The sequence below is a fragment of the Chitinophaga niabensis genome (assembly GCF_900129465.1).
Taxonomy (GTDB): Bacteria; Bacteroidota; Bacteroidia; order Chitinophagales; family Chitinophagaceae; genus Chitinophaga; species Chitinophaga niabensis.
The window spans coordinates 2,188,753-2,304,095 of sequence record NZ_FSRA01000002.1; the positions used below are offsets into that span (position 1 = coordinate 2,188,753).

The 115,343-nt window shown below is 46.6% G+C and carries 93 protein-coding genes (2 of these 93 only partly in view); 56 read left to right on the plus strand and 37 right to left on the minus strand.

Translation table 11 applies throughout. The annotated features are described in order from the left end of the window. The 5 genes from BUR42_RS26160 to BUR42_RS26180 all read left to right on the plus strand — a co-directional run. On the plus strand, window positions 1-524 hold the end of the coding sequence (locus tag BUR42_RS26160; RefSeq protein ID WP_200798363.1) for a glycoside hydrolase family 18 protein. The gene continues 553 nt to the left of window position 1, outside the view; the window shows 524 of its 1,077 coding nt (coding positions 554-1,077); its start codon lies beyond the left edge, outside the window; the stop codon is at window positions 522-524. 85 nt (window positions 525-609) lie between these two features. Beyond that, the gene (locus BUR42_RS26165; RefSeq protein WP_074242501.1) at window positions 610-3,132 is read left to right on the plus strand and encodes a family 20 glycosylhydrolase; all 2,523 of its coding nucleotides are present in this window, start codon (window positions 610-612) and stop codon (window positions 3,130-3,132) included. A 187-nt stretch (window positions 3,133-3,319) separates the two neighbouring features. After that, window positions 3,320-5,143: a BamA/TamA family outer membrane protein gene (locus BUR42_RS26170; RefSeq protein WP_074242502.1), complete on the plus strand. Its 1,824-nt coding sequence runs from the start codon at window positions 3,320-3,322 to the stop codon at window positions 5,141-5,143. An 81-nt stretch (window positions 5,144-5,224) separates the two neighbouring features. Then, window positions 5,225-6,622: a sialate O-acetylesterase gene (locus BUR42_RS26175; RefSeq protein ID WP_074242503.1), complete on the plus strand. Its 1,398-nt coding sequence runs from the start codon at window positions 5,225-5,227 to the stop codon at window positions 6,620-6,622. Window positions 6,623-6,626: 4 nt separating this feature from the next. Continuing rightward, a complete protein-coding gene (locus tag BUR42_RS26180) occupies window positions 6,627-8,144 on the plus strand; it encodes a sulfatase family protein (RefSeq protein ID WP_074242504.1) in 1,518 nt (505 codons plus the stop codon). 191 nt (window positions 8,145-8,335) lie between these two features. Here BUR42_RS26180 and BUR42_RS26185 read toward each other — a convergent pair whose 3' ends face one another. The 3 genes from BUR42_RS26185 to BUR42_RS26195 are packed head-to-tail and all read right to left on the minus strand — an operon-like array spanning window position 8,336 to window position 13,014. Then, window positions 8,336-9,400 (minus strand): response regulator, encoded by a 1,065-nt coding sequence (locus BUR42_RS26185; RefSeq protein WP_074242505.1) that lies wholly within the window; start codon window positions 9,398-9,400, stop codon window positions 8,336-8,338. After that, the gene (locus BUR42_RS26190; RefSeq protein ID WP_074242506.1) at window positions 9,397-10,530 is read right to left on the minus strand and encodes a sensor histidine kinase; all 1,134 of its coding nucleotides are present in this window, start codon (window positions 10,528-10,530) and stop codon (window positions 9,397-9,399) included. Before BUR42_RS26190 ends, BUR42_RS26185 begins: the two co-directional genes overlap by 4 nt. 60 nt (window positions 10,531-10,590) lie before the next feature. Next, window positions 10,591-13,014 (minus strand): glycosyl hydrolase family 95 catalytic domain-containing protein, encoded by a 2,424-nt coding sequence (locus tag BUR42_RS26195; RefSeq protein WP_074242507.1) that lies wholly within the window; start codon window positions 13,012-13,014, stop codon window positions 10,591-10,593. 139 nt (window positions 13,015-13,153) lie between these two features. On the opposite strand from BUR42_RS26195, the gene BUR42_RS26200 reads away from it, so the two are divergent. Then, window positions 13,154-13,735: a hypothetical protein gene (locus BUR42_RS26200; protein WP_143197583.1), complete on the plus strand. Its 582-nt coding sequence runs from the start codon at window positions 13,154-13,156 to the stop codon at window positions 13,733-13,735. A gap of 5 nt (window positions 13,736-13,740) precedes the next feature. On the opposite strand, the gene BUR42_RS26205 is transcribed toward BUR42_RS26200, so the two are convergent. Together BUR42_RS26205 and BUR42_RS26210 are read right to left on the minus strand one after the other, a co-directional pair. Continuing rightward, window positions 13,741-13,986 carry a (4Fe-4S)-binding protein gene (locus tag BUR42_RS26205; protein ID WP_074242509.1) on the minus strand — a complete coding sequence of 82 codons (246 nt, stop codon included), beginning with the start codon at window positions 13,984-13,986 and terminating at the stop codon, window positions 13,741-13,743. A 438-nt stretch (window positions 13,987-14,424) separates the two neighbouring features. Then, a complete protein-coding gene (locus tag BUR42_RS26210; protein WP_074242510.1) occupies window positions 14,425-14,715 on the minus strand; it encodes an HTH domain-containing protein in 291 nt (96 codons plus the stop codon). Between the two features lie 936 nt (window positions 14,716-15,651). Here BUR42_RS26210 and BUR42_RS26215 point away from each other — a divergent pair. The 11 genes from BUR42_RS26215 to BUR42_RS26265 all read left to right on the plus strand — a co-directional run bounded on the left by BUR42_RS26215 (window position 15,652) and on the right by BUR42_RS26265 (window position 33,779). After that, entirely contained in the window at window positions 15,652-17,028 is a 1,377-nt protein-coding gene (locus BUR42_RS26215; protein WP_074243231.1) for an alpha-L-fucosidase, read from the plus strand. Between the two features lie 59 nt (window positions 17,029-17,087). Further along, window positions 17,088-18,536 (plus strand): sulfatase family protein, encoded by a 1,449-nt coding sequence (locus BUR42_RS26220; protein ID WP_143197584.1) that lies wholly within the window; start codon window positions 17,088-17,090, stop codon window positions 18,534-18,536. Window positions 18,537-18,560: 24 nt separating this feature from the next. Next, window positions 18,561-19,148 (plus strand): RNA polymerase sigma factor, encoded by a 588-nt coding sequence (locus BUR42_RS26225; RefSeq protein ID WP_074242511.1) that lies wholly within the window; start codon window positions 18,561-18,563, stop codon window positions 19,146-19,148. A 54-nt stretch (window positions 19,149-19,202) separates the two neighbouring features. Beyond that, the gene (locus tag BUR42_RS26230) at window positions 19,203-20,192 is read left to right on the plus strand and encodes a FecR family protein (protein ID WP_074242512.1); all 990 of its coding nucleotides are present in this window, start codon (window positions 19,203-19,205) and stop codon (window positions 20,190-20,192) included. Window positions 20,193-20,236: 44 nt separating this feature from the next. Next, window positions 20,237-23,542, plus strand: coding sequence for a SusC/RagA family TonB-linked outer membrane protein (locus BUR42_RS26235; protein WP_084185834.1), 3,306 nt, complete (start codon window positions 20,237-20,239; stop codon window positions 23,540-23,542). Window positions 23,543-23,553: 11 nt separating this feature from the next. Continuing rightward, window positions 23,554-25,053: a RagB/SusD family nutrient uptake outer membrane protein gene (locus BUR42_RS26240; protein WP_074242513.1), complete on the plus strand. Its 1,500-nt coding sequence runs from the start codon at window positions 23,554-23,556 to the stop codon at window positions 25,051-25,053. Then, window positions 25,053-26,348 carry a glucoamylase family protein gene (locus BUR42_RS26245; protein WP_074242514.1) on the plus strand — a complete coding sequence of 432 codons (1,296 nt, stop codon included), beginning with the start codon at window positions 25,053-25,055 and terminating at the stop codon, window positions 26,346-26,348. The genes BUR42_RS26240 and BUR42_RS26245 overlap by 1 nt, the downstream gene beginning before the upstream one ends. A 310-nt stretch (window positions 26,349-26,658) precedes the next feature. Then, entirely contained in the window at window positions 26,659-28,230 is a 1,572-nt protein-coding gene (locus tag BUR42_RS26250) for a hypothetical protein (protein WP_074242515.1), read from the plus strand. Window position 28,231: 1 nt separating this feature from the next. Further along, window positions 28,232-30,772, plus strand: coding sequence for a glycoside hydrolase family 95 protein (locus BUR42_RS26255; protein ID WP_074242516.1), 2,541 nt, complete (start codon window positions 28,232-28,234; stop codon window positions 30,770-30,772). Further along, the gene (locus BUR42_RS26260; RefSeq protein WP_074242517.1) at window positions 30,769-32,622 is read left to right on the plus strand and encodes an alpha-L-fucosidase; all 1,854 of its coding nucleotides are present in this window, start codon (window positions 30,769-30,771) and stop codon (window positions 32,620-32,622) included. Before BUR42_RS26255 ends, BUR42_RS26260 begins: the two co-directional genes overlap by 4 nt. Further along, window positions 32,619-33,779, plus strand: coding sequence for an alginate lyase family protein (locus BUR42_RS26265; protein WP_074242518.1), 1,161 nt, complete (start codon window positions 32,619-32,621; stop codon window positions 33,777-33,779). The genes BUR42_RS26260 and BUR42_RS26265 overlap by 4 nt, the downstream gene beginning before the upstream one ends. A gap of 201 nt (window positions 33,780-33,980) precedes the next feature. Here BUR42_RS26265 and BUR42_RS26270 read toward each other — a convergent pair whose 3' ends face one another. Together BUR42_RS26270 and BUR42_RS26275 are read right to left on the minus strand one after the other, a co-directional pair. After that, window positions 33,981-34,703 (minus strand): hypothetical protein, encoded by a 723-nt coding sequence (locus BUR42_RS26270; protein ID WP_143197585.1) that lies wholly within the window; start codon window positions 34,701-34,703, stop codon window positions 33,981-33,983. After that, a complete protein-coding gene (locus tag BUR42_RS26275; RefSeq protein WP_074242520.1) occupies window positions 34,700-35,281 on the minus strand; it encodes an RNA polymerase sigma factor in 582 nt (193 codons plus the stop codon). Before BUR42_RS26275 ends, BUR42_RS26270 begins: the two co-directional genes overlap by 4 nt. A gap of 219 nt (window positions 35,282-35,500) precedes the next feature. Between BUR42_RS26275 and BUR42_RS26280 the strand changes: the two genes are divergently transcribed. Both BUR42_RS26280 and BUR42_RS26285 read left to right on the plus strand, forming a co-directional pair. Next, window positions 35,501-37,483 (plus strand): PKD domain-containing protein, encoded by a 1,983-nt coding sequence (locus BUR42_RS26280; RefSeq protein ID WP_074242521.1) that lies wholly within the window; start codon window positions 35,501-35,503, stop codon window positions 37,481-37,483. Window positions 37,484-37,684: 201 nt separating this feature from the next. Beyond that, window positions 37,685-40,363, plus strand: a complete 2,679-nt coding sequence (locus BUR42_RS26285; protein WP_074242522.1) for a CHAT domain-containing protein — start codon at window positions 37,685-37,687, stop codon at window positions 40,361-40,363. On the opposite strand, the gene BUR42_RS26290 is transcribed toward BUR42_RS26285, so the two are convergent. Then, the gene (locus BUR42_RS26290; RefSeq protein ID WP_074243235.1) at window positions 40,340-40,825 is read right to left on the minus strand and encodes a MarR family winged helix-turn-helix transcriptional regulator; all 486 of its coding nucleotides are present in this window, start codon (window positions 40,823-40,825) and stop codon (window positions 40,340-40,342) included. The two genes, BUR42_RS26285 and BUR42_RS26290, sit on opposite strands and share 24 nt — an antisense overlap. Before the next feature lie 158 nt (window positions 40,826-40,983). Between BUR42_RS26290 and BUR42_RS26295 the strand changes: the two genes are divergently transcribed. From BUR42_RS26295 to BUR42_RS26305, 3 genes are read left to right on the plus strand one after another with little or no spacing between them, the layout of a single operon-like run. Then, window positions 40,984-42,027, plus strand: a complete 1,044-nt coding sequence (locus tag BUR42_RS26295) for an HlyD family secretion protein (protein ID WP_074242523.1) — start codon at window positions 40,984-40,986, stop codon at window positions 42,025-42,027. Between the two features lie 4 nt (window positions 42,028-42,031). Next, window positions 42,032-43,612: a DHA2 family efflux MFS transporter permease subunit gene (locus tag BUR42_RS26300; RefSeq protein WP_074242524.1), complete on the plus strand. Its 1,581-nt coding sequence runs from the start codon at window positions 42,032-42,034 to the stop codon at window positions 43,610-43,612. Window positions 43,613-43,630: 18 nt separating this feature from the next. Then, a complete protein-coding gene (locus tag BUR42_RS26305) occupies window positions 43,631-44,908 on the plus strand; it encodes a TolC family protein (protein WP_074242525.1) in 1,278 nt (425 codons plus the stop codon). A gap of 89 nt (window positions 44,909-44,997) precedes the next feature. Here BUR42_RS26305 and uxuA read toward each other — a convergent pair whose 3' ends face one another. The 3 genes from uxuA to BUR42_RS26320 form a co-directional block, all read right to left on the minus strand. Next, entirely contained in the window at window positions 44,998-46,167 is a 1,170-nt protein-coding gene (gene uxuA / locus BUR42_RS26310; protein ID WP_074242526.1) for a mannonate dehydratase, read from the minus strand. 103 nt (window positions 46,168-46,270) lie between these two features. Beyond that, on the minus strand, window positions 46,271-47,545 hold the full coding sequence (locus tag BUR42_RS26315; protein ID WP_074242527.1) for a glycerate kinase type-2 family protein: 1,275 nt from the start codon (window positions 47,543-47,545) through the stop codon (window positions 46,271-46,273). Then, window positions 47,545-47,952 carry a hypothetical protein gene (locus BUR42_RS26320; RefSeq protein WP_074242528.1) on the minus strand — a complete coding sequence of 136 codons (408 nt, stop codon included), beginning with the start codon at window positions 47,950-47,952 and terminating at the stop codon, window positions 47,545-47,547. The genes BUR42_RS26315 and BUR42_RS26320 overlap by 1 nt, the downstream gene beginning before the upstream one ends. 174 nt (window positions 47,953-48,126) lie before the next feature. Between BUR42_RS26320 and BUR42_RS26325 the strand changes: the two genes are divergently transcribed. Then, entirely contained in the window at window positions 48,127-51,204 is a 3,078-nt protein-coding gene (locus tag BUR42_RS26325; protein WP_234979810.1) for an amidohydrolase family protein, read from the plus strand. A gap of 25 nt (window positions 51,205-51,229) precedes the next feature. Next, window positions 51,230-52,531, plus strand: coding sequence for an amidohydrolase family protein (locus BUR42_RS26330; protein ID WP_074243237.1), 1,302 nt, complete (start codon window positions 51,230-51,232; stop codon window positions 52,529-52,531). Window positions 52,532-52,578: 47 nt separating this feature from the next. On the opposite strand, the gene BUR42_RS26335 is transcribed toward BUR42_RS26330, so the two are convergent. The 3 genes from BUR42_RS26335 to BUR42_RS26345 are packed head-to-tail and all read right to left on the minus strand — an operon-like array spanning window position 52,579 to window position 54,774. Next, window positions 52,579-53,079 carry a hypothetical protein gene (locus BUR42_RS26335; RefSeq protein ID WP_074242529.1) on the minus strand — a complete coding sequence of 167 codons (501 nt, stop codon included), beginning with the start codon at window positions 53,077-53,079 and terminating at the stop codon, window positions 52,579-52,581. 24 nt (window positions 53,080-53,103) lie between these two features. Further along, the gene (locus BUR42_RS26340) at window positions 53,104-54,132 is read right to left on the minus strand and encodes a serine hydrolase domain-containing protein (protein WP_084185836.1); all 1,029 of its coding nucleotides are present in this window, start codon (window positions 54,130-54,132) and stop codon (window positions 53,104-53,106) included. Between the two features lie 30 nt (window positions 54,133-54,162). Next, complete coding sequence (locus tag BUR42_RS26345; protein ID WP_074242531.1) at window positions 54,163-54,774, minus strand: DUF4142 domain-containing protein; 612 nt, start codon at window positions 54,772-54,774, stop codon at window positions 54,163-54,165. Window positions 54,775-54,844: 70 nt separating this feature from the next. On the opposite strand from BUR42_RS26345, the gene BUR42_RS26350 reads away from it, so the two are divergent. The 6 genes from BUR42_RS26350 to BUR42_RS26375 are packed head-to-tail and all read left to right on the plus strand — an operon-like array spanning window position 54,845 to window position 58,031. After that, on the plus strand, window positions 54,845-55,453 hold the full coding sequence (locus BUR42_RS26350; protein WP_074243239.1) for a Crp/Fnr family transcriptional regulator: 609 nt from the start codon (window positions 54,845-54,847) through the stop codon (window positions 55,451-55,453). A 49-nt stretch (window positions 55,454-55,502) separates the two neighbouring features. Beyond that, window positions 55,503-56,201, plus strand: coding sequence for an alpha/beta fold hydrolase (locus BUR42_RS26355; protein WP_074242532.1), 699 nt, complete (start codon window positions 55,503-55,505; stop codon window positions 56,199-56,201). 57 nt (window positions 56,202-56,258) lie between these two features. Next, entirely contained in the window at window positions 56,259-56,582 is a 324-nt protein-coding gene (locus BUR42_RS26360) for an ArsR/SmtB family transcription factor (protein ID WP_074242533.1), read from the plus strand. Between the two features lie 6 nt (window positions 56,583-56,588). Next, the gene (locus BUR42_RS26365) at window positions 56,589-57,059 is read left to right on the plus strand and encodes an SRPBCC domain-containing protein (RefSeq protein ID WP_074242534.1); all 471 of its coding nucleotides are present in this window, start codon (window positions 56,589-56,591) and stop codon (window positions 57,057-57,059) included. 6 nt (window positions 57,060-57,065) lie between these two features. Beyond that, the gene (locus BUR42_RS26370) at window positions 57,066-57,434 is read left to right on the plus strand and encodes a DoxX family protein (RefSeq protein ID WP_074242535.1); all 369 of its coding nucleotides are present in this window, start codon (window positions 57,066-57,068) and stop codon (window positions 57,432-57,434) included. Between the two features lie 18 nt (window positions 57,435-57,452). After that, on the plus strand, window positions 57,453-58,031 hold the full coding sequence (locus BUR42_RS26375; protein ID WP_074242536.1) for a YdeI/OmpD-associated family protein: 579 nt from the start codon (window positions 57,453-57,455) through the stop codon (window positions 58,029-58,031). A gap of 9 nt (window positions 58,032-58,040) precedes the next feature. On the opposite strand, the gene BUR42_RS26380 is transcribed toward BUR42_RS26375, so the two are convergent. Together BUR42_RS26380 and tyrS are read right to left on the minus strand one after the other, a co-directional pair. Beyond that, a complete protein-coding gene (locus tag BUR42_RS26380; RefSeq protein ID WP_074242537.1) occupies window positions 58,041-59,210 on the minus strand; it encodes a cytochrome-c peroxidase in 1,170 nt (389 codons plus the stop codon). A gap of 404 nt (window positions 59,211-59,614) precedes the next feature. After that, the gene (tyrS, locus tag BUR42_RS26385; RefSeq protein ID WP_074242538.1) at window positions 59,615-60,898 is read right to left on the minus strand and encodes a tyrosine--tRNA ligase; all 1,284 of its coding nucleotides are present in this window, start codon (window positions 60,896-60,898) and stop codon (window positions 59,615-59,617) included. An 81-nt stretch (window positions 60,899-60,979) separates the two neighbouring features. On the opposite strand from tyrS, the gene BUR42_RS26390 reads away from it, so the two are divergent. After that, window positions 60,980-61,678: a TapB family protein gene (locus BUR42_RS26390; protein WP_074242539.1), complete on the plus strand. Its 699-nt coding sequence runs from the start codon at window positions 60,980-60,982 to the stop codon at window positions 61,676-61,678. Between the two features lie 2 nt (window positions 61,679-61,680). Here the strand turns inward: BUR42_RS26390 and BUR42_RS26395 are convergent, their stop codons facing one another. The 3 genes from BUR42_RS26395 to gatC form a co-directional block, all read right to left on the minus strand. After that, entirely contained in the window at window positions 61,681-62,241 is a 561-nt protein-coding gene (locus tag BUR42_RS26395; RefSeq protein WP_200798364.1) for a cob(I)yrinic acid a,c-diamide adenosyltransferase, read from the minus strand. Window positions 62,242-62,431: 190 nt separating this feature from the next. Next, window positions 62,432-63,142: an ABC transporter ATP-binding protein gene (locus BUR42_RS26400; RefSeq protein ID WP_074242541.1), complete on the minus strand. Its 711-nt coding sequence runs from the start codon at window positions 63,140-63,142 to the stop codon at window positions 62,432-62,434. Window positions 63,143-63,144: 2 nt separating this feature from the next. Next, window positions 63,145-63,435: an Asp-tRNA(Asn)/Glu-tRNA(Gln) amidotransferase subunit GatC gene (gatC, locus tag BUR42_RS26405; protein WP_074242542.1), complete on the minus strand. Its 291-nt coding sequence runs from the start codon at window positions 63,433-63,435 to the stop codon at window positions 63,145-63,147. A gap of 124 nt (window positions 63,436-63,559) precedes the next feature. Between gatC and trpS the strand changes: the two genes are divergently transcribed. The 9 genes from trpS (at window position 63,560) to BUR42_RS26450 (ending at window position 76,299) form a co-directional block, all read left to right on the plus strand. Further along, window positions 63,560-64,564, plus strand: a complete 1,005-nt coding sequence (gene trpS, locus BUR42_RS26410) for a tryptophan--tRNA ligase (RefSeq protein ID WP_074242543.1) — start codon at window positions 63,560-63,562, stop codon at window positions 64,562-64,564. Window positions 64,565-64,601: 37 nt separating this feature from the next. After that, window positions 64,602-65,234, plus strand: coding sequence for a deoxynucleoside kinase (locus BUR42_RS26415; protein ID WP_074242544.1), 633 nt, complete (start codon window positions 64,602-64,604; stop codon window positions 65,232-65,234). 129 nt (window positions 65,235-65,363) lie between these two features. Next, window positions 65,364-66,116 (plus strand): hypothetical protein, encoded by a 753-nt coding sequence (locus BUR42_RS26420; RefSeq protein WP_143197587.1) that lies wholly within the window; start codon window positions 65,364-65,366, stop codon window positions 66,114-66,116. Between the two features lie 8 nt (window positions 66,117-66,124). Then, complete coding sequence (locus BUR42_RS26425) at window positions 66,125-68,050, plus strand: ComEA family DNA-binding protein (RefSeq protein WP_234979811.1); 1,926 nt, start codon at window positions 66,125-66,127, stop codon at window positions 68,048-68,050. Window positions 68,051-68,748: 698 nt separating this feature from the next. Next, window positions 68,749-71,961 carry a SusC/RagA family TonB-linked outer membrane protein gene (locus BUR42_RS26430; RefSeq protein ID WP_074242547.1) on the plus strand — a complete coding sequence of 1,071 codons (3,213 nt, stop codon included), beginning with the start codon at window positions 68,749-68,751 and terminating at the stop codon, window positions 71,959-71,961. An 11-nt stretch (window positions 71,962-71,972) separates the two neighbouring features. Continuing rightward, window positions 71,973-73,451, plus strand: a complete 1,479-nt coding sequence (locus BUR42_RS26435) for a SusD/RagB family nutrient-binding outer membrane lipoprotein (protein WP_074242548.1) — start codon at window positions 71,973-71,975, stop codon at window positions 73,449-73,451. A gap of 112 nt (window positions 73,452-73,563) precedes the next feature. Next, a complete protein-coding gene (locus BUR42_RS26440) occupies window positions 73,564-73,878 on the plus strand; it encodes a DUF3467 domain-containing protein (protein ID WP_200798365.1) in 315 nt (104 codons plus the stop codon). Beyond that, window positions 73,878-74,954 (plus strand): Ldh family oxidoreductase, encoded by a 1,077-nt coding sequence (locus tag BUR42_RS26445; protein WP_074242549.1) that lies wholly within the window; start codon window positions 73,878-73,880, stop codon window positions 74,952-74,954. The genes BUR42_RS26440 and BUR42_RS26445 overlap by 1 nt, the downstream gene beginning before the upstream one ends. A gap of 22 nt (window positions 74,955-74,976) precedes the next feature. Beyond that, window positions 74,977-76,299 (plus strand): aspartate kinase, encoded by a 1,323-nt coding sequence (locus BUR42_RS26450; RefSeq protein WP_074242550.1) that lies wholly within the window; start codon window positions 74,977-74,979, stop codon window positions 76,297-76,299. Between the two features lie 72 nt (window positions 76,300-76,371). Here the strand turns inward: BUR42_RS26450 and BUR42_RS26455 are convergent, their stop codons facing one another. Next, complete coding sequence (locus BUR42_RS26455; RefSeq protein WP_074242551.1) at window positions 76,372-79,338, minus strand: DNA polymerase III subunit alpha; 2,967 nt, start codon at window positions 79,336-79,338, stop codon at window positions 76,372-76,374. A gap of 3 nt (window positions 79,339-79,341) precedes the next feature. Further along, window positions 79,342-80,568, minus strand: a complete 1,227-nt coding sequence (gene dinB, locus BUR42_RS26460; protein WP_084185838.1) for a DNA polymerase IV — start codon at window positions 80,566-80,568, stop codon at window positions 79,342-79,344. 128 nt (window positions 80,569-80,696) lie between these two features. Here dinB and BUR42_RS26465 point away from each other — a divergent pair, with 128 nt between their 5' ends. Then, window positions 80,697-81,371: an SdpI family protein gene (locus BUR42_RS26465; protein ID WP_074242552.1), complete on the plus strand. Its 675-nt coding sequence runs from the start codon at window positions 80,697-80,699 to the stop codon at window positions 81,369-81,371. A gap of 138 nt (window positions 81,372-81,509) precedes the next feature. Here the strand turns inward: BUR42_RS26465 and BUR42_RS26470 are convergent, their stop codons facing one another. Next, window positions 81,510-81,974, minus strand: coding sequence for a hypothetical protein (locus BUR42_RS26470; RefSeq protein WP_074242553.1), 465 nt, complete (start codon window positions 81,972-81,974; stop codon window positions 81,510-81,512). 111 nt (window positions 81,975-82,085) lie between these two features. Between BUR42_RS26470 and BUR42_RS26475 the strand changes: the two genes are divergently transcribed. Both BUR42_RS26475 and BUR42_RS26480 read left to right on the plus strand, forming a co-directional pair. Then, a complete protein-coding gene (locus tag BUR42_RS26475; protein WP_074242554.1) occupies window positions 82,086-82,844 on the plus strand; it encodes an XRE family transcriptional regulator in 759 nt (252 codons plus the stop codon). A gap of 464 nt (window positions 82,845-83,308) precedes the next feature. Then, window positions 83,309-83,872: an ORF6N domain-containing protein gene (locus tag BUR42_RS26480; RefSeq protein WP_200798366.1), complete on the plus strand. Its 564-nt coding sequence runs from the start codon at window positions 83,309-83,311 to the stop codon at window positions 83,870-83,872. A 229-nt stretch (window positions 83,873-84,101) separates the two neighbouring features. On the opposite strand, the gene BUR42_RS26485 is transcribed toward BUR42_RS26480, so the two are convergent. The 3 genes from BUR42_RS26485 to BUR42_RS26495 form a co-directional block, all read right to left on the minus strand. Next, window positions 84,102-85,325, minus strand: coding sequence for a thioredoxin family protein (locus BUR42_RS26485; protein ID WP_074242555.1), 1,224 nt, complete (start codon window positions 85,323-85,325; stop codon window positions 84,102-84,104). A 66-nt stretch (window positions 85,326-85,391) separates the two neighbouring features. Next, window positions 85,392-86,048 (minus strand): ligase-associated DNA damage response endonuclease PdeM, encoded by a 657-nt coding sequence (gene pdeM / locus BUR42_RS26490; RefSeq protein ID WP_074242556.1) that lies wholly within the window; start codon window positions 86,046-86,048, stop codon window positions 85,392-85,394. Then, window positions 86,045-88,492 carry a ligase-associated DNA damage response DEXH box helicase gene (locus BUR42_RS26495; protein ID WP_074242557.1) on the minus strand — a complete coding sequence of 816 codons (2,448 nt, stop codon included), beginning with the start codon at window positions 88,490-88,492 and terminating at the stop codon, window positions 86,045-86,047. The genes pdeM and BUR42_RS26495 overlap by 4 nt, the downstream gene beginning before the upstream one ends. A 46-nt stretch (window positions 88,493-88,538) precedes the next feature. Here BUR42_RS26495 and BUR42_RS26500 point away from each other — a divergent pair, with 46 nt between their 5' ends. Beyond that, window positions 88,539-89,852, plus strand: a complete 1,314-nt coding sequence (locus tag BUR42_RS26500; RefSeq protein WP_074242558.1) for an NCS2 family permease — start codon at window positions 88,539-88,541, stop codon at window positions 89,850-89,852. On the opposite strand, the gene BUR42_RS26505 is transcribed toward BUR42_RS26500, so the two are convergent. The 5 genes from BUR42_RS26505 to guaA all read right to left on the minus strand — a co-directional run bounded on the left by BUR42_RS26505 (window position 89,849) and on the right by guaA (window position 96,352). Continuing rightward, complete coding sequence (locus BUR42_RS26505; RefSeq protein WP_074242559.1) at window positions 89,849-90,664, minus strand: sulfite exporter TauE/SafE family protein; 816 nt, start codon at window positions 90,662-90,664, stop codon at window positions 89,849-89,851. The two genes, BUR42_RS26500 and BUR42_RS26505, sit on opposite strands and share 4 nt — an antisense overlap. A 132-nt stretch (window positions 90,665-90,796) precedes the next feature. Then, the gene (locus BUR42_RS26510; protein ID WP_074242560.1) at window positions 90,797-92,383 is read right to left on the minus strand and encodes an ATP-dependent DNA ligase; all 1,587 of its coding nucleotides are present in this window, start codon (window positions 92,381-92,383) and stop codon (window positions 90,797-90,799) included. Further along, window positions 92,383-93,378: a ligase-associated DNA damage response exonuclease gene (locus BUR42_RS26515; protein WP_074242561.1), complete on the minus strand. Its 996-nt coding sequence runs from the start codon at window positions 93,376-93,378 to the stop codon at window positions 92,383-92,385. Before BUR42_RS26515 ends, BUR42_RS26510 begins: the two co-directional genes overlap by 1 nt. 73 nt (window positions 93,379-93,451) lie before the next feature. Continuing rightward, window positions 93,452-94,726 carry an ABC transporter substrate-binding protein gene (locus tag BUR42_RS26520; protein ID WP_074242562.1) on the minus strand — a complete coding sequence of 425 codons (1,275 nt, stop codon included), beginning with the start codon at window positions 94,724-94,726 and terminating at the stop codon, window positions 93,452-93,454. 87 nt (window positions 94,727-94,813) lie between these two features. Further along, window positions 94,814-96,352 (minus strand): glutamine-hydrolyzing GMP synthase, encoded by a 1,539-nt coding sequence (guaA, locus tag BUR42_RS26525; protein WP_074242563.1) that lies wholly within the window; start codon window positions 96,350-96,352, stop codon window positions 94,814-94,816. 130 nt (window positions 96,353-96,482) lie between these two features. On the opposite strand from guaA, the gene BUR42_RS26530 reads away from it, so the two are divergent. The 10 genes from BUR42_RS26530 (at window position 96,483) to BUR42_RS26575 (ending at window position 105,554) form a co-directional block, all read left to right on the plus strand. Then, on the plus strand, window positions 96,483-97,196 hold the full coding sequence (locus BUR42_RS26530) for a head GIN domain-containing protein (protein ID WP_084185840.1): 714 nt from the start codon (window positions 96,483-96,485) through the stop codon (window positions 97,194-97,196). A gap of 61 nt (window positions 97,197-97,257) precedes the next feature. Next, window positions 97,258-98,184, plus strand: a complete 927-nt coding sequence (locus tag BUR42_RS26535; protein WP_074242565.1) for a hypothetical protein — start codon at window positions 97,258-97,260, stop codon at window positions 98,182-98,184. Between the two features lie 87 nt (window positions 98,185-98,271). After that, complete coding sequence (locus BUR42_RS26540; RefSeq protein WP_074242566.1) at window positions 98,272-99,408, plus strand: dialkylresorcinol biosynthesis protein DarB; 1,137 nt, start codon at window positions 98,272-98,274, stop codon at window positions 99,406-99,408. A gap of 91 nt (window positions 99,409-99,499) precedes the next feature. Beyond that, window positions 99,500-99,925, plus strand: a complete 426-nt coding sequence (locus BUR42_RS26545) for a flexirubin biosynthesis protein DarG (protein ID WP_074242567.1) — start codon at window positions 99,500-99,502, stop codon at window positions 99,923-99,925. Window positions 99,926-99,934: 9 nt separating this feature from the next. After that, complete coding sequence (locus BUR42_RS26550) at window positions 99,935-100,933, plus strand: BtrH-related acyltransferase DarH (protein ID WP_074242568.1); 999 nt, start codon at window positions 99,935-99,937, stop codon at window positions 100,931-100,933. Beyond that, complete coding sequence (locus tag BUR42_RS26555) at window positions 100,930-101,676, plus strand: ABC transporter ATP-binding protein (protein WP_074242569.1); 747 nt, start codon at window positions 100,930-100,932, stop codon at window positions 101,674-101,676. Before BUR42_RS26550 ends, BUR42_RS26555 begins: the two co-directional genes overlap by 4 nt. Window positions 101,677-101,682: 6 nt before the next feature. Next, entirely contained in the window at window positions 101,683-102,975 is a 1,293-nt protein-coding gene (locus BUR42_RS26560; RefSeq protein ID WP_074242570.1) for an ABC transporter permease, read from the plus strand. Continuing rightward, the gene (locus BUR42_RS26565; protein ID WP_262488015.1) at window positions 102,948-103,319 is read left to right on the plus strand and encodes a phosphopantetheine-binding protein; all 372 of its coding nucleotides are present in this window, start codon (window positions 102,948-102,950) and stop codon (window positions 103,317-103,319) included. The genes BUR42_RS26560 and BUR42_RS26565 overlap by 28 nt, the downstream gene beginning before the upstream one ends. A gap of 8 nt (window positions 103,320-103,327) precedes the next feature. Further along, a complete protein-coding gene (locus BUR42_RS26570) occupies window positions 103,328-104,542 on the plus strand; it encodes a beta-ketoacyl-[acyl-carrier-protein] synthase family protein (RefSeq protein ID WP_074242571.1) in 1,215 nt (404 codons plus the stop codon). Next, complete coding sequence (locus BUR42_RS26575) at window positions 104,532-105,554, plus strand: beta-ketoacyl synthase chain length factor (protein ID WP_074242572.1); 1,023 nt, start codon at window positions 104,532-104,534, stop codon at window positions 105,552-105,554. The genes BUR42_RS26570 and BUR42_RS26575 overlap by 11 nt, the downstream gene beginning before the upstream one ends. Here the strand turns inward: BUR42_RS26575 and BUR42_RS26580 are convergent. Further along, window positions 105,499-106,767 (minus strand): MFS transporter, encoded by a 1,269-nt coding sequence (locus tag BUR42_RS26580; protein ID WP_074242573.1) that lies wholly within the window; start codon window positions 106,765-106,767, stop codon window positions 105,499-105,501. The two genes, BUR42_RS26575 and BUR42_RS26580, sit on opposite strands and share 56 nt — an antisense overlap. A gap of 48 nt (window positions 106,768-106,815) precedes the next feature. Further along, entirely contained in the window at window positions 106,816-107,880 is a 1,065-nt protein-coding gene (locus tag BUR42_RS26585; protein WP_074242574.1) for a zinc-binding dehydrogenase, read from the minus strand. Between the two features lie 134 nt (window positions 107,881-108,014). Here BUR42_RS26585 and BUR42_RS26590 point away from each other — a divergent pair, with 134 nt between their 5' ends. Then, window positions 108,015-108,626, plus strand: coding sequence for a helix-turn-helix domain-containing protein (locus BUR42_RS26590; protein WP_074242575.1), 612 nt, complete (start codon window positions 108,015-108,017; stop codon window positions 108,624-108,626). On the opposite strand, the gene BUR42_RS26595 is transcribed toward BUR42_RS26590, so the two are convergent. The 5 genes from BUR42_RS26595 to rpsT all read right to left on the minus strand — a co-directional run bounded on the left by BUR42_RS26595 (window position 108,599) and on the right by rpsT (window position 112,538). Continuing rightward, entirely contained in the window at window positions 108,599-108,988 is a 390-nt protein-coding gene (locus BUR42_RS26595; RefSeq protein WP_074242576.1) for a hypothetical protein, read from the minus strand. The two genes, BUR42_RS26590 and BUR42_RS26595, sit on opposite strands and share 28 nt — an antisense overlap. Continuing rightward, window positions 108,981-109,223: a hypothetical protein gene (locus tag BUR42_RS26600; protein ID WP_074242577.1), complete on the minus strand. Its 243-nt coding sequence runs from the start codon at window positions 109,221-109,223 to the stop codon at window positions 108,981-108,983. Before BUR42_RS26600 ends, BUR42_RS26595 begins: the two co-directional genes overlap by 8 nt. Before the next feature lie 41 nt (window positions 109,224-109,264). Then, on the minus strand, window positions 109,265-110,131 hold the full coding sequence (locus BUR42_RS26605) for a hypothetical protein (protein ID WP_143197589.1): 867 nt from the start codon (window positions 110,129-110,131) through the stop codon (window positions 109,265-109,267). A gap of 55 nt (window positions 110,132-110,186) precedes the next feature. Next, window positions 110,187-111,917: a M14 family metallopeptidase gene (locus BUR42_RS26610; protein ID WP_074242579.1), complete on the minus strand. Its 1,731-nt coding sequence runs from the start codon at window positions 111,915-111,917 to the stop codon at window positions 110,187-110,189. A 366-nt stretch (window positions 111,918-112,283) separates the two neighbouring features. Continuing rightward, a complete protein-coding gene (gene rpsT, locus BUR42_RS26615; RefSeq protein ID WP_074242580.1) occupies window positions 112,284-112,538 on the minus strand; it encodes a 30S ribosomal protein S20 in 255 nt (84 codons plus the stop codon). Between the two features lie 286 nt (window positions 112,539-112,824). On the opposite strand from rpsT, the gene BUR42_RS26620 reads away from it, so the two are divergent. Continuing rightward, on the plus strand, window positions 112,825-115,343 hold the 5' portion of the coding sequence (locus tag BUR42_RS26620; RefSeq protein ID WP_074242581.1) for a 2-oxoglutarate dehydrogenase E1 component. Its footprint extends 244 nt past the window's final position; the window shows 2,519 of its 2,763 coding nt (coding positions 1-2,519); the start codon lies at window positions 112,825-112,827; the stop codon falls past the right edge of the window.

A 115,343-nucleotide genomic window follows, 5' to 3' on the forward strand; every position in this document is an offset into this window, starting at 1 on the left:
AAATGCATATCGCCCAGCAATACCTGGATTATGTAAACATCATGACCTACGATTATAAAACAAATGGTAAAGGCATTGCCGGTCACCATACTAACTTATATGGTTCAACGAAAGATTCTACAGAAGCTTCTGCGGACCGTTCTGTAAGGCTATATCTCCGTGCCGGTGTACCAGCTGAGAAACTCGTGATGGGTGTTGCATTCTATGGCCGCGGCTGGACGATGCCCAATGGAGAAAACAAAGGCCTTAACCGCCAGGCCCTGAATAGTGCCCGCAGCGGAGGTTATACCCGTTTGAAAGACAGCCTCATGGTACAGGGATATGACCGTCACTGGGATAAACGTGCCAAAGCACCTTATCTCTTTCACCCGGTGAACAACGTTTTCATTACTTATGACGATGAACGTTCCGTGAAAGCAAAATGTAAGTATGTAAAGAAGCATAAGCTCGGCGGAGTGATGTTCTGGGAATATTCCAGCGATCCGAAAGGATATCTCCTGCACGCTATTAATCAGTCATTTTAAAAGTAATTACAGCCCGATCGGTTATGAATAACGGCCCGCTCAAGCCGTTATTCGTTTTTGATAACTGTAATTAAATCCTAACTATATGCAGCTCAGATTTTTGTTTGTTTGTTTACTGTTCAGTTCTTTTGCCCAGGCTCAGAAAACCAATGGTTTGACCATCTCCTGGGAATTGGTAGAGAATGGTTACCAGGGGAAGGCACAGTCTTTATCCACGTTCACCATCACCAACAAAACGAAAAAAGCTTTTCCGGCTTCCGGCTGGACGATCTATTACAACTTCATCCGTTTTGTAACGCCGGGGGAAGTAGCACCCGGAATTGAAGCAGGGCATATTAACGGGCACCTGTATACTTTAAAACCAACGGCTGCTTTTAAAGGTATTGCTCCGGGAGATTCCTTAAAGATCAATATCGTTTCCGTGGCCTGGGTCACTAATTACACCGATGCGCCTGACGGGCCATACATTGTATGGGATCAGGAACCGGCAAAAGGTTATTCCTTCGCAGAGTTTAAAGTGATCCCTTCCACGCAGGAAAAACAATTGCTCCGGAATGCGAATGATAAGAAATCGCAGACCACCGCAGCAGATATTTACCAGAAGAACAGTGGCACAAAAGATATTCCGGCAGAAGAGTTGCCGGCTATTTTCCCGGCGCCGCGTGCTTATGAAAAGAGAGAAGGCCAATATCTGCTGGGTCCCGAAATAACGATCAGTGCCGATCCTGCTTTTACGCAGGAAGCTAGTTTCCTGGCGGCAGAATTATCCAAAGTGTTCGGCAAGCCTGCTAAGCTGAATAATGAGAAAGCCAATATCCGTATCACGCAGGCTGCTATAAAAGACAGTTATACATTGAGCATTGATGATAGGGGTATCCTGATCACTGCACCGGATGCAGAAGGTGCTTTTTATGGTATACAATCCCTTCGTTCTTTATTACCTGCAAAAGCTACGGCTGCTGTAACTTTGCAGCATGTACAGGTCGCAGATGCTCCCCGTTTTCCCTTCCGCTCTTTTATGCTGGATGTTTCCCGCAACTTCCATGCAAAGGCAGAGATCTTCAGGGTGCTGGATGTAATGGCATTGTACAAGCTCAATGTTTTTCACCTGCATATGAGTGATGATGAAGGATGGCGGATAGAGATCCCCGGCCTGCCTGAACTCACTGAAATAGGTGGGCGCAGGGGACATGATCTGCAGGAACTCACAGCCATACAGCCTTCTTATGGTTCCGGCCCTGATATCAACAACACCACCGGTTCCGGTTTCTACACAAAAGCAGATTACATAGAAATATTGCAATACGCAAAAGCAAGGCATATTAAAGTGATCCCTGAAATTGAAATGCCCGGTCATGCCCGTGCAGCGATCAAATCTATGGATGCACGTTATGCAAAGTTCATCAAGGCAGGCAATACCGCTGCCGCCAATGAATACCGCCTGAGCGATCCGGATGATAAAAGCCAGTACCGCTCTGTGCAGGAATGGAAAGATAACGTAATGAATGTAGCGCTTCCTTCTACCTACAAATTCCTGGAAAAAGTAGTGGACGAACTGGTAGCGATGCATAAAGCAGCAGGCGCTCCTTTAGATGTTATTCACATGGGTGGTGATGAAACACCTGCCGGCGTATGGGAGAAGTCTCCTGTAGCGCAGCAATTGATCAAAGACAATGCAACACTGAAGAATACGGACGATCTGTGGTATTATTTCTACGATAAAGTAGCGCAGATCGTGAATAAACGTGGATTGCAATTATATGGTTGGGAAGAAGCAGGTATGCGTAAAACAAAAAAAGACGGGCATACCGTGATGATCGCCAATCCTGATTTTGGTAACCGTAATTTTCAGCTGGATGTATGGAATAATGTAATGGGCGGCGGTGTGGAAGACCTTACTTACCGTTTAGCCAACGCAGGATATAAAGTAGTACTATCCGGCGTAAGCAATTATTATTTCGATATGGCGTATACACGTGATTATAATGAACCCGGTTTTTACTGGGGTGGTTATGTGGATATAGACAAACCTTTCTACTTTATTCCTTTCGATCTGTATAAAAATGCGAAGGAAGATGGAGCCGGTAATCCTTTACCTGCTTCCACCTTTATCGGGAAAGACCGTTTAACGGAATATGGACAGGATAATATTACCGGTATCCAGGCCGCCTTATGGTCTGAAACCGTTAAAACCCCTGCCCAGCTGGAATACCTGTTATTGCCCAAACTCCTGGGGATGGCAGAACGTGCCTGGGCAAAAGATCCTTCCTGGGCAAAGGAAAAGGAGGAAGCAAAGGCCACCGCTCTGTATAATGAGGCCTGGAGCGTTTTTGCGAATGTGGTGGGTAAAAAGGAACTGCCCCGGCTGGCAGCATGGAACGGGGGATACGGATATCGTATACCTACTGCAGGAGCTGTGGTGGAAGACGGAAAAGTTTTGGCCAACGTACAACTTCCCGGCCTGATCATCCGTTATACAACTGACGGGAAAGAGCCAACGGCTAAAAGTCCCGTTTATACGGCGCCGATAGCGCAGAAAGGGATCATAAAACTAAAAGTATATGATAGTGTGGGCAGAAGTGGCAGAACCGTTACCGTACAAAATTAAACCGGCATAATTTATTGAAAGGGAAGGGAGCAAACAGCTATTGTTTGCCCTTCCCTTTGTTTTTTTCGGGTAATCTATATAATTGGTCAAAAAATTGTATTGTTGTTTACGAACTAGGGAATAATTGAAACTGTACTGGAAAATAAGCATCATTGCTACCCTTAGCTGTTACCTGATTTTGTTTTGTATGCCACAAAAGGCTGTTGCGCAAACGGATACTATCCCTGCGCAGGGCAAAAGGTGGTTCAAGAAATTCAATACATATGTGGACTCTCTGAAGAGCAGGCGTTACCGGGATTCTGTACTTTTTAAGCTTTCCCGGCACAATGACCCACCGCCTTCTACAGATGATAGCAGTATGATCAGGAGTGAACAGGGATTTTTGCCTCATACCGGCAAAACGATCCGTCGTATCTACTACCGCCGGGTAAAAGTGTTCGGCCCCCGGAACATCAACGATACCACCTTTACTACTTCCATGCAATTGATCCACCTGGCCAACCGCCTCCATTTTGATTCTGAGGAATGGCTGATCAGGCAATCTCTCTTTTTCCGGGAGCGGGACACCGTGAATGCCTACGAGTTTGCAGATAATGAAAGGTACCTCCGTAACAGGCCATTTATCCAGGATGCCCGGATCCTTATGGTGGTTACCCCTTTCTCGGATTCCGTGGATGTGATGGTGGTCACGAAAGATGTGTTCGAGTATGGTCTGGACCTTCGGGAAGCCAGTACCACCGCGGTTGCAGCAAAGGTGTTCAACAATAACCTCTTTGGAGCAGGGCAGGGCCTGATGTTCGGGTTCCGCTGGAATAATGCGTTCGCCCGGCCCTGGGGTACGGAAGCGAGATATACGAAATATAATATATTGGGAACCTTCGTGGATGCTGCTGTGGGGTATACTAATCTGAATACACAATTGCCGCTGGATAGTAATGTATATGAAGGATCTTATTACCTGCAGGTGGAAAGACCTTTATACCGGAACTCCGCAAAATTCGCCGGTGGTTTCTCCCTTTCAAGGAACTATTCCATTAATATCTACGGTCAGCCAGATAGCATATTCCGGGATTATGCTTATAAAGTACTGGACGTCTGGACGGGGTACAGTTTCTTGAACCGTTTCCGCAACGACGGGGAATCTGAGAACAAAGCTAACCTGGCTATCCTCGGGCGGTATTTTAACCTGAAGTTTGATAAGAACCCTTCGCAGCCGGCATTCATCAAAGATCCCATCTATAATAACCGGCATTATTACCTGGGGCAGTTATTACTTTTCAAACAGGACTTCTTCAAAACCCATCAGTTCTTCGGTTTCGGCCGCACGGAGGATATTCCCTATGGTTACAGGATGGGCTTGTCTGCCGGCTGGGAGAACTGGATGGACAGGAAACGTTTCTACACAGGGCTGGAAGGAGAGAAATACTGGCATACCCGGCTGAATGGCTTGCTGAGTATCGGCGGAGGCATCAGTAGTTTCTGGCAGAAGAATATTTCTGAGGATATGGTGATCAGTGCCAAGGCCGCTTATTACAGCCGCCTGATGCGTTTTTGGAAAGGCGCCTTCCGGCTCTTTGTGAACATCGATTACCTTGGCAATCCTAACAATTACTTCTATAAACCACTGGATATAAATATGGAACGCGGCATCTGGGGGTACAGGGATACCAAGGTGAGTGGTTTTCACCGGATCAATCTGCGTTCGGAGGGAGTATATTACAGTCCCTGGAAGATATATGGTTTCAAGTTTAATCTTTTTGCCTCCGTACAGGCTTCTCAGGTATCTTTCAAGAACAACTATTTACTGGAAAACCCTGTGTATACAGGATATGGGCTGGGTGTGAGGATCAGGAACGAAAACCTGCAATTGAACACTTTCAAACTGGGTGCATATTATTACCCGGATGCCCCTCCCGGCCAGCGCAATGTATATTTTGAGATCACTACCGTAGTGGATTTCCGTTTCGATATATTCGCCATGCGTGCCCCTTCTTTCCTTCAGTTCCGTTAAGGGCATTGTGATTCTGGCTTAGGTTTATTAATTTGACCGGACGAAACTGTCTACTTCTTACCTTTAAATCTATTCAACCACATGCCACGTTTACTATTAACGTTCTTTCTTTTATTATGCTGCGGCACCTGGGCAACTGCTCAGATCCGCCTCCCCGCTGTGATTGCCAGTAATATGGTACTGCAGAGAAATGCTACTGTGAAACTCTGGGGCTGGGCGCATGCCGGTGAAAAGGTGAGGGTACATACTTCCTGGAACAATCAGCTGGATTCAGTGGTGACCACCAGGGATGCCAAATGGAGCCTTGATATTAAAACACCTGAAGCGGGTGGTCCTTATACCATTACCTTGCAGGGGCGTAACCTCGTGAAACTGGAAAATGTGCTTATCGGTGAAGTATGGGTATGCAGCGGCCAGAGCAATATGGAATGGAGCTCCCTGCAGGGACTGCAGGATGTAAAAGCTGAATTCCCTACCTGTGCAGACAGCAGGATCCGCTTCTTCCACATTCCAACTACAACAGCAGCTTACCCGCAGGATGATTGTAATGCTACCTGGGTAGCCTGTGATTCCAATTCATTAAGAGCATTCAGCGCCGTAGGGTATTTCTTTGGAAAGAAGTTAAGGCAGGACCTTAACATTCCGATCGGCCTTATCAATACCAGCTGGGGAGGTACACCCGCAGAGGTTTGGACGCCTGCGCCTGAAGTGGAAAATGACCCCGTCCTCAAAGAGGCTGCCACTAAACTCACACCGAGTAATGGCTGGCCGTTTACACCGGGTTATACTTATAACGCCATGATTGCGCCGATCACCAATTTTAGTATTGCAGGTGCTATCTGGTACCAGGGAGAAAGTAACACAGGTACCGCCAGCACCTATACAAAATTGATGGGTACCATGATCAGTTCCTGGCGCAAAGCATGGAACAAAGAATTCCCTTTTTATTTTGTACAGATCGCTCCTTATAATTATGGTCAGGGCACTATCAAAGGGGCACTGCTGAGAGAAGCACAAACAGAAACATTGAAGTTCCCGCGTACAGGTATGGCGGTTATTACAGACCTGGTAGCAGATACCGGGAATATCCATCCCACCAATAAACATGATGTAGGACTTCGCCTGGCCAACTGGGCACTCAGTGATACATATGGCAAAACAGGCATCGCCTATAAAAGCCCGCAGTTTTCACAAATGGAGAAAAAGGATAACAAGATCATCCTGCACTTCGATAATGCCGAAGACGGCCTGGTGCTGAAAGGTAAAAAAGCAGCGCAGTTCTTTATTGCCGGAGCAGATCACCAGTTCGTTCCTGCGGATGTTATTGTGAAAGGCAATACGGTAACAGTATCTGCCAAAACAGTGAAGGAACCTGAGGCAGTACGTTTTGCTTTTACGAATACGGCCATCGGGAATATCTTCAATAAAGCAGGTTTGCCGGTGAATCCATTCCGTACTGATAACTGGGAAGAAAAGTAATGATATGAAGTATATGATCCTCGTGGGCTGTTCGCTGCTGATAGCGTTCAATAGTTTCGCCCAAACAAAGAAAAGACCTAACATCATCATGATCATGTCTGATGATCATGCGCAGAATGCCATCAGTACTTTTCACAAAGGCCTGACGGAAACGCCGAACATAGACAGGATCGGAAAAGAGGGTTTAGTCTTTAAACGAAGCTATTGCACCAACTCTATCTGTGCGCCCAGCCGCGCGGTGATCATAACCGGTAAATTCTCTCACCTGAACGGGCATATCGACAACAATGTGCGGTTCGATAGTTCACAACAAACTTTCCCGAAGCTCTTACAACAGGCCGGTTACCAAACTGCCCTCGTAGGAAAGTGGCACCTGGTAAGCAATCCCACTGGTTTTAACTACTGGACGGTAGTGCCTGGTCAGGGACAGTATTACAATCCTGATTTCATTAAAATGGATGGAAAGCGGGAAAGGGTAGAAGGATATGCGACCAATATCATCACCGACAAAGCATTGAACTGGCTGGACGGGAGAGATACTACACAGCCTTTCTGCCTGTTGTTATACAATAAAGCACCCCATCGCAACTGGCTGCCGGATACCGCAGATTTCGATAAGTTCCGCGGCCGCAAATATCCTTTGCCGCCTAATTTTTATGATGATTATGAAGGACGCACGGCCGCTGGTTTACAGGAAATGACGATTGCCAATCACATGCACCTGGCGTCTGATCTGAAAGTAGATACCAGCAGTGATCCTAACCGGCCCTGGCAGCAAAGAGTATCCGGTACGGAAAGAATGAATGCGCAGCAGAAAGCTGCATGGGACAGGGAATATGATCCCATCACTGCAGCATTCAAAAGGGATAAGCTAACAGGTAAAGCACTGGCTGAATGGAAATACCAGCGTTACATGGAAGATTACATGCGCTGCATTGCTTCTGTAGACCGTAATGTTGGCCGCGTGCTGGATTACCTGGATCAACATGGCCTCGCAGAAAACACCATCGTTATCTATACTTCAGATCAGGGTTTTTATCTGGGAGAACATGGCTGGTACGATAAACGTTTTATGTATGAAGAATCTTTGGTGATGCCCATGGTGATGCGTTATCCCACTGGTATTAAAAAGAAAGGAGAGGTAAATGAAATGGTGCAGAACATTGATTATGCGCCCACTTTCCTGGAGTATGCAGGTGTGAAATTACCAGCCGACCTGCAAGGTAAGTCGATGAAACCTTTAATGGAAGGAAAGAAGACAGCCTGGCGCGATGCGATCTATTATCATTATTATGAATTCCCCGGAGAGCATAAAGTACGCAGGCATTACGGAGTGCGCACAGATCGTTATAAACTCATTCATTTCTATAACGACATTGATAAATGGGAGTTGTATGATCTGCAGAAAGACCCTACAGAGATGAAGAATGTGTATGGAGACCCGGCGTATAAGGCTGTTGAGAAAGAACTGCACCAAAAGCTGGAGGCATTGCGGAAGCAGTATAAGGATGATTCTAAATAACGGTACTATTTTAACTAAAATGACAACCTATGGTGAAGCCTACCTGAACCCTTGGTGAACCGAAGGTGAAGCCTATGTGAAGAGATGTGAAAATAGTATCGAAACTATAGGAAGGTATACCCAAATATACGAAAAAAGAGACGATGTATGTTTTTGAGTAAAGACCTGATTTCCGTAGCCGGCGTACAAATTTAGTACAATAACTTCCGTAACAGGTCCGGCTGCACAATACGTATCCTCGTGCCCTGCATCTCAATCAGTTTCTCAGATTTGAAATCACTCAGCGTACGGATCAGGGATTCAGTAGCTGTACCCACAAACCGCGCAATATCATCCCGCGATAATTCTATGAGTGCATCCGGCTGTTGTTCTAAATGCAGTTTGTCGTGAATAGCTAAAAGGCCATTGGCTACACGTTTACGGAGAGAATCGTAGGCCAGTTGCAGCAGGCGGTCTTCTTTCTCTTTTACTTCCATGGCTATGCGTTTGATAAACGTACGCGCCACGCTGATATCATTCAGCAATTGCTCCAGGAATACTTCTTTCGGGATTTGTACGAGTTCTGTATGATCCAGGGCCTCTGCGTTTTCTTCATAAGGTTTGTCTTCCAGCAAAGGAACATACCCTAAGTAATCACCCTGGCTGAAAAGGTTGGTGATATATTCCTTTCCATCATCATTCAAACGGTAAGCTTTTACTTTCCCGCTTTTCACGTAATACAGGAACTGGGGATGTTTGCCTTCGCGGTAAACAGGTTGTTTCTTGGCGTACTGGGCTACATCATAAGCCTCCATTTGCAGGTGTAATAAACCGGAAGCCTGCCAGTCCTGTAAGAGGGTGCCAATGGATTGCGTATGTGCAGCAGCGAACTTCTCCTGCAGGAATTGTTGTTTCTTCAGCCTTGTTTCCACTGCGTTCAGGAGCTCCACATCTTCGAAGGGTTTGGTGATATAGTCATCCGCACCCATTTCCATGCCTCTTCTGAAATCACTCCTGTCTGTTTTCGCCGTGAGGAAGATGAAAGGGATATGTTCCGTTTCCGGGTATTTTCGCAGCATATGCAGTACGCCGTACCCATCCAGCTCCGGCATCATGATATCACAAACGATCAGGTTAGGCAGATGTTCTTTAGCCAGTTCTATAGCCTGCTTGCCATTCTCTGCTTCAAGGGTTTGGTAACCGGCGAGGGAAAGTATTTCCGCTACGTTTTCCCGTATGCCGGGGTGATCGTCTACTACCATGATGGTGGCTGTCATTGTGCTTGCAGATTTGGAAAATTAATTAATATCCTGGTGCCTTTGCCCAGTTCGCTTTCTACGCTGATGCTGCCATGCAGCATATCCACATACCTTTTTACGATATGCAGGCCAAGGCCCGTTCCCTGGATATTAGTAACGTTGCGGGCGCGGAAAAAACTGGAAAAGAGATAGGTTTTGTCTTCTTCAGGAATACCCATACCCTCATCTTCCACGATGGCATGAATATAGCCGTTCTCTTCCCATAACTTCCAGCCAATACGGGTTTCAGCGGGGGAGAACTTGGAGGCGTTGGTGAGCAGGTTCACGAAAATATGCTTCAATAACCGTTTGTCTGACCATACATGCAGCTCCTGCGGTACTTCTGAATGCAGGTGCTGCCCTGATTTCAGGAGGCCCTGCACTTCTTCCACAGTTTCCAGCGCAAAATTTTGCAGGGAGATATTTTCAGGATGTACATGGATCTTACCTTCTTCTATCCGGCCAAGGGAAAGGAAATCCTCCAGCAGTTCGTTCAGGTGGATCACGGAATCCCTTATTTTCTGTACGTGTTTTTCCCTGCGTGGCTGATCTTCAGAAGCGGGGTATTTCCCGATCAGGGCAGCAGAGGAAAGAATGGCACTTAAAGGAGTTCTGAACTCATGAGAGGCCATGGACACAAAGCGCGACTTGATCTCACTCAGCTCTTTTTCTTTTTCCAGCGCATCTTTCAATTCTGCCTGTGAAGAGGCCAGGTGGGAGAGCGCCAGTTCCAGGTTGGCAGTTCTTTTCTCTACTTCCTTTTCCAACGCCTGGTTAAGTTCCTGCATGGTACGGTAAAGGCTTTTCAGGAACAATACCAGTAAAGTGGAGCTGATCACCAGGATCAGGGAGAAGAAGTGTTCAATGAAAACTTCCGCCAGGTTGGGGTTTTTATGCGGGAGGCAGGCAATCACCACTACCAGGATGGTACAGGCAATGCCCATAATCCTGGTAGGGGTGTCGTTCTTGATGAATATAGTGAGGAGGATGGCTGTGATAAGCCCTCCGTCGAAAAAGTTGTAGTCGGGCCGCCACACCAGCAAACACGCTGTTACCAGCATGATGAAAATGGAAATAACTAATGTTTGCCGCTGACCGAAATGAAACATGGTTTGTTATTTATCAGGGGCAAAGATAGCACATGCAGGGCTTATTGTACCTGATTAAGGTCATTGCTGCGCTACATGGTAATCCCCGGATCTAACGGTGGGAAAGGTAACTACTTCCGCTTTATTGCCAGCCTGCGCCAATACCCTGCCTTGTGCATTCCGCACTGCTTTGCCGGCAGGTAACAATAATCTGCAAAGGCCACCTTTGCCGGAAGTGATCTTTGCAGTGGTCAGTTTTCCTTTCTTCCATTCCATATCTACAATAAATGCGCCGCGTGCGTGCATTCCTTTCACACGGCCACTTTGCCAATCTGCATCAGAAGGTAAGGCCGGCAGCATACGGATGGTCTCATCATCTCCGTGGCTTTGCAGCAACATTTCTCCAATACCGGAGGTGCCGCCAAAATTTCCATCTATCTGGAAAGGCGGATGCGCACTGAACAGATTAGGATAAGATCCGCCACCAACAGGCTTTACAGGATCTACAGGGCGAAGCAGTTTATGGATCAGCACTAATGCATGATCACCATCTCCCAGCCTTGCCCAGAAATTGATCTTCCAGGCCAAAGACCATCCCGTGCCATCATCTCCACGCTGACGAAGGGTTTCACGTGCTGCGGCACTTAATTCCGGGGAGCCCCATGGTGTGATCTCATCATAAGGATGAAGGCCATAAAGCTGGCTAACGTGGCGGTGATGCGGCTCTCCGTCTTTCCAGTCGTCCAGCCACTCATTCAGATCACCTGCTGCGCCCACCTGGTTAGGTGCTAATTGTTTGCGTACTTCAGTTAATTCGGCTGCCCATGGGCCATCTATCTTTAATATATTGGCAGCTTCAATGCAGGCGCCGAATAATTCGCGGCAGATCTGCATATCCATGGTAGGCCCCATAGCAGTGTTGGCCTGGGTGCCATCCGGCATGATGTAACTATGCTCCGGTGAATTGGAAGGAGCGGTCACCAGCCAGCCATGCTTAGGTTCTTTGATAAGGATGCTGCGTAAGAAAATGGCCGCACCTCTCATCACCGGATAATATTGACGAAGGAATGCGGTATCCTTTGTATAACGAAAATGTTCCCAGAGATGCTCACATAACCAGGCGCCGCCTGTAAGGGTAGAACCCCATCCTGCTCCTTCTCCGGGAGAAGTAAAGCCCCAGGGATTGGTGATCACATGTGCTACCCATCCCGGCGCGTTATAATAAGCTTTCGCTGTTCTGGTGCCTGGTTTTACCAGACCTTTTATGTAATGATGTACAGGTTCTGCAATATCTGCCAGGCCGGTCATTGGCGCCAGCCAGTAATTCATCTGTAGGTTGATATTGATGTGGTAATCTCCGTTCCAGGGTGTTTGGTATTCCGGTGCCCAGAGCCCTTGCAGGTTGGCAGGTAAACCACCGGGACGGGAAGAGCTGATCAGCAGGTACCGGCCATAATTGAAATACAATACCGGCAATTGCGGATCGGGCTGTTTTGCATAATAACGGGCGAGCCTTTCCGGTGTACTGAGCGTATCAGAAATATTACCTTCAAGATAGAAGCGGCTCCGGTTAAAATATTGTGCATACTGTTTGATGTGTTCATTCATCAACGGCGAATAGGGTTTGGATGCAGCGGATTGTACTGTGCTGAGTACCCCGGGCAGGGGATCTCCTTTCCGCGTTACGTAATTTGATACGTTATAATCAGTGGCTGCGCTGAATATTAAAAGGCATTCATCTGCATTTTCTATTTGTATATCCTTGTCTGTAATGAGCTGTTTGCCACCATTACTTTTTACCTGCAAGGCTGCTGCATAACGCATGCCAGGTCTGTTGCCATTAGGTAATTGCCCCTGCATGAGGATGCGGTCTTTCTGTACGCTAACTTTCGCATATTCCTTCCGGCTTAGTGTGGTGGATAAAGAGATCTTTCCTTTCTTAGAGGCCGTGATCTTTATAGCGAGGATATTGGCAGGGATGCTGATCCATGCTTCCTGTTTATAAGTAACCCCATCCCGTTGCCAGGTAGTGGTAGCCACTGCTTTTTCAAGATCGAGGGTCCGTTGGTAATTGCTCCAGGAGGTGATACTGTCTTTCCAGCGAAGGTGAAGGTCTCCCAGCACCTGGTAAGCTCCGAAGGGAACATTGGCGCCATTGCCATGGCCTGATCCTTCTCCTTTACAGATAAAATATTTTTGCAACAGGTCCTGCGCCTCACGGTTACGGCCTTCTAACAGTAATTGCTGTATCCTGGGCAGCACCCGGTAGGCTGTATCATTATCAGCATCCTGTACACCACCGGACCAGAGAGAGATTTCATTCAGGGTGATCTTATCATTCCAGGGGTGACCGGAGATCAATGCGCCTATCCGGCCATTGCCCAATGGCAATGCTTCCTGGTAATGAGCGGCAGGGGTCTTGAAGCGAAGAGAAACATCCGGTTCCTGAGCGGACGCGGAAATAGATAAGGCCAGGAGGCCTGTAAATAGTAGCACGTGGTTCATAGGAATAAATTTAACTGCTAAATGCCTAATTATGAAGGGTTAGGTAAAGTAGACCGATAAATAGAGAATATTCCATCACTGAACATTCCTCAGTGGGGAATCGTTAAATTGTAGCGGTTTTATTAATCCCGATGTGTATATGCGATTGACCAACCAGCTCCGGCAGGCGATCTGTTATCTCTGTATCATGGTATGTTGCCATGCCTGTACGATCATCTCTAAAGATCCTGTATCGGTGGACTATGAGATCCTGCCCAATCATCAGTTTTATCCATCCTGTGGCCAGGCACGCATCTCCGGAGATCTGCCACAGGGCGGGTATTATCTTGTATATGTGTTAAGCGACAGCCTGGACGTAAATAATTGTGTGAGCAGCCGCAACGAAAGCATCACGGGAAAGGATACAATGACCATGCGTTTTGGAAGGGATTTTCTGATGACCATGGCTGTGCATGATGCGGGGAAGGACTGGTTCTTTCATTTTCAGCAGATGGAGGTGGTGGACAGTATGTTGCACATTCATCTCAGGGCATACCACCGGAGTGATAGTACGGTTAGTAAACCTACCTATAATTTATCCGATAATTATGTATGGAAGATCAACGGAGAGGAGGCCAAGCTGATCAAGCTATATATCAATGGCAGCAATTATGCCTATGTTCCCGGGCCACAATGGAGTGATGCTCCCATTAACTGGCAACATGCACATTGGGGGGAATAAAACAATCAGCGTTTTACTTTCTGATCATTATAAAAACAGGAGAGTGCTCCTGAGGGGCATTGCCGGACCTGTTCTATGATCTCTTCCGTAGCGCCGTTCTGCATATTGATCCAGGGCTCTGTATGTGGATCAAAAACGGCACGCAAACCTTTTACGCAATGGGTGGAAAACTGGCAACGCAGTGGGCGCCATACAATGGTGATCTCTCCGTTGGTGAATTCCCTGGAATTGTCTTTCTGCTCCTGTGCCATACCATGGAAGATTTACGCTATAATGGAAAAAAGTGTGCAGGTGACTAAAGAGAGACCCGCAGGCGTCTTCGCATCATAGATTGATCATCTAATCTAAACCGCGTTATGAAAAAGCCTCTTTATTGCTACAGACGGCTTGCCGGTAACTGTGTTTAAAAAGCGGACCAAAACTATGAATAGAAATAAGGCAGGTAACTGAACAGAAACCCGCAAATCCCACACCGGTAACAGCATGAGATGCAGCAATTGAGTATTGCCATACTTTTTGGGGACCGCACTGATGGACGGTTGGTTATTCATGTATTATCTTTTGCAGTTGCATATAGTTATCGCTTTGTTATGCTCATAAAAATTCCGAGCAACAAAGTAGGTCACTGCAAAAAATGATGGCGTTAAAAAGTTGTTAAGCAGTTATGCAATCGTATGGCAAAAGCCATTTCACATACATGTATGCGCGATGATCATCAGGCACAGGATTGCAGCAGGCGAGGCGCCTGCAATGCTTTTGGTGAACTTGATGCTGAAGCCTCCTTTTTCACCGTAGTAATAACTTTCTTTGTATCTATCGTATTCTATGGGAGCACCGAGGTCCTTCATGAGTTTCAGGAACTCATATAGTGTTCGCTCTGAGATACGCAGGCGTTTTGCTAATTGCGCAGGTTTGCCTGTACCTTTAATACGAATGAGATAGTCTATCGTCTGTAGTCTTTCAAAATAGCGCTTGGGCATTGGATCAACAGGGGGTTTAAAGCTAAATTGGAATTCGGGTTTTGTTCAACGAAATATACTGCATTATACCAGGAAGTATTGTATTCACTGTAACTGCTGCATCTCATGTGCAGATAAGTGTATCTCCATGTCTAGGTTTATTACGGATTTTTTCCTGGGTCTTTGAAAACTGTGTCTTATTAAGGTTCAATGTTAATCTAAGATAGCAAACCACACTGCAATAATACCTCAGTTCAGTATATACGTATACAAAAAAACGACTGCTATCTATGGGGAAAATAGACGGCAGTCGTCATAATGAATAGTTAACTTGGAACGTAAAAAACTTATGGATGTATGATAGAATGTCATTGATATATTCAGATACAATGTTACAGGTATATGAGATTTTTGAATGTTAATGCCGTGTTAAAGAATTGTCATATTTTTTGAGTGTTAACACCTATGTAATTTGGGTTATAACCCTGCAACCCCTCCCTTTTTTCATAGCATAGGCACCTCTTTTTTGATCCCTCCGGCAGGCTTTGGAACGTTCCCTTTTTTACATGCTTGCCTTCTTTTTCCATGCACAAAAAAAAGCATCATCAACCGCATTTCAATGATCTGTGTAATGCAGTGCAGTATTGATTTTCGTCCTGATAGAAAACAGCTGTCAAATGCAGATGCAAATGACAGCCGTTCACCTGAAGTTAAATCGGAGCACTAATTACTTAGCGCGAATAAAAACGCAAAAAAATAAGCTTTTATAAGCGTTAATTTCGAAGAGCAATTTTACGGGGATTATACCTGTCTAAATGTTAATCAATTGTTAATGAGTTGTTAATTAGAAGGAGGCATACCTGGAAGTGCATGGTAATTAAATAACACACTCAGGCAAAATGCTATGAGCCGGAGCCATATGCTTGGATTACCTTACCATGATATAAAACTTATATGATGAAACGCACCAGCATCCTACTCTTTCTTTCCACGCTACTCACCTTGAACAACTTCGCCCAGGAGAAAAGGCTTTTCCCGGAAACACCCGAACAAAAAGAAAAACGCCTGGCCTGGTGGACAAACGACCGCTTCGGCATGTTCATCCATTGGGGACTTTACGCATTACCCGCCCGCCATGAATGGGTTAAAAACCGGGAACGGATCTCAGACTCCGCCTACCAGAAGTACTTCGATTATTTCAACCCGGACCTTTATAACCCAAGGGAATGGGCAAAAATGGCCAAAGCGGCCGGTATGAAATATGCCGTGATCACCACCAAACACCACGAAGGTTTCTGCCTGTTCGATTCCAAATTCACGGATTATAAAGCCACGAATACACCCATCAAAAAAGACCTGATCAAAGAATACGTGGAAGCTTTCCGCGCCGAAGGAATTAAGATCGGATTTTATTATTCCCTGATCGACTGGCACCATCCTGATTTCACCATAGATGGTACCCACTCCCAGCGCCCTAATAACGATGCGGACTATGAACAGCTGAATAAGAACCGGGACATGTCCAAATACCGCACCTACCTTCACAACCAGGTAAGGGAACTGCTCACCAACTATGGCAAGATCGATATCCTCTGGCTGGACTTCTCTTATCCCGGTAAACGCGGGAAAGATCATAACGACTGGAACTCAGTAGACCTGATCAAAATGGTGCGCAAACTCCAGCCCGGTATTATTGTAAATGACCGCCTGGACCTGAAAGAATATGCAGATGGGGGAGACTTTGTAACCCCGGAACAATATAAAGTAGCCGCCTGGCCTACCGAAAATGGTAAACATGTTCCCTGGGAAACCTGCCAGACATTCTCCGGCTCATGGGGATATTACAGGGATGAAACAACCTGGAAAGATGTAAAACAATTACTGGTATTACTCATAGAGTCCGTTAGTAAGGGAGGTAATCTATTATTAAATGTAGGCCCCACTGCACGTGGTAAAATCGATGCCCGCGCACAAACCGCACTGAAAGGAATGGGAGAGTGGATGGATGTGAACAGCCGTGCTATCTATGGCTGTACACAAGCCCCGGACGAATATGCCCGTCCTGAAAACAGCCTGCTCACTTACAACCCCACTACCAAACGGTTGTATGTACACCTGCTGGATTACCCGCTGCAAAATTTCACCCTGCCCGGCTACAAGGGCAAGATCAAATATGCGCAGTTCCTGCATGATGGTTCTGAGATCCGTTTCAGCGCACCTTCCGGATATGGTTACAGAACAAATGGCCTCGGGCAGAACGACCTGAACCTCAGCCTGCCTGTTATTAAACCCGGTGTTGAGATCCCTGTAATTGAACTGATATTGGCAGACTAAGACTAATATTTTTGTATCTTGAAAGCGCTGCGGTATATAGAATGCCGCAGCGCTTTTGTATGATAAAGAAATTCCTCGCTGCTGTATTCTGCTTAATAGCTACTTATAGTTTTATTCCCCAAAAGGAAAATAAGCCCAATGTGATCATCATTTTTATGGATGATATGGGATATGGTGATCCTGCCAGTTATGGCGGTGGCCCGTATAAAACTCCTAACCTGGACAGGATGGCGGCACAGGGGATCCGCTTTACACATTTCTATGCTGCACAGGCTGTGTGTTCTGCTTCCCGTGCAGGACTGCTCACAGGCTGTTATCCCAACCGCATTGGTATTCATGGTGCTTTATGGCCTACAGCTCCCATGGCGTTGAACAACGATGAAGAAACCATTGCAGAACTGCTGAAGAGCAGGGGATATAAAACAGGCATGGTCGGCAAATGGCACCTGGGCAGCAAACCTCCTTTCCTTCCTTTACAAAATGGTTTTGATGAATACCTGGGGCTACCGTATTCCAATGATATGTGGCCGGTGCATTATGATGGAAAACCTTATACGGATACTACAAACAGCCGGAGCAAATATCCCCCGCTGCCACTGATAGAAGGCAACAATACCATTCGCATTATTAAAACATTGGAAGATCAGTCTGAATTAACTTCCATGTATACAGAACGTGCCTGCAAATTCATCCGTGAAAACAAGAAAGGTCCTTTCTTCCTTTACTTAGCGCATAGTATGCCGCATGTGCCCATTGCTGTTTCCAAACCCTTCCGTAATAAAAGCGGTGCCGGTCTTTTCGGAGACCTGATGCAGGAGCTGGATGCCTCTGTTGGAGCAGTGATGCGTACACTGGAAGAACAAGGCCTCACAAAAAATACATTGATCGTATTCACCAGTGACAATGGTCCCTGGCTGAACTATGGTAATCATGCCGGTAATACAGGCGGTTTGAGAGAAGGAAAAGGGTCCAGCTGGGAAGGTGGTCAACGCGTTCCCTGCATTATGCGCTGGCCCGGAGAGATCCCTGCCGGCGTAGTGAGCAGCGAAATTGCTTCTACCATAGATCTCCTGCCAACCGTGGCTACGATCTGCGGTGCTAAATTGCCCGCTAAGAAAATAGATGGCGTGAACATCCTCTCTTTATTACGCAATGAAAAAGATGCACGCCCCAGGGACCATTTCGTTTATTATTATGGCGTGAACAACCTGGAAGGGATCCGCAAAGGAAAATACAAACTGGTATTCCCCCATAAAGGCCGCACATATAAGAACAACCTGCCGGGATATGACGGTTTCCCTGGTGCGCAGCCTAATGTAGATGTTCCCCTCGCATTATATGATCTTAGCATTGATCCGGGTGAAACACTGGATGTAAAAGAGCGTTTTCCGGAAGTGGTAAAAGAGCTGGAAGCACTCGCAGATACTTATCGCAACACATTGGGAGACGAACTGCGTAAAATGCCCGGCACGGAGAGAAGAGAACCCGGAAAGGTAGTCATGAAGTGATAATCCCCTATCTTTGAAGTACGCATGTATGCAACTTCATTCCACGACGATGCCTCCGAATGGCAGGCTTTTATAACCGGAAATCAGGCCTCCTGCGGAACCCTGTATGCCCGTTATGCGCCGCAGTTATATAACTATGGTTGTAAGCTGCATGCAGATCGTTCATTGATAGAGGATTGCATTCAACAGTTGTTCCTCTACCTGCTGACTCACCGCAGTCATTTATCAGCCGTACAAAATGTAAAAGCATACCTGGTGAAAGCGTTTCGCCGTGATCTCTTACGTATGGCCACGGACAATCGTAAACAGCAGGAGTTCCCGGCAGAAGGTTTTGATATCACCATTTCCCCAGAAACCCAGCTGATCAGTGATGAAAGCACCCTCGCACGACGCAGGAAAGTAGCAGAAGAGATCAATGCACTTCCACCCCGTATGAAAGAAGTGTTGTTCCTGCGCTTTTATGAAAACCTTTCTTTTGAAGATATAGCGGCTGTTATGAACATTCATCAGAAGTCTGTTTATAAGATGGTATACAAAGCCTTCGATAAACTCCGCCATCGCCTGGTAGATTTCCCCTTATGGTTAGCCATGGGCTGGTTGCTCTGGAAATAAAAAATATTTTCTCACGGAAGGGATAAAATCCCGCTAACCCTCCTCTATATAAATATGGAATGGAAAGATTATGCGGAATACCGCCAGGAAGATTTCCTGACAGACGATTATTTTTCGGAATGGGTTTTGAGGCCCAATAAGGAGAATAATGCTTTCTGGGAAGAATGGCAACAGCTGTATCCATCCAGGCAGCCCATTATCACGGAAGCCCGTAAGATCCTCCTCTCCCTGGAATATACCCGGGAAGAAATGCCCATAGAAAGTTATGACCGGATCTGGAGTGTGATAGCAGAAGAAATGGAAACGGCTACCCCGGTAAGAAAGAGAAGATGGCCGTTAGCGCTCGCAGCAGCCATGGTAACAGGCATTGTGGCTGTAGCGGCATTCTGGCTGTTGAGGAGTAAACCCGTTCCTCCTGTTTATACAAGTCAGTTTGGTGAGAACAGAACACTTGTTTTGCCGGATAGTTCAAAAGTAATATTGGGACCACATTCCAGTCTTCGGCTGGGAGATTTTAAAGGCCTAAGGGAAGTATGGCTGGAGGGAGAAGCCTATTTCAATATACAGCATACAGCTGTTCCTGCCCTGCCCTTTATTGTGCATTCCCGTTCACTGGATATTGAAGTACTGGGCACCACATTTAATGTAAAAAACTACACAGGTAATACACAGGTAGTATTAAGTTCTGGAAAAATAGCCCTGCGCAGGCAGGATGAAAGACTGATCATGAAACCGGGAGACCTGGTTGAATACAAAGAAAAAGAAGAAAAATATCTGCGTAAAGAAGTAAAGCCGGAACGTTACGCTTCCTGGGTGGAAGGTACACTTGTTTTTGAAGATACGCCATTGGAAACAGTGGCTACTGAAGTGTACCATCAATTCGGGATCAGGCTCGTGTTCAGGGATTCATCACTTACAAAGGAAAAGTTCAGCGCTACGTTAACATCAGCAGACCAGGCCATAGTACTGGCTGCTATTAAAGAAGCTTTCAGCCTGGAATTAACGCAGGGAGCTGATAGCACGTACATATTTACCCGGAAATAAGACACGACCAAAACAAAAAATTGTTACTCCGTAAACACGTTCTTATGAAACTAAATCGATTACTATGCGGATGCATGCTACTCCTGCCATTTTGTATACAGGCACAGGATGTAGGATATGTTCCGCCTCCATCATCAGAAACAGAGGAACCCGGAATGCCCCTCAGATCGGCACTTAATAAATTGGGCAAGCTCCATAAGATCAGTTTTGCCTACAGCAGCAAATTAATAGACAGCAAAAAAGTTCCTGCTGTTTCCTCAACAAAAAAGCCATTACCGGAAGTCCTGGACGATATGCTCACACCGCTTCAGTTGCAATATAAAAAGATAGATGAAGGGTTGTATGTGATCCAGCCTGCATTGATCAGTGAACAGAATATAGCCGTTCCCATAAAAGGAACCGTAAAGGATAAAGATGGCCAGCCCATTCCCGGTGTAACCATCCAGGTAAAAGGCACAAGTGTGGGAACGGTTTCCACACCGGAGGGCACTTTTACACTGAATGCGCCGGATGCGAACGTAACATTGCTGTTTTCCTATATCGGGTATGATCCACAGGAAATAGCATTGGAGGGCCGTACAGAATTGAACGTGGTGATGGCCACATCTTCCAGCCAGCTGGAACAGGTAGTGGTAGTAGGATATGGTACCCGCCGCAAAAGAGACCTCACCGGCGCCATTGGTAGTGTACAGGGAGAAGAACTGACCAAACAACCGGTGAACACTGCAACGCAGGGTGTGCAGGGAAAACTGGCGGGTGTGCAGATCATCAGTTCGGGCGCACCAGGTTCACAGCCTCTTGTACGTGTGCGCGGTACCGGTAGTATGCTGGCCGGAGCAGAACCTTTGTACGTAGTGGATGGTGTACTTACCAACGATATCAGGAATATCAATACGGCAGACATTGTTTCCATGGACATCCTGAAAGATGCATCTTCCGCCGCAATCTATGGTGTGCGTGCTGCCAACGGGGTAGTGATCATTACTACCAAACGTGGAAAGATAGGGAAGATGGAAGTGAGCTATAACATGAACGCCGGATTCAGAGAAGTAGCGCATCTTGTTAAAATGGCCAATAGCACACAATACACAGATTACCTGAAAGATGCGGCGCCCAATGTTACACTACCCGGGTATAATGTATCCACCAACTGGTACGATGCCATTCTGCGCAAGGGCTTCCAGCAGGTACATAATATTTCGCTTTCCGGAGGATCAGAGAAATTCCTCTATTATTTCAATGCAGGATATCTTACAGATGAAGGCATAGTGAACGTAAATAAATACGATCGTTTAACCATCCGGTCCAATAACGAATATAATATCAGCGATAAATTGAAATTCGTTGCACAGTTCTCTTATATGCGTTCCAATACACGGTACGTGGACCTTCAGGGGATCTACACCAATACTTACCGTGCCTCTCCACTCATACCGGTTATGCAGCACGGAAAATATGGGAACACTGCGGCCTTTGGTAATGTAGGTAATCCTGTGCTCACAATAGATAAGAACAACGACAAGTTGCAGGAAGGCCGCGTACAGGGTACCACTTACCTGGAATATTCTCCCTGGAAGTTCCTGAAGCTGCGTTCCAGCATGAGCGTAAACCAGTCTAATTTCAACAGGAAGAAATATAACTACAAGTTCCTGAACGATGAAACAACTTTCCTCATAGCAGGAGGTAACCAGCAACGCCCGGAAAGCCAGCTCACCATGGTAAAAGAACAGAACCAGGAATGGCTCTGGGATAATACCGCCACTTTTCAGCAACGTTTTGGAGACCATGATCTCACCGTACTGGCAGGGTACACTGCACAAAAATACCAGGGAGAATATATTGAAGGCAGCAGAAGGAATGTGCCTATCAGTACAGACCTCTGGTACTTAATAGCTGGTGATCCCAATACTTCCACGGTTACTGCAGATGGTGATAAGTATGCCCGTACTTCTATCCTGGGTCGTGTGAACTATAGTTATAAGGACAAATACCTTGCTACCATATCCTTCCGGAACGATGCCTCATCCCGCTTCCCGTCAGAGAACCGGAACGGTTATTTCCCGGCTGTAGGTTTAGGCTGGGTGCTTTCACAGGAATCTTTCCTGAAGGACCAGCAGATCTTCGATTTCCTGAAACTACGTGGTAGCTGGGGGCGCATTGGTAATGATAACATCGAATCCAACCTTTATATATTAACCGGCAGCACGGGCCAGCAGTATTTCTTTGATGGGAAAGCCACATTGGGTACAAGCCTTGCCGATATCAAAAACCGTAATCTTAAATGGGAAACCACGGAAGAATATGATTTTGGATTGGAGTTCACCACACTCAAACAAAGACTGACAGGTGAAATAAATTATTACAACAAGAAAACCATTGATGCATTGGTGGGCGTAAAGATCCCGGGTCTCTTAGGCGACCCTGACAATGAGTATATCACCAATGCCGGTTCATTTGTGAATAAAGGATGGGAATTCACTTTGCAATGGAAGGATAAGATCAATGAGGACTTCGATTATACTTTTGGTGGCAACCTCACCCTGAATGATAATGAAGTGACCGGTCTGAACCAGGGGCAGCCATTGTTAAAAGGTGGTGTAGGCGGACAAGGCCCCGTAACCAAAACAGACAATGGTCACCCCATCGGAAGTTTCTTTGTATATGATGCGCTGGGCGTGTTTGTAGACCAGGCAGCAGTAGATGCGTATTTAAATAAAGATGGACAGAAGATCCAGCCGGATGCTAAACCCGGTGACCTGCGTTACAGGGATGCAAATAACGATGGCCGTATTACCGTAGATGATAAGATCTATGCCGGTTCTTATCAGCCTAAATTGTATTACGGTCTTAATGCCGGCGTGAATTATAAAGGCATAGACCTGAGCATGGACTTTTACGGCAATGCCGGCAACAAGATCTACAATGGTAAAAAAGCATTCCGTTATGAGATCACGGATAATGTGGAATCAGATTATGCGGATAAACGGTGGACGGCCACCCGCCCTTCTGCAACAGATCCGCGGGTACTGAGCAATAGTATGCCTGCTTCCACTTACTTCATTGAATCCGGTAATTTCTTCCGCCTCAATAACGTTACGCTGGGATATACATTACCTAAGCAATTACTGGAACGGATGAAAATGAACAGGTTGAGGATTTGCCTCACCTCTCAGAATCTTTTCACTGTAAAACGCTTCAGCGGTTTCTCGCCTGAAATGATCTCCACCAATCCGAAAGCAGATGGTTTTATCTCTGCGCAGAATAATTCCAGTCCCCTGGAAAGCGGAATAGAGCTGATGCCGTATCCTACCACCAGAACGTTTGCTGCAGGATTGAATGTTACATTTTAAACCACGTTATCATGAAAAGACTAATCAACATAAATATATTATTGATCTGTTTCCTGCTGATGTATGTCAGCTGCGGCAAGGGATTCCTGGATATTCCGCCGCAGGGCAGGGTAACAGAAGAAGAGATAAGGAATAATCCCAATGCAGCAGTAGACCTGGTGAATGGAGTATACAACGTAATGTGGCTGGGAGGTTTCGGGCCTGATGTGCATGGTTTGCAAATGGTGGTACTCACCAGCATTGCAAGTGATGAAGGAGATAAAGGCAGCACACCGCAGGATTATGGCCCGGCATTGGAAATAGATAATTTCACTTACACACCGGCCAATTCAAATGTGCAGAATTTCTGGACGGGTTACTACCAGGCCATTGCACGTACCAACCAGGCCCTGGATAAATTACCATTAAGCCCGCTGGACGATGTTACCAAAAACAGGCTGATAGGAGAAGTACGTTTTCTGCGTGGGTATTTTTATTTTAACCTCGTGCGGACTTTTGGCGGCGTGCCTAAACTGGACCGTGTGCCTAAGCCGGAAGAAGCGAATGCAGATGAATTCCAGACACGTGCCACAGCTGCTGAGATCTATGATCTTATTATCAGTGATCTGCAGTTTGCTGTAGACAATCTTCCGCTGAAAGGCGCAACCCCTGTAGGCCGTGTTACCAAAGGAGCCGCACAGGGCATGCTGGCTAAAGTATATCTTTACAGGAAGGAATACCAGAAAGCGTTTGATCTGTCAAAAGCCGTGATCGATTCCAGGTTGTATGATACGCTTTCCAATTATGCCGATATTTGGCGTGCAAAGGGAGCCAATTCAATGGAATCCATCTTTGAAGTGCAAACAGGTACCAGTGCCGCTTGTAATTCTGCCATAGAATTATACGCAAATTGCCAGGGCATCCGGGCAAAAAAAGGCTGGTCTGATTTCGGTTTTGGATTTAATAACCCTACCGCAAGCCTGGCTGCAGCTTACGAGCCTGGCGACAAACGTAAAGAGGGTACTATCATTACCATTCAGCCCGGGGGCACTGTATTGTGGGATGGCTTCAGGGTACCTTCCAGGGACTCCGTGGAAAACGACCGCTATAATTATAAAGCGTATCATAGCCGTACACAGGAACCTTATTGCGGAAGCCCGGACCGTACACCTAAAAACCTGCGGGTGCTTCGTTATGGAGAGGTATTGCTGATCTATGCAGAAGCTGCCAATGAAATAAACAATCCGGGAGAAGCATTGGCCAAACTGAATATCATCCGTAAACGTGCAGGATTGCCGGATGCACCCGCAGCAGGACAAGCAGACATGCGCCTGGCTATCTGGAAGGAGAGAAGAGTGGAACTGGCCATGGAACATGATCGTTTCTGGGACCTTGTAAGGCAGGGACGTGCAGGCCAGGTGATGAGAGCACATGGGAAAAACTTTGTAGACGGTAAACATGAATTATTTCCCATCCCGCAGGAGCAGATACTCTTAAGCGGTGGGCGTTTAGAACAAAATCCGAATTACTGATGCGTTTAATCTTATTAAGCCTGCTTATCGGCTCCGTTTTACCGGCAGCCGCACAGAAGAAACAGTTCCCCCGGCCACAGCTGGGGGACTCTGCTTTGCTGACCCTCGTGCAACAGAAGACCTTTGATTACTTCTGGAAGTTTGCGCATCCTGTATCAGGACTGGCGCCTGAACGTACCACTACACCGGAAGTGGTTACAATTGGCGGTTCAGGTTTTGGTGTGATGGCTATACTGGTAGGAATAGAACGAAAGTTTATTACCAGGGAGCAAGGGCTGGAGCGTTTGTTGAAGATCATCCGTTTCCTCGAAAAAGCAGATCACTATCACGGCATCTGGCCACACTGGATGAACGGTGCCACGGGAAAAACCATTCCTTTCAGTCGTAAAGATGATGGGGGAGACCTTGTGGAATCTGCCTTTATGTTCCAGGGTTTGTTGGCTGTGCAGCAATACTTTGACCGTAACACGCCCAAAGAGCAGGAATTAAGGAATAAGATCACCTGGCTCTGGAATGATGCAGAATGGAACTGGTACACGCAGGGAGGGCAGGATGTGTTGTATTGGCACTGGTCACCTAACAACGGATGGTCTATGAACCATACGATCCGTGGATGGAATGAATGCCTTATTACTTATGTGCTGGCGGCTTCTTCGCCTAAGTTCCCCATTTCGGCCAAAGCATATCACCAGGGCTGGGTAGTGAGCAATTACTTTAAGAACGGGAAGGAGTTCTTTGGCATTAAATTACCACTGGGTTTTGATTATGGCGGCCCGCTTTTCTTTGCGCATTATTCCTTCCTGGGTTTGGATCCCCGTGGGTTAAAGGACCGGTATGCAGATTACTGGGAGCAGAACAGCAACCATACGCTGATCAACCGGCAGTATTGCATCAATAACCCCAAACAGTTCAAGGGATATAGTGCAGATTGCTGGGGGCTTACGGCCAGTGATAACCATGAATTCTATAATGCCCATTCTCCTACCAACGACCTGGGCGTTATAACACCTACTGCCGCATTATCCTCCTTTCCATATACCCCCGCCTATTCTATGCAGGCCCTTAAATATTTCTATAATAAAGTAGGGGCAAGGCTTTGGGGGGAATTTGGGTTCTATGACGCATTTTCCGAGACCCATAACTGGTTCGATCATCAGTACCTGGCCATAGACCAGGGCCCTATTGTGGTAATGATAGAAAACTACCGATCAGGGCTGCTTTGGCGGCTTTTTATGAGCCATCCGGATATCAAAAAAGGCCTCAAAGAACTGGGCTTTTCCAGCCCGGCTATTTGAAATGCGAATTCAATATTAAAAAAGGTTAAAATAGTGTGCATGAAAGTGCAACCGATTGCATAACTTGTGTTACGGATTCAATACCTTTATTGCGCAGAAGTGTCCTAAAGGATGCAAACGTTTGCAAAAAGTAAGACAACAAACTCTTTTTATATGCCCACGGGGGCACCGCGTTATGAAGATTAGACACGTTTTTTCATTACAATTAAGATCATGCTTTGCTGCTATTCACGGGTTGTACGGTTTGTAGATGCCGTACTTCCTGTGAAGGGCAGAAGCTGGTAAACCACGTTTCAACAGATCACACTACATGAAGTTCCACGCAATTGTATTATTAACACTCGCGGCTGTCGGGGCCTATGGTCAACAAAGCAAACTGGTGCAAACCGGAAGCAATGGAAAACTGATCTACGCTACCTACGCGAATGAAGGAGAGAGCAACAGTATTAATAAGATACCTGACTATTCTCATGCTGGTTACAAAGGAGGAGGCACACTATTACCACAGGTGCCTGTAAAGAAGACTTTAAGCCCGCAGGCAGGAGATAATCATAAATATATACAAGACGCCATCGAAGCGGTGGAACAACTCCCACAGGACGCAAATGGCATCCGCGGAGCCATTCTGCTGAAAGCAGGCACGTATGAGTTGAACGGATTGCTTTCCATTAAAAAGAATGGAGTGGTTTTAAGGGGTGAAGGACAGGGAGAGAATGGTACTGTATTAAAAGACCTGGTTCCCGGTCAGCATAGTTTCATCCGCATCCAGGGAAGTGGTAAAGGGCATGGTAATGATGACAATCGACATAACATCACTACGGAATATCTGCCCACCGGCGCCACCATACTGGAAGTAGATAATGCCGCAGGATTGAAGGCAGGAGACAGTATCATATTGGTAAGGCAACCGAACCAGCAATGGATAGATGCTTTGAACATGGCGCAGTTTGGCTGGAAGCCGGCTGGATATAAAGCAGAATTTGAGAGGACCATCCTCAAAATATCCGGTAACCAGGTTACCCTCAAAGAGCCTGTTGTAGATCCCATTCAAAAACAGTACGGAGGGGGATATCTTTATAAAGCAAAACGGAGCGGACGCATCAGCAATTGTGGGATTGAAAACATGCGTTTGGAATCTGCCTATAAAACAGATACCAGCGAAGATCATGGATGGGATGCTGTAGCATTGCTCAGGGCAGAGAATTGCTGGGTGAAAGAAGTAACAGCTAAATATTTCGGCTATGCCTGCGTATCTATCGAGTCACAGTCTGTTTATAATACAGTAGTGGAATGTGCGATGCTGGACCCTAAATCCATCACCACCGGCGGAAGGAAATATTCTTTTGTGGTAGAAAGCGGTTCTGCATTTAATTTCCTGAACCGTTGCTATACCCGCGGAGGAAGGCATGATTTTGTAACAGGTTCCGTTGTGCCCGGTCCGAATGTATTCCTGGATTGTTATTCTACGGATACTTATGCAGATATTGGTCCGCATCACCGCTGGGCAACCGGTTTGCTCTTTGATAATGTATATGGCGGGCAGATCAGGGTACAGAATCGTGGTGCAATGGGAACGGGCCATGGATGGTCTGGCGCACAGGTGATGTTCTGGAACAATTACTCTTATAAAAGTGACTTTAAAGTAAACAGCGCACCAGGTTCAAAGAACTGGGCCATCGGTTGCTCCGGACAAAAGCAGGACGGGCCTACCGGTTATTGGGAAAGCTGGGGAACAGCTGTAACACCCCGCAGCCTGTACCTTCAGCAGTTGAAGGACAGGTTAGGAGATAAAGCAGTAAAGAACACAATTATTAAAGCGCAGGAATCCGGGAATATCTGGGAATTACTGGCAGCATGGAAAGGAGAAGGTAAACTACGTTAATATGAGAAGTTTCGTTTTTGGATTGGTATTAATAAGCGCACCCATGCTTACGCTGGGCCAGAAGGCAGATCCCCTGCTCAGGCTCTGGTATCAGCAACCTGCTGCAAACTGGAATGAAGCGCTGCCCATAGGGAACGGCCGCATTGGCGCTATGATATATGGCACCGTACAGGAAGAAAAAATGCAATTGAACGAAGCATTCTTATGGAGCGGTAGCCCTAAAGATGGCAACAATCCCGGCGCAAAAGCCCAACTGCCTGTTGTACGTGAAGCCCTGTGGAATGCAGAATATATGAAGGCTGATTCCATCAGCCGTTTGATGTTGGGTACTTATTCCGCCAGGTACCTTACCCTGGGCAATCTATTGCTGCGGAACGATCAGCCGGTAGCTGCTGCTACAAAATATGAAAGAGAGCTTAACCTGAATAACGCTGTTGCCAAAGTAAAATATAGTTCAAACGGCGTGGAATATACAAGAGAAACATTTGTAAGTTATCCGGACCAGTTACTCGTGATCCGCTGGCGCAGCTCAAAAGCAGGCGCCCTGAACTTTCATGTGGCTTTTGATAATCCCATGCCAACTAAACTTACTAAACGTAACAACAGCCACATTGTATTAAGTGGCCAATGTCCCTCTTACGTACCTCACCGCCCATATGAAACGAGAAAGTTTGAATACGATCCAAAAAATGGTATTAAGTACGAAGTGCATGTACAGGCAAAATTGAAGAGCGGCAATAGTGTGGCAGATGAAAGTGGCTTGCAGATCAAGAACGCAACAGAAGCCGTATTGCTGGTTTCCATTGGAACCAGTTTTAACGGAGCTTTGAAGAATCCCGTGAGCGAAGGAAAAGACCCTGCCGCGGAAGCTTTAAAATACCTGGACAAACCAAAAGATTACAACACCTTATTACAACAGCACATTGCTGATTATACAAAACTATTCAACCGTGTAAAACTGGACCTTGGTGATGATGGTTCCGGGCCAAAAGCAACGGATGTGCGACTAAAGGAATATACCAAAGCAGGCGGTAACAGGGACCCGCAACTGACCACCCTGTTATTCCAATACGGCCGTTACCTGATGATCGCCGGTTCCCGTAAAGGAGGCCCCGCTATGAACCTGCAAGGTATCTGGAATGATAAGATGCAGCCACCATGGGGTTCTAACTATACCACCAACATCAACACGGAAATGAATTACTGGCCCGCAGAAACAGCTAACCTTTCTGAATGCGCTGAGCCGCTGTTTGATATGATCCAACAGATCTCAGTAACAGGAAAGAAAACAGCAGAGGTGAATTATGGTATGAAAGGCTGGGCGGTACATCATAACGTTGATATCTGGGCACTGTCTTCTCCCTCCGGAGGCTTCGACTGGAAAGATCCGAAAGGTGATCCGCGCTGGGGCATCTGGCCAATGGCAGGCGCCTGGTTGTGCAGGCATCTGTGGGAACATTATACTTACACCGGAGATGAAAGGTTCCTGCGGGATAAAGCATACCCGCTGATGAAAGGCGCCACGGAATTTATGCTGGACTGGCTGGTGAAAAATCCGCAGGGCCAATGGGTAACCAATCCTTCTACCTCGCCGGAAAATAATTTCCTGATCAATGGAGCAAGGAAAGGAAGTGTGAGCATTGCCTCTACGATGGACATGTCTATCATCCACGACCTGTTTAACAGGACCATACAGGCTGCCAATGAATTGCGTACAGATAAAGCATTTGTTGATAAGATCAATACTGTATTAAAGGACTTATATCCTTTCCATGCAGGCCGCTTAGGTCAGCTACAGGAATGGTACCTCGATTGGGATGATGCAAAAGACAGTCACCGTCACTTATCACATCTCTATGGCTTGTTCCCCAGTAATATCATCACACCACGCCGTCAGCCTGAACTGGCTGCTGCTGCTAAACGCAGTTTAGAGCTGCGAGGAGATGGAGGTACCGGATGGTCCAAAGCATGGAAGATCAACTGGTGGGCCAGGCTCGAAGATGGAGACCATGCTTATACCATGTTGAATAAGCAACTCTTCTATGCTTCTGTAGATTCCGTAAGTGTGGCAGATAACAGCGGTGGTTCTTATGCAAATCTTTTTGATGCACATCCGCCTTTCCAGATAGATGGCAACTTTGGGGTTACTTCGGGTATCATCGAAATGCTGGTACAGAGCCATGATGGTGTGATCCATTTATTACCGGCTTTGCCTTCTGCATGGCCCAGCGGCAGTGTAAAAGGACTGAAAATAAAAGGTGGTTTTGAAGTAGATATTACCTGGAAAGATAAACGCCTCGTGAAAGCCGTGATCCGTTCCACATATGAAGGGGGAAAGCAGGTGATCCGTACGTTTGAACCGGTACAGATAAAATCTCCTGTTGTACCTCCAACGCCAGATTATGCCCTGGTAAAAGATTATGGCTTCCCGGTAAATAAAGAGATAAAGGACGCTTCCAAACTACCGGAACTGAACCTGAAAAAAGTATATGATCAAAACGTGATGCTCACTGCCGGCACACATGAGATAACAGTAAAATGAACGGAGTAAGAACATATATAGCTGCAACACTACTGGCCGTATCAGCCAATGCCTCTGCCCAGTTCAAGGGAGATGACGAGGGCATCCTGATGCAGAAAGCCGCCTCGCGGGACAGTATTGCGATTGCCGATGCCGTGAACGGTTGGTGGACAACCTCCATGAAAGATCATGATAAAAGGATCGAATGGTGGAGAGAAGCAAAGTTCGGCTGTTTCATTCACTGGGGTGTTTATGCTGTACCTGGTGGTGAATGGAAAGGAAAGAAAGTAGGCGGATATGCAGAACACCTGATGCGCAAAGAAAAGATCCCCCGCCAGGAGTATAAAGATCTGCTGATCAAAACCTTCAATCCCACTGAGTTTAATGCAGAAGAATGGGTGAAGCTGATCAAAGCAGCAGGCATGCGTTACCTCATCATCACTTCCAAACACCATGATGGCGTAGCCATGTATCCTTCTGCCATAGGAGATTATACTTTAAAGCAATCCGCTTTCAAAAGGGATCCTATGCAGGAGCTGTCTGCCGCCTGTAAGAAATATGGTATTAAGTTCGGGTTCTATTATTCCCATGCATTCGACTGGGAAGATCCTAATGCTCCCGGTAATGACTGGGATTACAACAATCCCGGTGGTGATAAGAACCTCTTCGGAGGAGCCCGCTGGTATGATGAACATCCGGAGCTCCTGCCAAAAGCAGTGAAGTACGTAGATGAAAAATCCATCCCGCAGATCCGGGAGTTATTACTTAAATATCATCCGGATATCCTCTGGTTTGATACACCGCATAAACTGCCTTTATCTGAAAACATCAGGATCCTTAAAGCTATTCGTGAAGTAGATAACAATGTGGTAGTAAATGGCCGCCTTGCCCGTACATCTGCTATTTCGTTCGGTGACTATAAGAACACGGCAGACCGCCCTGCGGAGTTTTACCCGGTAACAGGAGATTGGGAAGCCATTCCTACTACCAATGAATCATACGGTTATTCCCGGTACGACAACAGTCACAAACCCGTGGGTTTCTTTATACAACTGATGGCAAAGGCAGCTGCAAAAGGCGGCAACCTGCTGATGAATATTGGCCCTATGGGGAATGGGCTTATTGATCCAAGAGATACGGCGATCCTGCATAAAGTAGGAGCATGGTTAATTCCAAATGGTGAAAGCATCTACGGCACTGAAGGTGTTTTTGAAGTGCCACAGCCCTGGGGTGTTATAACGCAGAAAGACGGTAAGAAATACCTGCATGTTTTCAAATGGCCCAGGGATGGTAAGTTATTCGTGAATGGTATCTATCAGATCAATAACGCAAAACTCCTGGTAAGCAAAAAAACACTTGCGGTGAAAAAGATCAGCCCTTTCAACTGGGAGATCACCGTTCCGCAACAGGCGCCGGATGAAAATAACACCGTACTGGTGCTGGAAACCACTAAGGGCCCGGCCCCGGAAAGCAAAGCAGAAAGATTGTTCACAAGGGATTACGCAAACACCCTCTTAGCATTTGATGCTATACAACAAGGCAAAGGTTTTGGATTTGGTGATGGAAAAACGAACAGGTATTATGTTCAGAACTGGACGAAAGATAACCAATCACTGCAATGGCTTATCCGCAATGATGAACCGGTAACCTATGCGGTAAAACTGAAGTACGAAGCAGAAGGCGGAGGAAGTTATACGGTATCTGCCGCTGGTAAAAAACTTAGTGCAACGGTATTATCAGGTTTGCAGGAACAGGAGATAGGAAGTATCACCTTACCAAAAGGAGAACATACCCTGGAAATTAAACCGGAGAAAATAAACGGAAAGGAATTAATGAAGTTAATGGAAGTGACGCTAACACCAATAAAATGAGAAGGAGTATTCTAATCATATTATGCATACTAACCGTTCAGCTTACAAAAGCGGACTGGTTGAAACAAGCGTTGGAGGCCCGTAAAGCAGACATTCAAAAGAAAGCAGAATGGGCTATGCAGCAAAAACCAGTTACCGTCACTGCTGCAAGATCTGAACGCAGTGCAGGAGGACTACATGATTTTTATTCTGAAGGAGATTACTGGTGGCCTGATCCTGCCAGTCCGGATAGCCCCTACATTCAAAAGGATGGCCAGACCAACCCGCAGAATTTTGTGGCACATCGCCAGGCCATGGTACGTTTCAGCAGAGTGGTAGGAGACCTGGCAGCAGCTTATGTAGCCAATGGCAACAAACGTTACCTGGATCATGCATTGGTGCATATAAAAGCATGGTTTGTGAATCCGGATACAAGGATGAACCCTAATTTACTGTATGCGCAGGCTATCAAAGGCCGCCACACAGGTCGCGGGATCGGCATCATTGATACCATTCATCTTATTGAGATCGCGCAGGCTTTGCGTATCATGGAAAAGGCCGGTAGGATCCCTCCGAAAGACCTGGTGGCCATCAAAGAATGGTTTGCTGCATATCTGAAATGGATGACGGAACATAAGTATGGCCAGGATGAAATGAATGCGGCGAATAATCATGGTACCTGCTGGGTAATGCAGGTGGCAGCTTTCGCTACTTTCCTGAAAGATCAGCACTGGATAGAATTTTGCCGTAACAGGTATAAAGAGGTTTTGTTGCCTAAACAGATGGCAGACGATGGAAGTTTTCCTTTGGAGATCCGTAGAACAAAACCTTATGGTTATGCGTTATTCAATTTAGATGCGATGGCAACAGTATGCCAGATACTCAGTACCAAAACAGATGATCTCTGGAAGTATACTGCATCAACGAAGGCAATTAGCAAAGGCATTGCATATATGTATCCATATGTGCTGAATAAAGAGAGCTGGCCGTTTGCAAAAGATGTGATGTATTGGGATGAATGGCCCGTGGCGCACCCTTTCCTTCTTTTTGGCGCAGCTGCCTATAACAATCCAGTCTACTTTTCATTATGGAAAAAACTTGAGCATGATCCTCAGGTGGAAGAAGTATTGCGTAATCTGCCGATACGGAATCCTGAGATCTTCATGGTTACCATTTAACCTAAAAAAGATAATCATAAACGTACTAAAGATTTTACTGTAGACGTGGAATATGATAACGCCGGTCTCGTCTGAGCCGGCATCTTTTTTTCCTGTATTTGTGCGGGAAGAGCATTTATCTCTGTTCTGGGACCGGCAGCTGATCATTGTTCAGCCGCCGTTGTGTCACTCACTTCAGCGGTTAGCTTTCTATTAAACTAATTACAGATCTCCTAATAACTCCTGCGCCTTATCATAGTTCTCCGCATTCTCCGGTATTTTCTGCAACCACTCTTTGCATTTAGCAATATTCTTTTCTTTCAGGTAACTCAGCGCAACAAAGAAAGCGCCTTCATATTTAAATACAGATTCCCCGTCATAGATGGCTTCCAGGTCAGGGCGGGCCTTTCCCGGCTGATCATCTTCGAGGTAAGAAAGGCCGCGGTAGTAACGTGCATAAGCATCACCCGGCTGATCAGCTAATAATTTATCCAATGTAACGATCGCTGCTTTATAGTGACGGTGATTGAATTGTTCTGCTGCCTGCTGTGCCAGGGAATCTTTAACAGTACCCCGTTCTGCGGGAGAGATCATTTCTTCTATGGCATATTGTGAGTACAGGTCTTTCTTCCAGGGGCTCCAGTACATCAGTGCTGCAATTAACACAGCTACAGAAGCCGCCGCCGCCATAAACCTGCGGATGGAAACAATCTTGTTTTTCTCTCTGAACTGGTAACGGTTACTTTGCAGTGTTTGTATTAAAGCCTCCCGTTGAGGATCGGCCTGCAGGGATTGACGTAATGTATTGCTCACATCAGACCAGGTAGCTACTATCTCCCGGAATTCAGGATCTGCCTGCCTGCGGTTTTCAAAAGCCGCCAGTTCTTCCGGCGTCATCTGGCCGGAGAAGTAATGCTCTATCAGTTCGTAATCGATGTCGTTCATGTCAATCCCCATTTTGAAAGGTTATCTTTAATAGCACTGATCAGGGAGGCCATACATTCAGATTTCTTCTTACGAAGGTATCCGTAGGTTACACCCAGCTTGGCGGCGATCTCTTCCTGGGGCTTATCCGTCAGCGAAAGCCGGATGATCTCCTGGCAGCGCTCTCCCATCTGTCCCAGCATGGTTTTAAAGAGCCGGGCCTTTTCATTGTCTGCCCAGGTCTTTTCCGCATCCCGGAAGCTATCCTCGCCAACATTAAATTGCTCATCGAGGTCTTTTGTTACCCCCTGGCGCCCTCTTTTTTTGAGTTCGTTGAGCCACTTGCGTTTGCATACCATTAAAAGAAAAGCCTCAAAAGGGCAGGTGAGCCGCAGGTCTTTGTATTTGGCCTGGTTGTAAATATCCACCAGCGATTCCTGGAAGATATCGGCTGCATCATCAGCAGAGCCACTGTTCTGCAGCACGTAGTATTTCACCTTGGGCGCAAAACGCCGGTAGATCTCTCCCACCACCTGCGTTTCATTTTGCAGGAGCGCTTCGATATAATGTTGATCTGCGTGTATGGATTGGGTGGACATATAAAAATAAAGATATTAAAAATCCGGGGGTAACAAATCAGGGCAGCGGGTTATCTATTGGCAACAGCTCCGTTCCTGTTAACGCCAGATACACCCAAAAGGCCTCCTGTAATTCACAGGAGGGCCTTTTGCCGTTACAGTTAAAATGATATATATTACTGAGGTTTAAACTGTCGGAGCAAGAGCGCCTCAAGCTATATATATCCTAAATACCTCTTTATGTCGAAATATTTATTCGCCTCCATACTCTTGCTGATACTTACGGGATCCGCCATGAGCCAGCAAAGAGTAGCGCCGGATACCATTCCCGCCACCATAGATGTGGAGCAGGATGAGAATAAAACTGTCATAAAAGCCGGCTTGCGCCCCCTCCGTCAGATAGCCGGAGCCCCCGAGGCCTTTTATACTTACTTCTGGGAATTCGGGGACGGCACCTTCAGCTTTGCCCCGCAACCTGTACACAATTATAAAGATACCGGCGACTACGAGATCCGCCTCTATGCCACGAATAACTATGATGATGGTAAGGCCCCCAAAGGCAAACCCCGCCGTATCAAAGTAAAAAAGACCATGTACGCAGCTGCAGATGCACCATCTTCTTTCTTTGCTGCCTCAGATATGCTGGCCATGAAAACCAACCGGATGCCCAAACCCGGAGAGGAAATGGTAACCATCGTAGGTTACCGGCACCCTGGTGGAACGAGTGCTGTGAGTGGTTCCCTGTTATTGTTCTATAACGAAAAGCAGTTTGCCCAAAAGAACTTTGTGCTGTCCGAAGAACGTAAATATAACAATGAACGTAAGTTTGGATTGGACTCCCTCATGGCCATGGCCCCTTCAGAGGACCTGTATGTACCCCTGGCCGGAGGACCTTCCAATGTCACGTGGATAGACCCTGTAAGGAAAACAGCGCTGGCCGGTTTGCTGTCAGAAAAGAAAGCCCTGTTCCGGGAACAACATATCTGGCGGGTGGAAGACCTGAAGGCTGGAGAAGAAAAATTCCTGTTCCTCTCCATGGAAACAACCCCTGAAATGATCAAAGACACCAATGCCGTAGTCACCATCAGTGGAATGTTTGTACCGGATGATCCAGCTTACCCCATTTCACAATACAACCTGGATATGCAGATCGTGGCCTCACATGATCCCAACAGGATGCAGCTGAAGAACCGGCGGATGAATTACCGCTTTGTAAGTAAGTCTAAAGAATTAAGCTATAAAGTACAGTTTCAGAATACGGGCAAAGGCCCTGCCAGCAAAGTGGCGATCGGTGTTGCCGTGCCGGGAATGCTGAATGGCCAGTCCCTGGAGATTACAGACTATTCCCCCAAATGCGTGATGTGCGATTCTGCTTATGAACGCCAGAGCTGCCTGGATACCATTATCCGGAAAGACAGTATCTTTTTTGTCTTCAATAATATCTACCTCAAAGGTGTAAAACAGGAAGGGGTGGAAGACCAGGATTCTACGAAAGGTTTCATCAAATACAGGATACGCTTCAGCAAAGAGTTGAAGAAGCTCCCTTTCAGCAGCCAGGCGGCTATTGTGTTCGACAGGAATGAACCGGTGATCACCAACCGTTCCAGGGGAAGATTTAAACCCGGCCTTTCACCCGGTGTGATCTTAGGCTACGGTAAGGGAATGAGCAAAGGAGAACTTCCTTTAGGCATCCCTGCCGGAACACTGGGTTTTACGGTTTCCGCATTTGCGCCCTATAAACCTTACTTCCAGGCAGAGTTGTATTTCAATGTGCAACAGAAGAATGAAACACTGCGGTCGTTCTCAAGAGATCAGCGGGATACAACAATTGGCACCGGCAAGTACCTGGTGATAGGCAGAGAGAATTATGATGTGGTGAGCAGAACAACGATGGATGTGGTGCCGCTGCACCTGCGATATAATATTACAGGCTGGTTAGGAGTAGGTGCGGGGATAATGGTGAGTGTGGTAACTTCTGAAAAAACACAGGAAAAGAAAGTAGTGCAGGCAACTGAAATGGTTGTGCCTCCCTCCGGTACGGTACAGCGTTTTCAAAACCTGGCCGGCACCATCACCAAAAACTTCTCGGCAGCAGACGGTGCTGTGTTCGCAGATCTGAATATTGGTAAAGTACGGGCGGGCCCGGCTTTGGGTATACGCCTCCTGCAATATGTGAAAGACCCCCAGCAGCGGCTGTTCTTTTACGGCATCTGGAGATTTTAGTATTGCCGGATATGCCTGCTGGCCACTGTTCTTTTACGGCATCTGGAGATTTTAGTATTGCCGGATATACCTGCTGGCTACTGTACTTTTACGGCATCTGGAGATTTTTAGTATTGCCTGATATACCTGCCGGCTACTATGCTTTTACGGCATCTGGAGATTTTAATTATCTTTAAGAAGGAGGCCTCTCCTTCTTAAAACATGATCCGGATCTGTTTTCTTCTTTCTTTCTTATGCTGTATATCGGCAACCGCCGATTTTAGTTTCGTGGACTTTCCTGAAACACTGAAGAAAAAAACAGCACAATTCAAACAGAACGATAACCTGGAAGAGTGGATCTACTACATGCTGGACTATGTATACGAACAACCCCTTACACGCATAGCCGTACTAAACGAAATTGATAACTGGGCATGGCGCAAACCAAAGAATGAAGACGAGCGTGCCGCCTGGCTGGATATGCTCACCGCCCAGGGATATTATCTCATGTATGAAGGCAACATCCTTCCTTCCATTGAAACCTACGAAGAAGCCTATCGCTTTTATAACACGGCACCTTTCCCCGGAACAGATATCCTCGAATACATATTGAAACCCCTCGGTAATAACTACACCCGCCTCGGAGATTATGAAAGAGCTGCATTCATTCATACCAAAGCATTAGAAATAGCCCGTAAGGAAGGAAATGTAAGACAGATAGCAGGTGTATACAACAACCTGGCCGTGGTATTCCAGATGCAGGACATGTTTACCGATGCCATCCGTTCAGGACTGGCTGGTTTGCAATATGCTCCCGCCAATAGCAGTATTGCAGGTTTACTGCATTCTTCCTTAGCCGATGTGTATTTGAAAGCTGGCAAAATTGACAGTGCTGCCATGAGTGCAGCACAGGCCGTAAAGATCCTGCGGCAGCCGGGTATCCTGAAAGAAGAGAATGCACCTTACTGGTTATCCTCAGCCTTGCAGATGTCCGGCGATGTTGCGTTTAGCCAGCATCGTTACAAAGAAGCACAGGGGTTTTTTAAAGAAGGATGGAAGGTAATGGAATCCCATTACGCCGGTGCGCGTAAAAGAGAAAAAGCAAGGCTCCTGGAAAAATCCGGACGTATAGCTTTGCATCTGAAAGAAAAGACAGACGATTTTGATAAGGCCATTCACTTGCTCATACCCGAAAAATTAGCAGGGGGTACCTGGCCACATGAGAACCAGTTGTACGGAGAATTTATGCTGGCAGATGCATTGGAAGGAAAAGCAGATGCGTTGGTGCAATCGGGAAAATTAAAGGATGCATTAACCGGCTATATGCTGATCTTTTCTATAGAAAGATCATTAAGAAGAGAATTCTTCAGCCGTGCCACCAGGTTACTGCATCAGAAGCAAAGCCATACATTGGCTGAAAAGGCCATGAACACGGCCTTTCAGCTATGGGAACAAAGCGGCGATCAGCAATATGCCTTTACCATGCTGGACATCATGGAGAAAAGTAAAGCACAGGTATTGCTGGAAGAACAGCAGTTCAATATGCAGAACAGCCAATTGCAGGTAAAAGATAGTTTGCTGGACCGTCAAAGAAAATTGCAACAGGCCATTGCGTATTACGATCGTGAAAAAGCACTTACCGGTAAAGCCGGAGGCGATAGAACAGAACTGGCCTATGCACTTTCTCAAATACAATTACAGATCAAAAGAAAATATCCGGACTTTTTTGAACCCGTAAATCCCTCTCCGCTTTTTGTTCCTTCTCTCCCGGGTAAAGATCTGCCGCCGGGTTTGATCGTAAAGAACTTTTTTGCAGGAACAGATCATCTCTATATTATAGACCTGCAAAAACAAGGCATCCTCTCCATAAAAAGATTACCGGATGCTGCAAAGAAACTGGATTCCATTCATCAGTTCGTCACCCGTTTCTTTCACAACGGGCCACAAGCCATGCAGAACGATCCGCTAGCGTATTATAAGCAGGGATACCAGATCTGGCGCTGGTTGTGGAACGATACTATTGCAGGTAACAAGTACCTGTTAGTGCCCGATGGTGGATTAGGATATCTGCCATTTGATGCCTTGCCAACAGACAGCGTCTATAACCGTGACCTGGGCAAATGGCCTTTCCTGTTAAAGAAAGCTGCTACCGGCCTGGCCTATTCCATGCAAACCTGGTTGCAGCAACAGCAGCAAAGTGGCGGAAAAACAAATGGCATGACGGGCTTCTTTATTTCAAAAGCTACTGAAGGAATAGAATTGCCCGCGGTACAGCAGGAATTTGAAGCAGTGAGCCATGCCGCAAAAGGAAATTATTATCAGAATGAAAAAGCCACACTCGCTGCTTTCAGGGAACAATTAGGAAAGAATGGTATCCTGCATCTCAGTACCCACGCATCTTTGGAAGGCGCACAGCAATTACCTGCCATCCAGTTGGCAGACGGGCCTTTCTTCCTGTTTGAATTATACGCCCGCAAATTCCAGCCCGGCCTCATCATGTTAAGTGCCTGCAGAACAGGGCAGGGCATGCTGGCAGAAGGAGAGGGCATCATTTCACTGGCACGCGAATTTTCTGCATCTGGCGCAACAGGCATCGTTGCCGGCTTATGGAATGTACACGATGCAACAGTAGCCCGGCTAACCGGCAATTTCTATCAACAACTGCCTGCTGCGGAAAGCCCTATGATGGCCCTGCATGATGCAAAGAAAGCATGGCTGGAAGATAAGGATACCAAACAACAACTAAAGCTGCCCTATTACTGGGCAGCACTTACCTATATTGGTCATCATCATGCAGTGATCCTGGAAAGACCGGAAGAAGAACGGAATTATCTAAAGTGGATCGGGGCTGGCGGGGCCTTGATTATTTTGATCTTATTACTTCGTTACAGCAGGAGGTAATATCCCCTCCACCAATCTGAATAAAATATCCCTTAATATTTCTGTATCCTTTTCCCCTATAATACTCGTATAGCCACGCTGAATTTCCTGCACACAGGCAGAAGAATCGATCACCAGCTGTTTGCCCTTATCACTTAAATAAATAACAGTAGCCCGGTTGTCGGTTTCATGTTTACGGGTGAATATGAAACCATTCGATTCCAGGTTCTTCACCACTTTACTCATAGCCTGTTTGGTGATCCTGGCCTTTTTAGCCAATTCATTGTTAATGGTACCCTCCGGCGATATATTCGCCAGTAATACCATGTCTCCTATCTTAAAGTCCTTATAACCACGCTGTTGTAACTGCTCAATGAGTTGGAAATCAAAGTCTTTCTTAACAATGCTTAATAGCTTGATCAATAAACGCGGCCGCATGGCCACCACCTCCATAAATTTCTGCTCCAAAGACGGTGTCGTCATAGTTATATTATTATATACGTTGTAGGCTTTGTCCCTAAAATACTCCCTTTTGTCATGCAAAGATAATCTTTTTATAAATAGACAAATTAGTTGTCTATTATGTCAACTTAGTTTACCTTTGTTCCCATAAAATAAAATCGTACAAAACACACACTACAATGGAAACAACAAATGCCAATCCCCGGAAAGGGAAGTTAGCAGTGCGCCTTATTTTCATCGGCATCCTTATCCTCGCAGGTATTTTCGGCATCCGCCAATGGATGTACGCCAGTCACCATGAAACAACAGACAATGCACAGGTGGAAGGACATTCCGCTCCTGTGATCGCCCGGGTTTCCGGTTATGTAAAGAGCCTGCATGTACAGGATTACGGGAACGTAAAACAACAGGATACTTTATTATCTATTGACGATGAGGAATACCGCATCGCATTACAACAGGCCGAAGCTGATTACCAGCAGGCGCAGGCAGATCTGTTATCTGCCAGGGCAAGTTTAGGAAATGCCAATGCCGGAATCAGTGTAGCTTCCGCAAATGCACAGGTAGCCCTCGTACGGAAAGATAAAGCCAACGCAGATCTCCGCAGAGATCAAAGTCTTTTTGACGATCAGGCCATCACCAACCGCCAGCTGGACGATACCAAATCTGCCAGCCTCACCAACGAAAAACAATACCTCGCCGCACAGGACAATATCACATTGGCCCGTTCCAGTGTTTCTGTTGCAGCAGCGAAAGTAACACAGGCAGAAGCTTTGGTGGCCAGTAAAAAGGCACAGATCGATCAGATGAAACTCAAGCTGGGCTACACCAATATTACCGCTAATATCACGGGTAAGATCGGAAGAAAGAATGTAGAACCCGGTCAGTTTGTACAAGCTGGTCAAAGCCTTTTCACCATTGTGGATGAGAATGGCTTTTACATCGTAGCGAACTTCAAAGAAACACAATTACCACATATCACGGTTGGGCAGGAAGCAGATATTGAGATAGACGGGTTCAGCGATCTTCATCTGAAAGGTCATGTAGCAGCTATTTCAAGAGCCACCGGCGCTAAGTTTTCTTTACTGCCTCCGGATAATGCTACCGGTAACTTCGTAAAGATCGTGCAAAGGGTTCCTGTTAAGATCTCTATTGATAACGCAGACCAATACCTCGACAAGCTTCGCGCAGGCCTGAGCGTAGAAGTAGCTTTAAAATACTAATAGTATGGCACCCAAACCGCAAGGCTTTGCCAAATGGATCATAGTGGCAACAGTTATTTCTGCCACTATGCTGGAGCTGATCGATACCACGATCGTAAACGTTGCACTATCGCAGATCAGCGGTAACCTTGGAGCAACTATTGAAGATGCTTCCTGGGTGATCACTGCTTACGCGATCGCAAACGTGATCGTTATCCCCATGACGGGTTTTCTTGCTTCCTATTTCGGAAGAAAGAATTACTATCTCGCCTCCATAATTATTTTTACGTTCGCCTCTTATATGTGCGGCGTTTCCGGTTCTCTCTGGGAATTAGTTGCATGGCGGTTTATACAAGGTATAGGTGGTGGTGCATTGTTATCCACTTCCCAATCTATCCTGTTCGATGCGTTTGAAATATCCGAAAGGCCCACCGCCTCCGCCATCTTTGGTATGGGTGTGATCATCGGGCCAACGATAGGGCCAACACTGGGTGGTGTGATCGTAGATAACTTCCACTGGTCACTCATCTTCGACATTAACGTACCTGTAGGTATTATCGCAGCATTCCTGGTGTTTACATTTATTGATAAACAGGAACACGAGTATAATATTAACCGGAAAGCCATCAAGATAGATTATCTCGGGATTGCTTTACTCATCACCTGGGTAGGCAGCCTGCAATATATATTGGAGAAAGGGCAGTCGGAAGACTGGTTTGCAGCCAAACACATTGTAATACTCACTGTGATAGCAGCCATCTCTTTCATAGGATTTATATGGTGGGAGCTAACAACAGATGCGCCGGCGGTGAACCTCAAAGTGCTGAAGAACCGAACGCTGGCCATTACCACCCTGCTCACATTTATCATGGGGTTAGGGATGTATTGCTCCATGTTCGTATATCCTGTGTGGATGCAAAGGGTAATGAGCTATACGCCTACACTTACAGGGGAATCATTGCTTCCCGGAGCTATTGTGGCAGCTATTATGATGCCTATAGCAGGTAAGGCTATGCAAAAGGGACTACCGTCCAAATACCTCATTTCATCAGGCTTCATCATTTTCGCCATTTTCTGTTTCTGGATGTCTACCGCCAGTCCTGAAGCCGGAGTTGCCTTCTTCTTTGTACCGCTTTTATTACGCGGGCTGGGAGCAGCTACATTAACGGTTCCGCTTACTTCGCAGGCAGTATCTGGCTTAACGCCCATGGAAATGCCGCAGGGTATCGCCATCAATAATATGTTAAGGCAATTGGGTGGGGCTTTTGGTATTGCATTCATGAACACTTATGTGGCCAAGCAATACGCAGAGCACCGTACACAGTTACTGAATTACATCACGCCTGATAGCCCTGAAGCAGTAGCCCGTTTGCAGCAAACCACCAACGCACTCGCATCCAAAGGGATGGATGCCGCACAGGCACACCATGTGGGTTTGAGTATGCTGGATGGAATTGTATCAAAGCAGGCTTATATCCTTTCTTACCTGGATACATTCCGGATTGTAGGGATCTTCTTTATATGCGTGTTACCATTGATGTTCTTTGTAAAGAAACGTAATCTGAGCGCAGCAGCCATCAAAGAAGCGGCGGAACATGCGCACTAAACAAACTAGTCAAACAAAATGAAAAAGATATTCATCACCATACTCGCTTTTACTGCACTCAGCGCATCTGCACAAACAGTGCCTGACGATCTGAAAGTAATGGTACAGCAAACATTTGATCATCATGCAAAGATCAAATCGATGGAAACCCAGCAGCGTATCGCCGCAGGGCAGATAGAACTTTCAAAGGCCAACCGCCTTCCAACAGTGAATGGTGCAGCCAGTTACAGTCATGTGTACCCCGTGCCGAAAGTACAGCTCCCCGGAAGTGATTTCACTTTCCAGCCTGTTCCTTCCGAAAACGTGAATGCAGGGATCGAAGCCCGCCAGTTATTGCTGGACTTCGGTAAAAGCGGCAGCCAGATCAAACAAAGCCAGGCAGAAGCAAACCTGCTGGGTTCACAGACCACAGAAGCGAAAGATCAACTGGCTTACGAAGTAGCCAATGTTTACCTGAACATTGCTTATCTCTATAACAATATTAATGTGCAGGATGCCAACATTAAACTGCTGGAAGAAACCGAGCACATGGTAGAGAATAAATTAAAACACGGTGATGCGATCGATCTTGATCTGATCAATACCCGTGTGAAACTGGAATCTTACCGGAATAAGAAGGTAGACTATGTCAATTCCCTGCAAAAGCAAATGGCCACGCTGGAATATTTAACCGGCGAGCATCCGAAAGACTCTATTCATGCAGGTTTTGAATGGCCCGTATCCGGCTCGCTCACTGACCAGGAGTTAAGCAACAACCCTGCGATCAAAACTGCCTTGGAAAGAGAAAAGGTGGCTGCTACCGGTGTTGAAATAGCTAAAGCACAATACAAACCTTCTTTATTCCTGGATGCAGGTACCGGTTTTAAAAATGGTTACCTGCCTGATATCGGCGTTGCGAAGTTCAATTACAATGCTGGTGTGAGCCTGAGTGTGCCCATCTTCCATGGTAAGAAATTACGCACACAGGAAAAGATGGCAGCGCAGCAGGTGGAAGTAGCGAAGTGGAATACACAGGATGTGAAGAGTAGTTTACAGAAAGAAATAGTACAACAGCAGTCAGATATCGCTGCCAGCAAGGAGCGTTTGCTCACTGCAGAATCTTTGCTGCAACAGGCGCAACGTGCATTGCAGTTAGCGCAGAGCCGTTATAAAAATGGTGTGATCACGTACCTGGACCTGCAGAATGCGCAGACGAGTATGTTGGAGGCGCAGTTGTCTAAGATACAATATCAATACCAGCTGTCATTGTCCAGCCTGGCGTTGTTACAACTGAACGGCAATGAATTCTGGAAATAGGGTTCATTGTTTTTGTAGTGTGTGTTAAAAAAAAGAAGCCCGGTACATCTGTACCGGGCTTACTTTTTATTTTTGGTAAAAACACTTCCTTACTTCATTCCCCCGGCAATCCCCAATTCCAATCCCCTCAACTCCGCCAATCCTCTCAAACGCCCAATCGCACTATACCCAGGGTTCGTTTTCTTATGCAGGTCATCCAACATCTGATGCCCATGGTCCGGCCGCATAGGAATAGAAACATTCCGTTTCTGCATCACTGCCAGGATATTCTTCACCACACTGTACATATCTACATCCCCTTCCAGGTGATTCGCTTCATAGAAATTCCCCTGTGCATCCCTTTTAGTAGCGCGCAGGTGAATGAAATGAATATGATCTCCCAGGCGTTCAACCATGCCAGCCAGGTCATTATCTTCCCGCACCCCGTAAGAGCCGGTACAGAAACACAGCCCGTTAGCAGGAGATGCAGCCGTAGCCAGTAATTCACGGGCATCCTGCTCTGTGCTTACCACTCTTGGCAATCCAAGGATAGGGAACGGAGGATCATCAGGATGTATAGCCAGCTTAATTCCCACTTCCTCCGCAACGGGTACAATCTGTTGCAGGAAATAAAAGAGATGCAGTTTCAGCTTGATGGCATCAATATCTTTATATTTATCCAATGCCTGCTGGAATTGCTCCAATGTAAAACTTTCTTCAGAACCCGGTAAACCCGCAATGATATTCCGTTGCAGCAGGTTCTTCTCATCATCCGTCATACTGTCGAACTGCTCTTTGGCACGGGAGATCTCTTCTTCAGGATAATCATTTTCCGCACCCGGCCTTTGCAGCATGAACAGGTCGAATGCCATGAACTGCGCTTTATCGAACCGGAGGGCTTTGGAGCCATCTTCCACCGTATAGGCTAAGTCAGTCCGCGTCCAGTCCAGTACCGGCATGAAATTATAGGTAACAATATTAACACCGCAGGCTGCCAGGTTACGCAGGCTCTGCTGATAGTTCTTGATATATTCCTTAAACCGGCCGGTTTGTGTTTTAATATCTTCATGAACGGGAACGCTTTCTACAACAGACCAGGTAAGACCCGCTGCTTCGATCTCGTGTTTTCTCTGTAGGATCTCTTCTTTCGTCCATACAACGCCGTTAGGTACATGGTGCAGTGCAGTAACGATACCTGTGGCGCCCGCTTGCCGGATATCTGACAAGCTAACAGGGTCTTTCGGACCGAACCACCGCCAGGTCTGTTCCATTCTCAACATACTCAAAGCTTTTTTTTAGTTACCCAAAAATAGAATCAAATGTGGGATATGCAAATAATCCGCAAGAAATATCCAATCGATTTCAAAAAAGTATTACTTCCTGTTAATAGCTATTAACAGGCTTTTGGAGGAGGATGATCATGATATCCATTACATTCGTATGCGTATGGCCGGTTCTGATAAGGCTTCCCGCGGATTCAAAGAAATGCCAGGCATCATTATTCGCTAAGTAGGAAAGGGGATCTTCAGGGGCATGCTGCATAATATCCGCACTCACAATAGCTCCGGCAGCATCAGTAGGGCCATCTATCCCATCTGTGCCGGCAGACAGGAAAGTGATATGGGGTGCATCTTTTAGCTGAATGCCTACTGCCAGCGCCAGTTCCTGGTTACGGCCTCCACGGCCGGAACCCTTTACCTGTACTGTAGTTTCGCCCCCTGCCAGTATGCAGGCCGGAAAGGGACCTTTATAGTCGATAGCTAATTGAGCAAGACGGGCACCCTCCCGGGAAGCCAGGCCGGTAACCAGTTCTGGCAATGTCTGCGTATGGAATCCCATCTCAGCAGCCTTTTCACTGGCAGCATTCAAGGCCGTATAATTACTGGCCGCAATGGTAAAAACAGAATTAGGTAATACTTTAGGCGTTTCCGGTAGTAATCCTTCCATCCCCTGTTTCACATAATCGCGTAAGCTGGAAACGATCTGGTATTTTTCCAGTACGGCCCAGGCATCCGCAAAAGTAGAAGGGTCTGGAATGGTAGGCCCGGAGCCAATTACAGCCGGATCATCGCCTGGTACATCTGAAAGGATGATGGTGTAAACCTTTGCAGGGCTTAGCTTTTGGGCCAGCTGCCCTCCCTTGATGGCACTCAGGTGTTTACGCACCGCATTCATTTCCTGGATATTGGCCCCGCTTTTTAGCAAGCTGTTGAACAGTTGCTGCACCTCCTCCATGGATGCACCATGCGGTACATCTGCCAATAGGGAAGAGGCCCCACCGGAAAGAAGGAAGATCACAACATCATCAGGATGGATCCCCCCGGCCACTTCCAGCATGGTGGTAGTGGCAATCAGGCTGTTGAGGTCCGGCACCGGATGCCCTGCAATAATGGAAGTGATCTTCTTTAAATGGAAAGGAGTAGGCTGATGGGTGACCACAAAACCCTGTGTGATCCGGTCTCCCAGGATCTCTTCTGCTTCTTTGGCCATAGAGGCCGCTGCTTTTCCTGCACCAAGAACATAAATGCGGCCACTGGCTGGCAGGGTTTCTCCCAGAACGGTATCCTCTGTTAAACAGGCACGCATAAACCGGCGCGGTTGCACAGCTGCAACGGCACTTTCAAAAATGGAGATGGCTTGCTGGATCTGCTGGTCCATCAGCGATTTGCTTTGCGGGCTTGTCTTTTATCCTGTTTTCGGTCCATTTTTGCCTCCAGCTGCTCTTTCTTCTTCAGTTCCCAATCATTCCATTTCTTATACTGGGCAGGCGTGAGCACTGTTTTGAAACGATTGCTCCTTTCAGCGTCCAGCGTTTGCCGGAGTTTCATGAGGTCACGCGCTTTGAGGCTGGTATCTTTTTTAGCCGCTTCCCGGCGGCGGGAGATATCTTCATTAATATCGTGGATCTTTTTATTCTGTTCTTTTGTGAGATCCAGTTCGCGATAGAGTTTATCGCTCATTTTGTCTGCCTTGTCAGTCGCATCCCATTTGGTTTTTTGTTGTGCCCGGGCACTAAACACCGTGAGAAGCAGGAGCATGATGATCGGCCAATTCTTCTTTTTCATATTGACTAGGTTAAGCTGGTTGCCGCAAGTATTATACCGTTCGTAAAATTTATACTAAAATAGTACGGCAAGCGATCAATGATTTGTTAAATTTAACACTTGTAGCTGTAATGCCGGCATTTTCTGTCTAAACCTGTCATCAGCCATCATCTAACGCTCTAAATTGAAACTTACATGAAATCAAATCCGTTCCCTGCCGGTGCCTTACCGGTAAAAAGGAAGACCCAACGGGGCCTCTTCCGGATGTCGTCCCTGTGCGGCGCTATCGGGTTATTACTGGCGGGCTTTAATGCCAGTGCCCAGGAAACCTGGCCCGTAAATGGCGTATCTGAACCTAAAGATGCCTGCTATGCATTTACCCACGCCACCATTGTTAAAGATGCACAAACCACACTCAGTAACGCCGTACTCGTGATCCGCGATGGAAAGATCATAGGAGCAGGCCCAAACGTAGCCATTCCTAAAGATGCCGTAGTCATTGATTGTAAAGGGAAATACATCTACCCTTCCTTTGTGGACATCTATAGCGATTATGGAATGCCCGCCCAGCAAAGAGGCGGCCGTACTTTTGGAGCAGCCCCCCAGATGTTCACTGCTACCAAAGGTGCAGTGGGCTGGAACCAGGCTATTAAAAGTGAAGTGAATGCCATCCAGTTATTCTCCGCAGATGAACCTAAAGCCAAAAATCTCCGCGAAGCTGGTTTTGGTACAGTGCTTACCCATCAGGCAGATGGCATTGCCCGTGGTACCGGCGCATTGGTAACCCTGTCTGCTGAAAAAGAAAGCCAGACTGTTATCCGCGAAAAAGCATCCGCACATTATTCTTTCGATAAAGGTTCCTCCACACAGGATTATCCCGGTTCCTTAATGGGAATGATTGCCCTGCTCCGCCAGCAATACCTGGATGCGCAATGGTATAAAACACAACCCGCTAAAGAAGGGCTGAACCTCAGTCTCCAATCCTGGAATGATAATCAATCCCTCCTACAGATCTTTGAAGCCAACGATAAATGGAATGCCCTGCGTGCAGACAAGATCGGCGATGAATTCGGAGTGCAGTATGTGATCAAAGCAGGAGGTAATGAATATCAGCGCATTCCTGAAATAGTAGCCACAAAAGCTACTTACATCGTGCCACTGAATTTCCCGCAGGCTATGGACGTGGAAGATCCTAACGATGCCCGTTTTGTAGCCCTCGCAGATATGAAGCATTGGGAACTGGCGCCCACAGAACCGGCCGCTTTCGAAAAAGCGAATATCCCTTTCTGCTTAACCGCAGCAGACCTGAAGGATGTAAAATCGTTCATCGCCAATGTGCGCAAAGCCATTGAATATGGCCTTACAGAACAAAAAGCCCTCGAAGCTTTAACCAAAACACCCGCCACCATTTTAAAGGCCTACGATAAAGTAGGAAGTCTTGATGCCGGTAAGCTGGCTAACTTCATCATCACTTCAGGCCCTGTATTCCAGGAGAACACCGTGTTATACCAAAACTGGGTGCAAGGGCATAAATATATAGTGAAAGAAGAAGGATGGAATGATATCAGGGGTACTTACTCCTTACAGTTCGGTGGCGTTACTTATCCCATCGAAATTAAAGGTACACAGGCTGCACCCGCTTTATCCTACCAGGGTAAAGATACCATCGCCGGTAAAATTGATATTGATGGTCAGCTCATAAAACTGAACATCCCGCTTACGAAAGACAGCAAACAACAATTACGCCTCAGTGGTGTGATCGGCACAGACAATAAATGGAGCGGTTCCGGTGTAGATGATAAAGGTAAATACAGTAACTGGACTGCCACCTTCTCCAAAGCCTTTGTTGCAAAAGCAGATACTGCTAAAAAGAAAGAAGCGCCGCAGTATGGTAAAATATATTTTCCTTTCTCCGGTTACGGATATGAAACATTGCCCAAAGCAGAAGATCTGCTGATCCGTAATGCCACCGTATGGACGAATGAAAAAGAAGGAAAGCTCGAAGGAACAGACGTACTCGTCCGCAACGGCAAGATCGCACAGATCGGAAAAGGGCTCGCTGCCGGCAATGCCAAAGTAATAGATGGCACCGGTAAACATCTTACACCCGGTATTTTGGATGAACACTCTCACATCGCCATTTCCCGTGGTGTGAATGAAGGTTCCCAATCTGTTACAGCAGAAGTGCGCATTGCAGATGTGATCAATCCGGATGATGTAAATATCTACCGCCAGTTAAGTGGTGGGGTTACTTCTTCTCACCTGCTGCATGGTTCTGCCAACACCATCGGTGGTCAAAGCCAGCTGATCAAATTGCGCTGGGGTGCAGACGCAGAAGAACTGAAGTTCCAGAACTGGGGCGGTTTCATCAAGTTTGCCCTGGGTGAAAACGTGAAGCAATCCAATTGGGGCGACAGGCAACGGGTACGTTTCCCGCAAACCCGTATGGGAGTTGAACAGGTACTGGTGGATGCATTCACCCGTGCAAAAGATTATGAGAAAGCAGGTGCCGGCAAACGCCGTGACCTGGAACTGGATGCACTTGTAGAGATCCTCAACAGCAAACGTTTCATCACCTGTCACTCTTATGTACAGAGCGAGATCAACATGTTACTGAAAGTAGCAGACCGCTTCAACTTCAAAATAAACACCTTCACCCACATCCTCGAAGGATACAAAGTGGCAGATAAAATGAAAGCACAGGGCGCAGGCGCTTCTACTTTTGCAGACTGGTGGGCATACAAAATGGAAGTGGTAGATGCCATCCCGCAGAATGCCACCATCATGCAACGCGTAGGACTCACGGTAGCCATCAACTCGGACGATGCCGAAATGGCCCGCCGCCTGAACCAGGAAGCTGCGAAAAGTGTAAAATATGGTTCTATGGCTGAAGAAGATGCATTGAAGATGGTTACCTTAAATCCTGCACAGTTATTGCATGTGGCAGACCGCATCGGTAGTGTGAAAGCAGGCAAGGATGCAGACCTGGTACTTTGGAGCGATCATCCCCTCAGTATCTACGCAAAAGCAGATAAGACCATCGTAGACGGTATCGTGTATTTCGATCGCGATAAAGACCTCGAACTGCGTGCCCGCATAGCAGCAGAACGTACCCGCCTGATCGGTAAGATGCTGGGTGAGAAAAAGAAAGGTGCTCCTATGGCAAGGCCTACACCAAGCCGTGAAGAGATCTGGCATTGCGAAGACCTTCAGGCAGGCCACCAACATCATATCATGCGTGATGTGAACCATGAAGCAGAAGACGCTAAATAATGTAACCAGTAAATTCGCATTCAACATGAAAAAATTATTCTTATATATACTTGGATTTACCGCCAGTTACACTTCCCTGCATGCGCAGGAAACCGTGTACCCTGCTCCCGCGCAGAAAGGCCTGGTATTCCTGAAGAACGCCACCATCCATGTAGGGAATGGCCAGGTGATCAATAATGGTACTATTGGTTTTAACAATGGAAAGATCACTGCCATCGGCGCAGATGTAGCCATACCTGCAGACGATGTAAAAGTATTCGATGTGAATGGCCAGCACATCTATCCCGGCCTCATTGCCCCGGAAAGTAATCTCGGCCTCACAGAAGTAGAAAGCGTACGCGCTACAAACGACTTCTCAGAAGTAGGAGAGATCAATCCTTCTGTTCGCTCTATTGTTTCTTATAACACAGATTCCAAGATCATCGCCACCCTTCGCACAAATGGCATACTTCTGGCACAGGTAGTACCACAAGGCGGTCTGCTCAGTGGAAGCTCTTCCGTTGTACAACTGGATGCCTGGAACTGGGAAGATGCCGCTTACAAAACAGATAACGGCATTCACTTCTACATGCCCCGCCTGATGCCGCGTGGTAATCCATTCGGCGCAGCTGCTGCCGGCCCCGGTAGCGATGCCATCAAAGCTGCAATGGCAGAGATCGCCAGCGTGAAAGCTTTCTTCCAGGAAGCAAAAGCTTACGCTCTTGCTCAAAAACACGATGCGGTGAACCTGAAATATGAAGCGGTAAAAGGCTTATTTGATCGCACGCAGAAACTCTTCATCCACTGCGATCTGGTGAAGGAGTTAGTGGTAGCAACAGACATCGCCAAAGAATTTAATTTCGATGTAGTGATCGTTGGTGGTACGGATGCATGGCTGATCACCGATGTGCTCAAACAAAACAACATCCCTGTGATCCTCACCCAGCCGCACAGCCTCCCTGTTATGCAGGACGATGATGTGGACCAGCCTTACAAAACTGCCGCTCAATTGCAGAAAGCAGGTATCCTGTTCTGCATCAGCAACGAAGGTTTCTGGCAGCAACGTAACTTGCCATTCAATGCAGGTACAGCAGGCGCTTATGGTTTGAGCAAAGAGGAAGCACTTAGTGCTATCACCCTCAACGCTGCGAAAATATTAGGCATCGGAGAGAAAACGGGTTCATTGGAAGTAGGGAAGGATGCGAATATTGTGGTGAGTACGGGGGATATATTAGATATGAAATCCAGTGTGATAACAAAGGCTTATATCCAGGGAAGGGAAGTGAGTTTGGAGGATAAACATAAGCAGTTGTACGAGCGGTACAAGTACAAGTACGGTTTGAAATAGAACGTATGAAAAAGAGGGCATTCCGGATGGGATGCCCTCTTTTTTACTCAGCTTCTTATTTTTACACACGCATCATATATGTCCAGTGTGATCTGTGCTATACGCGTATCAGTCAAATGAGAGCAACCCGTTAACGAATAGGTGCTGTCCGGCGGGTTCGGTTCGGCGCTTACCCTGATCCGTTCCTTTTCATGGCTTCCATATTCTTTTGTTGTATCTGTTGAAAGATGTAGAGAAATATAGTCAGCTTCAAAAGAATGCCGGGTTTTTGCTTTACTGAGATCGAAAGAGTGCCAAACGAGGTTGTCTTTATCATAAGGTACCAATAGTTGATACCGGTTAAGTGCCTCTTCAATGTTTGTTTGCAGGTCCTGGAATTTGCAGGGCCATGTGTCCACAATGACATTTTCCTGTTCTATATGCAGGCCGATGTCGGCTCTCCCAAAAGGTACAAACAATATCTGCTGATGCTTTTCACTGATGTATATGTTGCAGGCCCTGTAAGGATATTTACCTGCCTGAGATCGTTTCTTTTTGTTCCAGAACATAATAAGTAAAGCTAAAAATAATTCCTAAAATAACATCCCCTCCACCTTGCTCCCTAGTTCATACAGATCCATACCTCCTGAATTCGTGAGAATAATAACGGTATATCCCTGCCTGGGATAATAATTATTCATAGCATGCCACCCCGAACTATCCCCGGAATGCCCAATGCTTTTATCATTAATGATCCAGATATAACCAAAATGTGAACCTTCCCAGGCAGAAGTATGTTTGGCCATCATTTTTGAGAGGTACTTCCCCTGTACCACTTTACCGGAGAATACAGCTTTGTCAAATTTATAAAGGTCTTCCACGCTACTCCATGCTCCGCCAGCCGATAAAGGGATAGACCCGTTATCATAGTTATAAGGAATAGCTTCACCAGTCTTACGATAACCGATAGCATATTTCCGCTGACTGCTATCCAGTGCCCAATACGGTGTAAAACTGGTATTGGTTAAACCCAGCGGGTCAATAAATACTTTCCTGATATAATCCTGAAAATCTATCCCCGTGATCTTTTCAATGATCGCCCCTAATACAATACAATCACCTGTTGAATAGATGCAGCTATCCCCGGGTGGATACACTAATGGTAATGATCTCATAAAGGGCAGCATGTCTGTGCAATTCTTCACTTTATCATAACTGAAATCTTTGGCGTTAAAGAAGTCATCCAAACCCGCAGAATGCGTGAGCATTTGATGAATGGTTATTTTATCCCCGGAAGGAAACCCTTTGAGGTATTGCCCTAATGTATCCGTAAATTTCAGCTTTCCTTGCTGGGCCAGGTAAGTGATAGCTGTTCCGGTAAATACTTTTGATGCGGATGACATGCTAAACCGGGTAGCAGGAGTATTCTTTATTTTGTTTGCGATATCAGCATAACCATAACCTTTGGATAATAGTATCCCGGAACTATCTGCAATGAGAACAGCGCCGGAAAAGGACATACTATTCAACAAGCTGTCAATCGATGCAATACGCTTCGATTGACCGCACAAAGGGATCATTCCAATGGAAAAAGCTATAAGTGATAGGGTGATCTTCTTCATTCTAAGGTTCAATACCTGAATTTACTGATTTTACTCGTAAGGTGGTGCTCCCACTGGTATGCTCCCTGGTCCCATCCGCTTCAATATCTTCTCTGCTGAATCCAGGTGTTTATACAACATGGGCAATTGGTCCGCTGCAAAAGCTTTCACTTCGCTATCGGTAGCATCCTTTGCTGCCTTCTGAAATTCCCGGATATCTTTCCTGTGATCATTCACCATCAGGTTCATATAAGCCCTGTCAAAATCACCATTAAGCTCTTTCAGCAATTTATCTCTTTGTTTCTGCTGTTCTGTGGATATAGAGTCCGGCAGGATAACGTTCTTGGCTATAGCGAGTCTTTTCAATTTCTCCCCGCCTTCTTCATGATCCTTGATCATCATACTCCCGAAGGCCTTCACCTGCTCACTGGTAGATTTATTCTCCGCCATATGCCCCAGTTGAATTTCCATATTTCCTCCGCTCGCAGCCTCCACGAGAAAATCAGCATCTGATTTACTAAGGGAAACGGGCCCCTGGTCCAAACGCTGCAGGCTATCTATCCTTTCCCTGTTTTCTTCTTTAGCCTTTTTCTCGCTGTCAGGAGTGCGGTTATTACAACTGATCAGCAGTAGTATTAACAGCAATGAAAGTGACTTTTTCATAATAACCTCCTTTTCTGTAAAAGACTTCAAAACACATGCCTTAAAACAAATAATTCCTAACTTCACCCGCATGAAATACGAACTCCCGGCCTGGTATGACCAACTCATGAAAAAGTACCCTATCGTTACCCAGGAGGAATGGCAGGTACTGGATTCCATTGCCACCGTAAAGCGCATCAAAAAAGGAGACGCATTCCTGCGTAGCGGTAAAGTGGCACGTAATGCAGCTTTCGTTATTTCCGGTATATTCAAGTTTTCGATCCCTGACGAAGCAGGAAATGAGAAAATTATCAAGTTCGCCCTGGCAGACGATTTCCTGGCCAATTGCGAAAGTTATAATAAGAAGGCTCCTTCTAATGTCAGTATAATAGCTATAGAGGATGCAGTCATACTAAAGATCAATCAACTGAAGCTGAAACCTTTGTATGATCAGCATATTAACCTGCTGCATGTAAGCCTTCAGTTATACCAGGAGTTATTAGAACAGCAGTCGGAACACCAGCATATCCTGGCATTAAAAACACCCCTGAGGCGGTACCGTTTTTTGATGGAACGCCGCCCTGCCATTATACAAAGGATCTCCCTCACCAATATCGCCAAATACCTGTATATCAGCCGCGAAGCATTAAGCAGGGCGAGGTTATTCTTACCCGGCCAGCGGGGTAATTTTTGTGACTAGGATCACAGTTGTTGCATAAGCCGCATAATAGCTTTGTATCAAAAAAGATATGAAGCAAAGCATGATCTTACTGCATGGATTATTCGGCGGACTCAGCAATTGGGAAGGCGTAGTAGCACATTTCGGAGCAACGTATGATATCCATATTCCCCCATTGCCTATTTATGATGAACATAAAGGAGATAACCTGGAATACCTGGTGCAATTCCTTCAAAAATACATTCAATCACACCAGCTGGAAAACCTCATATTGGTTGGAAATTCCCTCGGCGGCCACGTTGCCATTCTATATGCCCATCAATATCCCGAAAACGTAGCCCGCCTGGTTCTTACCGGCAGCTCAGGACTTTATGAAAACACCAGCATGGGCGGTTACCCCAAACGCGGAAATTACGACTACATCCGGGAACGCGTTGCCTACACTTTTTACGATCCCGCAGTAGCAACAGATGCACTGGTAGCTGAAGTGTTCCAAACCACCAACGATACCCGAAAATGCTTCCGGATCGTTAAAATGGCCAAATCCGCCAACCGTAACTATGTGGGGCCATTGCTGCCTGATATCCACATAAAAACACTGCTGATCTGGGGAGAAGATGATAAGATCTCCCCACCTGATGTGGCGGAGGAATTTCTGGAAAAAATTCCTGATTCACAGTTAGTTATGATCGAAAAATGTGGCCATGCCCCCATGATGGAACGCCCTGTTGAATTCAACCGTATCCTGGAAAATTTCCTGAAGATCTAAAAATAAATTTGCGCAGTTGAATGACTGCACATATATTTGCAGTCAAACGGCTGCATAATGGGAATAAGAAGAGACGTATTTCAAGCAATAGCGGACCCTACCCGTAGGGCCATCATTACGCTGGTAGCTATCCAGGCCATGACGCCTGGTGCAATAGCGGAGAATTTTAATTCTTCCAGGCAAACAATTTCGAAACACATACAGATCCTTACGGAATGTGAATTACTCACGCAGGAGCAGACAGGCAGAGAAATTTACTATCACATCAATGCGAAGAAAATGAAAGAAGTAGCAGATTTCATAGAGCCGTTCCGCAAACTCTGGGACGACCGTTTTAATAAACTGGAAGACGTTATGAAAAAGTTTAAACCAAAGAAATAGTAAATAATGGAACGTAAAACAAAAGTTGATGCCGAAAAAGGCAAACACTACCTGACTGTCACAAGGGAATTTGACCTGCCATTGGAGCTGCTGTTCAAAGCATATACAGAACCCGAACTTCTTGAACAATGGATGGGCACCAAAGTGCTGAAACTGGATAACAAAAAGCACGGCGGCTGGCATTTGCAAACCTCCTACGAAGGTAAGGTAGTGTTCGAAGCCAGTGGTGCTTACCATGAGTTTATTCCCGGGCAAAAGATCATCCGCACACACGAAATGCACAACGCAGATTTTGATGTAGTACTGGAATTCTCAGAATTCGAAAAACTCACGGACGACACCAGCAAACTCACCATGCAAATGGTATACAGATCCGTAGAACACAGGGATAAAAATTTGAAGTTGCCTTTTTCATATGGCATCAATATGGCCCATGACGAATTGGAAAAAGTTGTCAGCAAACTCAAACTTAAATAAAACGTTATGACAAAAAGAAACAAGATCATCTACTGGATTGCCACTATCTGGCTTGCATTGGGAATGGTATCAACCGGCATCGTACAGCTGCTCAGGCATGAAGCAGAAACAGCCATGATGGGAAGGTTGGGCTATCCTGTCTATTTCCTCACCATACTGGGTATCTGGAAGCTATTGGGAGTAATAGCCATCTTAGTCCCTAAATATCCTTTGGTAAAGGAATGGGCCTACGCCGGTTTTTTCTTCGCAATGTCTGGCGCAATTTTTTCGCATATTGCAGTGGGGAGTCCCGCAATAGATCTGTTTGGTCCATCATTGCTGATCGTACTTACCATCACGTCATGGTATTTCAGACCCGAAACCAGGAAAGTTTAACCTATAAAACAAATAAGCATGAATCCTAAAGTTGATTTTTATTTCAAGAAAGCCAAAAAGTGGCAGAAGGAACTGGAGCAATTGAGGTCGATCATGCTGGACTGTCACCTCACTGAAGAGTTGAAATGGGGCGTTCCCTGTTACACGTTCGAGAAAAGCAACATCGTTTTAATCCACGACTTCAAAGATTACTGTGCACTCCTGTTTCACAAAGGAGCTTTGATGAAAGACCCGCATGGTATCCTGATCCAGCAAACCGAGAATGTTCAATCCGCCCGCCAGGTGCGGTTCACCAGCCTTGCAGAAATAAAGAAGCTGGAACCCATCCTCAAAGAATACGTGTTTGAAGCCATTGAAATAAAAGAAGCCGGTTTGAAAGTGGCGTTTAAGAAGGTCTCCGAATACAAGGTGCCGGAAGAGTTTGAAAAGAAATTAGCAGAGATGCCTGCCCTGAAGAAAGCTTTTTATGCATTAACCCCGGGCCGGCAAAGAGGATATCTTCTTCATTTCTCTTCAGCTAAACAATCCAAGACCCGCGAATCAAGGATCGAAAAATATATGCGGCAGATCCTTGATGGAAAGGGCCTGGAAGATTAGATCAAAAACTTAAAATTGGATCAACCCGCCAACGGGTAATCCACTGGGCACAGCTGGAGGTATTTTCTTATCATAATTACCGTCGTTCAGGGTATTAAGGAACTCAACAATGGCATTGATGTCTTTGAACTCAACTTTCACTTCCTGCGCCAGCGGATCTAATTGTGCTCTTGCTACGTGTTTGTTTTGAAGCGGTTTCCCATGCAGGTCCTCGTAAAGGAATAGTACATCCTTGAGGGTAGGTATCTTTCCATTATGCATATAGGGCCTTGTAAACTGAAGGTTCCGGAGAGAGGGCGTCCGGAATGCATAGGTGCTTAGATAACCAGAGTCAGAAAAAGGCAGTTTCTCATTATCCACCACACCCAGTATATGAGGTTTGAAGTCAGACAGCATAGGTCCGCTATGGCACCTGGCACAGCCTGCTTTCAGAAATAAATTCATGCCTTCAATTTCCTGACCGGATAACGCAGTTCTGTCGCCACGCATGTATTGATCGAACCGGGAGTTATTCGCGATCAACGATCGTTGAAAAGCCCCCAGTGCTTTGGAAATATTGCCTAAGGATACAGTATCACTTTCCGGAAAAGCCGCCTCAAACAAGCGCCTGTATTCCGCAATAGCAGCTACTCTTTTCACCACTTCAACCGCAATATGTTCTTCAGCAAACTGATGCCCCCGCATTTCTTCCAAAGCCTTCACCGGAAATGCCGCCTGCTCCTCAAGCCCCTTCGCCCGAAGGTCCCAGAACATAGGTGCATCCTCTGGCGTATAATGCCCATCCGTCCCAATGCCATTAAAAGCGATATTGAGAAGGGATTGAGAATTCCGCTTGGTGAATGGAATATTATTCTTAAAATTGAATTTCCGGTGTTCCCCCAGCCCTTTTCCATTTACGCCAATAGACAGATCAAGACTTTCCGCATACCCAAAATCCGGATGATGGCAGGTGGCACAGGAAACATCCCTTCCCCCGGACAGTACAGGATCATAAAACAAGAGCCTGCCCAGCTCAATCTTCTCTACCGTAGAAGGATTTTCCGCCGGAGATCTGTAAGTAGCCGGCAATGCATCAATGCTACCCAGGCTTAATGGCTCTTTTTTTGCAGCAGCAGGTTTAGTCTCGCCCTGGCAAGCAAATAGCAGCACAACAAAGTATATCCCGAGTAGCGAACGCATGCAGAAAAGTAGTATTATTTATTTGCTTATCAAAGTGCGCTTTAATATCTCAGATAGGCTTCACATAGGCTCAACATAGGGTAATCCTTCTCTTATCCTATAATCAAAGTAGTGCCAAAGATAGTTTTGGGACCAGCTTTTGATCAACGATCAGCCCCCGTTGTGTCACTCCCTTCAGCGACAGTATATACCTGAACAAGAACAAACACCACTCAACTCCCAACCCAAAGCCCACCAGCGGAAATAAGCATAAAAAAAATTCGTCCGAAAACTGTTCCCTCTTGCCTCTTATAACCACCGGGCTGGTTTTTTCGGTCGAATTTTTTTTATGCTTATTGGGAGCGGCGGAATAAAAAAAAGGCCACCCACCAGGGCAGCCTCCAATTTTATTAAAGCAAAGCAGCTTACACCACCTTCACCAGCATATAATTTTTCTTTCCCTTCTGAAAGAGAATATTCTTCCCAACAATAAATGCATCATCATTGATCACCAGGTCAATCCCCGCGATCTTACTCCCATTCATACTCACTCCGCCGCCTTGAATGGTCTTTCGCGCCTCGCCCTTACTGGGAAACACCTTCGCATCCGCCAGAAAGCTCACCACATCCTTCCCCGCAGCAAACTCTGCAAAAGGTACTTCAAACGTAGGAACCCCCGCCATCACCTTCAGCAACTGATCTTCAGACAATGATTTCAACACATCCACAGATGCATTGCCAAACAATATCTGCGAAGTCTTCACCGCAAACTCATATTCCTCAACACCATGGATAAAAGAAGTTACATGCTGCGCCAACACCTTCTGTAAAGCCCGTTTCCCCGGATCAAGCCTATGCTCCGCAATGAGAGAATTAATAGCAGGCTCATCCAGGAAAGTAAAGGTTTTGATATAACTCTCCGCATCATCATCACTCGCATTCAGCCAGAACTGATAGAATTCATAAGGACTCGTTTTCTTTGGGTCCAGCCAGATATTCCCCTTTTCGGACTTCCCGAACTTGGTACCATCGGCTTTTTTAACGAGCGGGCAGGTAAAAGCATACGCCTCCCCACCACCGATCCGCCTGATCAGCTCAGTACCCGTAACAATATTCCCCCATTGATCAGAACCACCCATCTGCAGTTTACAGTTCTTAGCCGTATACAGATGATGGAAATCGTAACCCTGTATCATCTGGTAAGAGAACTCGGTAAAGGACATCCCACTATCACCTTCCAGCCTTTTCTTCACAGAATCCTTCGCCATCATATAGTTCACCGTGATATGTTTACCTACGTCCCGGATAAAGTTCAGGAAACTGATCCCCTTGAACCAGTCGTAGTTATTTACCATTTCAGCGGCATTCGGCTTGGAAGGATCAAAATCCAGGAACTTCTCCAATTGGGCTTTAATGCCTTTTTGGTTCAGCAGCAGGGTTTCTTCGTCCAGCATCTTTCTTTCCTCTGCCTTAAAGGAGGGATCACCCACCATACCGGTAGCGCCACCCACCAGCGCCAGGGGTTTATGCCCGGCTTTCTGAAGATGTACCAGCAACATGATCGGCACCAGGCTGCCCACGTGCAGAGAGTCTGCCGTAGGGTCAAAACCGATGTAACCCGTGGTCATTTCCTTTTGCAGTTGCTCCTCAGTTCCGGGCTTGATATCCTGCACCATGCCCCGCCAGCTTAATTCCTTGATAAGATTCATGAAAAGACGATAAAATTTGTGCAAACCTACAATTTTCTAAGGACATGCTTTATCTTGGAATTAATCGTATATTAGGAAAGTATGAAATGTCTCTGGATAACCACCACGTTGTTATTATTTGCAGCTGCGGCTGCCACCGCACAGGATTGTAAGAGCTTTTACTACATGACCAACAATGCCGTTGTGGAAATGAGTATCTACAACGACAAGGAGGAACTGATGGGTAAACAGCTTTACAAGATTGCGGAGGTTGAAAAAAAGGGAAGCGATCTGGTGTCTACCTTCACTACTTCCTTTTTAGACAAGAACGGGAAAGAGATCTCGAAGTCCGAGGGTATGTTCAAATGTAATGGTATCACTATCGGAGTGGACATGAAGATGAACATCCCCGGGGCTCCCGCTGGGAATATGAACGCTAAGATGAAGTCTTCAGACTCCTATCTTATGTATCCCACAACATTAACGGTCGGGAAGTTCCTGGCTGATGGTGCTTTCCATATGGAATCAGAAGTGAATGGGATGCCCATGGTCATGGACCTTAAAATAACACAGCGGAAAGTGGAAGCAAAGGAATCCATTACCACAACAGCCGGTACCTGGGATTGCTTTAAGATCAGCTACAACATTGAATCTAAAGTATCCGTGATGGGAGCGGGCGTACCTATGGACCTAAAGGCTACGGAATGGTTCGCACCTGGCTTTGGGATGGTCAAATCCATGAGTTATAATAAGAACGGGAAGCTGATGGGCAGTACGCAGATCACTAAACTGGAGAAGTAAGTTTATACCCTTGGCTTCCAGGGAATTTCTTCTACCTGCAACTTATGGCCCACATAACGCGCCAGCACAAAAAGGTAATCACTCAGCCGGTTAATATATTGTAACACCAGTGGCTCTACGAAAGTATCCTGTTCCTGCATCTCCACACATAATCTTTCCGCCCTTCGGCAAACGCAGCGGGCAATATGACAATGAGATACGGCAACGTGCCCTCCCGGTATGATAAAGAACTTCATCTCCGGTAATACGGTATCCATTTCGTCCATCTTATCTTCCAGCAGTTTAACATCCGCCTCATGAAGGTCCGGGATCTTCATTTTGGTGCCCTTATCAGGGTCAGTGGCCAGTGAAGCGCCGATAGTGAAGAGGCGGTCCTGTATATATTTGTTGAATGTTATTATCTCCGGTTCTTTCATATGGTCGTTCACCAAACCCAGCCAGGAGTTTAGTTCATCCACGGTACCATATGTTTCAATGCGAAGGTGGCTTTTAGAAACCTTCGTACCTCCAATGAGCGAGGTTTTGCCCTTGTCACCTGTTTTGGTGTAGATCTTCATTGCCATATAGCGAAGATAAAAAAAAGGTAACAGCCCCGGCCATTACCTTTTTTTGAATATAATTTTTGAGTTGTTTTCCTTTAAAGTGCCAAAGCCATTTCAGTCCGGCGCTGTTTTTGTTTTTGAAGCAGCTCTTTCTTTATGCGCTAAAGCCATTTAGTCCGGCACTACTTTTCATCTTTCTGGCGCACCCCTTCTAATGCGCTAAAACCTCCTTCACCGCATTCATCTTATCAGACTCTATCACCCCATCCCGGAGACGGATGATCCTTCTTGCATGTGCAGCAATATCTTCCTCATGCGTTACCAATATCACCGTATTCCCGGAAGCATGGATCTTACTGAAAATATCCATGATCTCAATGGAGGTCTTGGTATCCAGGTTACCCGTAGGTTCATCCGCCAGAATGATAGAAGGATCGTTCACCAGCGCCCTGGCTATAGCTACCCTTTGGCACTGTCCGCCGGACAGCTCATTGGGTTTATGTTTGTAACGGTCTCCCAGTCCCACTTTTTCGAGCATAGCCCTGGCCTTATCTTCCCTTTCCTTTTTGCCAACGCCGCCATAGATCAGTGGAACAGCCACATTCTCAAGGGCAGACAAACGAGGCATCAGGTTAAACTGCTGAAATACGAAACCGATCTCCTGGTTACGGATCCGTGCCAGTTCATTGTCTTCCATACTGCTCACATCATGCCCGCTCAGTACATATTTGCCACTGGTAGGAGTGTCCAGGCAACCGAGGATATTCATAAGGGTCGACTTTCCGGAACCGGAAGGTCCCATCAGCGCTACATATTCATTCCTGTTGATATTCAGGGAAACACCTTTCAATACAGGCAATTCGTTCTTGCCAATGAAATAGCTTTTACGGATCTGATCGAGTAGGATAACAGTCTGGGACATATTTATTTCTTGATTACTTTAGGGACGCTGAAATATTCCGCGGTATGGGCTGGAGCGTTCTGTAAACCCTCTTCCCGGCTGATATTCGGCAGAACAACGTCCTCCCGGAGGATATTGGTATCTGCGGTCATAAACAACATAGGTTTCACGTTGGCTGTATCCAGCTCACTTAACTTTTCAACGAATGTGATCATTCGCTGTAGGTCGTGCCGGATCTCTTCACGCTCTCCGGCATTGAATTCCAGCCTTGCCAGGGTAGCCAATTGCTGAATCAGTGCATCATTCACTTCCATGAGTTCAATATTAACGAATTAAAGCTAATAAATAGTGTTAAAATATTGGATATTATGTGGCCAATTTGCAAAAATATGCAATTCCGTCATCGTCAATCTTAAATTTCTTAAATTGCGCCCCGATATGGGAACAGAAAAAGAAATCGTTGTCAGCGGCATCCGCTCCACAGGTATTTTGCACTTAGGGAATTATTTTGGCGCCATCCGTAATTATATCCGGATGCAGGAAGAGTTTAACTGTTACTTCTTTGTAGCAGACTGGCACGCGCTTACAACACACCCTGATCCAAAAGAACTGCGCGGCAACGTATACCGGGTATTGGCTGAAAACATCGCCTCCGGCCTGGATCCCGAGAAAGTGACCCTCTATGTACAAAGCGATATCCCGGAAATAGCAGAACTCTACCTGCTCCTGAATATGATGGCCTATAAAGGAGAACTGGAAAAAGTACCCACTTTCAAGGATAAAGTAAGGCAGAACCCGGATAACGTGAACGCCGGCCTCTTAACCTATCCCGTATTGATGACGGCCGATATCCTCGTTCACAGAGGCCTGAAAGTACCCGTAGGGAAAGACCAGGAGCAACATCTGGAAATGAGCCGTAACTTTGCCCAAAGGTTTAATAACCGCTATGGTTACCTGTTCCCGGAACCTGTACCCTTTAACTATGGCGACGATCTGATCAAGATCAACAGCCTGGACGGGGTTGGAAAAATGAGCAAAAGCGAGAACCAGAACTCCACTATCTTCCTGAACGACAGCGACGACGATATCCGGTATAAAATAAAAAGAGCCAAAACAGACAGCGGTCCGCAGGAACCCAATTCCGCCAAACCCGATTATATCGCGAACCTCTTTACCCTGATGGGCCTGGTTTCCACTCCGGATACCATCAAACACTTCGAAGACACCTTTAACAACTGCACTATCCGCTACGGCGATATGAAAAAGCAACTGGCTGAGGATATGGTGGCCTTTATTGCCCCGATCCGCGAAAAAGCCGAAGCCATTCAGCAGGATACTGCCTATTTGACCCGCATTATGCGCTACGGGGCTGAAAAGGCCAGGGCATCGGCGGCACAAACTTTGCAGGAAGCACGTAAATTAATGGGTATTAACTTTTATTGATTTATTTTATCTTGTTACTTACAATATTCCCCCATGCATGGCAAAAAATAAGATCAAGCACATAGCGATTGCCGGAAATATCGGCGCTGGAAAAACCACCTTAACCGAAATGCTGTCTAAGCACTATAAGTGGATTCCCCAATATGAAGATGTTGAGCACAACCCTTACCTGAGTGACTTTTATGATGATATGCCACGCTGGTCTTTCAATCTGCAGGTCTATTTTCTGCATAGCAGGCTCAAGCAACTGGTAGATATTCAACATGGAAAAGATACCGTTATCCAGGACCGTACCATCTATGAGGATGCGCACATTTTCGCGCCCAACCTCTACGAAATGGGCCTGATGACCAAACGGGACTTTGATAACTACTTCAATTTCTTCGAAACCCTGAAGTCTATGGTAAAACCTCCGGACCTGCTCATTTACCTGCAGGCATCTGTTCCAACACTGGTGGCACAGATCCAGAAGAGGGGAAGGGAGTACGAGGAAAATATTCGTTTGGACTATCTCAAACGCCTAAACGAGTTCTACAATACATGGATTGAAAAATACAAAGATGGTCCGCTGCTGATCATTGATGTAGACAAGAATAAATTTCCTGAAAACGATGAGCACCTGGGCGAGATCATCTCCCGTGTAGACTCAGAGCTGTACGGTTTGTTCTAATTTTTCAGGAAGATCTTAATCTCCGAATTTCGCAGTTCAACCTCCGGAATTCGGAGATATTTTTTTTGGAGCAGATCGTAATTGCCATTAATTTTATCCCCGTTGTTTGTTCACCAAAATGCGATCTACATGTTAGCAATTGTTTGTAGCCTTTGTGCGCTATTATTATTGGCGCAACCTCCACGGCTCCCGTCCATAGGGGTCTACAGCCTTAAGTTTACCGAAGTATTTTCCGCAGACAGAAATCCTGCTGCATTAGCCGGTATAAAAAAATATACAGCAGGCATCTATGCAGAACGCCGGTTTATGTTAAAAGAAATGAGCGGCTACGCATTGAATGGTGCATTACCTGTAGCATCAGGAACAATAGGCATACGCATTAAACAGTTTGGGTTTAGTTTATATAAAGAACAAATGTTCGGTGCAGGGTATGCACTGCCGCTGGGAGAAAAACTAAAGGCCGGCATTCACCTGGATTACAACATGCAGCGTGCCCCACAATTTAAGGAAGCAGGAATGATAGCAGAATGTGGGGTACTCTGGCAGATTGCAGAACGTGTGGGCCTCGGTGTAAATGTTTTCAATCCCACGGGGAAAGGGTTGAAGCTGTACACAATGGGAGTTGGATACGCGCCTTCCTCACAACTCTTGATAGAAGCAGAATGCAGAAAGGAAGAGGGCAGACCACTCAGCACTTTAGTTGATGGCATATACCGCCCTTTGCAGCGGTTCTGGCTATTAGGAGGTTTTGCCACACAACCCGTGTACCAGTTTGCCGGCTTAGGTTTCCTGTTGCGGAATATGCGCATCGGTATTATAGGTAGCCGCCACCAGCTGTTAGGATTTACACCCGGCATAACTGTAACATGGGAAGCAGAATAAGATGGTGCTTGCTACTCCTCGTATGCAACTGGACATATGCACAGGAAGAAGGACCAATGCAACATCCCGGGCAACAGGAACATGCGCAGTTAGAGGAACAAGCGCTGTTAGAGGAACAGGAACAAACGTTGCTGGAACAACAAGCGCAAACAGGGAATGGGAATGAGGAACAATCCCTGCCCGAGAATGACGAACAAACCCAGCAGCGCGAATCATACGCGCGCAGAAAACTAAACCTGAACACTGCCGATGCTGCAGCACTGGAATCACTGGGCCTGTTACATGCTTTACAAATAGAACAATTCCTATTGTATCGCCGCAGCCTGGGACCCTTGATCAGCATCTATGAATTACAGGCAGTACCCGGTTTTAATCTGCCATTGATCAGAACGCTGTTGCCATATGTATGGGCGGGAAATGGCTTAGAACCCTGCTACACCTGGAAGGATTATGTGTTACGCGGTAAACATACACTGCTGCTGAGATACACGTATCCCTTTCAAAGCGCCGGGAAATACAATGGCAGTCCGGATAAAATGATGCTACGTTATAGATACCAGTTCTCCCGTTACGCCAGTTGGGGCCTTGTCATGGAAAAGGATGCAGGAGAAGGATTATTTGCAGGAAAACAAAAGAGCGGATTTGATCATTACGGGATCCATTTGTTCTTTAGGAACATAGGGCGGATAAAAGCCTTAGCGCTCGGAGATTACACCGTAAACATGGGGCAGGGGCTCATACAATGGCACGGCCTTGCATTTGGGAAAAGCAGTGCCGTGATGCACACCAAAAGAGAAGGAGATGTATTAAGGCCCTATGCCTCCGCAGGTGAATTCTTTTTCTACAGGGGAGCAGGCATCACCTGTCAAACCGGCCCTTTTACTTTTACCGCATTCATTTCAGGCAGGAAGTTGGATGCAAGGGCAGGAGAGGTGCCAGGCTCAGCAGGTACCCTGGTGAGCACTGGTTACCATCGCACCGATGCTGAATCTGCATTAAAGGGAAACATTACACAAAGCTCCGTGGGTGCAGTGCTTAAATGGTCTGCTGAAAAAGGGCATATCGCATGGAACATGATCGGGCATCAATTTTCCAAACCCTTAAGCAAAGGAGATAAAGCCTACCAGTTATTTGCAGCAACTGGGAACCACTGGCTGAACACCAGTATAGACCATGCTTTCAACTGGCGTAACCTTCACTTCTTCGGAGAAGCAGCCATCAGCAAACAAGGCAAAACCGCCATCCTGCAAGGTGCTATGATCACCCTTGCACACAATGTGGATATGGGAATACTATACCGTAAGGAAGGCATCGCCTATGAAACGCTCTATGGAAATACATTTAGCGAAAACCCAACACCCGGTAATGAATCAGGCCTTTATACTGCAATCTCATTACGGTGGGGCGCCAAATGGGAACTCTCCGCATATGCAGATGTATTCCGTTTCCCCTGGCTGAAATACAGGATCAACAATCCCTCGGAAGGATATGATGTTTTAATGTCCATCACCTGGCGCCCCGATAAAACAACTGAATTGAACGCACAATTCCGGCATGATGATAAACCATTCATGCAACGTCAACAGCTCCGCGCACAATGGAGTATGAAAATAACAGGTGAAGTGATTTGGAGATCAAAAGTACAGGTGAGTAAAACGAAAACCTCCCCCACCTCCTTCCTCGCCCACCATCAATGCCAGGCCAGATGGAAACACTGGCGTTTCACCGCAGGATACACCTGGTTCGATACCGCCGAAACAGAAGGCCTCTATCTCACCGGCCAGCAATTTCCCGGCGACAACTCCTTATCCCGCTTCTCCGGAAAAGGATTTTCCACCCGCTTAGCCATCCAGTTCCATAAGATCTGGTGCCACTGGGTAAGAGCTGTCACAAAAGAAGTGAACACTGCTGTGATGCTGCAGTACCAGCTCTAACACTAATAATATTTTAACCCCGCGGATCAAAGAAAATCCCGCGTTTTAATAATCATATCTGAACGTTTCGCATGCACAAAAAACGCCGGAGCAACAGCTGTTTTTTAAGCATTTTCACTTGATAAGATTAAGCAAAGAAGTATGCAAAGGATTTTTTTCATGAATTTTTCATGAGATATCTGCTTGAAAAACAAAAGAGTATAAAGTTATCTTGTAAGGGCTTTAACAAAAGATTAACCAGAAAATTTTGTGAGTTGAAAAAAATACTAACTTACAAGAGTCATCCAAAAGCAGTATAAATAGATTCATCCAAAGTATAGAAGTGGTAAAATACCATCTTCACCCCTATTTGAAATGCCAAACGACAAAATCAACGCTCTAAACTAAAACTTCTAAAATCTAAATCGATCTATTCATGCCCAAAGCATCGACCTCTTAACCTTAAGCTTGTTTTCAATTCGGAAAAAGGAACAGCCATTCTTTTAACCTATCGTTTCATTTTATTAACCCGGAACCTACATAAAAACAACCCGTTTTTATGCTGGAATTCTATTGCCACTTACCTGACGTTTGCTATCAGCCGCTAAACTCTGCCAAAAAAATCGCATGCCATATGACCTGATTAAAAAACTAACAGACAACAAAACCAATTACTAAGAACAATAAGTTCAATTCATCCAAAATCTGAATCTTTTTTTATGAAAAAAGCGTTACTTCTATGCACCATACCGATGGTGACAGTCAGCCTGGCGTTTGCACAACAACGCCAGGTGACAGGGAAAGTGGCAGGTGACGACGGCTCACCGATCTCATTTGCCACCATCCAGATTAAGGGAACCACAACGGGAACCACCTCTGACCAAAACGGAAATTTCAAACTGAATGTTTCGGGTAACAACGTAGTACTGATCTTCAGAAGCGTAGGCTACGCACTCAAAGAAGTACCTGTTGGCAGCAGCTCCGAACTCGCTGTTACATTGATCACAGACAACAAAAGCCTCCAGGAAGTAGTAGTAACGGCACTCGGTATCAAACGCTCACAAAAATCTGTTTCCTATTCCGTGCAACAGATCAATGCAGACAAGCTCACACAAACACGGGAAACTAACATCAGCACGGCTTTGGCTGGCAAGATCGCGGGAGTGCAGATCCAGGGCCAATCCGGAGCAAAGATCGGGGAAGGTGCCGTGATCCGTTTAAGAGGCGCCGGCTCTCTGATGGATAAAAATCCATTGTTCGTATTGGATGGTACGCCTATCAGTCCGGAAGACATCAACATGGATGACGTAGAAAGTGTTTCCGTCCTCAAAGGCCCCACCGCCACCGCATTGTACGGCCAGCGTGCAGATGCAGGCGTAGTGATCGTTACCACCAAAAAAGGGAAATTGCAATCCGGCATCGGCCTGGAAATAAACCAAACCACCACATTCGATCGGGTGTATCTCATCCCGGATTACCAGAACAGGTATTCAGGCGGAGGGAATGCTGAACTCACACAATACAAATGGGCAGCAGGCCAGCCGGAAGAATGGAAGGCATTGGACGGAAAGTATTATCACGACTATTCCGACGATGCCAGCTGGGGACCTGAAATGAAAGGCCAGGAATATATTCCCTGGTACGCCTGGTATCCTGGTGCCAACTTTGGTAAAACAGCATCCCTCACCCCTCAGAAAAATAACGTCAAAGATTTCTACAGGACCGGCCTTTCACTCAATAACAATGTACAGTTCAGCCAGGGCGGCGATAATTACACTGTGAGGGTATCGTTCACCAACCTGCAACGTTCTGGTGTAATGCCCGGAACCAGTTTGGATAAGAACAGTATCTCCACACAGAACTCATTTAACCTCGGTAAACATTTCACTATCGCATCCAATATTTTCTACACCACTGAAAAGTTAAAAGGGGAGTTTGTGGATGGATATTCCAATAACTCTACAGGATCATTCAACCAGTGGTTTCACCGGGACCTGGATATGAAGAAAATGAAAGAGCTGAGAGACCTCCGTTCTCCGCAAGGTGCGCTGGGAAGCTGGAATCACAATAACCCCGAATCATATTCCGCAGCCAATCCCAAAGCTTTCTATGGGCCTAACTACTGGTATAATCCATTCAGTTACTTTGATAATGTGGATAACCAGGCAAACAGGAACCGCCTGATCGGAGATATCAACCTTACCTATAAGCTCAACGATCACTTCAGGATTGCAGGGTTCTTAAGAAGGAATGAACTGAATACCAGTTTTGAAAATAAAACCCCCTACATCCTGGAAGTGAGCGCTAACCAAACTGGCGTAAAACAGAGTTATGCTACAAGGCAAACTTTTGCCCGTGAGGATAACTATGAAGTACTGGCCACCTACAATAATAAATTCTTTAATGATCTCTCCGTAGATCTGAACATCGGCGGAAACGTAAGAAAGAACACCACTTCCTTTATTGCCGCAAATACGAACCAGGGTTTAACTGTACCCAATCTTTTTGCATTGAGCAATTCTGTTGATCCTATCAGTTATTCAAATACCCGCACCCGCAAAACTGTAAGAAGTGCTTACGGAAGAGGTACACTGGGCTGGAAGGAAGCGTTCTTCGTAGACTTCTCTATCCGGAACGATATCAGCTCTGCATTGCCTAAGGATAATAACTCCTACTGGTATCCCTCCGTGGGCGCCAGTATTGTATTCAGTGAATTCCTGAAAGAAAGTTTCCCCGCACTTACCTTTGGTAAAGTAAGGGCCAGCTGGGCGCAGATAGGATCTGACCTGGACCCTTATGGCCTGGACCTGTTGTATACTTTAGGGCAGAACCCATTCGGCCCGGGTAACTCTGTTATGACCACGCCGAATATCCAACCGAATGATGGCATCCTGCCTTCTCTTTCCTCTTCAGGAGAACTGGGCCTTGACCTGAAATTCTTTAACAACCGCGTGGGCGCCAGCTTCACCTATTATCACGAGGATAAAAGGAATGAGATCCTGGATGTAAATATTTCTAACGCCAGCGGATTTTTATCTAAGACCATCAATGCCGGGAGTGTTGTAAGAAGTGGTGTTGAAGTACAATTGAATGGTACACCTGTTGCCAGCAAGAACTTCAACTGGGAAACCATCGTGAACTTTTCAAAAGGCACTTCCAAAGTAGTAAAACTGGCTCCCAATCTCAGTACCTATACCCTGCCCAATACGGATAGAGGTGGCGCAGCTCCTGCATTTACAGCAGTACAGGTTGTGCATTCTGTGGACAACCAGGAATGGGGACAGTTACGTGGCAATGGTATCAAACGCAATGAAGCAGGTGTGCCCATCTTAAAAGCAGATGGTACATTCGAGATGGCGCCCAATCTCTATTTCGGTTCTGTGTTGCCGGAATTCACCGGGGGATGGTTCAATACCTTCACCTACAAAGACATTACGCTGAGCGCGGTGATCGATTTCCAGAAAGGGGGTAAATACTTCTCCCTGTCTGATTTCTGGGGTTCATTCTCCGGGCTGATGGCTAAAACTGCAGTTAATAACGATAAAGGGAAACCTGTACGGGACCCGGTTGCCGATGGCGGTGGTGTGAATGTATCTGGTGTTGATGCAGATGGCAAACCGGTAAAGATGTATGTAGATGCACAGTTATACTGGCACCAGTTCCGTACTAATTCCAACATGGCTGAAATGTCTGTTTACGATGCATCTTTCATCAAACTGCGGGAAGTATCGTTGGGGTATAATTTCCCGGTAGCTAAAATGGCCAAAAAGATCTTCACACGGGCTAACATTTCAGTAGTAGCCAGGAATGTATTAATGATCTACGCAGATGAAAAAGGATTCGATCCATCTGAGCTCTCTGGCCGCTTCGGTGAAAATGGTCAGATGCCGGGTGTACGTTCCATTGGTATTAATCTCAGGTTAGGATTCTAAAATTTACGACAATGAAAAAACTACTTTATATAGGAATACTGAGCGCCACATTGATCAGCGCACCGGCCTGCAAGGATTTTGGAGACCTGAACGTTTCCCCGAACTCTGCCACCGGGCCTGTTACATCCGCACTCTTAACTAACTCACTCGCCTATTTTGGCAGCGGCAGAAGTATGACTGTTACCTATGCATTTGATGTACGTTTTTTAAATGAAGGTGCCATGTATGCACAGTATACTTCACAAACACAGTATCCGGATGAATCACAATATTCGGTTACAGCAAGAGGCTGGTCGCAATTTTACGCAGGCCCCCTGGAAGATCTCACCAATATTATTAAGTATAATACAGATGCTGATAAAAAAGGATTGGCAACAGTTACTTCCGGCGGCTCTAATAATAACCAGATAGCCATTGCCAGGATCCTGAGGGTATATTACTTTGCGCTGCTTACAGATCAGTGGGGAGATATACCTTACACGGAAGCATTGTCCGAAACACCAACACCTAAGTACGATACCCAGAAAGATATCTATACAGATCTTTTCAAAGAACTAAAAGAAGCAATGGCGCAGTTCGACAATGGTGCTGCCGTGAAAGGAGATATCCTGTTCAGTGGCGATGCTGCACAATGGAAACGTTTTGCCAATACTTTCCGGATGATCATGGCCCTCCGCCTCTCCAAAAGGAATACAGATATGGGCAATCTTCCTAAAACTGAATTTGCCGCAGCACTGGCAGATCCTGCAGGGATCATAGATGCCAACAGCAAGAACGTGATCATGAAATGGCCGGGCAGTTCTTTTAAAAACCCCTGGTTCCAGATGTACGATGGCCGTTCTGATTACGCTATCTCCAATACGCTGGCAGATACCCTGGGCGCTTACAACGATCCCCGTGTGAATGTGTTTGCAGATCCCCTGACCGGTGGTGTCATTAAACCCGTGCCTTATGGCCTTACCCGCCAGTTGCTGATAGAATGGTCTGCCCTGAATCCTGTATATTCAAAAGTAGGCAGGAACATAACCGGTCAAACCTCTCCGGACTATGTGATTACGGCCGCACAGGTACTATTATCCCGCGCAGAAGCAGCAACATTAGGCTGGACGGCCGAAAACGCCGGGCAGTTGTACAACGATGCTATCAAGGCTTCCTGGGAACAATGGGGCGTTTTCACACAGGCGGCGTATGATGCCTACATTGCCAATCCAAAAACATCCTGGGCAGCCGGGGAAACTCCCCGCAAGCTGGGCACCCAGAAATGGATAGCGCTGTATCCCAATGGCTGGGAAGGATGGGCGGAATGGAGAAGAAGTGGTTTCCCCGCGTTGAAACCAACTATTTATGCCGTGAATTCAAGTAAACAGATTCCCCGCAGATATGCATACCCGGTAAATGAGGCCACCCTGAACGAGCCAGCCTATAAAGAAGCTGTTGCACGCCAGGGTGCAGATACCCACGATACCCGTGTCTGGTGGGATAAACAATGATCTTGTTAAACCCCAAATGGTGTCCCGGTAATCAAAATGTAGCAACTTGTAAAAAACAGTCTCCAAATGCGGGGGCTGTTTTTTACTTTTGTACCACATTAAAGCGCAAATAATGGAAAATCAGGACGAGCAGCAGCAGTTGAACATAGAGCTGACCGAAGAAATTGCAGACGGAACTTACGCCAACCTGGCTATAATTACCCACTCCCCGTCTGAGTTTGTGGTAGATTTTATTAATGTGATGCCTGGTTTACCCAAAGCGAAAGTAAAATCAAGGATCATCCTCACGCCACAACATGCCAAAAGGCTGATGAAGGCACTGGCGGATAATGTTAAGAAATACGAATCGCAGCATGGTACCATTCAGGACCAGGAGCCGGTTTCATCTATTCCCATGAATTTCGGAGGGCCAACAGCGCAAGCATAATGGAACAGGTTTTTCCCTACGAACATCTCCACGCTTTTACCCGGGACGTTTTTATAAAAATGGGCTGTTCCCCCGAGCATGCGGAACTGGCCTCCACGGTATTGCTTTCTGCTGATCTCAGGGGTATAGATTCTCATGGCGTGGCACGCCTTTCCGGTTACATCCGTCTCTGGGAAGCAGGCCGTATTAACGCCAAACCGGACCTCAAGATCGTTCACGAAACTCCCAGCACGGCTGTGGTGGATGGAGATAGCGGCCTTGGCCTGGTAGTGGCCCCTTTTGCCATGCAGGTGGCCATCGGTAAAGCTAAGATAGCGGGTACCGGTTGGGTAAGTGTCCGTAATTCCAATCACTTCGGCATTGCAGGTTATCACGCTATGATGGCCCTGCAGCAGGATATGATCGGGATGGCCATGACCAATGCCAGCCCCCTCGTAGCACCCACTTTTGCCACGGAACGTATGCTGGGTACCAATCCCATTGCTGTGGCCATCCCGGCTAATCAGCAACCGGCCTTTGTAGCGGATTTTGCCACCACCACGGCTGCCAACGGTAAGCTGGAAATATTACAAAGAAAAGAACAGGAAGCCCCGCTGGGCTGGATCCAGGATAAACATGGTGCCCCCAGCACAAATCCTAATGAGCTCAAAAGCGGCGGGGCTTTGCTACCCCTGGGAGGCGACCGGGAACATGGGAGCCACAAAGGATATTGTCTCGGATCTGTGGTAGATATTTTTTCTGCCGTACTTTCGGGCGCAAATTATGGCCCATGGGCGCCGCCATTCGTTAGTTTCTTACCTTTGCCGCCCGATCCGGTGGGTAAAGGACTGGGACATTTCTTCGGAGCCATGCGGGTAGACGCTTTCAGGCCGGCAGACGAGTTTAAGGACCATATGGATAAATGGATCGGCAGGTTCAGAAGCGCCGAAACGGTGGAAGGAGAAGAAAAAGTACTGATCCCCGGCGATCCGGAAAGGGAAATGGAAGCAGATAGGAGAGTAACTGGAGTTCCATTACTGGACCCTGTAGTAAGGGACCTCTCCGAAATAGCCATGAGATTTAAAATCGATTTTTAAGCAACATATACCGTAACAATTAATGAAAGTCTTGAAATTTGGCGGAACCTCGGTTGGAAAACCAGAGCGTATGCATGCCGTAGCGAAATTGATAACAGCGGATAACGATGCCAAGATTGTGGTATTATCCGCCTTATCTGGCACAACCAATTCCCTCGTTGAGATCAGTCAATCGCTCGCAGAAGGAAAGAAGGACGTGGCTAAACAGCAGATCGATAAGCTGGAAGCACACTACCGTACTTTCTGTGAAGAATTGGTGAAAAGTGATGCCGGCCGCCAAAAGGCTAAAGCCATCGTAGACGAACATTTTGAGTTCCTCAACATCATCCTCCGCATCTCTTTCAACGAAGCGTTGAATAAAGATATCCTAGCACAGGGTGAACTGCTCTCTACCAAACTCTTCTGCGCTTACCTGGAAGATGCCGGTATCAAAGCTGTTCTGCTCCCCGCCCTGGAATTCATGAGCATAGACGAGTTTGAAGAACCTGAGATCCCACGCATGAAAGTGCGCCTCAGTGCTTTGATCGAACAGGAAAAAGGGCATACCCTCTTCATCACGCAAGGATACATCTGTCGCAATGCGCGTGGTGAAATTGATAACCTCAAGAGAGGTGGCAGCGATTACTCTGCATCCCTGATCGGCGCCGCTATCCAGGCTTCTGAAATCCAGATCTGGACGGACATCGATGGGATGCATAATAACGATCCCCGTGTTGTAAAGAAAACTTTCCCCATCGATCAGCTCTCTTTTGACGAGGCAGCCGAGCTGGCTTACTTTGGCGCCAAGATCCTGCACCCTGCATCTATCTGGCCTGCACAGCATTTTAATATTCCTGTTAAATTGCTCAACACCATGCAGCCGGAAGCAAAAGGTACCATCATCACGGAAATGCCGGATGGTAACGGTGCAAAAGCGATCGCTGCAAAAGATGGTATCATCGCTATCAAGATCAAGAGCAGCCGTATGCTGCTGGCCTACGGTTTCCTCCGTAAGATCTTTGAAGTGTTTGAAAAATACCGCACACCTATCGATATGATCACTACTTCCGAAGTAGCTGTTTCTATCACCATCGATGATAAAAAACACCTGGAGCAGATCCTGAAAGAACTGCAGCCCTTTGGTTCCGTGGAACTGGACCATCACCAGGCGATCGTTTCTATCGTAGGGAACGAAGTAGCCGCTACACCTTCCATCATCAAGAAATTGTTTGAATCACTGGAAGAAGTGCCTTTACGCATGATCTCCTATGGTGGCAGCAGGCATAATATTTCCATCCTCGTAGGCGGACAGTATAAGGAACAAACCTTACGCTTACTCAATAAAGGATTATTTAATCTTGATTAATAACTAATAAGCAACAGGCTGTATCCATAAAAGGGTACAGCCTGTTTTGATGTATATATGATGGAGAAAAACCTACCTCGCCATCATCCGTACGGGGGCACCAGGAGCCTTATCCTCAAAGTACCCGATCTTCCGCATCACATGTACATCTAAGGTATACACCCCAAATTCCTCCATTACCCGGCCTTCCATAATATAAAAACCACTTTTCATAAAAGGATATTGCCGCAGGCTGTCCGGAAAATGTACGGTGTCCATGAATTCACCTTCCTTGTCCAGGAAAGTACCAAAACACATGGGTTCGTTTTTACTGGTGTATACATGTTTTAAACATACCAGGTAACCGATCGTATGCACATGCCTTCCAGGGTTCTGCGAAAAATCCCTGGCAGGCATATATCTGCGATGGTCATGTTCCAGTATGTCGAATGGGGAACACAATGGAAATCCCAGTAATTCTATTTCATCGAAAGCATCTTCATGCTGGCGATAGGCGAGCATGGGGAGGTCCCAGTTGCGGGAAGGCTCTGAAAACAGGCGGGGTTTATGTTCATCCGGCGGCGCCGTTTTCAGTAAAACAGAACTCTTCCAGAGCAATTCTTTTTTGGTATAGCCGGTAAAGTTAAAGGCACCGATACGGATAAGGATCTCCAGTTGTTCCGCTCCGGGATTAGTTCTTTCCACAAAATGTTCGAGACTGCTGTAAAGCCCGTTATGTTTGCGGTCCAGGAGTACACGTTCCATCCATGCCTGTTCCAGCCTTTCTACATGAATGAATCCTACAAACACCTGCCGGCCTTTGATATTGGTAGCGTAATCACTGTTATTGATGCAGGGAGGAAATAGGCTAACACCTGTTTTCTGCAATTCCCGGAAGTACAATTCGCGGTTATAGAACCCGCCGAAGTTATTGATCACCGCCACCATAAATTCCGCCGGGAAAAATGTTTTCAGGTATAAGCTCTGGTAACTCTCCACCGCAAAACTGGCGGAATGCGCTTTTGAAAAAGAGAAGTTCGCGAAGCTCGCTATCTGCCGCCATACCTCCTGGCTTATCTCTTCAGGATGCCCAATCCTGGCGCAGTTATCAAAGAACAGTTTTTTGATCTTCTCAAAATTGTTCTGCCCCCGGTATTTACCTGCCATCGCTCTTCTTAAAATATCTGCGTCGGCAAGGTCCATATCTGCAAAATGATGCGCTACTTTGATCACATCTTCCTGGTACACCATTACGCCATAGGTTTCTCCTAATAAGGATTTCATGATAGGGTGAAGGTATTTCACCTTATCCGGCGCATGGAAGTTCAGTACATATTGCCGCATCATACCAGCCTGCGCAACACCCGGCCGGATAATGGAGCTTGCAGCCACCAGGGTGATGTAGTCATCACATTTCAGTTTCAGCAGCAGTTGCCGCATGGCGGGAGATTCTATGTAAAAACAACCAATGGTGTTCACTGTTCTCAGGGCATTTTTTACATCCTCATTTTCCATGAAGGTTTTCACATCATTGATATCTACCTCTACACCTTTGTTTTCACGGATAAGGTCCATGGTATCCCTGATATGCCCCAACCCGCGCTGGCTCAGGATATCAAATTTGAATAGGCCGATAGCCTCTGCCATGTGCATATCCAGTTGTGCGGTACTGAATCCTTTTGGCGGCATATGTGTGGCGCAATATTGATGGATGGGCGCATCACTGATCAGGATGCCGCCTGCGTGAATGCTGAGGTGATTGGGAAAACGGTCCAGCTTCCTGCCGTATTGAATGATACGCTGATGCACGCCGTCTTCCCCTAGTTTCACCTGGTAAGGGTTCTCAAGGATCTTGTCCATCTCTTTTTTAGGCAATCCGTATACCTTGCCCAATTCCCTTACGATAGCGTTTGTTTGGAATGTAGTAACCGTGCCTAACAGGGCAGCGTGTTCTGTTGTGTATTTATCGAAAACATATTTGATCACTTCATCCCTGTCCCGCCAGGAAAAATCAATATCAAAATCCGGAGGAGAGGTACGGTGCGGATTGAGGAAACGTTCGAAATAAAGGTCCAGTTCAATCGGATCCACATTCGTGATCTCCATGCAATACGCGATCACAGAATTGGCACCGCTTCCGCGCCCTACATGGAAAAAGCCCCTGTTCCTCGCATAACGCACAATGTCCCAGGTGATAAGGAAATAAGCATTGAAATCCTGTTGGTCAATGATCTGCAATTCCTTTTCCACTCTTTCCTTCGCCTCTTTATTATCAGGGCCGTAACGGTAGATCATGCCTCGCATGGCTTCACTTCGCAATAGTTCCCGGTCTCCTTCCCGGCTATCTGTAAAGCGTTGTTTATTTAGATGATTGCCGAACCGGAAATGGATCTCACAGGCTTCCATAATAGTTAAAGTGTTCTTTACTATATCCGGCAATTCCTTAAAATGTTCGAGTAACCGCTGTGGCGAAATAAAACATTCATCCACACCCGCTACTTCTTCCGGTGGCAGTTGACTAATGAGCAGGTTATTGTCCACCGCCCTTAATACCCGGTGCAGTTGCCGTGCTTCCGGGTCCTGGAAAGTGAGTGGTTGTAATACCACGAGCTTATGTGCCCATTTTTTGGTATCGAAACGGAAGAGCTTATTCACTTCTCTTGGCCGTACGCCCATCAGTTCATGTTCAGCAAGATTTTGCAGCGGACGGCTTCCCCATGCGTAGATCACAAATGTATGCGGGAGAAAAGGGGCGCTCTCGGGAAAGGGCGTTTCATTTTGCAGATGATGGGACAGGAAACGGTTGATCTCCAGCCAGCCCTCCATATTGCGGGCCAGGATCACATAACGGAAGGTGGCGCCGTTCCTGCATTCCAGCCCAAGGATAGGTTTAATGTCCCGCTGCATACATTCCTGTATGAACATCCACGCATCTGTAGTGGCATTGATATTAGTGAGCGCCAGGGAGGTGATCCCGCACTGTTGTGCCAATGCTGCTAATTCATCTGTTCTGATCGTGCCATAGCGAAGGCTAAACCAGGTTTTGCAATTCAGGTACATAAGCTATTTGGGGTAACGGCGTTTCATGGTGAATGTTTCTTTCTTCTGATAAGGCTGTAACTGTTCTTCAAACCTGCCGCCACTACTGCTGCCGCGCATCAGCAACTGCCAGCCATACTGGCTTTTGATACTATCAATGGCCTGGTACAAAGAGATCATTTCATGTGTGTCTTCAAAAAGGCTGATCTGGTAATTACCGGACACCATATGACTGAAACGAACGCCTATCAATCGGATCAGCAAACGGCGGTCGTACAGTTTAGAGAAGAGTTCTTTTACTTTTTCCAGCAGTACATGATCGCTGGCGGTATAAGCAATACTCATTTGTTTGGTGACCGTTTCAAAATCCGAATACCGGATCTTAACGGTTACACAACCCGCTAACCTGTTCTGCTGGCGGAGTTCAAATGCTATCTTTTCCGTCATGCGCACTAATTCACTATGAATAAAATCCATATCGATGGTATCTGTAGAAAAAGTGCTTTCTGTAGAAATAGATTTCTGTTCGTGAAAGGGGATCACCGGTGTTTCATCAATACCGTTGGCTTTGTTCCAGAGGGAAATACCGTTTTTACCCAGCCAGGCTTCCAGTAAACCGATGGGGATCTCACTGAGTGTTTTCACCGTTTCCACTCCGCGGCGTCTTAATTGTGCCGCTGTTTCTTTTCCCACCATGGGGATCTTATCAATAGGCATGGGTGCCAGGAATATTTTTTCCTGCCCGAAAGGGATGGATAACTGACCACTTGGTTTGGCTTCATTTGTGGCGACTTTAGACACCATTTTGTTGGAAGCAAGCCCCAGCGAAATGGGTAGTTTTGTTTCACGCATGATCTTTTGCCGCAATTCACTCGCCCATTTCAAAGAACCAAAATATTTATCCATACCGCTGATATCCAGGTAGAACTCATCAATGGACGATTTCTCATACAAAGGAGCATTTCCTGCAATAATATCAGTAACATGACGGGAAAAATTGCTGTATTCTTCCATATCCCCGCCCCGGATAATGGCATGAGGGCAGAGGCGGAGGGCCATTTTCATGGGCATGGCGGAATGGATCCCAAAAGTACGGGCTTCATAACTACAGGCGGCTACCACAGCTCTGTCTCCACGCCCGCCAACCAATACGGGTTTTCCTTTGAGACTGCCATCTTTAAGGCACTCCACGGACACGAAGAAGCAATCCATGTCAATATGAGCTATGGTTCTCTGTCCATCTAGTAGCATACACACTTATTTAGTCCAAAAATACTAAATAATTTAGTATTGCTAATGTGATTAGTAGAAAATAAACCTTTTTAAACTTAATTGGCCCGAATAATGTAGATATATATGTACAACTAATCCTTTTTCATATGAAACATCCGGATTACGTTAAAGAACTACTGCTGTTACTGCTTGTTTTTGTGCCCATGGTTTACCTGGGCGTTATCTGGAACAGCCTCCCGGAGATCATTCCCACCAATTATAATCTGAACGGCGTACCAGACAGGGTAGGGGATAAGCAGGAATTCCTGCTGCTGATGATCTTCCTTTTCTTCACAAACGGCCTGCTGTATTTTTTGTTCCGGTACATCCCCAAACCGGACGAAAATGAAGAACCCGCTACTGAAACCACCAATCATATAAAGGCGTATTACCGCATCCGTTTCAGGATCCATATTTACCTGGCGGTATTCACTACCATTATTATATACCTGGTGAGCGTAGGACGGGGAATATTCCTGGAAAAATGGGTATTTATCGGGGTAGGATTACTGATCTCGATGATCGGTTTGGTATTGCGGAACCTGAAGCCCAATAATTTTGTCGGGGTACGAACGCCCTGGACCCTTCAAAGCGATGAGATCTGGCTGAAAGTACATGCTTTTGCAGGCAAATTGTGGCTGTATGCGGGGATCGTGATCATTATAGCCGGCATGTTCCTCACGGTAGTGAGCGGCGTGTTCATGTTCATTTTTGCCGCCATGGCTTTGGCTGCGTTACCTTATATCTATTCATACCGACTTTTCTATGTAACACATGGGTAATGCTTTTTGAATCAGAAGAGCAGGGTGGATGGCAAGCGCCCGCTCCTATTTTTACGAGGCCGTCTGGGAAGACGGTCTCTTTTAAACAAAAAAGCCGGGCACTCACAGAGCACCCGGCTTTTTGTATCAATGAATTATTTAGAAAGAAGGGACCAACGCTCTGCCAATAGCCTCACGTCCGGGCCATGGGATCAGGGCAAGGATCAGGATCAGGGCAAGGCCAAAAAAGATCAGCGCTGTTTTATGCTTTTTGGCATCGGAAGCAGATTTCTTGATCTTGCTACGGCCGATATGTACAAGGGCCAAGGCCACTAATGCCATCAGGGTATGCTCCACGGTAAAGAAACGGAGACCGGCATTCTTCATGGCGGCACCCATATCTCCCAGGGCAGCTTTGATCAGCGGGCTTACGATGAACAGGATAATACCCAGCAGGAACTGAATATCTAAAAAGATCATAAAGAAAAGACCGGCTTTAGTATCCGCTGCGGTATAGGCAGATTTGCCACTAACGCCCATCAATGCACGAATAACAGCCCATACACCGAATAACAGGATCAGCCATCTAACCACTGAGTGAATACCTAACAAAGTATCTTGCATAATAATTGAGTTTGTCCGCAACAAAAATAAGTGATGCCCCGAAGATTAATTTGGTAATTATAAAAAATAATTGCTAATTTTGTTAGCATTACCATACTAAATTATTTAGGGATGTCTACTGTTTGTCGTAATCTTAAATATCTGCGCAAGCAAAAAGGCTGGACGCAGCAGGAGTTCGCCGATCGTCTCTCCATTAAACGTTCCCTGTTGGGAGCATATGAAGAAGAACGGGCAGAACCACGTACCGAAGTACTGGAGCAGGTCTCAGACATGTTCCGTGTATCCATCGATGATCTGTTACGCCGCGATCTGAGTTCCTCGAAGGAAAGCTTCCTGGAAAGACGCCGCCAGCAAAAGATGGGAGGTAGTAAAGACCGGCAGAATGTTGTTTTCGTTCCCGTTAAAGCCGCCGCCGGTTACCTGGCCGGTTTTAATGACGACGAATTCATCGAAGAACTGAACACCTTCACCTTACCCATGTTAGGCGCAGGAAGTTACAGGGCTTTCGAAATAGCCGGAGACTCCATGTTACCGACACCATCAGGTTCCGTAGTAGTCTGCCACAAAGTGGATGGCTGGGAAGATATCCGCAATAACGAAGCGTATATCGTAGTCACCAACCGCGAAGGCATCGTGTACAAACGCGTGGTGAAAAGCAACCGCTCCAAAAGTAAAGTAACGCTCGTCTCAGATAACCCGCAGTACGATCCATACCCCGTAAACATGGAAGAAGTACTCGAGATCTGGCAGGCCGATGCCGTGATCCAGAAAATGGGCCAGCAGCACCGCCTGAGTGTAAACCACCTTGCCGGCATGGTCAGCCAGCTGCAAGACCAGGTGAGCATGCTCAAGAAACAGATGAAGAACTAAAGGTTCTGCCATAGGATGCTACGGTATCAGCTGCAAGGGATGGAAGGTTCTGCCATAGGAATATGCAAGTGAACTGAAAAGTCCTGGCATAGAATATTACAGTATCAGATGCAAGGAAATTAAAGGTTCTGCCACAAAGGATATCATACATCGTATGTAAGGAGCCTAAAGATTTTGACATAGGTTGATACCAATGTCATATGCAAGGGAACTAAAGAATGCATTGTTTGCCCCCAGTTAACCATTAAAGTGTCGGGAGTTTTCTCCTGACACTTTTTCTATTTGATCCTCCACTGCTCAGCAGATAATCTTATATTCGTTTTTAAATACGGAAACGTATAATTCCGCCCACCCCAGCATAAATTCATTCTACTTCCAGGGAACATAGTCATTATCGGAGGACGCAATTTGCGGCCTCAAACGTGTGTCTGTTATATTATATCAAACATAAAAACCCATTGTTTATGACTACAAAACAGAAAGAAAAGAACATTGTCCCGGATGAAGCCGTAATGGATAAGATCTATTACATCAGAGAACAGAAAGTAATGCTGGATCGCGATCTGGCAGACTTGTACGGGGTAGAGACCAAACGGCTGAAAGAAGCTGTCAGAAGGAATAAAGCCCGGTTCCCTAAAGATTTTATGTTCCAGATGAATAAGAAAGAACTTGAAAATTGGAGGACGCAATTTGCGTCCTCCAATAATGACAGACAGGGCCTGCGTTACGCTCCATTCTGCTTTACGGAACAAGGTGTTACCATGCTATCCTGTGTCCTGAACAGCGAAAGGGCCATTGCAGTGAACATCCGTATTATCCGGATATTTACACGCATGCGGGAAATGATGCTTACTCACAAAGATATTTTATTGAAATTGGAACAGTTAGAAACAAAAACATCCCGCCAGGATGGAGAAATTAAGAAGATATTTGAATACCTGAAAAAGCTACTAAACCCACCAAAAGAACCTCGGGTTTTAATTGGATTTAACAGGAAAGACGAAAAACAGAATTCCTCTGCATCCTAATACCGTTATAGGTTTTAAGGGATTAAAAAAGTTGGAGGACGCAATTTGCGTCCTCCAATTATGACCTGCCCCACCTGCATTTTAGGAAAAAACGGAAAACTTTAAAACTTATGTAATGTAGAACCATTAAGTATTTCAAGTCCTCATTACAAACCGGCCTCAAACATAACGCAAAAAAAAGGACGGCCAGGTCCGGCCATCCTTTTTAAATATCCTCAAAGAAAGAAAACTAATTCCAGGTCTTCTCTCCCTTCTTCATCTTATTAAGTGTTTCTTCCAAAGGCTTCTTATCCTTTGCAAGGTTCACCGCTTTCTCCTGCCAGGCAATCGCTTCATCTTTACGACCCAGCTTGTAAAGCAGATTCGCATAAGTATCCATGAAATTCGGGTCCTGGTTTTCGGCAAAAGAACGTTTACTCCATTCCAGCGCCTCTTCCACACACTTCATATCCTTGCAGCTTTCAAAGATCGTCCATGCAAATTGGTTCAGGTCCATCGGGCTCGCCTTATCGCTATATTTCTTCATGTAAGCTACAATGGCGCTCACAGAATTCTCAGCATCTTTTTTATTGGCATAATAGATCACTTTGCTCTTAGCGACTAACTCATCTGCCAGCTTAGGATATTTAGCCGCCAGCTCAGATTGCAGTGCTGCCCAGTCCGGAGCGCCGGCATCTTTCTTAAAGATCTTGGGATATATTTCTTCATTGCTGACAATGCCACCCACAATTGCTTCTGATTTACCTTTACCTAATACTTTATTGGCTTTGGCAGACTCGTTCAGGAAAATGGCAAACCCTTTGTCTTTGCTGGTACGGGTGAACTTAGCCAGCATATCCAGGTTGTCTTTGGTGAAAAGATCTTTCTGTGTGTCAAAGTATTCTTTGGATACCGCCTGTGCTGTTTTTGCATCATAGGCATTTAATGCGGTCAAAGCAAAACTGCGGAGGAAAGCCTCGTCTTTATTGCCTTGTTCATATTTTGCCAGTTGCACATAATATTGTTTGCCCGGGTCCAGGGCTTCTTTACTGCGGGCAATGAAAGCTTCCGCTTCGCCGCCACCTACCATACGGTGTACCACTTTACCATCCGGTGCAAAGAAGAGGAAAGTAGGATATGCCCTCACGCTGTATTGCTCTCCGATCGCCTTGGCATCTTCATACCATTTTTTCACCTCTTCATTATCTCCTTCCGTTACATCCATCTGTAATTTTACATTGATGAATTTACTGTTGAAGAAATCACCTACTTCCTGCTGTGGGAAAATGTTTGCTGTCATGTATTTGCAGGGGCCGCACCAGGTAGTGAAGCAATCAATGAAGATATATTTGTTCTCAGCTTTGGCTTTAGCCTGTATTTCTTTCCAGGATAATCCATGTTCAAAGTGTATACCCTTGTCCTGGGCCATAGCAAACAGGGGTAGGAGGAATAGAAGGAATAATGCTTTTTTCATGTCGGTTTTTTGATGATGTTGTAAAATCGGGTTAGAGCGTATGTGTTCTAATATACTGAAAAAGGTTTATATCCGGAATATCTTCTTTTCCGCAATTACAAACACTGCGGAATCTGGTTCGGGGTGCAGGGAATACAAACCGGTAAATCCGCTGAATGCCGGCAGAACAGCCCCTTCCATTCCAAAATAGAAACAGGGTAGCCGCAAACTCTGCCTTCCGGCCCCTATCATCCTGATCCCGGGATGGATGTGCCCGGAAATGAGGTAATGCCCTTCCAGCACGGAGGGTTTATCGTCCCGGTCATGCACAAAATAGAAATTACGAAGGGAGAGTACCTGGTGAAGGTTGATCTGGAGGTCTTCGTACAGTGCTGGTTCCAGTATGTCGTGATTCCCTTCTATCAGTTCAAAGGCGATATGTGCAAACTGCCGCCGCCAGATCTTAAAGTATTGCACTTCGTTGTTGGCGGAGCTATGGAACATATCTCCCACGATCAGTACTTTCTCCGGATGGTATTTGGTGATCAGTTGCTGTAAGCGGTAAAGATCTTCCTGCACAATGTTCGCAGGCACGGCAATCCCTGCTTTCCGGAAGTGGGCGGACTTTCCCACATGCAGGTCTGCCACGATCAATGCCTTCTCTTCTTCCCAATAGATGGCCCTTCCGGCTGAGAGCCGCCAATGCTGGCCCTTAAATTCAAATGCGGTATCCTCTAAGTTCATTCGTACGTAAATAAAGTCATTTTTTTGATGCGGTCTTCCAGTTTTTCGCTGGTTAATTGTTCCCGCAGGCTGTCCACTTTGATCGGGAAGCAGAAAGGGGTAAGGCGTTGCGGAAATGTGATCACGATCTTATTATGATAGATCCTGTCCATCGATTCGCGGAGCCGTGCTTCTTCCATCTGGTAAAAGAAGGCTTCATTGAAAGCCTGCCGCAGCAGGATGTTATTGGAGTCGTAATCGTTAAACACATTGAACAGCAGGGAAGCAGAGGATTGCAGGTGACGGTTGGCCTTGGCCTTTCCGGGAAAGCCCTGGAATATAAGTCCTGCTATCACGGCAATATCCCGGAATTTACGCCGCGCCATTTCTGTGGCGTTCACACTACGTTGCAGGTCAACCGTCAGATTTTCAAGGGAGAAATATTCCTGGGCATTTGTATCGTCTACGGGAATGGGCTGGTCTGAAAGTAATTCAAAACCATAATCATTCATGGCGATGGAAAAAGTAATGGGATGCTGCTGGCTGATGCGCCAGGCGAGGAGGGTGGCCATTACCTCATGCACCAATCTCCCTTCGAAAGGATAAACGAAAAGGTGATAACCATCCTGTGTTTCGATCTGCTCCATGAGTAATTCATCTTCCCTGGGAATATGCGATAATAATTGTTGGAGATCGAATATGGGTTGCAGGACCTGTATCTCCTCTTCCTGTGCAACGCCGGACATGGCTTCATGGAATTTCCGCCGCAGCATTTTACCAAGGTTAGAGGAAAGCGGCATCCTGCCTCCTCCCCAGCTGGGCACAATACTTTTTTTTGATTTCGATTTACGCACCAGCACCGTCATATCCTTGATCATCACAAATTCCAGGTTCTGCCCGCCCAGGCTAAAGCTATCTCCGGCGGTCAGGCGGGAAATAAAATATTCTTCTATCACCCCAATGTATCCGCCTGTGAGGAAACGTACTTTGAGCATGGCATCACTCACAATGGTACCGATGTGCAAACGGTGGCGCATGGCCTGTTGCTTGCTTACGCAATGATAGCGGTCGCCTACTTTATGCAGTTTGTGGAATTCGTCATAACTCTGCAAGGCTTCCCCGCCGGTGGTGAGGAAAGAAATGATCCATTGCCATTCATCGGTGGTGAGGTCACGGAAACAGAAGGTGCCTTTTACTTCCTCCCATATTTCATTTGGCTCAAAACCGTCAGACACGCCGAGGGTCATCAGGTATTGCAGGAGTACATCGTATGCCAGGATCACCGGCATGCGGCTTTCTATCATATTCGCCTTCATGGCATCTTTAAGGGCTGCGGCTTCCACTAATTCCAGCGAATGGGTAGGGAGGAACCATATTTTGCTCACCGCATCAGGGCGGTGACCACTTCTGCCGGCACGTTGTAAGAAACGTGCAACACCTTTGGGGCTGCCTACTTGTATCACAGTGTCTACGGGGCGGAAATCCACACCCAGGTCAAGACTGGATGTGCAGACCACCAGTTTCAAAGTTCCGGTGTGTAATGCTTCTTCCACCCAGATCCGCAATTCCGCATCAATGGAACCATGGTGCAAGGCAATGGCCCCTGCTAATTCAGGGCAGGCTTTGAGGATCTGCTGATACCATATTTCAGATTGGGAACGGGTATTGGTGAAGAGCAGGGTGGTATTGCTTTCCATGATCACCGGCAAAGCTTTGTGTAATAGTTTGATGCCCAGGTGCCCTGCCCAGGGATACTTCTCAATTTCATCCGGCAGGATGCATTGCACATCGATGGCTTTGTGTACAATTGCCCGCACAATAGCTGTTTGTTGGGAAGTGTTCCCCATCAAAACATCCAATGCCTCTTCCAGGTTGCCGATGGTGGCAGAGATCCCCCAGGTCTGCAACCCTTTATTCAATCCGCGGAGGCGGCTCAGCGCTAATTCCACCATCACTCCTCTTTTGCTGCCCAGCAGTTCATGCCACTCGTCCACTACTACCGTATGCAAACCGGCAAAGCGTAGCGGATATTCCTTCTGTGACAGTAAAATATGAATGGATTCCGGCGTAATGATCAGTATTTCCGGCATCTGTTTTTTCTGTTGTTCACGCACAGCCAGAGTGGTATCTCCGCTGCGGATGCCTACTTTCCAGGGAATATGCAATTCATGCAGGGCTTCTTCCATGGCGCGGCCAATATCTTTGGCGAGTGCGCGTAACGGAGTGACCCAGAGCAATTGCAAGCCATTGTGCTTTTTGCTGCGATATTCCGGCTCCTCGTTGATCCACCTGATCACTGCTCCCAGGAACAGAGAAAACGTTTTACCGAAGCCCGTAGGGGCATTTACAAGGCCGGAGTAGCCTTGCAGGTAATGTTCCCAAGCTTCTTCCTGGAAGGTGAACGGCTTTAATTCTTTTGCCGCCAGCCACTGTTCTATCGCTTTCCAGCCGGGTGTGTTCTTCATGCTTTTCGAAATTAGGAAAATTTAAGTCAAACCCTACCTTTGCTTTATGCGCGATATCTTTCGTTTACACGAAAACGGTACTACTGTTAAGAAAGAACTGCTGGCGGGCCTTACTACTTTTTCCACAATGGCTTATATCCTGGCAGTGAATCCCATGATCCTCTCCAAAACGGGAATGGATTTTAACGCCCTGATCACTGCTACTGCCCTGGCTGCTGCCATTGGTACACTGGTGATGGGGTTATATGCCAAACTGCCTATTGGCCTTGCGCCGGGTATGGGATTGAACGCTTTTTTTGCCTATACCATTGTGCTGGGTATGGGATATAGCTGGCAATTTGCTTTAACGGCTGTTTTCCTGGAGGGCATTATTTTTATTTTCCTTTCTCTCTTTCATATCCGCGAAGCGATCATCAACAGCATTCCTGAAAATCTCAAACATGCTATTTCAGTAGGCATTGGATTACTGATCGCATTGATAGGAATGGCGAATGCAGGGATTATTGAAACGGGCATGCGGCATGTTGGAAATGATAAACTGGATGGTGTGATCCTGAAGATAGGGGACATCACCAGCGCCGGGCCTTTAATTGCATTAACAGGTTTGATTGTGAGTGCTGTGCTGATGTACCGTAAAGTGAATGCTGCGTTGCTGATCGGGATATTAGCGGCAACATTGGCAGGTATGCTGTTGGGTGTAACAACAACAAACGAAATAATAAGTTTACCACCATCATTAGCACCCATCGCATTTAAACTGGAATTCAGCAAAGTGTTCACCATGGATATGGTGGTGATCTTATTCACACTATTAATGGTGAACCTCTTTGATACGGTGGGCACCCTCATTGGCTTATGCAGCAAAGCAGGGCTGCTGGACAGCCGGGGCCGGATCCCCAGGGCAAAACAGGCCTTGTTCGCAGATGCAGTAGGCACTACTGCCGGTGCATTATTAGGAACCAGTGTGGTAACGGCATATGTGGAAAGCGCCAGTGGCATTGCCTCCGGGGGCAGAACAGGTTTAACGGCTGTTACGGTGGCCGGTATGTTCCTGCTGTCGCTGTTCTTTGCGCCGTTATTTGCCATGATCCCTCCGGCTGCTACAGCACCGGCTTTGATCATTGTAGGTATGCTGATGATGAGTGCAGTAGTGAAGATCAATTTTGAAGATCCTACGGAGGCGATCCCTGCTTTTCTCGCAATCGTGATGATGCCATATACCTACAGCATTGCAGAAGGTATTGTATTCGGCATGCTTTCCTATGTATTGCTGAAAGTATTTACAGGAAAATACCGGGAGATCAGCCCGGTGATGTATGTGTTGGCGGTATTGTTTGTACTGAGTTTCTTATTGCATTAAGTAAGGATCAACCGCACGCCTACGATCAGCAAAGCCCCGGCCAGTGCAAGGATAATGCCTTTCGGTTTTACGCGGGAAGAAAGCCCTGCTCCCAGTTGTGCCCCTATTATTACACCAACGCCAATAGATAAAGCTGTTTGCCAGCCTTCCCAGAAACTCCCCTGGATCATATGTACGATGGTGCCTGCCAGTGCCATGATGGCCAGGATCAGGTGAGAAGTAGCAGTGGCTACATGTATCGGGAAATTCAGGAGGCTGATCAATGCAGGTACGTGAATAATACCGCCACCGATGCCTAGTAAACTACTGATAAAACCAACGAGGAAGCTGATGCCGATGCCCGTCCAGATATTAAAAGAGAAACGATGTTCTTCACCACTCCGTTCTGTTACGCAACGGTCCACACAACGGCCTTTGTTGGCCCTTCCGGCATAGGCACCCTGTTGTGGCTTCAGCATCAGGAAGCCGGCTACCACTATCAGCAGCGCACCTAAAATAATATTGAAAACGTGGCGGGATAATAAAGTAGTGGTGAATGCCCCGATAATGGCACCGGGTAAAGTAGCCAATGCAAAGATCAGCGCAGAGCGGTAATCAATGCGTTTCTTGCGGGCATAGGCAATGGAACCGGAAGAAGCATTCAGAAATACTACGGCCAGGGAAATACTCGTCAATACATCCGGAGACATATCTGGGTACATTAACAACAGCAGCGGCATCAGGATGAATCCACCACCAGCACCAATGAGTGTTCCAAAGGTACCAATGAAGAATCCTAAGCCGACTAATAACAATGCATTCAGCGCATCCATTCGTGAAATAGTTAACAGCAGGTGGTTGGTTTTTTCCTGCGAAATAAAACAATTGCGTATTCTTAACGTTGGTTCTAATGCAAATGTAGGGTGTTATATCAACACATAATCTGTAGACTAAAGGGGTATGGTTCAGACCAGTTTTTTAAGATCGTCTAATGTATTGATCTCCTCCACAGGCTTGTCTTTCCGCCACCTGTGGATCCTGGGGAAACGAACGGCGATCCCGGATTTATGCCTGCTGGAAAGCCCTATGCCCTCAAAGGCAATTTCAAACACCAGTTCCGGTTTTACGGTACGCACCGGCCCGAACTTTTCCAGTGAATTACGCTTCACCCAATTATCCACTTCCGCTATTTCCTTATCTGTTAACCCGGAATAAGCTTTGGCAAAGGGTACCAGCTGATCACCATTCTTCACGGCAAAAGTATAATCTGTATAGAGGTTGGAACGGCGGCCATGACCTTTTTGCGCGTAGATCATTACAGCATCCACGGTGTAGGGATCTATCTTCCATTTCCACCAGTCGCCACGCCTGCGGCCGGTTTGGTAAACAGAGCTGAGCTTTTTCAACATCAGTCCTTCACTGCCGTTGTTCCGGGATTGTTCGCGCAAGGAAACCAATTCGTTCCAAGCGGTGAAAGCAATGGCGGGAGAGAGTTTCAGGGCAGGCTGGTTCACGGTGTTCACTAATTTTTCTAACAACGCCCTGCGGTCCTGTAATGGTAAAAGGCGTAAATCCTGTTTATCGAATTCCAGCAGATCGTAGCTGTGAAAGATCACGGGAGCTTCCTGTAATTGTTTTTTTGTGAGGTTCTTTCTGCCGATGCGTGTCTGCAAGGCCTGGAAAGGCAAAGGGCGGTCCGTTGAGAGATCGTAGGCTAATATTTCCCCGTCAATAGCGCAGCCATCTGGCAGGAAATCCAATAGCGCCGTGATCTCCGGGAATTTATCTGTGATGAGTTCTTCGCCGCGGCTCCAGATAAAGAGCTGTCCATTCCTTTTGATCACCTGCCCGCGGATGCCATCCCATTTCCATTCCGCCTGCCATTCTTCTGGATCGCCCAGGGTTTCAGGGCCTCCCTCCAATGCATAGGCCAGGAAAAAAGGATAAGGTTTGGAATCGTCTATGGTACTGCTTTCTTCATTCAGTAATGCAGCCATGGTGATCTGCTGCGGGTCCCAGTTCCCGCTGATAAGATGGGAAACAGTGGCGGGTACGATGTTGTAGGTTTTAGCCAGGGCGTTTACGATCGTGCTTTGAGAAACACCTATCCTGAACCCGCCGGTGATCAGTTTATTGAATACAAATCTTTCGCGGTATTCCATCTGGTCCCAGGCATTCCGCACGAAAGCAGCTTTATCTTCTTCACTGGCTTTATCCAGCCGCAGCAAGCCATTCAGCCAGTAATGCAGGGGATAGGAGCCGGCTTTTGTTTCAGGTGGTGGTAAAAGCAACGCGATTGTTTCCGCGAGATCACCCACGGTATGATAACATTCATTAAACAGCCATTCGGGTAAGCCGGTCAGCTCCATGCTCCATTGCCGCATTTGCGCAGAATTCACTACCCGCTTGGGTCTTCTGCCACTGAACAGGGCAAGTACCCAGGGTTTATCCTTTTCATCTGCCGTAGCAAAATAACGACTGAGCGCCTCCAGCTTTTCGTTGGTTTTGGTGCTCTGCGCCAGGGTGGATATGAGTTGTGAGAAATGCTGCATCAGGTGGTTGTTTCTTCTTCTTCACTACCGTAGGCCGTTTTTACTTCTTCGGCCGGTAAACCATTTTCCTGCAGGTAACGTGCCAGTACACTGGTGAAACCATGTGTTACAAATATTTTTTCTGCGCCGGTTTGTTTGATCGTATCTAACAATCCCCGCCAGTCTGCATGGTCTGATATGGGAAAACCGGCATCCACATTACTTCTCCGTGCATTTCCCCTTACCTGCATCCAGCCGCTGCAAACACCGAGTGAATAAGGGTTGAAACGTTTCATCCAGGCAGAATCTGCTGCGGAAGGTGGTGCAATGATCAGGCTGCCTTTATAGTTTTCTTTAGGTGTTTCCGGGGTGATCAGTTCTACGGGAGGAAGTGGCCATCCATTTTGCAGGCATACTTCATGTGCATTGAAAATAGCGCCATGCACTAAGAACCGGGAAACGTGATGTTGCAGGTTATACAGCAACCGTTGTGCTTTGCCCAGGCTGTAAGCTACCAGCACACTGTTCTTTCCCGCCTGCTCATTTTCATTCATCCAGTTGCGGATATCGCTGAAAATAGATGCTTGCGGTTTCCAGTGATAAATAGGTAGACCAAAGGTGGATTCAGTTATGAATACATGGCATTTTTGTGGTTCAAATGCGCCGGAGATGCCATCATTTTCTACTTTATAATCGCCGCTGGCTACCCAGGTCTGTCCTTTATACGTCACCTTCACCTGTGCCGAACCGATCATATGACCTGCCGGGTGAAAGGATACGGTTACACCGTTGAGATAGATCTCTTCTCCATAAGCAAGGCCCTGCACACTGATCTCTTTGCCGAGGCGTAACCGGAGGAAAGGAACACTGTCTTTCGTACAGAGATAATGCTGATTTCCCCAGCGTGCATGATCTGAATGGGCATGTGTGATCACTGCCCGGGGAACAGGTTTCCATGGATCGATATAGAAATCGCCCGCAGCACAGTAGATGCCTTTATCTGTAAAAGTGAGCATGCTTTATAAATATAGTATAAAAACAAAAGGGACGGCCAATTGGTCGTCCCTTTTGCAATACAGCAATACATCCTTACAAAGCTGAATTCATCTTGAAGTCAGCACTGTCTCCCTTTTGGATAATGTAAATATTTTTATTCTCGAAGTAAGCCGGCACTTCATCTCCTTCTTTCGCATACACGGGTTGGAAATTGTAGGAAGTGAACATCCGGTTGCCTGGTTTATTGATATCCTTGTTGAAGTAAACGCCATCCTGTGCGAGTAGTTTTACAAAGTAGTACGTCAGTTCAAAACCTTTAAAAGCCATGTCTGAGGGGCGTGATTTGTAAACATTCTTAAAATGGTCTATTACATACTTGCTGTAGATATCTGTTTTATCGTTGTAATAAGGAGAAGAATAATACATGGTGATACCAGCAAATTCAGGCTCCTTGAACTTCATCACATCCCAGGTAGGCATCCCGAAAATATGCATCGGGTAAGTGGCTTTTTGTGTGGCTAATTTCCGGAGGATGGTCTTTGCACCCAATTCATCCAATGCTGTTACGATCAGGAGATTAGGGCGGTCCGTCAGCAGGTATTGTGTGAGTTGCAGGTCCGTGGTGGTTTCACTCCATACCACTTCCCTTATCCTTGCTTTCTTATCATAGTTCATCTTCTCGTAAGCATTCTTGATCTGCGTGGCAATATCGGCTTCAAAGGCAGTACCTCTTCTTACAATAAGGATGTTCTTATTGGCAAATCCTTTCTGTGCATAATCATGGATGGCTTCCACATGAGACTTCAGGGTGCTGCTGCCGATGAGCAGGAAAGGATTATCGGAGATGCCGGCAGCATTCGGGTAAGTAGCGGAAACGAGGTTGATCTCTTTTTGTTTGGCAAAATCGCTCAGTTGTTTCAGTTCCGGTGTGCTCACTGCACCGATGATCAGATCTACGGCATCCAGCTGGCGGTTACGGATCAGGGCAGCTACATCTGCCTGGCGGGCTTTATTATCAAACACCAGTACATTCAGGCGCAATCCCTGCCTGCTCAGGGAGTCCAATGCCAGTTGCGCACCTTCGTAGAATTCCAGCCCGGGCAGCACATACCTTGGCATGGTGCGGCCGGGGATATCCAGGCTGTTGGCAAACACAGAATCCAGGTACATCGGGGCAAAAATGGCCACATTGTAACTGCTGCGTTTCACTTCTTTTGCAAACGCGGGTACATTAAAAGGCGCTTTTACGTCCGGCTTTTTTTCTTCGGGTTTCTTTTCCTCCGTTTTAGGCTTGTTCAATACCGGCGGCGGACCGTCAGTTTTTGCCGGAGCCTTCCGGAGGACGCTACAGGCTTGTATCAGTATCAAACATGATACTGATATTACAAGTCTGGTGATTGTTCTCGATCGGTTCATATCGTGCCAAAATTGCAAAAATCGTTCCTTAATTCAATCCTACTCCCATTCTATCGTTGCCGGAGGTTTGGAGCTGATGTCGTACACCACCCGGTTAATGCCTTTCACTTTATTAATAATGTCGTTGGAAACTTTGGCGAGGAACTCGTAGGGAAGGTGAGCCCAGTCTGCCGTCATACCATCTGTAGAAGTTACCGCGCGGAGGGCAACACAGAACTCGTAGGTCCTTTCATCTCCCATAACACCCACACTCTGAACGGGTAACAGGATGGTACCTGCTTGCCAAACCTGGTTGTACAGGCCGGATTCTTTCAGGTTTTCAATATAAATAGCATCTGCTTCCTGCAGCATATTCACTTTTTCAGGAGTGATATCACCCAGGATGCGGATAGCCAGTCCGGGACCGGGGAAAGGATGGCGGGCCAGGAAAATATCGCTGATGCCGATCTCTTTACCCACGCGGCGCACCTCATCTTTGAAAAGGAAACGCAGGGGTTCAACAAGGCCCATTTTCATTTTCTCCGGAAGGCCACCCACGTTGTGGTGCGATTTAATGGTTGCGGAAGGGCCATTCACGGAAACGGATTCGATCACGTCCGGATAAATGGTACCCTGCCCCAGGAAGGCAATATCTTTTAACTCATTGGATTCCTGCTGGAATACCTCAATAAAGAGGCGGCCAATGATCTTGCGTTTTTCTTCGGGATCTTTTACACCGCTCAGCTGGCCATAGAACAGGTCCTTGGCATTTACTCCCTTTACATTGAGTCCCATATGTTTATAGGAGTCCAGCACGGTTGCATACTCGTCTTTGCGTAAAAGACCATTATCTACAAATACGCAATACAGGTTGCTGCCGATAGCTTTGTGAATGAGTTCTGCTGCTACTGTTGAATCCACGCCGCCGCTCAGGGCCATCACCACTTTTTTGTCGCCCACCTGTTCCTTGATGCGGGCTACGGTTTCCTGTACAAAAGCTGCCGGTGTCCAGTCCTGCTTAATACCGCAGATATGGATCAGGAAGTTGCGGTAGATCTGTTTGCCTTCCAGGGAATGGGTTACTTCCGGGTGGAACTGCAAACCGAAAAGGGGATGTTTGGCGAGGGTGAAGCTCTTGAAAGCCGCTACGGGTATATTTTCAGTATGAGCAATAGGTGTGAAGGCTTCAGGGAGACGTTTAATAGTGTCTGCATGGCTCATCCAAACCTGGCTCTTGGAAGAAATGTCATATAATAATGGTTCCTCTTTGTCATTGTGCTCCATAAAAGCACGGCCATATTCACGGGTACTGCTTTTAGCTACTTCTCCGCCAAATACTTTGGCCATCAGCTGTGCGCCATAGCAAACACCTAAAACCGGTACTTTTTCGCCCATGGCGGCAATATCAACTACAGGCGCCTGCGGGTCGTTCACGGAAAATGGTGAGCCGGAGAGAATGATACCTTTAATACTGTCTTCCCAGGTAATGGGCTTCGTACATGGTTGTATTTCACAATAAACATTCAGTTCCCGTATGCTTCTTGCAATCAATTGAGTGTATTGGGAACCGAAATCGAGGATCAAGATCTTTTCTGTCATGGTCGGGCAAAGATAGTGGAATTTCGGATTTTGCTTTTCCCGAATTGGGGACAATGATGTGAAATGCATGCGGAACGCGGAATTCTTTGTAAATTTCGGGCATCTAGTCCCAAACCCTTAAACCCAGGTTATGCTTACGAATTTAAAATATTTTGCATTAATGCTTCTTTTGACGCCTGCTTTTGTGTCCTGCGATGAAGTGCGTGGCAGCGGTAACGTTAGTAAGGAAGAACATGATCTTAGTAAATTCTCTGTTTTAGAGGCGTCCGGCTCCATGGATATATATATTACTAAAGGAAATACTTCCCATGCTACTATTGAGGCGGAAGATAACATCCTCCCCCTCATAGAGCTGATAGAGGAAAATGGCCGCCTGGAAGTGCGTTTCAAAAGGAATGTGCGTGTAAATACCCGCAAAAAAGTGAAGGTTTTCCTCACAACAGCCCAACTGGAGTCCGCCAGCCTTTCCGGTTCCGGGGACCTGGAAATTGAGAGCCATTTCGAAACACCTGTTCCCGTACACCTGAGCCTTTCCGGCAGCGGTAACCTGAATGCCAGCTTCAGCACGCCGGAATTGAACATCGACCTGGCCGGGTCCGGTAACCTAAAGATAAAAGGAGAGACCCGTGATCTGAAACTGAACCTGGCCGGAAGCGGAGATGCACACCTGGAAGAACTGATGACGGAAACTGCTGATCTGGACATTGCCGGCAGCGGAGATGTGGACCTCCATGCCAGCCGTACCCTGAAAGCCAATATTGTAGGTTCCGGAGATGTTAATTATAAAGGAAATCCTACCGTAACGGTGAATAAGATCGGTTCCGGCTCTGTGAAGAAGCAATAAGACAAATTGGAAATCTTTTGTATGTTTGCACGCTTTTTATATAGACTTTCCGAACCAACTTATGACGCAGAAACCTAAGATATTAGTGGTGTATTTCACCCAAACCGGTCAGCTACGGAGAATTATCGATCATGTGACAGCACCTTTGCAGGGCAAGGCAGATATAGTGTTCGAGGAACTGGTACCTATTCAGCCATTTCCCTTCCCCTGGTCTAAACAGGAGTTCTTTGATGCCATGCCTGAAACGGTACTGGCAAAACCGCGTCATATCATGCCACTGAAAGTGGATCCAAATACGCATTTCGACCTGGTGATCCTGGCATATCAGCCATGGTTCTTGTCGCCATCTCAACCGGTTGCTGCATTTTTGCAAAGTGAGGAAGGTAAACGTTTGCTGAAGGGCAAACCCGTGATCACCCTGCTCGGTTGCCGGAATATGTGGATCAATGCCCAGGAGAAAACAAAACGTTACCTGCAGCAGGCAGGGGCAAAGCTGGTAGGGAATATTGTGCTGGTGGATAAAAACCCCAACCTGGTATCCCTGATCACTATTATCCGCTGGGCCACCAAAGGGAAAAAAGAGGCCTTCTTTTTATTCCCGCCCGCAGGTGTACAGGAAAAAGAGATCACGGAGTCCGGCAAATTCGCCGGCCCCATCCTGCAGGCGCTGGAGCAGAATAATTATGACCAGCTGCATACACAATTACTGGCGCTGGAAAGCGTTGAGTTAAAACCAAGCCTGGTGGTACTGGAATTCAGAGGGGTAAAGCCATTCCGGTTCTGGGCAAATTATATCAGCGAAAAAGGCGGCCCGGGTGATGCAGGAAGGCAGGGGCGCGTTTCCATGTACAGGACCATCCTGCTGGTGGCCATCCCTGTACTGTCTCCTTTTACCACCATTGCCTCCTGGTTAAAGCTGTTACTGCAAAAGAAGCAACTGGCAGAGGATGTTACTTATTATAAAGGAGTGGGTCTCCGGGAAGTATGAACTTCATAGATTTGTAATGTTGTGTAATATTCGATTATCCATTAAAATTTTATCTTTACGCCCGCTTAAACTTTTTTAAATCCTGACATGAAAGAAGTATATATTACGAGGCTCTCCAAATTTTTGCCGAACGAGCCAGTAGGGAATGATGAAATGGAAAGCATCCTCGGAATGGTGGACGGAAAGCCGTCCCGGGCCAGGACGATGATCTTGGGAAATAACAAGATCAAAACGCGCTACTATGCATTGGATAAACAAGGAAAAACAACCCATTCCAATGCAGAGATGACTGCTGAAGCAGTACGGAACCTGTTTGATGAAAAGTTTCCGATCAACAAGCTGCAACTGTTAGCTTGTGGTACTACCTCTCCTGATCAATTATTGCCTAACCATGCCGCCATGGTACATGGTATACTGAAATGCCAGCCCGTGGAGCTGATCGCCGCAACCGGCGCCTGCGCTGCAGGGATGCAGGCTTTCAAGTATGCGTTCATGTCTATTAAATGCGGAAATACCAGCAATGCCGTAAGTACCGGCTCCGAAAAATTCTCCAGCTGGATGCTGTCGCAGAAATTTGAACCGGAAACCGAAAACCTGAAAAGCCTTGCTGAGAACCCGATCATCGCTTTCGAAAAAGACTTTTTAAGATGGATGCTCTCCGATGGCGCCAGTGCAGCCCTCTTCCAGGATAAACCCAATGAAGAAGGCCTCTCGCTCCGCGTGGATTGGGTAGAGATCGCATCATATGCCAACGAGCTGGAAACCTGCATGTATGCCGGTGCCATTAAGAACGGTGACGGTTCTACGAAAGGTTGGACGGATATGACCCCGGAAGAGTGGGCTGCCAACAGTGTATTCTCTTTTAAACAGGATACCCGCCTGCTCGGCAAAAACATTGTTCCTTCCGGATCGCAGATGTGGAAAGACCTGGTGGAGAAATACAATATCAATATTGATGAGATCACTTATTTCCTGCCACATCTTTCTTCTGAATATTTCCGCTTTAAGATAGATGAAGAGATCGCCAGGCTGGGTGTACACATCCCGCAGGAAAAATGGTTCACCAACCTCACACGCGTAGGAAATGTTGGAACAGCTTCCCCTTATTTTATGCTGGAAGAACTGCTCAACCAGGACCTGTTGAAGAAAGGAGATAAGATTGTGATGATGGTGCCCGAGAGCGCAAGGTTCTCTTACGCATACGCACACATCACCGTAGTATAGGAAATTCATTACGAGCACGATATATAATGCAGCAGGGGCCGGAATTAAGGGCTCCTGCTGCATTTCAGTAATATCCTTCAAAACTGCAACAATGAAAAAAGAAGAAGTTCCGCAGGATGGCGACAACCTGCACAAAGGCACCTTTAAACAACTTTTTTATGCAGTAGACCAATCCGGTGAATACAAGGAACCTGTTACCAGCGTAGGCTGGGAGCCGGAGAATGTAGCACTGGGGCAGGCCTGGGAAGAAGTAGAGCACCGTGTGAATGAAACCAGGGAGCAGGTATTGGCCGGGCAGAAAAGCCCCATTGCATACTATATGGAAAGAACTTTGCTGGACCTGCCTTTGCTGGCCAGTAAAGCCGGTAAGTTCGGCTGGCAGGTAAAACGGCATATGAAACCTGCCGTATTTAAAAAGCTGAGCGCCACAATGATAGCAAAGTATGCGGCCATCTTTTCCATCCCTGCAGAGGTATTACAAAAGGGTGAATTGTTGCCATTCCAACGACCCCAATAAAAAACTTTCATGACAGCGTTCCATCACGTACAAACAGCTCATTGCGAAAGCGGCGTAGTTTCTAATTTGTTCCGCCATTATGGTTTGAAGATCAGCGAGCCCATGGCATTCGGCATCGGCGCAGGGATCTTCTTCGGCCACCTGCCCTTTGTGAAAGTGAACGGCGTACCCGGCACCACTTACCGCATCTGGCCGGGGGCTATTTTTTCCAGGGTTTGCAAACGCCTTGGCGTAAAAATGGAATCACATAAATTCAGCAACCCCGCAAAAGCACAACAGGCGCTGGAGGATGTGATCGCCAAAGGCATACCTGTAGGTATGCAATCCAGTGTGTATTACCTGACCTATTTCCCTGCTTCTTACCGTTTCCACTTTAATGCACATAACCTGGTAGTGTTCGGGAAAGAAGGAGATGATTATCTCGTGAGCGATCCTGTAATGGACACTGTAACGAAAATAGATCCCAAAAGCCTTGAGCAGGCGCGTTTTGCAAAAGGTTTCCCCGCACCGCAAGGCAAAATGTACTACCCGGTGAGCGTACCGCAAACCGTTGATTTTGCCGGTCCCATCAAAGCAGGCATCAAACAGGCCTGTTATTTTATGCTCAAGGTGCCCATGCCGCAGTTCGGTATTAAAGGCATCCGCTACCTCGCCAAACGTGTAAAACAATATCCTGAAAAACAGGGCGAAAGACGTGCAGCATTGTACCTCGGCAATATCATCCGCATGCAGGAAGAAATTGGTACCGGCGGTGCAGGGTTCCGTTTCATGTATGCCGCCTTCTTACAGGAAGCCGGTACTTTACTGAAGAATGAAGAGCTGATCACTATCGGAAAAGACCTTACACTGGTAGGCGACCTCTGGCGCAACTTTGCATTTGCTGCCGGCCGCGTGTGTAAAGCCCGTGTAGTGGATAACAGTCCATATAATGAACTGGGGGATATGCTGCTGCATATTGCAGACGAGGAAGAAAAGATCTTCCGCCGTTTATCAAAAGTGAAGTTATGACCAGCATAGCCGTAAAGGACCTGCATAAAACTTACGCAGGAGCGTTAACGCCCAGCCTGGAAGGGCTGAGCTTCTCATTCCCGGAAGGAAAGATCGTAGGTTTGCTGGGCCCCAACGGCGCCGGTAAAACCACTACCATCTCTATTTTATGCGGCCTGGTAAAAGCGGGCAGCGGCAGTGTAAAGATCTTTGATATCACGCAGGACGCATCCCGCCGTGAAGCCATCAAACGGCTCATTGGCATTGTGCCGCAGCAGATAGCATTGTTCCCGCAGCTCACGGCAAAAGAGAACCTCTGCTACTTCGGTAACCTCTATGGTTTTAAAGGCAAAGCCCTGAAGCAGAAAGTAGATCAGCACCTGGAAATATTCGGACTGGAAAAAGCCGCAGATAAAGAAGTGGGCAAGTTTTCCGGTGGTATGAAAAGGCGCACCAATATCATCGCCGCTATTTTGCACGAACCCCGCCTGCTCATCCTGGATGAACCAACAGCAGGAGTGGATGTGCAGTCACGCAGCATGATCCTTCAATTCTTAAAAGAATATAATCAGAAAGGGAACAGTGTAGTTTATACTTCCCATTTACTGGACGAAGCACAGCAGATCTGTGAAGACGTAGCCATTATTGATGAAGGAAAGCTGGTGGTACAGGGCAATCCGATGGACCTGATCCGGCAGCATCCTGAATGCAGGAACCTCGAAGATGTGTTTTTACATTATACAGGACACGCAGTTAGAGATTAAAAGAACATGTTAAGGCTCATTGCAACAATACGAAAAGAATGGCTGCTGCTCCTGAGGGATAAAGCGGGACTGGCACTGCTATTTGCGATGCCGGTTATCCTCATTACCGTAATGGCGCTCATACAGGATGCTCCATTTAAAGATTACCAGGAAGTGAAGTTCGATATCCTCACCGTGGATAACGATCATGGCAGGCTGGGCCGTTATATCAGGGAAGGATTGGGCAGCAGCGGGCAATTCAATGTAATAGATTCATTAAATAACCAGCCTGTTAGTGAAACAACCGCTAAAACATTAATAGGAGAAGGGCATTATAAGATCAGCATCGTTATCCCCAAAGGCAGCACGGCAGAGATTGTGAGCAATGCCAACAAGATCGTGAACGACATCTCCAAAAGGATGGGCATTCCGGCACAGCTGCCGGTAAAGGCCATCGCCTCAGATTCACTGGCTGTACAACTCTACTTCGACCCTGCAGCAAAAAAAGCATTCAAAAGCGCTATCCGCCAGGCCCTGGATAATTTCCTCACACAGGTTCAAACAGACCTGCTGCTGGAACGCATCCAGATGCAGTTGAAGAGTAAGGACAGTACCGCAACAGATACCTTCCCTGCCATCAAACTGAAAGCAGTAGGCTTGCAGGAAACCAACCTGGGCAAACACCAGGAGATAGATGTGATCTCCAATTCCGTACAACACAATGTACCGGCATGGAGCATCTTTGCCATGTTCTTCATTGTGATCCCCATTGCAGGTAACATGATCCGCGAAAGGGAAGACGGCAGCCTGGTAAGGATGAAGCTCATTCCCGGCAATTACCTCTCCATCCTTTCCGGCAAGCTCCTGTTCTTTGTGGGGGTATGTGTAATACAATTCTACCTGATGATTGCAGTGGGTATTTATGGGATGCCGCTGCTGGACCTCCCCGCATTGCAACTGGGCGTGAACCATCTGGCAGGATTCATAACAGCTTTAAGTATCAGCATTACAGCTACGGCATACGGCATCCTGATCGGTACGTTATTTAAAACACCCAACCAGGCACTGAACTTTGGCGCTATTTCCATTGTGATCCTGAGCGCCATCGGCGGCATCTGGATCCCCCTGGAGATCATGCCGGAGAAGATCCAGACCATAGGCAGGTTATCTCCCCTGAGCTGGGGGCTGGATGCAATAAATGATGTGTATCTGAGGAATGGAGATACAAGGTTCATCCTGCCGGATATTACCCGTTTACTGGCCTGTGGCTTAGTGATGCTGGGCATTGCGGCATGGGTGGAACAGAAACGGATCAGTTAACAAGGAATAAACATTTTCTTAACACAGGTAAAACAATTAATTTTACTCCCTTGGAAAGGCGCCACGAGCGTGAAACCTACAACATTATGGAAGCGTTAAAACTGAAATTGAAACAGCAGATCATTGAAGCTCTGAACCTGCAGGACACCCGCCCTGAAGATATTGACGACAATGCTGCATTGTTCGGCGAAGGATTGGGACTGGATAGTATCGATTCACTGGAATTGATGGTATTACTGGAAAGACAATACAAGATCAAAGTGGAAGATCCCCGCGAAGGGCGCAAAATTTTGCAGTCCGTACAAAGCATGGCTGAGTTCATCCAGAGCAAACAACCAGCTTAAGAAAAGGCATGGCAGAACGTGTGTTTATAACCGGTGTAGGTATGATCTCTGCTATTGGCAACAATGTGCAGGAAAATCTCCGTCATTTGCGTGGGCAGAAGAGTGGATTGGGATATACCCGTCATATCGATACCATTCATAAAGATGTACTGCCTGTTGGAGAAGTAGCGGCAGACACGCCAACATTGGCCACTATGGCCGGCGTACAGGATACTCCTGGTTATACCCGTACCACCCTCTTAGGATTGGTAGCCATACAGGAAGCCCTGCAATCTGCCGGTATAAAGGATGCGCGGGAATTGCCCACCGCCTTTATCAATGCCTCCACTGTAGGCGGCATGTGTGATACGGAGAAAGTATATTTCGATATCCTGGACCCCAACAAAGAAGGAGACTTCCTCAAATACATTGATACACTGGATTGTGCAGATTGCACACAACGCATTGCAGATGCTGTTGGTATCGATGAATATGTAACCACTATCAGCACAGCCTGTTCTTCTTCTGCCAACGCACTGATGTATGGCGCACGCCTCATTCAGCAGGGACTGGTACAACGTGCCATCTGTGGTGGTACGGAAGCGCTCACCCGTTTCACCATGAACGGTTTCAATTCCCTCAAGAACATCGATAAGCAATTCTGCCGCCCTTTTGATCAGCAGCGTAACGGGCTGAACCTGGGAGAGGGCGCGGCTTACCTTGTGCTGGAAAGTGAATCGCTGGTGAAAGAGCGTAAGGCAGGGATACTCGCAGAACTGAGCGGCTGGAATAATACCAACGAAGCTTTTCATCCCACAGCCCCTTCTCCTGAAGGAGATGGTGCATATGAAGCCATGAAAAATGCTTTGAAGATGAGCGGCAGAAGTACGGCAGATGTACAATATGTGAATGTACATGGCACCGCTACTTTAAACAACGATATCTCAGAAGGGATTGCACTGGAACGCTTATTTGGCACAGCGATGCCGAAATTCAGTTCCACCAAAGCATTCACCGGGCATACCTTAGCTGCCGCAGGCGCTATAGAAGCCATTTTTGGCGTACTTGCCATCAGGGAAGCGTTGATCTTTCCGAATCTTCATTTCTCCCAAAAGATGGAAGAACTGAACATTACACCCGAAACACAATTGCTGGAAAACTATCCCGTGAAGAACGTGATCTCCAATTCATTTGGTTTTGGTGGAAATAATGCATCACTCGTGATCAGTAAATATGAAGGGTAAATATTACATACAGGCCAGCGCCGCCATCTCTCCACAGGAGAGCTTTTCCGGCCCTTTCGTTCCACAGCTTCCCGAGCTGTCGGAGAAGAACCTGTTGCGTATAAAGGAACCTGATTACAGCGGTTTCATCCCCCCTAATAGTTTACGCCGTATGAGCCGTGTGCTCAAAATGGGCCTGGTAGCAGCACTGCAATGTTTACGCAACGGCGGAGTGAACATGCCGGGCGCTATTATCACCGGTACAGGTAAAGGCAGTTTGCAGGATACAGAACGTTTCCTCAAGAACATTACAGAGTATGCGGAAACTGCGCTCAATCCCACACCCTTCATCCAGTCTACCTATAATTCTGTGAACGGCCTCATTGCCCTGCAACAGAAATATATGCAATACAACAACACCTTCGTTCACCGCGGTTTTTCTTTTGAGCATGCCCTGCTGGATAGCATGATGCAGCTCAACGAAGGTAATACAGACGTAGTGCTGGCGGGTGCTTTCGAAGAGATCTCCGATGAGCATTTCTATATCAAAAGCCGCATCGGTTACTGGAAAGAAGCCCTCACACAACCCGCGGAATTATTGACCAGTGGTACGCCAGGCACCATTGCCGGAGAAGGAGCTGCTTTCTTCCTGTTAGGCAACCAACCCGGGAACAACCCCCAGGCCTGTATTGAAGGCATTAAGATGTTGTATAAACCCACGGAAGAAAAATTGCATGCCGCACTGGAAACATTCCTCAGGCAGCACAATCTTGAACCTTCAGATATTGATCTGCTCATCACCGGCCAGAACGGCGATACCAATCATGATCACTATTACCACAACTTAGTGGTGCAATATTTTCCTGCTACTCATTCCCTTCCTTTTAAAACCTTATGCGGAGAATATGATACGGCTTCTGCCTTTGCGCTGTGGATCGCTACGCGCGTGATAAAGGAGCAGGGTTTGAAGAAAGTGCTCATCTATAATCATTTCTACGGAGACCAGCATACTTTCCTCCTGCTGAGTAAGTGAACATGATCGTAACGGAACTCAGCAGCGCAATAACAGCTACGGTAAGGAATACCACATCCGTTCTCCCTGTTATATCCATCACTTTACCCATTACAGGTTCGCCGAGTGCAGCAAATAAGTAGGCGCTCATGTTCATAATACCTACACCGGTACCTACATATCTTTCCCCTAATAACTCGGGGCACAATGGCCAGAAGTTGGCCTGGGGGCCGTATACAAAGAAACCGGCTAAGAACATCAGTATCCCCGCCGCCACACCTGTTTGTACGGGCAGCAGGAATATGGTCATAGAAACAACGGCACATAACAGCATCCCCGTACTGATGGAGGAGGGCCTGTTGCCTGAGAACAGCCTGTCTGAAATGAACCCAAAGGAAAAAGCGCCAGTGGACATACCTATGGGGAGTAACAGGCTTACCCATATCTGATGCGGATCACTCTTATAATTTCCGCCAAGGAAATAGATAGGTACCCAAAAGATCAAACCATACCTGGCCATACTTTGAAAACCTATGGCCAGGCAGGCTACAAGAAAGCGCCAGTTGCCCAGCACACTTTTATAACGTTGTTTCCAGTTGTCTTCAGTTCCTGCGGGGGCAGCTGCTATGATATCTGCATATCCTGCATCAGAAGGTTTGCTGCGTGCAATGATGTAGAAGATCACCAATGCTGTGAGGAGGAATAATACAGGCACACGGAACAGTACCTGCCAATGCTGGTTTTGTTGTACAAGTAAGATAGACAGCAGGTAAGTAACAACAGAAGAGGCACCTGCCGCCATTGTGTAGAAACCTAATGCCATACCTCTTTCATTTTTATGCCACCAGTTGGTGATCAGCTTGCCGCCCGGAGCCCATGCCATAGATTGGAAATAACCATTGCAGGTCCATAATATTAAGATCAGGGGAAAGGAGTACGAGAAGCTAATGGCCACATTGGTGAGTACGGATAAAAGACCACCTAAAGGGATCATCACCCGCGGGCTGAAATGGTCTGCGAGATTGCCATTAATAAATTGCCCAACAGCATATCCCATCAACATGGAAAAACTTACCCAGCCTATCTTCTCAAAAGAGATGTGCAGCTCTTCTGCCATGGCATGAGCAGCCCAGCCGAAATTATGCCTGCCTGTATAAAAGAAGAGATAGCAGAACATGGTAATGAAAAGCATTTTCCACTGCATGTTCCGGAAGCTGTGTTTTGGTGTTCGCATGTGATTGTATACTTATTTTCACGCAGCGCGTGAAAGGTGGTGAGGTGTTTAGATCCTGATGCCCACGCGGAGCGGCTTAAACTGTACAGCATACTCAAACGCTTCCTGCACTTCGTTGAGTGAAAACTCTTTTCCCACTACCTGGCCGAAAGGATATTTCTCCCAGTTCCTTGTAATGAAGTCCAGCGCATAGGTGAAATCCTGGTAGTTGTAGTTGTGCAGCCCTTTTATGGTGAGTAATTTCCTGATCACTTTCTCTGCATCTACCTGTAATTTCCGGGTGTTAAAAACGGCGCCTATCAGAATGGCGCTGCCACCTATGGCCAGGCTGTCAATGCCAAATTCCATCGCATCAGCTGAGCCGCTCATATCAAATACTACATCTATTCCTTTGGCGGGCAGCTTTACATTATCCTTCTTCAGATCGATGGTTTCATCTGCCCCGAAACCCATTGCCTCTTCTAACCTTTTCTCTGTAATATCTGCCGCAATGATCCATGCAGCACCTGCATCTTTGCACATGGCAGCACAGGTCATTCCCAACAGCCCCATACCGGTGATCAGCACATTTTTTCCTTCCAGGTTACCTGCTATGCGCAGGGCCCCTGCAACAGTAGCAATAGCACAATTAAGCGTGGCGGCGATGGGCAGGGGAATTTCGCGTGGAAGTTTTAAGATGGCCGTATGGGCCTTCAGGATACAATACTCTGCCAGGCCACCGTGAAATACTTCAACGTTTTCTACTTTGGCGTGGCCGTATTTAAAGAGGTTGTCTCCCTTTTGAGGCATGTCGTGCAGTGCATAGTAAGATTCCGGATCACTGGAAAAAATAGACCAGGTGACCACATCACCAACACGGAGTTGTTTGCCATTATGATCAGATCCGGAATGTGCGGGGTGAATAGCCATCACTTCTCCTACAATTTCATGGCCCAGTACAGTAGGGCACACTTCTTTCCTCAGGCCGCAGAAAGTATGAAGATCACTTCCACACAGCGTAGTGTAGCGGTTCTTTACCAGTACTTCCCCTGGTAATAAAGCCCTTACTTCAGCCGATTGCAGCTGGAAAGCCTGTCCGGGCCCCTGGAAAACAACAAGTTTACCTGATGTCATAGTACAATAGTTACTTTCTCTTTACGAAATTATATTTCTTTTTAGGAAATATAAGATAGTGAATATTACCTAATTGTTACTAAAGTGAAAAAATATTTCTTTCCAGGAAAGTAAAGACAATGTATTTTTAGGATATGACACAGGATGGACCCATAGAAAAGGAACAATTGGTTTATTTTAAGATCGGTGGTATCATCAGGAAGTACAGGAAGGAAAAGGACATGAAGCTGTTAGACCTTTCAGCTATTACCGGTATTGGCTCTGCCATGCTTTCCAAGATTGAAAATGGCCGGATGATCCCTACTATTCCCACGCTTTTCACCATTATCCAGAAATTGGGTATTTCACCGGAAGTGTTTTTTTCCCAGTTGAATGCGGACAATAAATTCCCGGGGTATTATTTTCTTCCTAAGGATCAGTTCACTGCGTATGAGAAGGAGGAAGGGGCTAAGGGTTTTGAGTATTTCTCCATCCTGGAGCATAGTATGGAAACCGGCGGGGCTTTTCAGATTTCCATCCTGCAATTGAAACCAGGTGCCAGCCGCCCGTTGGTAACTACTTCTGCCTATGAATTTATTTATGTATTGAAAGGGAAAGTTGATTACATGCTGGAAGATAAATCTTTTGAAATGACAGAAGGAGATGCATTATTCTTCGATGGCAACATTGCGCATGTGCCGCTTAACAGGTCCCGCCAAACAGTTTCCCTGCTGGTATTCTATCTTTTTACAGATGCCAGGTCATAGATCTTCAGTAACTCCGGGTTAGAAAAGTAATCTACCGGGTCATAGAACAATGCGATGTATTCCAGGTTATCCTGTGCCTGAAACCGTGCTACAGACAAGGTTTCCAGCGTATGGTCATAAGTGAAGGCCGTTTTATCGAAACTATCTGTTTTTCCCTGCTCAATGAATGATTGCAGCTGTGCATAGTTGGCATCGTTGAACTCTACATTAAAGAAAACCTCAAAGGATTTAAATCCTGTAATGAGGAAGGTTTTATCCTGAAGTATCTCCTTTTGCAATAGCTCTTCGAATGAAGGCCCTGATTTGGGAACTGTTCCGCCGCCAAAGATCCTGGATATATATTGAAAGAAACGATTACTCACTACTACTTATCTTTTTACGTTTATAAAACTTTAATATCGCCCACACAATGGCTGCTATTAAAATACTGACCCAGCCTTTGCCCAGTGAAAGCAATGTTATACTGATACCGGCAAGGAAGATCTGCAGTAAGGTTGGCTCCGTTTCTGTATTCTTCACTTCCTGCCGGTTAAAGAACACCAGGCGGATGGCAATGATGATATGCAATGCAATGATAACAATAGTAACAGGGAACATCAAAGGTTATTTCAAAGGATTAGGGAAATGCAGTAAATATATTATAATAATTCCAATGTTAACTCCCGCTCAATTTTAAAAGGCACTTCATGCTGGCATTGTTTGTAGGTACTGTCGCAGTTCAGTTTTACTTTCAGGTTCAGGAGGTTATGCATGTTGGCCTTTTCAATCCTGCCATCTGTGGTACGGATGAAAGTATTGATGGTAAAGAACTCACGGCCATACTGCACATTATATAACCCTGCCGCACCGGGGCGTACCATTTGAAAATTATTCAGTGTGTCTTTGATCACCGGTTCTTTCATCTCTGGGAGCAAGAGGTCCAGGCAGGGGCTGGCAGGAGGGAGGAATTGTGTTTTAATATGGGCCTGCTGTTTGTTTATTCCGGAAAGAGTGGAAACAACCTGCAAACAATCATGCCCTGTAAGAATGGTTTTGCCATTCGAGAAATCACCTTTCACCAGGTCTGGCTTCAGTACTTTATCCCCTGCTTTTTTCAGCTGCTGCAAACCCAGCTGCGGGCCAACGGCTACATAGAAGGTGTGAAAATCAGTGATGGGGCCGGTCATGCCTGCTACATCTATCTTAGGTAATGCAAGGCTGCCGCGGCTGTCCAGCGAAAGCGTATAGGGTTTTACAGCCAATGCGGTAGCTGTTTCATCTGTAGTATCTGTTCCTTTGATGCTCTTCAGGCTGATCCATTTCACTTCTTCGAAAGGCACTCCTTTCTCATCCTTGCCGCTGGTCACTTCACAAACAGCGAGTGAAGAAGGCTGTGCCTGCCCGTTATAGCTGAAGGAAGTGAGCAGCTGATAACGGTGTTTGGCACCGGTTTTATATTGCAATGCAGGTACCTGTGCCAGGGCGGCATTGCCTATAAGCAAAAGGAGTAAGGATAAGGGTTTCATAAAGGGCGTATTTATCATTAAGAATACGTGTTGAATGAATGCGGCATCGTATAAATTACTTAACAATGCGATATACCGGATAACGCATAAACCCGGGTTCATTCCAGGGAGAATTGCGGTATACAAAATTCAGCTGTGCAGATGCACTTTGTGCAAACGTACTGTCCTCCGCTCTTTTCTTCTCCAGTTCTTTCTTCACTTCAGGGTGCTGCTTCAGGAATTCTGCTGCCGTATCTTCAAATACATACGTTGAATACCCTTCTTTCTGACCAAGTATCGCGTCAAAGAAATTCCAGGCAAAGAAGGAATCGCCGCCAGTTGGTTCCAGCGTTTCTATGAGGTAACGGTTTGCCGTTTGGTTCATGGGGATGTAATAATCCCCTTTCAGGAATTTGAGTTTTTGCTTGCTGGCACTCACTTTTACGCCATTATGAATGTAGTGTTTTTCATAGGGGCGTTGCGGTGTTTTATAATCTTCTATCTTATAAGCTTCTACTTCAATGGTGGTATCATTCGCCAGCTGTTGCATTTTCACTTTATTGTTCTGCAGCAGTTCTATCACTGCCCACCAGCCTTGTGGAATAATGTAGGCCTCCGGTTTATTCACGTAATCAGCTCCTGTGAAGGTGTTGAAGATCCTGATCTGTTTCTCGTAAGGTTGATTACGATCATAATAGAGGCGGGGTAATCCGGAGATCCCGCTGGGTTTTCTTCCTGCTTTAAACCCTTTGAAAGTGTAATACTCAAATTGGCTCATATCGGGTGCCCAGCTGAGGGGGAACCTTTCCTGCGTTTTTACCGCTTCTTTTGTTTGTTTACGCAACCTGCTGATCTCTTCACTGTTTTCGCTGGTGAACCGGATAAAGCATTCCATCAGCGCATAGGTTGCTTCTACACGTTGTTTATAGGGTTTGAGCATATGGGTTTCCGGTACAAAGCCGAAACTATGGAAGAGGGTGGAATAACCGCTGGAATATCTTGGCCCGTCCGCATAAGCTACCCAGCCGCTATCAGGTGTATCCCCGAAGTGATTTACATAAGGGAGCAGATCGTAGCCCTTTTCCTTCATTAAACGATAAAGGCCGGGTTCAAAGGTTTTGTGGATGAATTCACCCATCACGCCACCCAGTTTACCGTGCTGGGTAGTGAGTAATGTCATGATGTGCTGATAATCAGCGCCATTGCTCACGTGATTGTCTACAAACACATCCGGGTCTGTCATCTGGTAGATCTGCTGGAAGGCACGGGCATTCCGGGAATCAGCTTTGATAAAGTCCCGGTTCAGATCTAAGTTTTGGGCATTGCCGCGGGAACCGAAGGCTTCGGGGCCATTCTGGTCCACCCGGTAAAAAGCACTCCGGTTCAGGGAGCCGCCTATGTTATACAGGGGGATCACTGCCAATACCACATTTGCCGGTAACTTCCTCTTTCCCTGCACAATGTCCCGCAGGAGCATCATACTGGCATCAATACCATCCGGTTCGCCGGGATGTATACCGTTGTTTACCAGGATGATACGTTTGTTCTTTCTACGGAGGCTTTCGAAGTTGAAGTCTTTGTCCTGGGAGAGTACTACCAGGTGCAGGGGGTATCCGGCATCGGTTTTCCCTATTTCCAGCATTTTAAGCTGGGGATAGTGTTTTACGAGGGCTTTATAGTAAGCGATGCATTCGTGGTAAGTAACGGTCTCTTTGGTGTTGGTGCGTTCATATTTGGTGGTGAAGTCCTGGGCTGAAACGGAGATTGTCAGGCAGGATAGTAGTAAGGTAATGGAGAAATTCCTCATAAATAGGCTTAAAATGGTTCCTTTTGGTCAAAAATACAGGGTTAGCGGTGAAAATCCCTGACTTTTTCGTGGTATCCTTCAGTGATCCTTCTACCATCCTTCAGTGATCCTTCAGTCAAACACCCTCAAACCCTTGCTGCCACAGAAAACCACTGAAGGATCACTGAAGGATGGCAGGAGGGTGTCAGTAGGAAGGCTTATATCTTATTGATCATTAGCTACTTGCAAAATTGAATGCTCTACCTTCCTGGTAGGGTAATACAAATAAAAAAGCCTTTCCCTAAGGAAAAGCAGAAGATCAGGTACAAATAAAAAAAGCTCTTCCCTTTAGCAGGGAAGAGCTGAAGTATGTTTACGCAGCGCAGCTTAAGCCAGGGCGTTTACCCTTACAGAGAGCTTGCTCTTCAGGTTTGCGGCCTTGTTCTTATGGATGATATTGCGCTTAGCGAGTTTGTCGATCATAGAGATCACTTCAGGTAAATTATCTGAAGCCGCAGCCTTATCAGTCAGCTTTTTCAGGTCCCGTATGGCATTACGGGTAGTTTTACCGTAGTAACGGTTCCGCTCATTTCGCTTTCTGCTTTGACGTACGTCTTTTTTCGTTGCTTTATGGTTTGCCATTGTGTAATTTTCAAGTTTCGGAGGGCAAAGGTATGTTTTTACTTATTACAAACAAAATAAAAAGAAGGGTTTTCCTCCGAAGCCAGAGAAATAACCTTCCGGAGAGCGGGCACAAAGATAACAAATTATACACATATTAACCCTTGAAATCCTCATAAAACCGCGGTGGAAATACCATAAAATCCCAAATCTTTAGCGATATTTGCAATCCCATATCCCGTTTTATTTGTTATATAACTACGGAATGTGATCAAGAATCAAAGACCAAGCTTAAATTTCGTTGTAAATGAAGGACTTTTCGTTTGTCACCAACTCGCACCCGGCGTATATCGAATCGCTGTACAAAGAGTATAGTACAGATCCGGCCAGTGTAGATCCGGAATGGATCAGGTTTTTTGAAGGATTTGACTTTGCGGTGAGCAATACTAACGGTAAAGCGGCAGCCCCTGCTGCTGGTGGCACGGCAACCCTGCCTGTGAGTAGCGAACAGCTTGTAAAGGAACTGGGCGTATACCGCCTCATCCAGGCCTATCGCAAAAAAGGCCATTTAGTGGCCAATACCAATCCCATTCGTCCCCGGAAGGACCGCCAACCTAACCTCGACCTCAGTTTTTTCGGCCTTACAGACGCAGACCTTAAAACAGAATTCTTTGCCGGCCAGGTGATCGGCCTTGGTAAAACCAGTCTGGATAAGATCCTGCAGCACCTTAAATCAGTGTATGCGGCAGCAATAGGCCTGGAATTCACTTATATCAATGACGCTGCAAAAGTAGAATGGCTGCAGAAAGAGATGGAAACCACCGTTCGCCAGCCACTCACTGTTGAGCAGAAAAAACGCATCCTGCTGAAGCTTAACCAGGGTGTGATGTTTGAAAAATTCCTCCATACCAAATATATCGGGCAGAAACGTTTTTCCCTGGAAGGTGGCGAAACCACCATTCCCGCATTGGATGCCATGATCAATACTTCTGCCGAATATGGTGTGCAGGAAGTAGTGATCGGTATGGCACACCGCGGCCGTCTGAACGTACTGGCCAATATCCTCGGTAAAACATATGAGCAGATCTTTTCTGAATTTGAAGGAACTGCCATCCCTGATACCACGATGGGCAGCGGGGACGTGAAGTACCACCTGGGCTTCCGTTCTACCATTCAAACCCCAGCCGGTAAAGAGGTGAATGTACAGCTCACGCCCAACCCTTCCCACCTGGAAGTGGTAGACCCAGTTGTGGTAGGTTTCGCCCGCAGCAAGGCAGATGTGATCTATAACAGCGATTACGACCAGATCCTCCCCATCCTGATCCACGGAGACGCGGCTATTGCAGGCCAGGGCGTAGTATATGAAGTAGCCCAGATGAGTAAGCTCAGGGGCTATTATACCGGTGGTACCATGCACTTTGTGATCAATAACCAGATCGGTTTCACCACCGATTTTGAAGATGCAAGGTCCGCTGATTATTGCACCAGCGTAGCTTCTATCGTACAGGCCCCGGTGTTCCATGTGAACGGGGATGATGTGGAAGCCGCCGTGAAAATTGCGGAGATCGCTACCCGTTACCGCCAGGAGTTCAACTCCGATATCTATATTGATATGGTTTGCTACCGCAAACACGGTCACAACGAGGGAGATGATCCTAAGTTCACACAACCTAAACTTTACTCGGAGATAGATAAACACCCTAATCCCCGGGAAGTATATTCCCAGCAGCTGATCGCTAAAGGGGATGTGGATGCTTCCCTGGCACAGGAAATGGAAAAAGCTTTCTGGGCAGACCTGCAGGAACGCCTGGATGATGTAAAACAACGTCCGCTTCCCTACACTTACCAGACCCCGGAAAAATGGTGGAAAGAACTGCGTAAATCCACACCGGCAGACTTCGATAAATCTCCTGATACGGCTATCTCAAAAGAGCAGCTGGAAAAACTTTTCCAGGCTATCATGGTTATTCCTGAAGGATTCAAACCATTACGTAAAGTGGAGAAACTGCTGCAGGATAAACAAAAACTATACAGCGAACAAGGGCTGCTGGACTGGTCTTCAGGTGAATTGCTGGCCTATGGCAGCATCCTCACAGAAGGCAGGGACGTACGTTTGAGCGGCCAGGATGTGAAGAGGGGTACCTTCTCACACCGCCATGCCGTACTGCGTAACGAAGAAACAGACGAAGAATACAGCCGCCTCAGCAAACTGAGCGAAGCGCAGGGCAAGTTCCGTATTTACAACTCCCTGCTCAGCGAATTTGCAGTGCTGGGTTTTGAATATGGTTATTCCATTGCCAACCCTTACGCGCTCACCATCTGGGAAGCGCAGTTCGGGGATTTCATGAACGGCGCACAAACATTGATAGACCAGTTCATCACATCTGCAGAAACCAAATGGCAAAAGCAAAGCGGCCTTGTGCTGTTGTTGCCGCATGGTTACGAAGGGCAGGGGCCGGAACACTCCAGCGCCCGCCTGGAACGTTTCCTGCAACAATGTGCTGAACAGAATATATTCATCACCAACTGTACAACGGCTTCCAGCTTCTTCCATGCTTTACGCCGCCAGCTGGCACTGCCTTTCCGCAAACCGATGATCAACTTCTCACCCAAAGCCAACCTCCGTCACGTAAGGAGCTACAGCCCCATCGCGGAATTCACGCAGGGCGGGTTCAAAGAAGTGCTGGACGATCCGTTCATTACAGATGCTGCCGCCGTGAAGAAAGTATTGTTCTGCAGCGGTAAGGTCTATTTCGACCTGAGTGAGAAGCAAATGAAAGAAGACCGGAAAGATGTGGCCATTGTGAGGATGGAACAACTCTATCC

What these genes read in the sequence shown, in the direction of transcription:
- BUR42_RS26270 (WP_143197585.1), bottom strand. Translation starts at nt 34,703, where the DNA reads ATGAACGACATCGATTACGAACTGATAGAGCATTACTTCTCCGGCCAG.
- BUR42_RS26505 (WP_074242559.1), bottom strand. Translation starts at nt 90,664, where the DNA reads ATGGATGCGCTGAATGCATTGTTATTAGTCGGCTTAGGATTCTTCATT.
- BUR42_RS26295 (WP_074242523.1), top strand. Translation starts at nt 40,984, where the DNA reads ATGGAAACAACAAATGCCAATCCCCGGAAAGGGAAGTTAGCAGTGCGC.
- BUR42_RS26250 (WP_074242515.1), top strand. Translation starts at nt 26,659, where the DNA reads ATGAAGTTCCACGCAATTGTATTATTAACACTCGCGGCTGTCGGGGCC.
- BUR42_RS26550 (WP_074242568.1), top strand. Translation starts at nt 99,935, where the DNA reads ATGACAGCGTTCCATCACGTACAAACAGCTCATTGCGAAAGCGGCGTA.
- BUR42_RS26430 (WP_074242547.1), top strand. Translation starts at nt 68,749, where the DNA reads ATGAAAAAAGCGTTACTTCTATGCACCATACCGATGGTGACAGTCAGC.
- BUR42_RS26370 (WP_074242535.1), top strand. Translation starts at nt 57,066, where the DNA reads ATGACAAAAAGAAACAAGATCATCTACTGGATTGCCACTATCTGGCTT.
- BUR42_RS26185 (WP_074242505.1), bottom strand. Translation starts at nt 9,400, where the DNA reads ATGACAGCCACCATCATGGTAGTAGACGATCACCCCGGCATACGGGAA.
- BUR42_RS26205 (WP_074242509.1), bottom strand. Translation starts at nt 13,986, where the DNA reads ATGGCACAGGAGCAGAAAGACAATTCCAGGGAATTCACCAACGGAGAG.
- BUR42_RS26175 (WP_074242503.1), top strand. Translation starts at nt 5,225, where the DNA reads ATGCCACGTTTACTATTAACGTTCTTTCTTTTATTATGCTGCGGCACC.
- BUR42_RS26215 (WP_074243231.1), top strand. Translation starts at nt 15,652, where the DNA reads ATGAAACGCACCAGCATCCTACTCTTTCTTTCCACGCTACTCACCTTG.
- BUR42_RS26285 (WP_074242522.1), top strand. Translation starts at nt 37,685, where the DNA reads ATGATCCGGATCTGTTTTCTTCTTTCTTTCTTATGCTGTATATCGGCA.
- BUR42_RS26320 (WP_074242528.1), bottom strand. Translation starts at nt 47,952, where the DNA reads ATGAAAAAGAAGAATTGGCCGATCATCATGCTCCTGCTTCTCACGGTG.
- BUR42_RS26350 (WP_074243239.1), top strand. Translation starts at nt 54,845, where the DNA reads ATGAAATACGAACTCCCGGCCTGGTATGACCAACTCATGAAAAAGTAC.
- gatC (WP_074242542.1), bottom strand. Translation starts at nt 63,435, where the DNA reads ATGGAAGTGAATGATGCACTGATTCAGCAATTGGCTACCCTGGCAAGG.
- BUR42_RS26195 (WP_074242507.1), bottom strand. Translation starts at nt 13,014, where the DNA reads ATGAACCACGTGCTACTATTTACAGGCCTCCTGGCCTTATCTATTTCC.
- BUR42_RS26240 (WP_074242513.1), top strand. Translation starts at nt 23,554, where the DNA reads ATGAAAAGACTAATCAACATAAATATATTATTGATCTGTTTCCTGCTG.
- BUR42_RS26190 (WP_074242506.1), bottom strand. Translation starts at nt 10,530, where the DNA reads ATGTTTCATTTCGGTCAGCGGCAAACATTAGTTATTTCCATTTTCATC.
- BUR42_RS26450 (WP_074242550.1), top strand. Translation starts at nt 74,977, where the DNA reads ATGAAAGTCTTGAAATTTGGCGGAACCTCGGTTGGAAAACCAGAGCGT.
- BUR42_RS26305 (WP_074242525.1), top strand. Translation starts at nt 43,631, where the DNA reads ATGAAAAAGATATTCATCACCATACTCGCTTTTACTGCACTCAGCGCA.
- BUR42_RS26210 (WP_074242510.1), bottom strand. Translation starts at nt 14,715, where the DNA reads ATGCCCAAGCGCTATTTTGAAAGACTACAGACGATAGACTATCTCATT.
- rpsT (WP_074242580.1), bottom strand. Translation starts at nt 112,538, where the DNA reads ATGGCAAACCATAAAGCAACGAAAAAAGACGTACGTCAAAGCAGAAAG.
- guaA (WP_074242563.1), bottom strand. Translation starts at nt 96,352, where the DNA reads ATGACAGAAAAGATCTTGATCCTCGATTTCGGTTCCCAATACACTCAA.
- BUR42_RS26575 (WP_074242572.1), top strand. Translation starts at nt 104,532, where the DNA reads ATGAAGGGTAAATATTACATACAGGCCAGCGCCGCCATCTCTCCACAG.
- BUR42_RS26590 (WP_074242575.1), top strand. Translation starts at nt 108,015, where the DNA reads ATGACACAGGATGGACCCATAGAAAAGGAACAATTGGTTTATTTTAAG.
- BUR42_RS26230 (WP_074242512.1), top strand. Translation starts at nt 19,203, where the DNA reads ATGGAATGGAAAGATTATGCGGAATACCGCCAGGAAGATTTCCTGACA.
- BUR42_RS26300 (WP_074242524.1), top strand. Translation starts at nt 42,032, where the DNA reads ATGGCACCCAAACCGCAAGGCTTTGCCAAATGGATCATAGTGGCAACA.
- BUR42_RS26255 (WP_074242516.1), top strand. Translation starts at nt 28,232, where the DNA reads ATGAGAAGTTTCGTTTTTGGATTGGTATTAATAAGCGCACCCATGCTT.
- BUR42_RS26545 (WP_074242567.1), top strand. Translation starts at nt 99,500, where the DNA reads ATGAAAAAAGAAGAAGTTCCGCAGGATGGCGACAACCTGCACAAAGGC.
- BUR42_RS26515 (WP_074242561.1), bottom strand. Translation starts at nt 93,378, where the DNA reads ATGCTCACTTTTACAGATAAAGGCATCTACTGTGCTGCGGGCGATTTC.
- BUR42_RS26500 (WP_074242558.1), top strand. Translation starts at nt 88,539, where the DNA reads ATGCGCGATATCTTTCGTTTACACGAAAACGGTACTACTGTTAAGAAA.
- BUR42_RS26440 (WP_200798365.1), top strand. Translation starts at nt 73,564, where the DNA reads ATGGAAAATCAGGACGAGCAGCAGCAGTTGAACATAGAGCTGACCGAA.
- BUR42_RS26610 (WP_074242579.1), bottom strand. Translation starts at nt 111,917, where the DNA reads ATGAGGAATTTCTCCATTACCTTACTACTATCCTGCCTGACAATCTCC.
- BUR42_RS26290 (WP_074243235.1), bottom strand. Translation starts at nt 40,825, where the DNA reads ATGACGACACCGTCTTTGGAGCAGAAATTTATGGAGGTGGTGGCCATG.
- BUR42_RS26585 (WP_074242574.1), bottom strand. Translation starts at nt 107,880, where the DNA reads ATGACATCAGGTAAACTTGTTGTTTTCCAGGGGCCCGGACAGGCTTTC.
- BUR42_RS26390 (WP_074242539.1), top strand. Translation starts at nt 60,980, where the DNA reads ATGAAATGTCTCTGGATAACCACCACGTTGTTATTATTTGCAGCTGCG.
- dinB (WP_084185838.1), bottom strand. Translation starts at nt 80,568, where the DNA reads ATGCTACTAGATGGACAGAGAACCATAGCTCATATTGACATGGATTGC.
- BUR42_RS26165 (WP_074242501.1), top strand. Translation starts at nt 610, where the DNA reads ATGCAGCTCAGATTTTTGTTTGTTTGTTTACTGTTCAGTTCTTTTGCC.
- BUR42_RS26455 (WP_074242551.1), bottom strand. Translation starts at nt 79,338, where the DNA reads ATGTACCTGAATTGCAAAACCTGGTTTAGCCTTCGCTATGGCACGATC.
- BUR42_RS26360 (WP_074242533.1), top strand. Translation starts at nt 56,259, where the DNA reads ATGGGAATAAGAAGAGACGTATTTCAAGCAATAGCGGACCCTACCCGT.
- BUR42_RS26355 (WP_074242532.1), top strand. Translation starts at nt 55,503, where the DNA reads ATGAAGCAAAGCATGATCTTACTGCATGGATTATTCGGCGGACTCAGC.
- BUR42_RS26275 (WP_074242520.1), bottom strand. Translation starts at nt 35,281, where the DNA reads ATGTCCACCCAATCCATACACGCAGATCAACATTATATCGAAGCGCTC.
- BUR42_RS26565 (WP_262488015.1), top strand. Translation starts at nt 102,948, where the DNA reads ATGGGTGGAACAGAAACGGATCAGTTAACAAGGAATAAACATTTTCTT.
- BUR42_RS26485 (WP_074242555.1), bottom strand. Translation starts at nt 85,325, where the DNA reads ATGAAAAAAGCATTATTCCTTCTATTCCTCCTACCCCTGTTTGCTATG.
- pdeM (WP_074242556.1), bottom strand. Translation starts at nt 86,048, where the DNA reads ATGAACTTAGAGGATACCGCATTTGAATTTAAGGGCCAGCATTGGCGG.
- BUR42_RS26280 (WP_074242521.1), top strand. Translation starts at nt 35,501, where the DNA reads ATGTCGAAATATTTATTCGCCTCCATACTCTTGCTGATACTTACGGGA.
- BUR42_RS26180 (WP_074242504.1), top strand. Translation starts at nt 6,627, where the DNA reads ATGAAGTATATGATCCTCGTGGGCTGTTCGCTGCTGATAGCGTTCAAT.
- BUR42_RS26200 (WP_143197583.1), top strand. Translation starts at nt 13,154, where the DNA reads ATGCGATTGACCAACCAGCTCCGGCAGGCGATCTGTTATCTCTGTATC.
- BUR42_RS26555 (WP_074242569.1), top strand. Translation starts at nt 100,930, where the DNA reads ATGACCAGCATAGCCGTAAAGGACCTGCATAAAACTTACGCAGGAGCG.
- BUR42_RS26465 (WP_074242552.1), top strand. Translation starts at nt 80,697, where the DNA reads ATGAAACATCCGGATTACGTTAAAGAACTACTGCTGTTACTGCTTGTT.
- BUR42_RS26330 (WP_074243237.1), top strand. Translation starts at nt 51,230, where the DNA reads ATGAAAAAATTATTCTTATATATACTTGGATTTACCGCCAGTTACACT.
- BUR42_RS26510 (WP_074242560.1), bottom strand. Translation starts at nt 92,383, where the DNA reads ATGCAGCATTTCTCACAACTCATATCCACCCTGGCGCAGAGCACCAAA.
- BUR42_RS26415 (WP_074242544.1), top strand. Translation starts at nt 64,602, where the DNA reads ATGGCAAAAAATAAGATCAAGCACATAGCGATTGCCGGAAATATCGGC.
- BUR42_RS26570 (WP_074242571.1), top strand. Translation starts at nt 103,328, where the DNA reads ATGGCAGAACGTGTGTTTATAACCGGTGTAGGTATGATCTCTGCTATT.
- BUR42_RS26475 (WP_074242554.1), top strand. Translation starts at nt 82,086, where the DNA reads ATGTCTACTGTTTGTCGTAATCTTAAATATCTGCGCAAGCAAAAAGGC.
- BUR42_RS26170 (WP_074242502.1), top strand. Translation starts at nt 3,320, where the DNA reads ATGCCACAAAAGGCTGTTGCGCAAACGGATACTATCCCTGCGCAGGGC.
- BUR42_RS26260 (WP_074242517.1), top strand. Translation starts at nt 30,769, where the DNA reads ATGAACGGAGTAAGAACATATATAGCTGCAACACTACTGGCCGTATCA.
- BUR42_RS26315 (WP_074242527.1), bottom strand. Translation starts at nt 47,545, where the DNA reads ATGGACCAGCAGATCCAGCAAGCCATCTCCATTTTTGAAAGTGCCGTT.
- tyrS (WP_074242538.1), bottom strand. Translation starts at nt 60,898, where the DNA reads ATGAATCTTATCAAGGAATTAAGCTGGCGGGGCATGGTGCAGGATATC.
- BUR42_RS26535 (WP_074242565.1), top strand. Translation starts at nt 97,258, where the DNA reads ATGACGCAGAAACCTAAGATATTAGTGGTGTATTTCACCCAAACCGGT.
- BUR42_RS26530 (WP_084185840.1), top strand. Translation starts at nt 96,483, where the DNA reads ATGCTTACGAATTTAAAATATTTTGCATTAATGCTTCTTTTGACGCCT.
- BUR42_RS26395 (WP_200798364.1), bottom strand. Translation starts at nt 62,241, where the DNA reads ATGGCAATGAAGATCTACACCAAAACAGGTGACAAGGGCAAAACCTCG.
- BUR42_RS26375 (WP_074242536.1), top strand. Translation starts at nt 57,453, where the DNA reads ATGAATCCTAAAGTTGATTTTTATTTCAAGAAAGCCAAAAAGTGGCAG.
- BUR42_RS26400 (WP_074242541.1), bottom strand. Translation starts at nt 63,142, where the DNA reads ATGTCCCAGACTGTTATCCTACTCGATCAGATCCGTAAAAGCTATTTC.
- BUR42_RS26470 (WP_074242553.1), bottom strand. Translation starts at nt 81,974, where the DNA reads ATGCAAGATACTTTGTTAGGTATTCACTCAGTGGTTAGATGGCTGATC.
- BUR42_RS26540 (WP_074242566.1), top strand. Translation starts at nt 98,272, where the DNA reads ATGAAAGAAGTATATATTACGAGGCTCTCCAAATTTTTGCCGAACGAG.
- BUR42_RS26495 (WP_074242557.1), bottom strand. Translation starts at nt 88,492, where the DNA reads ATGAAGAACACACCCGGCTGGAAAGCGATAGAACAGTGGCTGGCGGCA.
- BUR42_RS26435 (WP_074242548.1), top strand. Translation starts at nt 71,973, where the DNA reads ATGAAAAAACTACTTTATATAGGAATACTGAGCGCCACATTGATCAGC.
- BUR42_RS26340 (WP_084185836.1), bottom strand. Translation starts at nt 54,132, where the DNA reads ATGAAGAAGATCACCCTATCACTTATAGCTTTTTCCATTGGAATGATC.
- BUR42_RS26420 (WP_143197587.1), top strand. Translation starts at nt 65,364, where the DNA reads ATGTTAGCAATTGTTTGTAGCCTTTGTGCGCTATTATTATTGGCGCAA.
- BUR42_RS26365 (WP_074242534.1), top strand. Translation starts at nt 56,589, where the DNA reads ATGGAACGTAAAACAAAAGTTGATGCCGAAAAAGGCAAACACTACCTG.
- uxuA (WP_074242526.1), bottom strand. Translation starts at nt 46,167, where the DNA reads ATGTTGAGAATGGAACAGACCTGGCGGTGGTTCGGTCCGAAAGACCCT.
- BUR42_RS26600 (WP_074242577.1), bottom strand. Translation starts at nt 109,223, where the DNA reads ATGTTCCCTGTTACTATTGTTATCATTGCATTGCATATCATCATTGCC.
- BUR42_RS26560 (WP_074242570.1), top strand. Translation starts at nt 101,683, where the DNA reads ATGTTAAGGCTCATTGCAACAATACGAAAAGAATGGCTGCTGCTCCTG.
- BUR42_RS26345 (WP_074242531.1), bottom strand. Translation starts at nt 54,774, where the DNA reads ATGAAAAAGTCACTTTCATTGCTGTTAATACTACTGCTGATCAGTTGT.
- trpS (WP_074242543.1), top strand. Translation starts at nt 63,560, where the DNA reads ATGGGAACAGAAAAAGAAATCGTTGTCAGCGGCATCCGCTCCACAGGT.
- BUR42_RS26225 (WP_074242511.1), top strand. Translation starts at nt 18,561, where the DNA reads ATGTATGCAACTTCATTCCACGACGATGCCTCCGAATGGCAGGCTTTT.
- BUR42_RS26380 (WP_074242537.1), bottom strand. Translation starts at nt 59,210, where the DNA reads ATGCGTTCGCTACTCGGGATATACTTTGTTGTGCTGCTATTTGCTTGC.
- BUR42_RS26605 (WP_143197589.1), bottom strand. Translation starts at nt 110,131, where the DNA reads ATGAAACCCTTATCCTTACTCCTTTTGCTTATAGGCAATGCCGCCCTG.
- BUR42_RS26335 (WP_074242529.1), bottom strand. Translation starts at nt 53,079, where the DNA reads ATGTTCTGGAACAAAAAGAAACGATCTCAGGCAGGTAAATATCCTTAC.
- BUR42_RS26235 (WP_084185834.1), top strand. Translation starts at nt 20,237, where the DNA reads ATGAAACTAAATCGATTACTATGCGGATGCATGCTACTCCTGCCATTT.
- BUR42_RS26580 (WP_074242573.1), bottom strand. Translation starts at nt 106,767, where the DNA reads ATGCGAACACCAAAACACAGCTTCCGGAACATGCAGTGGAAAATGCTT.
- BUR42_RS26220 (WP_143197584.1), top strand. Translation starts at nt 17,088, where the DNA reads ATGATAAAGAAATTCCTCGCTGCTGTATTCTGCTTAATAGCTACTTAT.
- BUR42_RS26445 (WP_074242549.1), top strand. Translation starts at nt 73,878, where the DNA reads ATGGAACAGGTTTTTCCCTACGAACATCTCCACGCTTTTACCCGGGAC.
- BUR42_RS26265 (WP_074242518.1), top strand. Translation starts at nt 32,619, where the DNA reads ATGAGAAGGAGTATTCTAATCATATTATGCATACTAACCGTTCAGCTT.
- BUR42_RS26325 (WP_234979810.1), top strand. Translation starts at nt 48,127, where the DNA reads ATGAAATCAAATCCGTTCCCTGCCGGTGCCTTACCGGTAAAAAGGAAG.
- BUR42_RS26245 (WP_074242514.1), top strand. Translation starts at nt 25,053, where the DNA reads ATGCGTTTAATCTTATTAAGCCTGCTTATCGGCTCCGTTTTACCGGCA.
- BUR42_RS26480 (WP_200798366.1), top strand. Translation starts at nt 83,309, where the DNA reads ATGACTACAAAACAGAAAGAAAAGAACATTGTCCCGGATGAAGCCGTA.